This window comes from Pseudomonas sp. PGPR40 (assembly GCF_022014505.1).
In the GTDB taxonomy this organism is placed as follows: Bacteria; Pseudomonadota; Gammaproteobacteria; order Pseudomonadales; family Pseudomonadaceae; genus Aquipseudomonas.
This window is the reverse complement of record NZ_JAKLSP010000017.1, coordinates 1-110,944: the sequence shown is the minus strand read 5'-3', so window position 1 is coordinate 110,944 and position 110,944 is coordinate 1. Positions and strand designations below refer to the sequence as shown.

Genomic DNA, 110,944 nt, shown 5'->3' with positions numbered 1-110,944 from the left:
GCCAGTTCTTTCGGCAGCCAGTCGGGCAGACTGCTGGGGCCGAGCAGGGTCAGGGTTTGCATGCACAATTGGCGCAAACGTTGTTGGGTCAGGCCTTCGGTGAGCGGGTAGACCGGGGTCAGGGTTTCATCCACCGGCGGCGGCTCGTCGCCGGTGATGGCGCGGTATTCCGGGTGGTAGATTTCAAGCCCCGACGCACCGGGCCGTGCTTCGCCGTAACAGCGAATGCGCGTGCCACGTTTGAGGCCTTCTTTCTGGGCGTTGCTGAAATGATAGAAGCGCAGGCTGAGCCCGCCGGTGCCGTCCTGTAGACGGACAACCAAACTGCGGCGCCGGCCCATGACCACGTCGGCACCGCTGATGGTGCCTTCAATCACGGCATCTTGCCCGGGTCGCAAATGGCCGATCGGGACCACGCGAGTGCGGTCCTGATAGCGCAATGGCAGATGAAACAGCACGTCCTGAAGATTCTCCAGGCCGACCTTGGCCAGTTTCTCGGCCATGGCTTCGCCGACACCCTTGAGTGCCGTCACCGACACTTGCGACAACTCGGTCATGGCAGCGACTTAACCGGCAACCACCGGTGCTGGCGGCTTGGCCACCGAGCACAGGCGAATGGAGTCGGCGAGGATTTCAATTGCCTTCGGCCGCGGGAAACTCGCGCGCCAGGCGATGGCCACGGTGCGGAACGGCACGGGCGCGCTCAGTGGGCGCACTTCGATCACGCCGGGAGCGTAGTGATGACTGTCCACCGCCGACAGCGGCAGGATCGAAATTCCGAGGCCGGACGCGACCATATGGCGAATGGTTTCCAGTGAGCTGGATTCCACCGTGGTGTGCTTGGCACCATCGTTGCCCTTGGTCAGCGTCGGGCAGGCTTCCAGCACCTGATCGCGGAAGCAGTGGCCTTCGCCGAGCAGCAACAGACTCTTGTCATTGAGCAGGGCGGCGTCGATGGATTCCTTTTGGGTCCACGCATGTTGTGCCGGCATCAAGACGTAGAACGGCTCGTCGTAGAGCTGCAAGGTCAGCACATCGGCTTCGTTGAACGGCAGCGCGATAATGATTGCGTCGAGTTCGCCGTTGCGCAGTTTGTCGCGCAGCACATGGGTGAAGTTCTCTTCGATGTACAACGGCATCTGCGGGGCGACCCGGTGCAGTTGTGGAATCAGGTGCGGAAACAGGTACGGGCCGACGGTATAGATCGCGCCGACTTTCAGCGGGGCAGTCAGCTGGTTCTTGCCGGCCTGGGCCAGTTCGCGGATGCCTTGGGCCTGCTCCAGCACTTTCTGCGCCTGGGCGACAATGCCTTCGCCAACCGGGGTCAGGCGCACGGCGCTCTTGCTGCGCTCGAAAATCAGCACACCGAGTTCGTCTTCAAGCTTTTTCACGCCCACCGACAGGGTCGGCTGGCTGACGTGGCAACGCTCGGCCGCGTGGCCGAAGTGCTGCTCTTGGGCGAGAGTAACGATGTAGCGTAATTCTGTGAGAGTCATAGCAAGCGTCCATGAAGTTGCGGGCCAAGCATACCGGCTGCAATCGATAGACGCACGTTATCAGACGGAATGTGCTGAATGACACAGGGCAATGCGGGTTTGGCGTTTGCGGATATGCAAAAGGCACCTTTCGGTGCCTTTTCATAGGTTTGTAATTCACCGAAGTACCTGTGGGAGCGGGCTTGCTCGCGAAAGCGGTGTGACAGTCAACATAAATGTTGAATGTGATGGCCTCTTCGCGAGCAAGCCCGCTCCCACATTGGTTCGGCGGTGTCTTAGCGGCGGCGTTCCAGCGAGTAAACAAACGGTGCAGTAATTTCGATGGTGCCGTTGTTCAGCATGTCGGCCGGTGGCTTGGGCAGCGGTTGGGCGCGGCGGATCATTTCCAGGGTGGCCCGGTCCAGATCGGCGTTGCCGGAGCGGCCCACCAGTTCGAACGACAACACGTTACCTTCGGCATCCACCACGAAACGCAGACGGTTCAAGCCTTCCTTGCCCCGCGCCTGTGCACTGGCCGGGTACTTTTTGTACTTGGCCAGGTGCGCGAGCAGGGTACCTTGCCAGCTGGCTTTGGCAGCTTGCTGCGCCGGTGATGGGCCGGGTGCCGGCTGAGCGGATTTCTCCGTCGGTGCCTGGGTCGGTTGCGCGTCGCTCGGTTTTTCCTCGGAGGGTTTCTCCTTCGGCGGTTCCGGTTTTTTCTCCACAGGCTTGGGCGGTTGAGGCTTGGGCTTGGGTTTGACCGGTTTCGGCACGGCAATCTCGGCCTTCGGCGCTTCAGCCAGCTTCGGGATCGGCAGCTCTTCCACCGGGGCCGGTGGCTGCGGCGGCGTGATCACCTTCGGCGGTGCGGGCGGTGGCGGGGCCGGAACCGGCGCCAGTTCGACCATCATCGCTTGCGGCGGCAGCTCGATCGGCGGGCGCGACGTCCAGTTCAGCGCCAGCGCAATGGCCAGCGCATGGACGCCCAGCACCACGGCCAGGCTCCCGCTGTAACGCGTCAGCTTTTGGCGCGTGTTGATCATTTTTTGGCTGCCGTCTCGAGTCCGACCAGGCCGACCTTCAGGTAGCCGGCGGCGCGCAGGGCGTCCATCACGCTCATCAGGTCGCCGTAGTCCACGCCTTTATCGGCCTGGAAGAAGATCGTCGTGTCTTTCTTGCCTTGGGTTTTGGCGTCGAGTGTGGCGCCGAGGGTCTCGGCCTTCACTTCGTCTTCGCCGAGGAACAGGCGCTGGTCAGCTTTCACGCTGAGGAACACCGGTTTCTCTGGCCGCGGCGCCGGTTTGGCGGTGGAGGCAGGCAAGTCGACCTTGATGTCCACGGTGGCCAGCGGAGCCGCCACCATGAAGATGATCAACAGCACCAGCATCACGTCGATAAACGGCGTGACGTTGATTTCATGGTTCTCGGCCAGATCGTCGTCTGCGCCTTCTTTCAAATGCAGGCCCATGGCCGATTACCCCACTTTCACCATATGCGGTTGCGAGCTGCTACGCTCGGCCGGCAGGTGGTCGAGATCACGGCTGACCAGCAGCAGCACTTCTGCCGAGGCATCGGACACTTGCGCCTTGTAACCGGCGATGGAGCGGGCGAAGACGTTGTAGATGACCACCGCAGGAATCGCCGCCACCAGGCCCAGCGCGGTCGCCAGCAGGGCTTCAGCGATGCCGGGTGCTACAACAGCGAGGTTGGTGGTCTGGGTTTTGGCAATGCCGATAAAACTGTTCATGATGCCCCACACGGTGCCGAACAGACCGACGAACGGCGCGGTGGAGCCGATGGTGGCGAGTACGCCGGTGCCGCTGCTCATGTTGCGACCACACGCAGCGACGAGGCGCTCCAGGCGGAAGCTCACGCGCTCCTTGATGCCTTCTTTCTCGCGGCTGTTAGCCGACAGACGCATTTCTTCCAGCGCGTCGTGGACCAGCAGGTTGGCGAGGGTGCCTTCCTTGGCCGCCGTTGCGCTGGCTTCTTTAAGGGTGGCGGCTTTTTTCAGGTGAACGATTTCAGTGCGCAGACGACGCTTGGCGCCCATCAGCTCGAAGCCCTTGGCGATCCAGATGGTCCAGGTGATGATCGAAGCAATGGCCAGACCGATCATCACAATCTTCACGATGATGTCGGCGTTCTGGTACATGCCCCACGGCGACAGGTCATGGGCCATTCCCAGGGTGTTGTCGGCTTCGAGGACTTCCGGCATATCTGCAGCGTCTACGGCCTGGACCGGATCGGTCGCGGCAGGTGTCACGGCAGGCGCGGCGGGTGTTTGAGCGGCAGCAGGCTGTGTGGCCGGTGCTTGTGCATCGGCGAAGGCGGCGGTCGGCGCCAGCATCAGGCTGAGCAGCAGGGCGGCCACTGCGCTCCAGGCGCGAGGTCGTTTGGTTGGCGAAGCGGGGAATTGATTGGGTGTCATGCTGGCCGGACCTGAAAGGAAAAAAACGGTAAATGTTCTTCCAGGCCTCGTGAGGCCGAGAACAAAAGTGGCGGGCATTATTGCAAGTAATTCTTGTTAACAAAAGTAATAGAGTATCTTTTTTTCCTTCATTGCTAGCCGCGTGTCCTTTGCCGGCGCTAGTCTGTAACTTTCCAATAGGAGTTTTCTGATGTCCGCGCCTACTGTTTTGATCGCCGGCTGTGGTGATGTCGGTAGTCGTCTGGCCACGCAATTGCTGGTTTCGGGGTGGGAGGTTCACGGCTTGCGGCGCGACGTCTCACGTCTGCCCGAGGGTGTGATTGGCGTTGCCGGCGACCTGTTCAATAAAGACTGTCCGGCGACCTGGCCAATCGGTGCGGTGGATTACCTGGTGTATTGCGCGGCCGCGACCGATCACGATGAAGCCGGTTACCGCGCCGCCTATGTTCAGGGCTTGCGGCATGTGCTGGAGTGGCTGGACGACTACGGGCAGGTGCCCGAACGCCTGCTGTTCGTTTCCAGCAGTAGTGTTTATGGCCAGCAGGAGGGCGAGTGGGTCGACGAGACCTCGCCGGCCGTGGCGGCTGGCTATTCCGGGCGTGTGATGCTCGAAGCCGAGCAGGTTGCCCTTAATAGTGGCATCCCGGCCAGCATCGTGCGCCTGACCGGCATTTACGGACCGGGGCGCGAATGGCTGCTGACTCAGGTCCGTCGCGGATATCGCGTGGTGATCGATCCACCGTTGTATGCCAACCGCATTCACGTCGACGATGCGGCGGGGTTATTGGCGTTCCTGCTCGAGGCGGATCAGCGTGGTGTGACACTGGATGATGTCTATATAGGCGTCGATGATGCGCCCGCGCCGTTGGCAGAGGTGGTGGGCTGGTTGCGTGAGTATCTGGGCGTGACCGAATGGGCCGAGGATGCGAGCGTGCGTCGTGCTGGCAGCAAGCGCTGCAGCAATGCCCGGGCGAAGGCGTTGGGTTGGGAACCGAAGTATCCGGGTTTCCGCGAAGGTTATGCTGCGATCCTCGAAGGTCGCTGCTGAAATCCAGTCACCACAAACCAAATGTGGGAGCGGCGGTGCGGCGATCCGACTTGCTCGCGAAGGGGCCATAACATTCAACATCATCGTTGACTGTTACACCGCTTTCGCGAGCAAGTCGGATCGCCGCACCGCCGCTCCCACATGGGTTCTGCGTTAGCCTTGGGGTCGGGTTACTGCTTTTCCAGCAACCACTTGCGATTTCCCGGCGTAAACGAAGGCATCTCATCCGCCAGCGCGGTATTCACCGTCTGGAAAATCTCCAGTTCTTTGCCCTTGCGCGCAAAGATCCAGGTATTGCCCTGGCCATTCACCTGCAACCAGATGTTGTCGTTACCGCCGCTCATCGACGCGCAGTCGCCCGCCAGGCACAGGGCATAACGATCCGCACCGGGCAGGCCGGCAACCTGGCCATCGGCCTGGAATTGCACGGTGTTGCCTTCGCCGGGGCCGCTGAGAATTTTCCAGCTGCCGCCCATATAAGCCGAATACAGTGCCCGCTCGAAACTCGCGCCAATCGGCGCACCTTCCGGTGCCGGAGCCGCTGCACGGTCGAAGACTTGCTCCGGCTCGTTGTCGTTAGCGGCCTGGCTCAATTGCTTGCCGTCACGCTTCAACTCGCTGGCGGAACTGCCATAAAAGTCGACTTTCCAGGCGCCGGACTCTTCGCCCAGCAGCTTGCCTTCGACATTCTCAAAACCATTGGTGTAGCGGGCCTGACCGGCTCGGGTGTTGACGTCCCATTCCAGATTCGGGCCATAGGCCTGAAGCGCTTCCCGCAGTGGGCCGCCTTTGGATGCCGCATCGATCGCCGACTGATTGATCCAGGTGCCGCTGATATCACGGTCGGCAGGGTCGCTGGCACAACCGCCCAAGAGAAGGGCTACCAGCGAGAGAGCTAGCGCTTGGCGCATGGTGGAATCCTTTCAAGACAAGATCGACGCAGCCTTTAGCGGGCTGCGCCGGACACATTACTCGATGACCAGAATGGCATCCATTTCAACCTGCGAACCCTTTGGCAGGGCTGCTACGCCGATGGCAGCGCGGGCTGGGTAAGGCTGGTCGAAGTACTTGCCCATGATCTCGTTGACCTTGGCAAAGTGGCTCAGGTCAGTAAGGAAGATGTTCAGTTTGACGATGTCCTTGAACGAACCGCCGGCCGCTTCAGCCACGGCTTTGAGGTTCTCGAACACCTGGACGGTCTGGGCTTCGAAGCCTTCAACCAGTTCCATGGTTTTTGGGTCCAGAGGAATCTGACCCGACATGTAAACGGTGTTGCCAGCCTTGATCGCCTGGGAATAAGTACCGATGGCGGCCGGGGCTTTGTCGCTGTTGATAACAGTCTTGGTCATGTATGACTCCTTGTTAGGGGTTGGCTACGCGCGCATGCGGGTGATGCGGATGACCCCGGTCAGGGCGCGCAGTTTCTTGATCACGCGGGCCAGGTGCACGCGGTCGTGCACACTGACCACCAGTTGGACCACGCTGATACGACCGTCGCGTTCGTCCATGCTGATCTTTTCGATATTGCCGTCGGCCGCGTTGACACTGCTGGCCAGCAGAGCGATCAGGCCGCGCTGGTGTTCCAGTTCGACGCGCAGCTCGACGTTGAATTCGCCGGTGACATCCTTGGCCCACGAGAGCTGAATGCATTTTTCCGGGTTATGGCGGATTTCGCTGATGTTGCGGCAGTTGTCCAGGTGCACCACCATCCCTTTGCCCGCGGACAGATGCCCGACAATCGGGTCGCCCGGGATCGGCGTGCAGCACTTGGCATAACTGAGCACCAAGCCTTCGGTACCGCGAATCGCCAGCGGACCTTCAGGGCTTGGCAGTTGTTCACCTTCGCCGAGCAGGCGACGGGCGACCACGTAAGCCATGCGATTGCCCAGGCCGATGTCTTCGAGCAAGTCTTCGATGAGTTCGAGGCGATATTCGTGGAGCATCACCTGCACGCGCTCGGCCGGGATTTTTTCCAGAGAGCTGTCGAAACCGTTGAGTACCTTGTTCAGCAGGCGTTCGCCGAGGCTGATGGACTCGGAACGGCGTTGCAGTTTCAGCGCATGACGGATGTGGGTCCGCGCTTTGCCGGTGACCACGAAGTTGAGCCAGGCCGGATTTGGTCGCGCGCCCGGGGCGCTGACGATCTCGACCGTGGAGCCGCTTTGCAGCGGTTCGGACAGCGGCGCGAGACGACGATTGATCCGACAGGCGATGCAGCTGTTGCCCACGTCGGTGTGCACCGCGTAAGCGAAGTCGACCGCCGTGGAGCCTTTGGGCAGCTCCATGATCCGGCCTTTGGGCGTGAACACGTAGACCTCGTCCGGGAACAGGTCGATCTTCACGCTTTCGATGAATTCCAGCGAGTTGCCGGCCCGTTGCTGCATCTCCAACACGCCTTTGACCCACTGGCGGGCGCGGGCGTGAGTGCCTTTGGGCTGCTCGTCGCCGCTGGATTTGTACAGCCAATGGGCGGCGATGCCGTTATTGGCCATCTCTTCCATTTCACGGGTGCGGATCTGAATCTCGATCGGAACACCGTGCATGCCGAACAGCGTGGTATGCAGCGACTGATAGCCGTTGGCTTTCGGGATCGCGATGTAATCCTTGAAGCGCCCCGGCAACGGTTTGTACAAATTGTGCACGGCACCCAGCACGCGGTAGCAGGTATCGACCTTGTCGACGATGATCCGGAACGCGTAGACGTCCATGATCTCGTTGAAGGCCCGACGCTTGCCGCGCATTTTCTTGTAGATGCCGTAGAGGTGTTTCTGACGACCGCTGACTTCGCCCTGAATGCCATCGATTGCCAGGCAGTGGCTGAGGGATTCTTCGATCTTGTTGACGATTTCCTTGCGGTTGCCCCGGGCGCGTTTGACCGCCTGGTTGATCCGCGCGGAACGCATCGGGTGCATGGCCTTGAAGCCGAGGTCTTCGAACTCTATGCGGATGGCGTGCATGCCCAGCCGGTTGGCGATGGGCGCATAGATTTCCAGGGTTTCCTTGGCGATCCGCCGGCGTTTTTCGCCGGACAGCACTTCCAGCGTGCGCATGTTGTGCAGGCGGTCGGCCAGCTTGACCAGGATTACGCGAATGTCGCGCGCCATGGCCATGGCCATTTTCTGGAAGTTTTCGGCCTGGGCTTCGGCTTTGGTCTCGAAGTTCATCTGGGTCAGTTTGCTGACCCCGTCGACCAGTTCGGCCACGGTTTCGCCGAACTGCGCTTGCAGCGCTTCCTTGGCAATACCGGTGTCTTCGATCACGTCATGCAGCATCGCCGCCATCAGGCTCTGATGGTCCATGTGCATGTCGGCAAGAATATTCGCCACGGCAAGAGGATGCGTGACGTACGCCTCACCGCTACGGCGGCGTTGGCCGTCGTGGGCTTGTTCGGCGTAGAAGTACGCTCGGCGGACCAGATTGACCTGGTCCTTGCCGAGGTAGGTCGATAAGCGATCGGCGAGGGCGTCTATGCTCGGCATGATAATTCCTGCCGTTCGCTGTGACCCCGCGCCGTGCTACGTCGACCAGGCATGGACTTATACTGCCTCGTTGGACTCGTCCTCGAACGCTGCGAACAGCGGTTCGTCTTCGACGATTTCAGCGTTGGCGATGAACTCGTAGCTCATCAGGCCTTCAGCGATTTCACGTAGCGCTACAACAGTAGGCTTGTCGTTTTCCCACTGAACCAGGGGCTCTTTGCCGCCGGTGGCCAGTTGACGGGCACGCTTGGTAGAGAGCATGACCAGCTCAAAGCGGTTTTCCACGTGTTCTAGGCAGTCTTCAACGGTTACGCGGGCCATGGTATTCCTCGGAGCGAATGCAATATGCGCGCTGCCCGGTTGGGCGAGCGGACTCAACAGTTTAAAAAATCACCAGCGATTAGGGAAGCGCTGATTTTTTGACCAAGCTCTTCAGCGCGCTACAAGTGCCAATGTAAAGCCCTTGCAGCGGTTTTGGGAAGCGCTGTTTAGCCGAGCAATTCAGCCAAAAGTTTTCCGTTACGCTGCTGCTGACGCTTCTGATGCAGCTGATTGGCACGGAAAATTGCCTTCAGATCGTCCAGTGCATGGGCGAAATCGTCGTTGATGATCAGGTAGTCGTAGTCGACGTAGTGGCTCATCTCGCTGACCGCTTCGCGCATCCGGCCTTCGATGATTTCATCGCTGTCCTGGCCGCGATTAGTCAGGCGCTGACGCAAGGCTTGCTGGCTCGGCGGCAGAATGAAGATCGAACGGGCCTGAGGCATCAACTTGCGTACTTGCTCGGCGCCTTGCCAGTCGATTTCCAGAATCAGGTCGTGGCCTTCGTCCAGGGTCTGCTGCAAGTGGCTTTGCGAAGTGCCATAGAGGTTGCCGAAGACTTCCGCGCGCTCCAGGAAGTCGCCGTGTTCGATCATCTTCACGAATTGTTCGCGGGAGACGAAGTTGTAGTTCACGCCGTCCACTTCGCCCGGGCGCATGGCGCGAGTGGTGTGGGACACGGAAACCTGGATTTGCGGCTGAGCGTCGATCAACGCCTTGACCAGGCTGGTCTTGCCGGCGCCCGAAGGCGCGGAAATGATGTAGAGAGTGCCGGTGCTGTGGGTCATGTCGGGTTTGCCTTACTCAATATTCTGCACTTGTTCGCGCATCTGCTCGATCAACACTTTGAGGTTGACCGCCGCTTGGGTGCTGCGCGGGTCGAAGGCTTTGGAGCCCAGTGTGTTGGCTTCGCGGTTGAGCTCCTGCATCAGGAAGTCCAGGCGCCGACCGGCAGCGCCGCCGGATTTGAGTACCCGGCGAACTTCGATGATGTGAGTGCTCAGGCGATCCAGTTCTTCGGCGACGTCGCTCTTTTGCGCGAGCATGACCATTTCCTGTTCCAGTCGCTGCGGGTCGAGGTCGGCCTTCATGTCGGTGAAGCGGTCGAGGACTTTCTGGCGTTGGGTGGCGAGCATCTGCGGGACGAGCTCACGCAGGATCACCACATCATCTTCAATGGATGTCAGACGCTCGTTGATCAACCGTGCCAGCTCGGAGCCTTCGCGCTCGCGACCGGCCTTGAGTTCCTTCAGGCCCTGATTGAACAACGCCAATGCTTCGGCATTCAGCGCTTGCGGGTCGACGGCATCGGCCACCAACACGCCGGGCCAGGCCAGGACTTCCAGTGGGTTCAGCGCGGCCGGGTTCTTGATCAGACCGGCGACCGTCTCGGCGGCGGCAACCAATTGCGCGGCGCGCTCACGGTCCACTTGCAGCGGTTTGCCGGTGCTTTCTTCGGTAAAGCGCAGGGTGCATTCGAGCTTGCCCCGGGACAGTCCCTGGCGCAGGGCTTCACGGACCGCGCCTTCGAGGTCGCGGAAAGATTCCGGCAGACGCAGGTGGGGTTCCAGGTAGCGGCTGTTGACCGAGCGCAGTTCCCAGCTCAGGGTGCCCTGGGCGCCGGCTTTCTCGACGCGGGCGAAGGCGGTCATGCTGTGCACCATGGAGGTACCTCGCAATGCAGGTCGGCGCGTAACCCATGATTTCGCGGACCCGCTATCTGTGAATTAAAGCCGACAGGCAGCAAAGGCGCAGGATTGTAGCGCAGTGGGGCGGATGCGCCCAAACACACGCTGTGACAAAGAGCTGCAGACCGTCGGCTACGCTCTATTCAGGGCCTTCAATCGTCGGGTGATTTTTTTAGAAGTGCCCACAGGCGGCCCACGGCTCTATAATGCTCGGCAGTTTTCCGTCCTCCGTACAGGTAATCCCTATGAAACGTCCAAGTGGTCGCGCTGCCGATCAGCTCCGCTCGATCCGCATTACCCGCAACTACACCAAACACGCCGAGGGTTCTGTACTGGTCGAGTTCGGTGATACCAAAGTCATCTGCACCGTCAGTGTCGAAAACGGCGTGCCACGTTTCCTCAAAGGTCAGGGCCAGGGTTGGTTGACCGCCGAATACGGCATGCTGCCGCGCGCCACTGGCGAACGTAATCAGCGTGAAGCGAGCCGCGGCAAGCAAGGTGGCCGCACTCTGGAAATCCAGCGTTTGATCGGCCGTTCCCTGCGCGCGGCGCTGGACATGTCCAAGCTGGGCGACATCACCCTGTACGTCGACTGCGACGTGATCCAGGCTGACGGTGGCACCCGCACCGCGTCCATCACCGGTGCCATGGTTGCACTAATCGACGCCTTGAAAGTGATCAAGAAGCGCGGCGGCCTCAAAGGTGGTGACCCGCTCAAGCAAATGATCGCTGCCGTTTCGGTGGGCATGTATCAGGGCGAGCCTGTGCTTGACCTCGACTATCTGGAAGATTCGGCTGCCGAGACCGATCTCAACGTGGTAATGACCAGCACTGGCGGCTTCATCGAAGTTCAGGGCACTGCCGAAGGCGCGCCGTTCCAGCCGGAAGAGTTGAACGCGATGCTGGCGCTGGCGAAGAAAGGCATGAACGAGATTTTCGAACTGCAGAAGGCTGCACTGGCCGACTGATCGGACCTGCTCCACGCAAGGAGGACGCCATGAGTGACGAGCAACTGCCGCTACCCACACCGAGCCGTGAGGTTCGTCAGTGGGCGATGTTTTGTCACCTGTCCGCCTTGCTGGGGATCTGGCTGCCGTTTGGCACGCTGATCGGGCCGTTGATTCTCTGGCAGATGAAGCGCGAATCAGATCCGTTCATCGACGCGCAAGGCAAGGAGGCGCTGAACTTTCAGATCACCGTCGCCATTGCTTCGGCTATCTGCTTTCTGCTGATGGTGGTGATCATCGGGTTCTTCCTGTTTGGTCTGGTCGCGATCGGTGCGTTGGTGTTGACCATCATTGCTGGTGTGAAGGCTAATGAAGGGTTTCCCTATCGTTACCCATTCACTTGGCGCCTGGTGAAATAAGCGGCGATACCAATCCCCCTGTGGGAGCGGGCTTGCTCGCGAAGGCGGTGGGTCAGTCGATACTAATATCGCCTGACTCGACGCCTTCGCGAGCAAGCCCGCTCCCACATTAGATAATCATCACCCACAAAAAAGCCGACAGCGATGTCGGCTTTTTTGCGTCTGCGAAAACACGCTTAGATCGTCAGCGTCCAGTCGTAGTCCACGATCAGCGGTGCATGTTGCGAGAACCGCGGCTGACGCGGCAGGCGTGCGCTGCGCACGAAGCGTCGCAGGCCCGGGGTCAGTATCTGGTAGTCGAAACGCCAGCCCAGGTTAAGCATTTCAGCCTGTTCGTTGTCTGGCCACCAGCTGTACTGGTCGCCTTCACGGCTGACTTCACGCAGGGCATCGACATAGCCCATGTTGCCGACAATCTCGTCCATCCAGGCACGCTCAGGTGCCAGGAAGCCCGGGGATTGCTGGCTGTCGCGCCAGTTCTTGATATCCAGCTTCTGTTGCGCCACGTACAGCGAGCCACAATAAATGTACTCGCGACGTTTGCGTCGCTGTTTATCCAGATAACGGGCGAAGTCGTCCATTAGCTTGAACTTCTGGTTCAAGTCTTCATCGCCATTCTGCCCCGAAGGGAGCAGCAAGGTCGCGATGCTGACCTTGTCGAAATCGGCTTGCAGGTAACGCCCGTAGCGGTCGGCCGTCTCGAAGCCGAGACCGCTGATGACTGCCTTCGGTTGCAACCGCGAGTACAAAGCCACGCCACCTTGGGCGGGAACTTCAGCTTCGCAGGCATAAAGGAAGTAGCCATCCAGTTGGAAGGCTGGATCGTCCAGTTCAAAGGCGGAGGCGCGGGTGTCCTGCAGGCAGATGACGTCGGCGTTCTGTGCTTGCAGCCAACTGAGCAAACCACGCTCGACTGCAGCCTGAATACCATTGACGTTCACACTGATGATCCGCATAAGTGGCCCCAAAAATCGCGTGCGGGTATGATACACGGCGTCTACCTAATTAGCTAAATCCGTGGTATTTGGGGTTTTTTTCATGCAAGCGTATCAGCGCGACTTCATTCGTTTTGCCATTGATCGTGGCGTTTTGCGCTTCGGTGAGTTCACCCTGAAGTCCGGACGCACCAGTCCTTACTTCTTCAATGCCGGCCTGTTCAACTCGGGTTCTGCCCTGGCGCAGCTGGGTCGTTTCTACGCTGCAGCCATCGTCGAGAGCGGTATTTCGTTCGATGTGCTGTTCGGTCCGGCCTATAAAGGCATCCCGTTGGCGGCGACCACTGCCGTGGCGCTGGCCGAACATCATGGCCGTGATCTGCCATGGTGCTTCAACCGCAAGGAAGCCAAGGCCCACGGCGAAGGCGGCAGTCTGGTCGGCGCGCCATTGACCGGCGACGTGCTGATCATCGACGACGTCATCACCGCGGGCACCGCCATCCGTGAAGTGATGCAGATCATCGCCTCCCAGGACGGCGCCAAGGCTGCCGGCGTGTTGATCGCCCTGAACCGTCAGGAGCGTGGCAACGGCGAATTATCGGCCATCCAGGAAGTGGAGCGAGACTTCGGCATCCCGGTGATCAGCATTGTTTCGCTGAATCAGGTGCTCGAGTTTTTGGCTGACGACCCGCAGCTCAAGCAACACCTGCCTGCCGTCGAAGCGTATCGCGCCCAATTCGGCGTGTAACCGCACGGACCTGTAGGAGCGAGGCTTGCCCGCGAAAGCGATTTAACAGCCAACGTTCATGTTGGATGTGATGACCTCTTCGCGGGCAAGCCTCGCTCTTACAAGGGATCTTTTTGATCTAGACGGGTTTATTGGCTTTCTCTGGGTACGGATCGATAGCGGCATCGCCCTGACCGGTCAGAATTTTCCAGCCATGGCGGGTGTGTGGTGTTTTCCGGAGTTGCGGGCACGGCGGCATCGAGGTCTTGGCCTGATTCGAATACTCATGACCGCAATCGACACAGGCATAGGTGCCAGGTGAAACATCGCTGCCATATGGGACGTAGTCTTTTTGCATGGGTAGATCTCCTGTGGATTCAGGGACGATCCTATGCAGATTGATTCTTTTGCGATGTCAGACGTTTCGCCCAATAAGGTCAGGAATTTCCTGCACGCATAAAAAAGATCGCAGACTTCGTCAGCTCCTACAGATTTTTCGTACATCCGAAATCCAAGGAGCTGCCGAAGGCTGCGATCTTTTTAAGGTTTTGAATCAGTGACGCTTGCGATTGCTGATCAACGTACCCACACCGGTGTCGGTGAAGATTTCCAGCAGAATCGCATTGGGCACCCGACCATCGATGATCAACGAACTGCCCACGCCCCCTTGTACTGCTTCCAGTGCGCAACGGATCTTCGGCAGCATGCCGCCGTAGATAGTGCCGTCGGCGATCAGGTCGTCGACCTGCTGAGTCGTCAGACCGGTCAGAACCGTGCCCGACTTGTCCATCAGGCCGGCGATGTTGGTCAGCAGCATCAGCTTTTCAGCTTTCAGTGCTTCGGCGACTTTACCGGCCACCAGATCGGCGTTGATGTTGTACGACTCGCCGTTAGCGCCGACACCGATTGGCGCGATCACCGGAATGAAGTCGCCTTTGACCAGCAGGTTCAGCAGGTCGGTGTTGATCCCGACCACTTCACCGACGTGTCCGATGTCGATGATTTCCGGAGTAGTCATCTCGGGGGTTTGGCGGGTGACGGTGAGCTTCTTCGCACGAATCAGCTCCGCGTCCTTGCCGGTCAGGCCGATGGCGCTGCCGCCGTGACGGTTGATCAGGTTGACGATGTCCTTGTTGACCTGGCCACCGAGGACCATTTCCACCACGTCCATGGTCGCGGCGTCGGTGACGCGCATGCCGTCGACAAAGTGGCTCTCGATCGACAGGCGCTTGAGCAGATCGCCGATTTGCGGGCCGCCGCCGTGAACCACCACCGGGTTGATGCCGACGGCTTTCATCAGCACGATGTCGCGGGCGAAGCCGGTTTTCAGCTCCTCGCTTTCCATCGCGTTGCCGCCGTATTTGATCACCAGCGTCTTGCCGACATAGCGGCGAATGTAAGGCAGCGCTTCGGACAGGACCTTGGCGGTGTTGGCGGCGGCTTCGCGTTCGAGGGTCATTCAGGGCTCCGGGTGTTTCAAATCAAAACGGTAATTGGAGATCAGGTGCAACGCGTTTCAGCTGGACGTGGAATACATCCTTGATGCGCTGCAGTTCAGCCTCGTCATCGGCCTCGAAGCGCAGCACCAGCACCGGTGTGGTGTTGGAGGCGCGAACCAGGCCCCAGCCTTTGGCATAGTCGACTCGCACGCCGTCAATGGTAGTCAGGTCGGCGCCTTCACCCCATTGCGCATCGTGCAGTGCATCAATGATGCTGAATTTGCTCTCTTCGGTCACATGGATATTGATCTCTGGCGTAGAAATATCGTTCGGGAAGGTCTCGAACAGCTCTTGCGCGGTGGATTTTTCCTTGCTGAGGATCTCCAGCAGCCGTGCGGCGCTGTAAATACCGTCGTCGAAACCGAACCAGCGTTCCTTGAAGAAGATATGCCCGCTCATCTCGCCGGCCAACAGGGCGCCGGATTGTTTCATTTTCTTTTTGATCAGCGAGTGACCGGTCTTCCACATCAGCGGACGACCGCCGTACTCCTTGATCAGCGGGATCAGGCGGCGGGTGCATTTAACATCGAAGATGATTTCTGCGTCGGGGTTGCGTGCTACCACATCCTTGGCGAACAACATCAGCAGGCGGTCCGGGAAGACTACGCTGCCGGTGTTGGTTACCACGCCCACGCGGTCGCCGTCGCCATCGAAGGCCAGGCCCAGATCGGCGTTGGTTTCCTTGACCTTGGCGATCAGGTCTACCAGGTTTTCCAGCTTGCCCGGATCCGGATGGTGGTTCGGGAAGTTGCCGTCTACGTCGCAGAACAGCGGGATGACTTCGCAGTTCAGGGCTTCGATCAACTGCGGGGCGATCACGCCGGCCGCGCCGTTGCCGCAATCGACCACCACTTTCAGGCGACGGGCGAGTTTGATGTCCTGGACGATTTCGGTGTTGTAGCGGTCGAGGATCTCGACCTTGGTGATGCTGCCCTTGCCGCTGCTCAGGTTGTTGGTCTTGAGGCGTTCATGCAGAGCCTGGATCTGTTCGTTGGCCAAGGTATCGCCGGCAATGACGATCTTGAAGCCGTTGTAGTTCGACGGGTTGTGGCTGCCGGTGAGCATCACGCCGGATTTGCCGGCCAATACGTTAGCGGCGTAGTACAGCGCGGGCGTTGGCACCAGGCCCACATCGCTGACGTGGCAACCGCTGTCGGCCAGACCCTGGATCAGTTGTTCCACCAGTTCCGGGCCGGACAGGCGACCGTCACGGCCGACGGATACGTTGGGTTCGCTCTGGGCCAGGCTCTGGGAGCCGATGGCGCGACCAAGCCAATAAGCGGTTTCAGCATTCAAGAATTCCGGGACGGTGCCCCGAATGTCGTAGGCGCGGAAGATGCTGTCGGGGAACGTGGGTGCGACTTGGGCTGGGGTGCTCATCTGTAGGAATGCTCCATCTTGAAAGTGGCTGGACAGGCCTGCGGAAAACGCGTGGGCTGGCTCAAACTGAAGGGTATGACGGCGTTTTTCACAGAGAGTTCGTGGTGTGAAAAGGCCATGCCGTCGGCGTCGGCGAGTAATTCGCCGGCCAATGCCTTGATTTTGGGCGGTAAACGTTTCAGTTGAGGTCTGCGCAATTTTTTCGTCCTTGATATACCAAATACGGGTTTCAGGCCGGGCAGGGCGCCCGGCCTTTCTGTGATCAGTGGCTACCCGAATGTCCGAACCCGCCGGTACCACGCTGGGTTTCGACGAACTCTTCGACCATTTCGAAATGCGCTTGAACCACCGGTACCAGCACCAATTGGGCGAGGCGTTCGCCTACCACCATGTTGAAATCGGTCTGGCCACGGTTCCAGCACGACACCATCAGCGGGCCTTGGTAATCGGAGTCGATCAAGCCGACCAGATTGCCCAGCACGATGCCGTGCTTATGACCCAGGCCGGAGCGCGGCAGAATCAGCGCCGCCAAACCTGGATCGCCAATGTAGACGGACAGACCAGTCGGAATCAGCAGGGTTTCGCCCGGCTTGATGATGGTGTCTTTTTCCAGCATGGCGCGCAGGTCGAGGCCGGCGGAGCCTGGCGTGGCGTACTGCGGCAGCGGGAATTCGGTGCCGATGCGGGGGTCGAGGATCTTGGCTTGCAAAGCGTGCATGTAAATTAAACCTGGTTCAGACGTTCGGCGATAAAAGTGATCAGCTGGCGGGCAATCTTGCCCTTGCTGGTCTGGGCGAAAAGCGTGGCGTGCAGCTCACGGTCGATCACGCTGCAGGCGTTTTCTTCGCTGTTGAAGCCAATGCTCGGGTTGGCGACGTCGTTGGCGACGATCAGATCGAGGTTCTTGTCTTTCAACTTGCGGGCAGCGTAATCGAGCAGGTGTTCGGTTTCGGCGGCGAAACCGACACTGAACGGACGGTCAGGACGGGTGGCGATGGTGGCCAGGATGTCTGGATTGCGCACCATCTGTAGCAACAAGCCGTCGCCGTTCGTAGGGTCTTTCTTGAGTTTCTGTGGGGCGACGACTTCCGGACGGTAGTCCGCGACCGCAGCAGAGGCGATGAACAGGTCGCAAGGGATCGCCGCTTCGCAGGCAGCGAGCATGTCGCGAGCGCTGACCACATCGATGCGCGTGACGCGATCCGGGGTCGGCAGATGCACGGGGCCTGTGATCAGGGTCACGCGGGCGCCGGCTTCGACCGCGGCTTCGGCCAGGGCAAAGCCCATTTTCCCGGAGCTGTGGTTGGTGATGTAGCGCACCGGGTCGATGTTTTCCTGGGTCGGGCCGGCGGTGATCAGCACGTGTTTGCCGGTCAGCGCCTGGCGCTGGAAGCAGTCTGCCGCGCACTGCGCGAGGTCGGTGGCTTCGAGCATGCGACCCATGCCGACGTCACCACAGGCCTGGCTGCCGGAGGCTGGGCCGAAGACTTTGAGGTCGCGGCTTTCGAGGGTGTGCAGGTTCGCCTGGGTCGCCGGGTCACGCCACATGGCCTGGTTCATTGCCGGGGCAGCCGCGACCACGGCATCGGTGGCCAGCACCAAAGTGGTCAGCAGGTCGTCGGCAATACCCTGGGCCAGGCGCGCGATCAGGTCCGCCGTGGCGGGAGCGATCAGCACCAGGTCAGCCCATTTGGCCAGCTCGATGTGGCCCATCGCGGCTTCGGCCGCCGGGTCCAGCAAATCGAGATGGACCGGATGCCCGGACAACGCCTGCATGGTCAGCGGGGTAATGAATTCGCTGCCGCCACGGGTCATGACCACGCGCACTTCGGCGCCCTGGTCGATCAGGCGGCGAACCAGCTCGGCGCTCTTGTAGGCAGCAATGCCGCCGCCGACGCCCAGAACGATGCGTTTCCGATACAGCCGCTGCATAGGTCTGCCTTTCATTTCGTTGATGACTGCGTGGCGATACCCCCTCCCCAGGAGTGAAATCGCTCGCAAAAAAGATGGGCTACGATATCACAGCGACCGCTATGGAACAGCGGCGCCCACATTCCAGGGAGGTGCTATGAGTATTCGTGATTGGCCGGTGGCGGAGCGGCCGCGGGAGAGGTTGCTTGAGTTGGGCTCGGGGAGTCTTTCGGACGCCGAACTGCTGGCGATTTTTTTACGAACCGGCGTGTCGGGTAAAAGCGCAGTTGATCTGGCGCGACACCTGCTGAATCAATTTGGCAGCCTGCGCTCACTGCTAGAGGCCGATCAGGCTACGTTCAGCAGGCAATTAGGGCTTGGGCCAGCGAAATTCGCTCAGCTGCAAGCAGCACAGGAAATGGGCAGAAGGCATTTGGCCGAACGTGCGCGCCAAAAATCGGCGCTGGAAAATCCGCAGGCGGTTCGTGACTACCTGAAATCGATGCTGCGCCATGAGCCTCATGAAGTGTTCGGGTGTCTGTTTTTGGATTCCAAGCATCAAGTGCTGGCGTTTGAGGCATTGTTTCGCGGCTCTATCGACAATACGAGCGTCCATCCCCGGCAGGTGGTCAAGCGCGCCTTGGCCCATAACGCCGCAGCGCTGATCCTGTGCCACAACCATCCGTCGGGTAACACCGACCCCAGCCAGGCCGATCGAATGCTGACCAAGCGCCTGCAAGAGGCACTGGAGTTGATCGATGTGCGGGTGCTCGACCATTTCATCGTCGGTGACGGCGATCCGCTGTCCATGGCCGAATACGGGTGGATGTGAGCGAGGGATACAGAGCTAAGTGAGTCCATGTGGGAGCGGGCTTGCTCGCGAAGGCGTCGTGTCAGTCGATATCAATGTTTACTGACAGACCGCTTTCGCGAGCAAGCCCGCTCCCACAGGGTTTTGTGGTGGAGCGGATTACTTGAGGTTGACCTTCGAGTAATCCTGGCGACCAAACGGACTGACCTGATAGCCCTGCACATCCTTACGTGTCAGCGCAAAGGCCGTCGGGTGGGCCAGCGGCAGCCACAATGCCTGTTGCTGGATCTGCGCCTGGGCCTGTTCGTAGAGCTTGGTGCGTACGCCTTGCTCGCCGGTGGTTTTGCCGGCGCTGATCAGCTTGTCCAGGTCCTGGTTGCAGTAGCGGGCGAAGTTGGTGCCGGATTTGACCCCCGAGCAGGAAAACTGCGGTGTGAGGAAGTTGTCCGGGTCACCGTTGTCGCCGGCCCAGCCCATGAACAACAGGTCGTGCTCGCCGGCCTTGGCGCGGCGAATCAGTTCGCCCCATTCGATCACACGAATCTCGGCCTGAATGCCGATTTCCGCCAGGTCGGACTGAAGCAGCTGCGCGCCGAGGCTTGGATTGGGGTTCAGCAGGCTGCCGGAAGGGCGGGTCCAGATGGTGGTCTGGAAACCATTCTTGAGCCCGGCCTTGGCCATCAATGCGCGAGCTTTCTCGACATCATGGGGATAGCCCGAGAGGTTTTTGGCGTAGCTCCAGGTGTTGGGTGGGTAGGGGCCGTTGGCGGGTTCGGCGGTGTCTTCGAACACGGCTTTGACGTAGTTGGCCTTGTCGAACGCGAGATTGATCGCCTGGCGTACTTCAGGCTTATCCAGCGGCGGGTGTTGGCTGTTGATGCCAACGAAGGCGGTCATGAAGGCGTCAGTCTTTTCGACTTTCAGGGTGGGTTCTTTCAGCGCGGCCTGTACGTCCAGCGGTTTGGGCGACAGGGCAATCTGGCACTCGTTGCGGCGCAATTTCTGCAGGCGCACGTTGGCATCGGGGGTGATGGCGAAGATCAGCGGGTCTATCGACGGCTTGCCGCGGAAGTAATCCGGGTTGGCCTTGTAGCGAATCGAGGCGTCTTTCTGGAAGCGCGTGAAAATGAACGGGCCACTGCCGATCGGCTGACTGTTGAGCTTTTCCGGAGTGCCGGCCTTCATCAGTTGGTCGGCGTACTCGGCCGAATAGATCGAGGCGAAACCCATGCTCAGGGTTGGCAGGAAAGTCGAGTCCGGATGATCAAGGGTGAAGCGGATGGTAAGCGGGTCCAATGCGTCGATCTTCTTGATCAGCGCGGGTAATTGCATCGACTGGGCATGCGGGAAGCCGCTTTGAGCGATCTTGTGCCACGGGTGCGCCGGGTCGAGCATGCGGTCGAAGCTGAATTTCACATCTTCGGCGGTCAGGGCGCGCGTCGGGCTGAAGTACTCGGTGCGGTGGAATTTTACCTGTGGGTGCAATTTGAAGACGTAGGTCAGGCCGTCGGGTGTGACTTCCCAGCTGTCCGCCAGGCTGGGGATCACTTTGCCGCTGGCCGTGTCGAAGTCCACCAGACTGTTCATCAGCACGTCGGCCGAGGCGTTGGTGGTGGTCAGCGAGTTATATTGCACCACATCGAACCCTTCCGGGCTGGCCTCGGTGCAGACGCTCAGGGCGGCGGCATGGGCCAAAGGGCTCAGTAGAAGCGGGGCGAGCAGCAGCGGTAGGGCAGCAAGGCGCATGGTCGGATTCCTTTACAGATCGAAGGCCCATCTGCAAGTGCAGTCTGGAAAAGGCTTACCCTAGTGGGCTCTTTTACAAATGACTATCCCCTTTTTCATTTTGAGGGGAGTATGGGCAACTGTTTTCGGTGAGTAGCGGTTGAGGAAAACCCTGAATGGGCCCGTTGACCGATTCTCTGCGACGAGCGGTCGTTCTCGGGGACAGCCTTTGTCCAAGGCGCCCGGCGCCTGAAAACCTGGGTTTTTATCAATTCAATGCACACCGGTTGTTGTTGCTCTCTAGTCTTTCTGGTATAAAGCAGCGCTCTTTTCTAGGGGCCCGGTTCCTTCATTGTAGGTGTAGCCGGTAAGACCTCTAAAGAAACGCGGCGCCTGGCGCCAAATGACTGAGAGATTAAGCGGCCAACCCATGCCGGGTTGGGCATGTGGTTTTAGAGGGCTGAGGCATGTCGAGAGTATGTCAAGTTACCGGTAAGGGTCCGGTGACTGGGAATAACATTTCCCACGCAAACAACAAAACCCGTCGTCGTTTCCTGCCGAACCTGCAGCATCACCGCTTCTGGGTTGAAGAAGAGAAACGTTTCGTGCGTCTGCGCGTATCTGCCAAAGGCATGCGTATCATCGACAAGCGTGGCATCACTGTCGTGCTGGCCGAAATCCGCAAAGCCGGCAAGATCTAAGGGAGCTAATCATGCGTGAATTGATTCGTTTGATTTCGAGCGCCGGTACTGGTCACTTCTACACTACCGACAAGAACAAGCGCACTACTCCGGACAAAATCGAGATCAAGAAATTTGATCCGGTTGTTCGTAAGCACGTGATCTACAAAGAAGGCAAAATCAAGTAATTGATTTTTTCCTCTTACGAAAAAGGCCCGTATCGCGAGATACGGGCCTTTTTTGTTGCCTGTCTATTTTGTATTGCCTGGACCGGCCCCTTCGCGAGCAAGCCCGCTCCCACATTGGACTTGTGAACGACACAGATCAAATGTGGGAGCGGGCTTGCTCGCGAAGGGGCCGGCCGGGGCAGCAAAAATCTTCAGGCCTTCTGTTCAAACACCACATAGATCTTGCGGCACGGCTCCAGCACTTCCCAGGTGCCTTTGAAACCAGCCGGAATCACGAAACGATCGCCCACACGCAGGGTCTTGGCGTTGCCCTCGCCGTCACGCAGCACTGAAACCCCCTGAACGATTTCGCAGTATTCGTGCTCGGTGTAGTTCACTAGCCACTGGCCGACTTCGCCTTCCCAAACACCTGCACTCATCTGGCCGCACGGGCTATTGTAGTGGTTGTACACCGCTTGCTCGGGGTCGCCCTTGAGGACTTTCGCCGGGTCTGGTCGATAGCGATCGGGCTGGGTAGTGGCCTGGCTGAAATCGACGATATCCTGAATGCTCATGCTGGTATTCCCCCGTGATTGCGCTGGAAAATTGAAAGTCTATGTTTATTAAAATGAACATCGCAAGGCCGTTTGCCGGCCTTATGTCAAATATATTGAAACTTCACCGGCCGCTGGTTTAGGGTAACGGTTGCCTTGAGCCGAAAAGCAGGCTGGCCGGGCAGAATTCCTGACAGCGCCCGCATAGAACGCGGGGCACTCGTATTCAATAAGAGGAGGACACTCGAATGACCACCCTGACTCGTGCCGACTGGGAACAACGCGCTCGCGATCTGAAGATCGAAGGCCGCGCCTACATCAATGGCGAATACACCGATGCCGCCTCTGGCGATACCTTCGAGTGCATCAGCCCGGTCGATGGCCGCCTGCTGGGCAAGATTGCCAGCTGTGATGCTGCCGACGCCCAGCGTGCGGTGGACAACGCCCGCGCCACTTTCAATTCCGGCGCCTGGTCGCGCCTGGCGCCGACCAAGCGCAAAGCCACCATGATTCGTTTCGCCGGCCTGCTGAAGCAGCACGCCGAAGAACTGGCCCTGCTCGAAACCCTGGACATGGGTAAGCCGATCAGCGATTCCCTGTACATCGACGTTCCCGGCGCGGCGCAAGCCCTGAGCTGGAGCGGCGAAGCCATCGACAAGATCTACGACGAAGTCGCCGCCACTCCGCATGATCAGTTGGGTCTGGTGACTCGCGAGCCGGTCGGCGTGGTCGGTGCGATCGTGCCGTGGAACTTCCCGTTGATGATGGCCTGCTGGAAGCTCGGCCCGGCACTGTCCACGGGTAACTCGGTAATCCTCAAGCCTTCCGAAAAATCGCCGCTGACGGCCATTCGCATTGCGGCGCTGGCGGTTGAAGCGGGTATTCCGAAAGGTGTGCTGAACGTGCTGCCGGGTTACGGTCACACCGTCGGCAAGGCCCTGGCTCTGCACAATGACGTCGACACCCTGGTGTTCACCGGTTCGACCAAGATCGCCAAGCAACTGCTGATCTACTCCGGCGAATCGAACATGAAGCGCGTCTGGCTGGAAGCTGGCGGCAAGAGCCCGAACATCGTGTTCGCCGATGCGCCGGACCTGCAAGCCGCCGCCGAAGCCGCTGCCGGTGCCATCGCCTTCAACCAGGGCGAAGTCTGCACCGCCGGTTCGCGCCTGCTGGTGGAGCGTTCGATCAAGGATAAATTCCTGCCGCTGGTGATTGAGGCCCTGAAAACCTGGAAGCCGGGCAACCCGCTGGATCCGGCAACCAACGTCGGTGCACTGGTGGATACCCAGCAGATGAACACTGTGCTGTCCTACATTGAGTCCGGTCACACCGATGGCGCCAAACTCGTGGCGGGCGGCAAGCGCATTCTTCAGGAAACCGGTGGCACCTACGTCGAGCCGACAATTTTCGATGGCGTGAGCAACGCGATGAAAATTGCTCAGGAAGAAATCTTCGGTCCGGTGTTGTCGGTCATCACCTTCGACAGCGCTGAAGAAGCCATCCAGATCGCCAACGACACGCCTTACGGTCTGGCCGCTGCAGTCTGGACCGCCGACATCTCCAAGGCTCACCTGACCGCCAAGGCATTGCGTGCCGGTAGCGTGTGGGTCAATCAGTACGACGGCGGCGACATGACCGCGCCGTTCGGTGGCTTCAAACAATCCGGCAACGGTCGCGACAAGTCACTGCATGCGTTCGACAAGTACACCGAGCTGAAGGCGACCTGGATCAAGTTGTAGGCCAGTGAGGGGGCTCGGTAGTCAATCGGGCTCCTGAACGACACAGATCCCCTGTGGGAGCGGGCTTGCTCGCGAAGGCGGTGTAACAGCCAACATTGATGTTGGATGTGATGGCCTCTTCGCGAGCAAGCCCGCTCCCACATTGTTTTGCGCTGCACATAAAATATCCACAGGAGTGTGGAACATGCGTTGGGCGACTTATTTCGCCGTTTTGGCGTCTGTCTTGAGTGTCGGCCTGGCCCTGGGGGTCAGCATGCCGTTGGTGTCGCTGCGTCTGGAGGGCTGGGGTTACGGCTCGTTCGCGATCGGCGTGATGGCGGCGATGCCGGCCATTGGTGTACTGCTGGGGGCGAAAATCTCCAGCCACCTCGCGGCCCGTCTCGGCACGGCCAATCTGATGCGCCTGTGCCTGTGGGCCGGGGCGGTGTCCATCGGCTTGCTGGCGCTGTGGCCGAGCTATCCGATCTGGCTGCTGCTGCGGTTAATGATCGGGGTGATCCTGACCCTTGTCTTCATCCTCGGCGAAAGCTGGATCAACCAACTGGTGGTCGAGCAATGGCGCGGTCGGCTGGTGGCGCTGTATGGCAGCAGTTACGCATTGAGTCAGCTGGCCGGGCCGTTACTGTTGGGAGCGTTGGGCACAGAGCATGATTACGGCTTCTGGGTCGGCGTTGCTTTGCTGATGGCTGCACCGCTGCTGTTGCTGGGCCGTAGCGGAGCGCCCAGTAGCGAAGCCTGCAGCGTGACCCTGGGTGACCTGTTGAACTTCTGCCGCGGCCTGCCGGCGATTGCATGGGCGGTATCGCTGTTCGCCGCATTCGAAGCGATGATCCTGACTTTATTGCCGATCTATTGCCTGCGTCAGGGCTTCACCACGGAAATCGCCTTGGCGATGGTCAGTACGGTTGTGGTGGGTGATGCCTTGCTGCAATTGCCGATTGGCGCACTGGCCGATCGCTTGTCACGGCGTACGTTATTCACCGGCTGCGCGATGCTTTTGCTGCTGTCGAGTCTGGCGATTCCGTTGCTGATCGATACGCTGTTGATCTGGCCGCTGTGGGTGTTGTTCGGCGCCAGTGCCGGTGGTTTGTTCACCTTGTCGCTGATCCTGATTGGCGAGCGTTATCGCGACGATGCCTTGGTGCGGGCCAATGCCCATATCGCGCAGCTGTGGGGAATTGGTTGCCTGATCGGTCCTTTGGCGGCGGGTGCCGGGAGCCAGTGGATCAGCGGGCATGCCTTGCCGTTATTGATGGCGGCGGGTGCGCTGGGGTTGGTGATTCTGGTGTCGCGGCAAGGGGCGTTTGGCACGGTGCAACCTGCGTAATTTTGTAGTAACTGCCGAACGCAGGCTTCGCCAGCTGACTACAACATTCGTTCCAGGCCAACCATGCTGCTAAGCCATGAATTGAAGTGTCGCCACCACCCCCCCGGTTCTTGGGTCAATATGCGCTGCTTGCCGTCATCTTCGGTGACCCAGACGATCTGACCCTTTTCCAGTCGAGCCTGATAGCTGAGGGCGGGCGCCATTCCTTCAAGTGCCAGTTCGCGCACACGCGCGGCAAGTTTCGGGCTGTCCACCAGGACCCCGACTTCGGTGTTCCACAGCACTGAGCGCGGGTCGAAATTGAATGAGCCGATGAAGGTTTTCTGCTGATCGAAAATAATCGCCTTGCTGTGCAGGCTGGAATCGGAACTGCGATACGACCCGCTATGAAACAGACGCGGTCCGCTGCCGCTGTCACCATTGTCGCCGGGCTGGCGGCGTAATTCGAACAGCTGCACGCCATGCGCCAGCAAGGCTTTTCGATAAGGCGCATAACCACCGTGCGCTGCCGGTACGTCAGTGGCTTCCAGTGAGTTGGTCAGCACACTGATCGATATGCCGGCATCGGCGCGACTGGTCAGGTATACCAGGCCCGGTTGGCCGGGTACGAGGTAGGCCGAGACCATGATCAGTTCTTTGCTGACCCCATTAAGCTCAGGTGCCAACTGAGTGGTCAGCAGTAAGTGTGGGTCCGGCTCGCCCTCGGACAGGACTTTGCTCGGAGCGTCCCACAATGCCTGGTTCCAGGCCCAGATCAGCTCGCGACGCCAGACATCCAGGCGCGGGTGAGTGGTATAGGCCATCAACTGCTGGTAAAGCGCGTGGTTCTGTTTTCGCGTTTCCTCCAGGGACTCGTCCAGTCGGGTCCGGGTATTTTTCAGGTCCCTGGCTGTCGGCTTGGTCGAGAGAAACTGCTCGATCGGCTTGCTCAGGGCGCTGTTCCAGTACTGGTCGAAGCTGTGCCCCAGCTGCTCTGCAACCGGGCCGAAACCGAGTATGTCGATGTCGGTGAAATTCAGATTGGGCTCGGCATCGAAATACTCATCCCCCAGGTTGCGTCCGCCAACGATCGCCGCGCTGTTATCCGCCACCCACAGTTTGTTGTGCATGCGCCGGTGTTGCAGCGACAGGTTGAAGAGCCGGCCCGCGGTTCGTGTAACGACGGTGCTGCGGCCCAGATGCAGCGGGTTGAACACGCGGATCTGAATCTTCGGATGGGCGGCGAGAGTTGCGATGATTCGGTCCAGGCCATCGCTGGTGGTGTCGTCGAGCAGAATCCGTACCCGTACTCCACGGTCGGCAGCCTTGAGCAACTCACCCACCAATATCCGCGTACTGATGCCGTCATGGACAATGTAGTACTGCAGATCGAGACTGCTTTGGGCGTTGCGAATCAGCTCGGCGCGGGCGGTGAAAGCCTCGGAACTGTCGGATAGCAAGCGAAAGCCCGATTGGCCCTGATGGGGGGCAGCCTGGGCCTGGATCGAGCGGCCGAACGCCGAGTCTGCTGCCGGTAGGGCCTGACTCGGTTCGCGAGGGGCGCTGAGCGTCGCGCAGCCACCCAGGAACGAGGCGAGTAACAGAAGAGCAAGCAGGGGCTGTCTGGTTCTCACGGAGCATATTCCGTTGGCGGCCTTGTTAGTTATATGGACGCTGGATCCCGAAGAAAGGTCAGTCGGTTTCCGCCAGCAGTTTGATCGCCGCCGCGCCAACCTTGCGCACCGCTTCCTCGATCTGCGGTGTGGGTTTGGCCGCGTAGTTCATCCGCAGGCAATTACGGTATTTACCCGAGGCTGAAAAAATACTGCCGACGGCAATCTGGACGCCTTGGTCATGCAGCGCTCGATTGAGCTTCAGGGTGTCGAAGCCCTCCGGCAGTTCGACCCATAGCATGAAGCTGCCTTGCGGACGGCTGGCCCGGGTGCCGGCGGGAAAGTAGCGGGTGACCCAGTCAATCATCGCGTCGCGATTGCGCTGGTATTGCGTGCGCATCCGCCGTAAATGCGGCTCGAAGTGCCCGGACTTGAGAAATTCGGCAATCGCAATTTGCGGTTGCGGCGCGGTGCAGCCGGTGCTGATGTACTTCATGTGCAGCACCCGTTCCAGATAACGACCTGGCGCGACCCAGCCAATGCGCAGGCCCGGTGCCAGGGTCTTGGAAAAAGAACTGCAGAGCAGGACGCGGCCGTCTTCGTCAAAGGATTTGATCGTGCGTGGACGAGGGTAGGTGTAAGCCAGTTCGCCATACACATCGTCCTCGATAATCGCCACATCGAAACGCTGTGCGAGCGTCAACAACGCGCGTTTGCGCGACTCCGGCATGATGTAGCCCAGCGGGTTGTTGCAGTTGGGGGTCAACTGTATGGCTTTGATCGGCCATTGCTCCAACGCCAGTTCCAACGCATCGAGGCTGATACCAGTAAGCGGATCGGTGGGGATTTCCAGCGCTTTCATGCCCAGGCCCTTGAGGGTCTGCATAGCGCCGTGAAAGCTCGGCGAATCCACGGCCACAATGTCACCCGGCTCGCAGATAGCGCGGATGCTGGTTGACAGTGCTTCATGGCAACCGGTGGTGATTACCAGATCGTTGGCGCTCAACTGGCAGCCGGAATCGAGCATCAGGCGAGCGATCTGTTCGCGCAATTCGAGGGTGCCGTAGATGTTGTCGTAATACAGGCCGGGCATGTCCTGCCGACGGCTGATTCGTGCCAGGTTGCGCAGCAGCGGTTTCATGGTCGGCGTGGTGATGTCCGGCATGCCGCGACCCAGTTGCACGACGTCCTTTCGCGGCACGGCGCGGATCAGTTCCAGCACCTGATCCCACTGGGAAATATCCACCGGTCGTTGGGCTGGCCGGCCAACCACTGGCAGCTCCGGCAGCTCGCGACTCACGGGCACGAAGTAGCCTGATTTGGGTTTGGGCATCGCCAGACCAACGTCTTCCAGCATTCGATAGGCTTGCTGCACCGTGCTCAGGCTGACCCCGTGTTCGACACTCAGCGCCCGCACCGAGGGCAACCGGTCGCCGGGACGATAGAAGCCCTGTTCGATACGTGTGCCGAGCAATTCGGCGAGATTGACGTAGAGGGTCATGGCGCAGTCTCGATGTGGGTGATTCGGTTAACCAGCACAGATGGGGCAAAAATATGTGATTCAGAGGCTGAAACTGAAAATCTGTATGGATTTAATACACCATCATTGAATCTGTAATGCTTTTCATCGTCCGCGCATCATGAAAGCTCTGGCTACCCAAGTAAACAGGAGCGACGGAAATGAACGGCTTGAGCGATGTGCGGCTGACGTTACACAGTCAGGAACTGGCGGCAGGGCAAAAAAACGGAGCACGCGAGGCGGTCCTGCGCAACGCACCGTCCTGCCTGGGTCGCTGGGGCCTGTTCTGGCATCGCCTGCACACGCGCAAGGCGTTGCTGACGCTGACACCGGAGCAGTTGAGGGATGTAGGGCTGAGTCGGGAGCAGGCGTTGGATGAGGGGCTTAAACCGTTCTGGCGGATCTGAGTTCCAGGGCGCTCTTTGATCGTTCCCACGCTCTGCGTGGGAATGCCGCCCCGGACGCTCCGCGTCCGCTGTGACGCAGAGCGTCACTGGATGCATTCCCACGCAGGAGCGAGGGAACGATCATCTTCCTCAGACCAACTCTTTAAGGCGATGCCACAACATCCCCAACGCCAACAACGGCGAGCGCAAATGCTTGCCACCGGGGAAGGTGATATGCGGCACCTTGGCAAACAGATCGAACCCTCCACTCTGCTGGCCACTGATGGCCTCCGCCAACAACCTGCCCGCCAAGTGTGTGGCGTTCACCCCATGGCCGGAATAGGCCTGGGCGTAATACACATTCGGCTGCTCCTTGAGCCGACCGATCTGCGGCAGGCGATTGGCGCCGATGCCGATCATCCCGCCCCATTGATAGTCGATTTTCACTCCGGCCAGTTGCGGGAATACCTGCAGCATCTTCGGTCGCATGTAGGCGGCGATGTCTTTGGGGTCGCGTCCTGAATAATGGCAGGCGCCGCCGAACAGCAAACGTCGGTCCGCCGAGAGTCGGTAATAATCCAGCGCCACCCGTTGATCGCAGACCGCCATGTTTTGCGGCAGCAGCGCGTGAGCCTGTTCTTCACTCAAGGGTTCGGTGGCGATGATGTAACTGCCGGCGGGCAGCACCTTGCCGCCGAGTTGCGGATTGAGATCGTTGAGGTAGGCGTTGCAACCCAGCACCAGCGTCTTCGCGTGAACTGAGCCCTGGGCGGTGTGGACTTTGACCTCGGGGCCGTAATCGATGCGGGTCACCGCCGATTGTTCGAACAGCTTTACGCCCAATTGTTGGGCGGCGGCCGCTTCGCCGAGTGCCAGGTTCAATGGGTGCAGATGCCCGGAGCCCATGTCGATCAGACCGCCGACATAGCGGCCGGAACCCACCACGCTGTGTATTTCATTGGCTTGCAGCAGACGGGTTTCGTAACGGTAACCGAGGCTGTGTAGCTCGATGGCGTCTTCGGCGAAGCCTTCCAGGTCTTGAGTCTTGTTGGCGAGGTCGCAGTAGCCCCAGGTCAGGTCGCAAGGGATCTGAAAACGTTCGATCCGCTGTCGGACGATTTCCACCGCTTCCAGGCCCATCAGTTTCATCTGACGCACACCGTCTGCACCGATCACGTTGACGAATTGATCGAGGCCATGGCCGACGCCGCGAATCAATTGCCCGCCATTGCGTCCGCTGGCGCCCCAACCGATCTTGTGCGCTTCCAGCAGCACCACGCTGAAGCCACGTTCAGCCAGTTCGAGGGCGGTGTTCAGCCCGGAGAACCCCCCGCCCACCACGCACACGTCCGCGACAAGCTCACCTGTGAGCACCGCAAGATCGGGCTGCGGCAGGCTGCTGGCGGCGTAATAAGAGGCCGCATGTTGATGGCTCGGGGAAGGTTGCTGAACAGGGGCGTTCATATCCGTCATCCTGATGCGTGTGTTTGAAAAAGTGGACGGAGGATAAGCCGCCACTTCGGACGCGGGCAACACCGGTCGGCTGGCACTGTCTGGATGGGGGTTTTTGCGTCAGAATCCCGGTCTATTCCGCTTTCGGTCACCGCTTCGATGAGTTGCAACAGTCAGAAAATTCGCACGCTGCGCCAGCAGATTCCCTCCTTCGAGTGCGTGCCCGGCTGCCATGACTGTTGTGGGCCGGTGACTACCTCGCCCGAAGAAATGTCCCGCCTGCCGCGCAAGACCCGGGCCGAGCAGGATGCGGCGATGGATGAACTCAATTGCGTCCATCTGGGCCCCAACGGCTGCACGGTGTATGACGAACGACCGCTGATCTGTCGGCTGTTCGGTACCACCAAGACGTTGCCGTGCCCCAACGGGCGCCGGCCGGTGGAGCTGATCCATCCGCGGGTCGAGAAGCAGATTCATGAGTACATGGCCAGCACCCGGCAGGTCCTCGTTTGATCGTTCCCACGCTCTGCGTGGGAATGCAGCCCGGGACGCTCTGCGTCCCAAGAGCCGAACGCGGAGCGTCCGTTGAGGCATTCCCACGCGGAGCGTGGGAACGATCTGTGTAGGCTCAATCCGGAATCGGCAGGTTCAGGCTCTCTTTCACTTCTTCCATCACGATATAGCTCTTGGACTCACGCACATGCGGCAGCTTGAGCAGGATGTCGCCCAGCAGTTTGCGGTACGAGGCCATCTCGGAAATCCGCGCCTTCACCAGATAATCGAAATCCCCTGACACCAAATGGCATTCCAGTACGTGGGGCAATTTCAGCACCGCGCGTCGGAACTCTTCGAAAGTATCGCCGGATTTGTAGTCGAGGCTGATCTCGACGAACACCAGCAGGCTACCCTTCAGGTGCTGCGGATTCAGGCGGGCGTTGTAGCCCATGATGATCCCTTCGCGCTCCAGTCGTCGGACCCGTTCGGTGCAGGGCGTGGTGGAGAGCCCGACCTTTTCCCCCAGCTCGGTGAAGGAAATGCGCCCGTCCGCTTGCAGGATCCGCAGGATGTTGCGGTCGATCTTGTCCAGCTCACGTTTGGTCTGAGTGTTGGTCCGCATAGGGGATGCGCCTCCGTGAAAAGGGTTTTTGCCGAGAATTGTCGCCAAATATAAGCACTTATATAGTGAAAAGCACTGGCTAATCTTTTTTAAACTGCCCACATCTTCGGTCTGCACTAAACGTCAGCGGTAAGCCGCGATGAGGGATATGAAAATGCGCGTTCTGGTCTTGGGTAGCGGCGTCATCGGTACCGCCAGTGCCTATTATCTGGCACGGGCCGGCTTTGAGGTGACGGTGGTCGATCGTCAGCCAGCAGCGGCCATGGAAACCAGTTTCGCCAACGCCGGGCAGGTTTCGCCGGGTTATGCCTCGCCGTGGGCCGCGCCGGGCGTGCCACTCAAAGCCATCAAGTGGCTGTTGCAGCGTCACGCGCCGTTGGCGATCAAGGCCACCGCCGACATCGACCAATACCTGTGGATGGCGCAGATGCTGCGCAACTGCACTGCCAGCCGTTACGCGGTGAACAAGGAGCGCATGGTGCGCCTGTCCGAGTACAGCCGCGACTGCCTCGACGAACTGCGCGCCGAAACCGGCATTGCCTACGAAGGCCGCAGCCTGGGGACTACCCAGCTGTTCCGCACCCAGGCGCAGCTCGATGGCGCCGCCAAAGACATCGCCGTGCTGAAAGAGTCCGGCGTGCCGTTCGAACTGCTCGACCGCGCGGGCATTGCCCGGGTCGAACCGGCCCTGGCCAGTGTCACCGATATCCTCGCCGGTGCCTTGCGTCTGCCGAACGACCAGACCGGCGATTGCCAGATATTCACCACCCGCCTGGCCGAGATGGCCACGAAACTGGGTGTGGAATTCCGTTTCGGCCAGGACATTCAACGCCTCGACTTCGCCGGTGATCGCATCAACGGCGTGTGGATCGACGGCAAGCTGGAAACCGCCGACCGCTACGTGCTGGCCCTCGGCAGCTACTCGCCGCAATTGCTCAAGCCGTTGGGGATCAAGGCGCCGGTGTATCCGCTCAAGGGTTACTCGCTGACCGTGCCGATCATCAACCCGTCGATGGCTCCGACTTCGACTATTCTCGACGAGACCTACAAGGTCGCGATCACTCGTTTCGACAACCGTATCCGCGTCGGCGGCATGGCGGAAATCGCCGGTTTTGACCTGTCGTTGAACCCACGTCGGCGCGAAACCCTGGAGATGATCGTCAACGACCTTTATCCTCAGGGCGGCGATCTGCCCCAGGCAAGTTTCTGGACCGGCCTGCGTCCGACTACTCCCGACGGCACGCCGATTGTCGGGGCTACACCGTTCAAAAACCTGTTCTTGAACACGGGCCACGGCACGCTCGGCTGGACCATGGCCTGTGGTTCCGGTCGTTTGCTGGCTGACCTGATGGCGAAAAGAACCCCGCAGATCAGCGCCGAAGGCCTCGATATTTCCCGTTATGGCAACAAACTCAAGGAGTCTGCAAAACATGTCAATCCAGCGCCAGCTCACCAATGAGCGCATGAGCCAGATCGTTGTCCATAACAGCACCGTGTATCTGGCAGGGCAGGTCGGCGATGATATGAGCGCCGGGATTGAACAGCAGACCCGTGAAACCCTCGCCAACATCGAGCGTTTGCTGGATCTGGCCGGGACCGACAAGAGCCGTCTGTTGTCGGTGACGATTTACCTGAAAGACATCGACGCGCACTTTGAAGGCATGAATTCGGTGTGGGACCAGTGGCTGCCCAAAGGCGTTGCACCGGCCCGCGCGACGGTCGAATCGAAGCTGTGCGAACCGCAAATCCTGGTCGAGCTGTCGGTTGTTGCCGCGCTGCCATAACGCTCAGCCAGAAAGATCCCTCTCCCGGTGCTGTTGGTGGTTCACGCTGTCAGCCAGTGCCGGTTTTTTATTTCAATGACCGACTAGAAGTCTGCCGCCATGCGTCCAGCCCGTGCCCTGATCGACCTTCAAGCCCTGCGCCACAACTACCGGATCGCCCGTGAGGTCACGGGGGCCAAGGCTCTCGCGGTGATCAAGGCCGACGCCTATGGCCATGGCGCGGTGCGCTGCGCCCAGGCACTGGAAGCCGAGGCGGACGGGTTCGCCGTGGCGTGCATCGAAGAAGCGTTGGAACTGCGCGCTGCCGGCATTCGTGCGCCGGTGTTATTGCTGGAAGGTTTTTTCGAAGCCGATGAGCTGTCGCTGATCGTCGAGCATGACTTCTGGTGCGTGGTGCATTCGCTGTGGCAGCTCGAAGCCATCGAAAAAGCCGCGCTGAGCAAACCGATCACAGTCTGGCTCAAGCTCGACTCGGGCATGCACCGCGTTGGCCTGCACCCGGCGGATTACCAGGCGGCCTATCAACGGCTGCTGGCCAGCGGCAAAGTGGCGAAGATTGTGTTGATGAGTCACTTCGCCCGCGCCGATGAGCTGCACTGCCAGACCTGCACCGAGCAGGTCGCGGTGTTCGAGGCGGCGCGTCAGGGTTTGTCGGCTGAAATCAGCCTGTGTAATTCGCCGGCGGTGCTCGGTTGGCCGCAGATTCCGAGCGATTGGGTACGCCCGGGCATCATGCTCTACGGTGCGACACCGTTCGAAGAGCTCAATGCCGTGGCGTCTCGCCTGCAACCGGTGATGACCCTGGAATCGAAAGTGATTAGCGTGCGTGAACTGCCGGCCGGCGAGCCGATCGGTTACGGCGCGAAATTCGTCACCTCCAAGCCGATGCGCGTGGGCGTGGTGGCGATGGGTTATGCCGATGGCTATCCACGTCAGGCACCGACCGGTACGCCCGTGATGGTCGCCGGGCAGCCTAGCCAGTTGATTGGCCGAGTGTCGATGGACATGCTCTGCGTCGATCTGACCGACGTGCCACAAGCCGGCCTCGGTTCGCCCGTCGAGTTGTGGGGCAAAAATATCCTCGCCAGTGACGTCGCGACCGCCGCGGGCACGATTCCTTACCAGATCTTCTGCAACCTGCGTCGAGTACCGCTGCTCTATTCCGGGACCTGACGAAAAACGTTCCCGACCGAAAGTCGCTTCGCCAAACCGGATTCAGGCCCAAGTGTTGTAAATACTGAACGCTGTCGCCATGATAACGCTCAATATTCCTGCAAACCTGAATCCCTGGAGGCTCCAGCATTGGACGTCGGTGAACGACTGCAATCGATCCGTAAGCTCAAAGGTCTTTCCCAGCGTGAGCTCGCCAAACGCGCGGGTGTTACCAACAGCACCATTTCGATGATCGAGAAGAACAGCGTCAGCCCCTCGATCAGTTCGCTGAGGAAAGTGCTGGGTGGGATTCCCATGTCCATGGTCGAGTTCTTTTCCGAAGAAATCCTGCAGGAAAAACCGACTCAGATCGTCTATAAAGCCCACGAGCTGATCGATATTTCCGATGGTGCAGTGACCATGAAACTGGTCGGCCGGGCTCATCCGAGCCGGGCTATCGCGTTCCTCAATGAAATCTACCCGCCAGGCGCCGACACCGGTGACGAGATGCTCACCCATGAGGGTGAGGAAACCGGAATTCTGGTGGAAGGTCGGCTGGAACTGGTGGTCGGGCTCGAAACATTTGTGCTCGAAGCCGGCGACAGCTACTACTTTGAAAGTACCAAGCCGCACCGCTTCCGTAATCCGTTCGATGCCCCGGCGCGACTAATCAGCGCAGCCACACCAGCGAATTTCTAAGAGAAGAGGCGTCCTGCCCGGATTGCGCAGACGCCCCTGCTGTATTTCCACTCCACGATAAAACCCCTTCGACTTTGGGGTTGTTTCAGTGTGGCGGGCTTACCGCTATACTTGCGCCCGCCTGCGAACCGTGGCCGTAGGCGTGACTAGCCACCATTGAGGGTGTACGCGTGAACCTAATTATGAAAATGCTGGCCGTACCAGCAACCGTATTGGCCCTCTGGGCTGTCAACGCACAAGCTGCGACCAACGATGAAATCGCCAAGCGCCTTGAACCTGTTGGTCAAGTCTGTGTTCAGGGCAAAGAGTGCAAGGGGATGGAAGTTGCTGCTTCTGCGGGTGGTGGTGATGCCAAAACCCCTGACTCAGTGATTGCAAAACATTGCAACGCATGCCACGGCACCGGCCTGTTGGGCGCACCGAAAGTCGGCGATGCTGCAGCCTGGGGCGAGCGTGCCAAGAAAGAAGGCGGCCTTGATGGCTTGCTGGCGAAAGCAATCTCCGGCGTCAACGCGATGCCACCCAAAGGCACCTGTGCTGATTGCTCTGATGCCGATCTCAAGGGCGCCATCCAGAAGATGTCTGGCCTGAAGTAAGCCCGGTCTTCAACGAAAAGCCGCTTTCGAGCGGCTTTTTTGTGCGTGCGATTTTTCCCTGAGACTATTCTTTGCTGCAAAGACCCAACCCCAATTCATGGAACGTGCGGGAGGATCAGATGGTGCAGTTGTGCTCTATCGAGCAGGCAGTCGATGACGTTCTGGCACGGTTGCCGACGCACATTCACATGGGATTGCCGCTGGGGCTGGGCAAGCCCAATCGCTTCGTCAACGCGCTATATCAACGGATCGCGCAGCTCCCCGAGCGGCAACTGACGATCTACACCGCCCTGTGCCTCGGACGCCCGCCACTGGGAGATGGCTTGCAAAAGCGCTTCCTCGAACCCTTCATCGAGCGGGTGTTCGGCGATTATCCGGAGCTGGATTTTCTCGCCGACCTGCATCGCGACAGCCTGCCGAGCAACATTCACGTCCTTCAATTCTTCCTGCAGCCAGGCAGCCTGCTTAACAGCGCACCGGCCCAGCAGGATTACGTCAGCAGCAATTACAGCCACGCCGCACGGGACATCAATGCCGCTGGCTTGAATCTGGTGGCGCAACTGGTGGCCAGCCATGCCGAGCATCCCGATCGCCTGAGCCTGAGCTGCAACCCGGACATCACCCTCGACCTGTTGCCGATGATCGCCAAACGCCGTGCGGCGGGGGAGACGATCCTGATGGTGGGCCAGGTGCACAACGATTTGCCGTACATGCCGGGGGACGCGGAAATCGGCATCGACAGCTTCGACCTGCTGATCGACGCGAAGGACCACACCACGCTGTTCTCCACGCCGAACATGCCAGTGGGTTTTCAGGATCACTTCATCGGGCTGCACGCCAGCACGCTGGTGCGTGATGGCGGCACTTTGCAGATTGGCATTGGCGCCATGGGCGATGCCCTGACCGCTGCGTTGCTGGCACGGCAGGCTGACAGTGACGGTTACAAGGCGTTGCTGGCGGATCTGAATCTCAGCCAGTGGGCGCAGTTGATTGAGCGCGAAGGAGGCATCGAACCATTCGCCAAGGGCCTTTATGGTTGCAGCGAAATGTTCGTCAACGGCTTGCTGGTGTTGGCCGACGCCGGGATCGTACGGCGCAAGGTCTACCCGGACGTGCCGACCCAGCAGCAGGCGAACGCCGGCACTCTGAACGAGGCCACGCAGACTGATGGCATCTCGGTGCATGGCGGATTTTTCCTCGGGCCGCGCAGTTTCTATGAGCGCCTGAGAGAGATGCCTCCAGGCAAACGGCTCGAATTCAACATGACCCGCATCAGCTACATCAACGAGCTCTACGGTCAGGAAGAACTCAAACGCTTGCAACGTCTCGATGCGCGCTTCATCAACACGGTCTTCACCATGACCCTGCTCGGCGCCGGCGTGGCCGATCAACTCGAAGACGGGCGGGTGCTGAGCGGCGTCGGCGGGCAATACAACTTCGTCGTCCAGGGCCATGCGCTCGAAGGCGCGCGCTCGATCCTGTTGCTGCGCAGTTGGCGCGAGTCGGGCGGTGAAGTCAGTTCGAATATCGTCTGGCAATACGGCCACTGCACGATTCCACGGCATCTGCGGGACATCGTCGTCACCGAGTACGGCATCGCCGATTTGCGGGGCAAGACCGACGCGGCGGTGATCGAGGCGTTGTTGAATATCAGCGACTCACGTTTCCAGCCAGGGCTGATCGAGCAGGCGCAGAGCGTTGGCAAATTGCCGAAGCACTTTCGCCTCGATCCACGTTTCGCCGACAACAGCCCGCAGCGGTTGAAGGCCATTCAGGTGCGGCATTCGAACCTGTTTCCGGAATATCCGTTGGGCTGTGATTTCACTACTGAAGAACGGGATTTATTGCGGGCGCTGAACTGGTTGAAGAGCAAGTTCAAGCTCACAGAGATTCTGGAATTGGGCAAGGCGGCGCTGGACGCGCCAGCGCCTTCGGAGTTTCCGGTGCATCTGGAAAGGATGCAGCTGACGAAGCCGGAAGGGCTGAAGGAGGATTTGTTTCAGCGGTTGTTGCTCACCGGCCTGAAGGCCACCGCACAGGTTTGATCGTTCCCACGCTTTGCGTGGGAATGCAGCCCGGGACGCTCCGCGTCCCATTCGAAAGCTGGAACGCGGAGCGTCCCTTGAGGCGTTCCCGCGCAGAGCGTGGGAACGATCATCGGCGGGTGTTATTCGATGAAGGTTACGACACCGCCGGCCAGCGACTGCACCCGAGCCAACGATTCAACGCGATAACCCTGGGCATCCAGTTCCGCACGGCCGCCCTGGAACGACTTTTCGATCACAATCCCCAAACCTGCAACGGTCGCGCCGGCCTGTTTGATGATCGAAATCAGCGCTTGCGAGGCCTTACCGTTGGCCAGAAAGTCATCGATGATCAGCACGCGGTCGCTGCTGGTCAGGTGGCGGGGGGAGATGGCCACGGTGCTTTCGGTCTGCTTGGTGAACGAGTAAACGGTCGCCGACAGCAGGTTTTCAGTCAGGGTCAGGGACTGATGCTTGCGGGCGAAAATCACCGGCACGCCGAGGTTCAGGCCGGTCATGATCGCCGGGGCAATGCCCGAGGCTTCGATGGTGACGATCTTGGTGATGCCCGAATCCTTGAACAGCGTGGCGAATTCGTCGCCGATCAACTTCATCAGGGCCGGGTCGATCTGATGGTTCAAAAAGGCGTCGACTTTCAGGACCTGGTCGGAAAGCACGATGCCTTCTTCGCGAATTTTCTGGTGCAGTGCTTCCATGAAGCTTTCCTCTACTGACGCTTTGTGCGCCAAAAGTATTCGGTTAAAAAGTGCTCGATTCTAGCGCTTTAACATCGCGCGTATATCTGCCAATGCACTGTTGCCGCGAACCGCTTTGACTTCGGTCGGGGTGTCATCGTTGCCTTCCCAGGCCAGATCGTCCGGCGGCAGTTCATCGAGGAAGCGGCTCGGCGCGCAGTCGATGATTTCGCCGTATTGCTTGCGCTTGGCGGCGAAGGTGAAGGCCAGGGTCTGACGCGCTCGGGTAATTCCGACGTAGGCCAGGCGGCGTTCCTCTTCGATGGTGTCGGCTTCGATGCTGGAGCGGTGCGGGAGGATTTCCTCTTCCATGCCCATGATGAACACGTAAGGAAACTCCAGACCCTTGGAGGCGTGCAAGGTCATCATCTGCACGCCTTCGGCGCCGTCTTCCTCTTCCTGCTGACGCTCCAGCATGTCGCGCAGAACGAGTTTGCCGATGGCGTCCTCGACGGTCATCTCGCCTTCTTCGTCTTTTTCCAGGGTGTTCTTCAACGCCTCGATCAGGAACCAGACGTTACCCATGCGGTAATCGGCGGCCTTGTCGCTGGAACTGTTGGTGCGCAGCCAGTTTTCGTAATCGATGTCCATGACCATGCTGCGCAGGGCGGAGATCGGGTCTTCGCCGGCGCACTGCTCGCGGACCTTGTCCATGAAACGCTTGAACCGCGACAGGCGATCGGTGAAGCGCGTGTCCAGATGTTCGCCCAGGCCGATTTCGTCGGTGGCGGCGTACATCGAGATTTTTCGCTCGGTGGCGTAGTTGCCCAGCTTTTCCAGCGTGGTCGAACCGATCTCCCGGCGTGGGACGTTGATCACCCGCAGGAAGGCGTTGTCGTCGTCCGGGTTCACGATCAGCCGGAAGTAGGCCATCAGGTCTTTCACTTCCTGACGTCCGAAAAAGCTGTTGCCGCCGGAAAGTCGGTAAGGCACCTGGTGATGCTGCAGTTTCAGCTCGATCAGCTTGGCCTGGTAGTTGCCGCGATACAGAATCGCGAAATCGCTGTAGGGGCGGTCGGTGCGCAAGTGCAGGCTGAGGATTTCCACGGCCACGCGCTCGGCTTCGGCATCTTCGTTGCGGCAACGAATCACCCGGATTTCATCGCCGTGGCCCATCTCGCTCCACAGCTGCTTTTCGAATTCGTGCGGGTTGTTGGAGATCAGCACGTTGGCGCAGCGCAGGATGCGGCTGGTGGAGCGGTAGTTTTGCTCGAGCATCACCACTTTCAGGGACGGGTAATCGTCCTTGAGCAGCATCAGGTTTTCTGGACGGGCGCCGCGCCAGGCGTAGATTGACTGGTCGTCGTCGCCCACCACGGTGAACTGGTTACGCTTGCCGATCAGCAATTTCACCAGCAAATACTGGCTGGCGTTGGTGTCCTGGTATTCGTCCACCAACAGGTAGCGAACCTTGTTCTGCCACTTTTCGAGGATGTCGGCGTGTTCCTGGAACAGTTTTACCGGCAGCAGGATCAGGTCGTCGAAGTCCACCGCGTTGAACGCCTTGAGCGTGCGCTGGTAGTGGGTATAGACGATGGCGGCGGTCTGTTCCTTGGGGTTTCGCGCGTTTTCCAGGGCTTCGGGCGGCAGGATCAGGTCGTTTTTCCAGGCGCCGATCATGTTCTTGATCTCGTCGACGCCGTCGTCGCCCGAGTATTCCTTCTGCATGATGTCGGTCATCAGGGCTTTGACGTCGGTCTCGTCGAAGATCGAGAAGCCCGGTTTGTAGCCTAGCCGCACATGTTCCTTGCGGATGATGTTCAGGCCCAGGTTGTGGAAGGTGCAGACCGTCAGGCCGCGGCCTTCACCACCCTTGAGCAGGGTGCCGACCCGTTCCTTCATCTCCCGCGCGGCCTTGTTGGTAAAGGTCATGGCGACAATGTATTGGGCGCGGATGCCGCAGCTCTGGATCAGGTGCGCAATTTTGCGGGTGATCACGCTGGTCTTGCCGGAGCCTGCGCCGGCGAGCACCAAAAGAGGGCCGCCGACGTAGCTCACGGCTTCTTGCTGCCGGGGATTGAGTCGGGACATACGAAATCAGGGAGTCGTTAGCGAAATGGGCCGGCATTTTAACAGGCTCAGCGAATTGTGCTGCTCTCTCCGACTTGTGACGCAACACACTATCTCTATTTGCCGGTTTTGCTACTTTCGCGCAGGATGGGCATTGAATTTGCGTCTAGTGTTCCGTATTCAGGACACAAAACCCGTGTTTGATAACCGATGTCATTTGGTCATTGGTTACCCGCGCGGCATAATGCCCGCCGCCTACATCTTTGCAGAGTCTAGGAGCTAGCTTGTCTACGCCTGTCGAACCCTTGCGTTTGCTGCTACTGGCCGAAGAGCCAGCGTGGGCAGCGTTGTTGCGCGAGTGTCTGGCTCCGATGGGGAGTGCGGCTGTGCTGCTCAGCGCGCCGAGTTGGGAGTCGGTCAGCAATTTGTTCGATGACAACCGCAGCGCGGTGTTGTTGACGATTCCTGCACTTCAGCCGGCACCCGGCCGTTGCAACCTGCCGACGGTGCTGTTGCTCGAACATGAGCCGCTGGCGCCGCCCGACGGTGTGAGCGACTGGCTGGTGCGCAACCTGCTGGATCCCGGCATGTTGCGTCGCTGCCTGCGCCATGTGCGTGAGCGCGGTGTGCTGGAAAACACCTTGCAACGCCTGGCCGAGCAGGATCCGTTGACCGGTATCGCCAACCGTCAGGGTTTCCAGACCTTGCTGGCGGCGCGTCTGGCTGAAAACGAAGGCCGCGGCCTGGCCCTCGGTCACCTCGACCTCGACAACTTTCGACACGCCAACGACGCCCTCGGCCATCAGGCCGGCGATCGGTTGATCCTGCAAGTGGTCTCGCGGCTGAAAAGCCAACTGGAGGCCAGCGATCAACTGGCACGGCTGGGCAGCGATGAATTCGCCCTGCTGATTGACACCCGCCGCGCCCCTCAGCGCGCCGAATGGATGGCCGAACGCATTACCGAAGCCCTGTCCGAACCCTATTGGATCGACGGCGAAAGCCTGTTGATCGGTTCCAGCCTCGGCATTGCGCATGCACGAGTACAGGCCGGCGCCGACCCGTTGATGTGGCACGCGCACATCGCCATGCAGCAGGCCAAGAGCACTCAGGGCTGCACCTTCCACATCTTCAACGAACGGATCAATCGCAATGCCCGCAGCATCGCCGACCTCGAAAGCGAGCTGCGCCGGGCCTTGCGCCGCGATGAGCTGGAGCTGCATTACCAGCCACGGCTGAACCTTGAAGACGGCCAGATCGTCGGCCTCGAAGCCTTGGTGCGCTGGCGTCATGGCGAACGCGGCTTGTTGCCCCCCAGCGAATTCGTGCCACTGGCCGAGCAAAGCGGCTTGATTGTGCCGCTGGGTTACTGGGTGATTTCCCGGGCCCTGCGGGACATGCAGGCATTGCGCGAACGAGGCCTGCCGGCGCTGCACATGGCGATCAACCTGTCGTTCAGGCAGTTTCAGGACAGCCAATTGCTGATGACCCTCAGCCGGCTGATTGCCGAGCGCGGCGTCGAGGCGCAATGGCTGGAATTCGAACTGACCGAAACCGCGGTGATGCGTCGCAGCGATCTGGTCAAACAGACCATGGACGCCCTCGGGCGTTTGGGCGTGCGCTTCTCGCTGGACGATTTCGGTACCGGGTTCTCTTCGTTCGTGCACCTCAACAGCCTGCCGATTGCATTGTTGAAGGTCGACAAGAGCTTTGTCGGGGGTATGGAAGAGCGGGAAGAGAATCGCAAACTGGTCCACGCGATGATCAACCTGGCGCACAACCTCAACCTGGAAGTGGTTGCCGAAGGTGTAGAAACACTGGAGCAGCTGGATTTGTTGCGCGGGTTTGGTTGCGATCAGGTGCAGGGGTATCTGATCAGCAAGCCGTTGCCGTTGGCGGAGTTGGTTGAGTACCTGATCGGCAGCAGTCAGCAGCCCGCACTGGAAGTCGTGAGCTGACCATAGATCCTGTAGGAGCGAGGCTTGCCCGCGAAGGCTGCGTGTCAGTCGACATTGTTATTAACTGATACTCCGCCTTCGCGGGCAAGCCTCGCTCCTACAGGGATCTCAGTCAGGCTGAGCGACCTGGAAATTCTGCTCTGATGCTGGCTCCCGCCTGATCATCCGCTTCATCTTCCACTCAAACGCCAGCGTCAGGCTCACCGCCGCACACGCCAGCCCCAGCGCCAGGCCCCACCAGACCCCCGTCGGCCCCCAGTTCAAGTGAAAGGCCATTCCCCATGCGGCGGGTGCACCGATCAGCCAATAGCAACCCAAACCTACCAGGAACGTGGTCTTGGCGTCCTTGAGTCCGCGGATGCAGCCCATGGCAATGGTTTGCGTGCCGTCGAACAGCTCGAACCATGCCGCCACCGCCAACAGGCTCACGGCCAGGTTGATGACTTCGCGGAATGCCGGGTCGTTGTGGTCCAGGAATAAGCCGATCAACTGATGCGGCAGCAGCCAGAAGATCATCGCGAAACCGAGCATTGCCGCCGCACCAAAGGCGATTCCGACCCGTCCGGCCAGCCGCGCATCGAGCAATTGTCCGGCGCCGTAATGTTGGCCGATGCGCATGGTGATCGCATAGGAAAGCCCCGCCGGAACCATGAACGCCACCGAGACGATTTGCAGAGCGATCTGGTGCGCCGCCAGTTGCGTACTGCCCATGGTGCCCATGCACAGCGCCGCGAAGGCAAACAGCCCGACTTCCACCGCATAGGTGCCGCCAATCGGCAGGCCCAGGCGCCACAATTCCTTCAAGTACTGACGGTTGGGCCGCGACAGACCCTGGCGCAATGGATACGCGTCATAGGCCGGATGCCGACGAATGTGCAGTGCGAGCACCAGCGCCATGAGGTTGGCGACAATCGCCGTGACCAGGCCAATGCCCACCAGGCCCATTTTTGGTAGGCCGAACATGCCGGTGATCAACGCATAGTTGAGCAGGAAGTTGGCCACAGTGCCGGCAAGACTGATGACCATCACCGGCGTCGCTCGGCCGATGGCACTGGTAAAACTGCGCAGCGCCATAAAGCTCAGATAGCCGGGCAGGGCGAACGGCAGAATCAACAGAAACTGGCCGGCAGCCTGAACATTGGTTTCAGTCTGGCCGAACAGCAGTAATACCGGTTTGAGGTTCCACAGCAGTAACCCCGCCACCAGCGCCATCAACCAGGCCAGCCACAACCCGGCCTGGGTCAGCCGGGCCGCGCCAATGATGTCGCCCGCGCCCTGACGGATTGCCACCAGCGTACCGACCGCCGCGATCACGCCGATGCAGAAAATCGACACGAACGAATACGTCGCCGCACCCAGGCCGCCGCCGGCCAGCGCCTCGGGGCTCAGGCGCGCCATCATCAATGTGTCGGTGAGGACCATCAACATATGCGCCAACTGCGAGGCAATCAACGGCCCCGCCAGCCGCAGGATGGCCCAGAGTTCAATACGCGCTGGATGCTGCATGATCATCACGCTCGATTGTCAGAAAGAACAGGAAGCGTCGATTCTCGGCGCTCTGCGGGGTTTGCACAAAGGGATAAAAAGGATGGGTGGCATGATTAAAACTCATGCTTGGGAGTTTCTGATAAGTTGGTGCAACTGTGTTGTAGGAGCTTTCCTGATGTCTCGTCGTCTTCCTCCCTTGTATGCCCTTCGAGCATTTGAAGCGGCGGCGCGGCATAGCTCGTTTACCCGCGCCGCCGAAGAACTGTCGATCACGCAAAGTGCGGTCAGTCGGCACATTCGTACGCTCGAAGAGCATTTCGCCTGTCGGTTGTTTCATCGCAGCGGGCGCAACCTGCAACTGACCGAATCGGCGCGGCTGATCCTGCCCGGCATTCGCGAAGGCTTCACCGCCCTCGAGCGGGCCTGTAATACCTTGCGCGCCGAGGACGACATCCTGCGCATGAAAGCTCCGTCGACCCTGACCATGCGCTGGTTGTTGGCGCGGCTCAGCCGCTTTCGGCACCTGCGCCCGGGTAACGAGGTGCAATTGACCAGCGCCTGGATGGACATCGATACGGTGGACTTCAACCACGAACCCTTCGACTGTGCCGTCATTCTTAGCAACGGACGTTTTCCACCGGACTGGGAGGCGACTTGCCTGTTCCCCGAAGAGCTGATTCCGGTGGGCGCGCCGAATCTTCTGAAGGATCAGCCGTGGGACGTTGCGCGCCTGGCCAGTACCGAACTGTTGCATCCGACGCCAGACCGTCGTGACTGGCGCAACTGGCTGGAGCGCATGGGCATGACCGATCAAGTCTCGCTCAAGGGAGGGCAAGTGTTCGACACGCTGGAGCTGGGCATGATTGCTGCTGCCCGAGGTTACGGCGTGTCCATGGGCGACTTATTGATGGTGGCGGAGGATGTTGCACAGGGGCGTCTGAGTTTGCCGTGGCCGACGGCCGTCGCCAGCGGTGAGCATTATTATCTGGTCTGGCCGAAAACCCGCCCTGGTGGCGAGCGTTTGCGCCGCCTCAGCGATTTCCTGCAAGGCGAAGTCCGGGCCATGAAACTACCGGATGTCGAACGCCTGGGCTGAATCGATGGAGCCGCCGATGGCGGTCTTGAGCCAAATCCCGGTTAATCACTCGAGTATTCAGCTTTGCCGCCGGAAATTTGCTGATGGGGGCTTCGTGCAGGTCCCGTTTGTCCGCACATGAGGATCAATTGTCTTTCTTGATATTTACCGCCGATGTTTCGATTTTTATGCTTGCTGAAACGTTTCTTCAAGTCTATAAAATTGGCACAACTCCAAGAAAGGCTGCTGCCATGACCCCGCTCAAACTCTTCGTTGCCCTCAGCGCACTGTCCGCTGCCTCTCAAGCCATGGCTTGGGACTACGTCCTGCTCGACACCGACAAAGCCGCCCAGAACTGGCAAATCACCAGCCAGCAGTTGGGTGTGAAAACCGACAAACCCTTCTCCGTGACCCTGCGCACCTTGCATGGCGGTCGGCAGGAGGGTGTCAGCATCGTCGACATCGATAACGGCACGATGAAACTCTCGATAGTGCCCACTCGCGGCATGAACGTCCTACAGGCGTCTGTAGGCAATGTGCGCATGGGCTGGGATTCGCCGGTCAAGGAAGTGGTCAATCCTTCCTTCATCGAACTCAACGGCCGTGGTGGCCTGGGCTGGCTGGAAGGTTTCAATGAACTGGTCACCCGCTGTGGCTACGAATGGGTCGGTCATCCCGGCATCGACAACGGCGAACTGCTGACCCTGCACGGCCGCGCTGCCAATATCCCTGCGAACAAAGTCACCCTGCACATCGATGAAAAACCACCGTACGCCATCACTCTGCGCGGTGAACTGAAAGAGCAGGCGTTCAAGAAAGTCGACTTCTCTGTCGCGACCGAACTGGTCACCGAGCCCGGCAGCGTAGCGTTCGCCCTCAACGACACCCTGACCAACAACGGCGACTATCCGAAGGAATACCAGGCGCTGTATCACAGCAACTTCAGCACCCCGTTCCTGGAGCAAGGCGCCCGCTTCGCCGCGCCGGTGAAGCAGGTATCGCCGTTCAACGACAAGGCCAAGGGCGATCTACCCGACTGGCAAACCTACCGCGCACCGACCAAGGACTACGACGAAACGGTCTACAACGTGGTGCCGTATGCCGATGCCAAGGGCGATACGTTGACGGTGCTGCATAACAAGGCCGGCAGCCTGGGGGTTTCGGTCGGCTTCAATACTCAAACACTGCCCGTGTTCTCCCTGTGGAAAAACACCGATACCCAAGGGCAGGGCTATGTCACGGGGCTGGAGCCGGGCACGAGTTTTTCCTACAACCGCCGGTATCAGCGGCCACTGAACCTGGTGCCGATGATTGGGCCGAAGGAACAGAAACAGTTCCGGATCAGCTACAGCTTGCTCGCGGATAAGGTCGCTGTAGATAAGGCGTTGAAGCAGGTGAGCGAGATTCAGGGTGGGCGGGAGACTGAAGTGCGGCAGACGCCGTTGGTGGATCTCACCAAGGGGTGATGCTGACTAGAGTGTTGTTGGCCGATATTGCAACGCTTCGGCCAAATGTTCACGGGTGATGCCATCGACTTGTTCAAGGTCCGCCAGGGTGCGCGCTACTTTGAGCAGTCGATGGGCTGACCTCAGCGACAAGGTCAGCCGTTCGCACGCCGTTTCCAGCCAGGTTTCGTCGACTGTGGATAACTTGCAGTGTTTGCGCAGACCCGGCAAGTCGAGGAATGCATTGGCACAGCCCTGGCGTTTTTGTTGCCGTTCTCGTGCATTGGCAACCAACTCGGCGGCGGTGGCAGTGTCGTCGCCGGGTTTTAACGCAGGATTCAGCGCAGTGGCTTCGCGAGCGACCGTCAGGTGCAGATCGATACGGTCCAGCAGCGGTCCCGAAAGTTTGTTGCGATAGCGCTGGACCATGTCCGGTGTACAACTGCATTTACCACTGGGCTCGCCAAGATATCCACAGGGGCACGGGTTCATTGCGGCCACTAATTGAAAGCGGGCCGGAAACCTCACTCGATCCTTGGCGCGGGATATCACGATGTGGCCGGACTCCAGCGGTTCCCTCAACACCTCCAAGACCTTGCGATCAAATTCCGGGAGTTCATCGAGGAACAACACGCCATGGTGGGCGAGGGTGATTTCGCCGGGTTGCGGTTTTGAGCCGCCACCCACCAGTGCCGGGCCTGAAGCGGAGTGGTGTGGCTGTCGAAAGGGACGCTGTGGCCAATGACTCAACGGCACACAACTGGCGACCGATTGAATCGCCGCGACTTCCAGCGCTTCACTCTCGGCCAATGGCGGTAACAGCCCCGGCAGACGACTCGCCAACAACGTTTTCCCCGTCCCCGGCGGTCCGCTGAACAGCAAGTTATGAGCCCCCGCCGCCGCAATCAGCAACGCGCGCTTGGCCGCGAGTTGCCCCTGCACTTCATTCAAATCGGGATAAGGCTTGCTGGCGTAGAGCAAGCCATTGGAAGCGTAGGGTGCGATGGGCGTGTGGCCGTTGAAATGTGCGACCGCCTCCAGCAAATGATCCACCGCAATCACTTTCAATCCCGAAGCCAGGCAGGCCTCCTCGGCATTCGCCCGCGGCACCACCAGCGTGCGCCCGGCCTTGCGCGCCGCCAGCGCGGCGGGTAATACACCGCGAACCGCCCGCACCGCCCCCGACAGTGCCAACTCTCCCAAACACTCCACGTCATCCAGCGTCAATGTCGGCACTTGCACGCTGGCCGACAGAATTCCCAGCGCAATCGCCAGATCGAACCGTCCGCCGTCCTTTGGTAAATCGGCCGGAGCGAGATTCAAGGTGATACGCCGTGCAGGAAATTGCAGCCCTGAATTGATGATCGCGCTGCGCACTCGATCCTTGCTTTCCTTCACGGCGGCTTCGGGTAAGCCGACCATTGTCAGTGACGGCAACCCGTTGGCCAAATGCACTTCTACGGTGACGGCGGGAGCTTCCACGCCGACCTGGGCGCGGCTGTGGACGATGGAGAGGGACATGGTCGTTCCTTGAGCTGAAGAGCACCGCTTCCTGCGGTTTTTTGAAGGGTAGTTGGCGGAGGAGGTTCTGGTGGGGTGGTTTAGGCGACAAACTTTCACTGGATGTTGCAAGTACGAAACAGGCCAATCGCGAGGCACAAAAAAACCGCCACTCGGGCGGTTTCTTCGGGAAAGCCTAGTCAGACTCGTGCACCTGCAAGCAAGCCATCAGGTTCAAGTTCTTTGCCATATGTTGCCACCACTTTAAAAAAACAATGTTGGCTGGCGGAAACGTTTCCGGCTAAACGGAGCGCCTCGGCATGATACTCAGCGATCATTAACGGCTTCGCTTTTGATGATCGTTCCCACGCTCTGCGTGGTAATGCATCCCGTGACGCTCTGCGTCACATCCTGAAGCGGAACGCGGAGCGTCCCCGGCGGCATTCCCACGCAGAGCGTGGGAACGATCAGCTTACTCGGTGTCAGCAGGTGGATTGAGCTTCGCTTCCAGCTCAGCCACTTTCGCCTCAAGGCTCTCCAACCGTGCCCGAGTCCGTGCCAGCACGACCATCTGGCTATCAAACTCTTCCCGACTCACCAGGTCCAGTTTGCTGAAGCCGCTCTGCAGCAGGGCTTTGAACTGGCTTTCGATTTCGCTTTTTGGCAGTGGAGTGTCGCCGCTGAAGAGGCGGGAGGCGGTGCCGCTAAGGGCGTCGAGGAAGTCTTTGGGCGCGAGCATGGGAAATGTCCTGTCAACAATGGCGGGCAGTGTATCACGCAGTGTCTATAGTCAATCTCGGCGGCTGCGATGCACGCTTTTCGCGCATAGGGATGGACGGTATCGCACTGTTGTTGTGCGTAACCGTTGCGTCAATCAGGGCGAAAAGGCTGAGGTAGCGGCCAAGGGCTTGAAATCAATGGATTTTGGATAGATGGCAAGCTTTCTGCTTAGTCGCTGGTGACCCATGCACTGATGCAGTCGCTGTGACGAATGCAGTGCGCCAAGCGGAACGGGGGAAGTTTCGTGCGGAGTGGTTCGCTGGCGTCGGACGGGCAGGTAAGGCCGACGATGCGTTACAAAGCCAGGCACTGCGCTTAGACTTGAGTCGGGTTTGTTTTCCTGGGGCAAGTCCACCAATTCGGGAGAGAGTTTTCATGAAGCTAGTCACTGCCATCATCAAGCCGTTCAAGTTGGACGACGTGCGCGAGTCACTGTCCGAAATCGGCGTGCAGGGCATTACCGTTACTGAAGTCAAAGGCTTCGGTCGGCAGAAGGGGCACACCGAGCTGTATCGCGGCGCGGAGTACGTGGTCGATTTTCTGCCCAAGGTGAAGATCGATGTCGCCATTGACGACAAGGATCTGGACCGGGTTATCGAGTCGATAACCAAGGCCGCCAACACCGGCAAGATTGGTGACGGCAAGATTTTCGTGGTCAATCTGGAACAGGCGATTCGCATCCGTACCGGCGAAACCGATACCGACGCAATCTAAGCCGCCACAAACCCAACGCCCCAGGAGAAAACAATATGACTCTGCGTAAAATCGCAGGGCTAGGAGCCCTGTTGTCCCTCGTAATGCCCGGCCTGGCCATGGCGGCAGACGAAGTGGCGGCCCCAGTCCTCAACTCCGGCGATACCGCCTGGATGATGACCTCGACAGCCCTCGTGCTGTTCATGACCATTCCCGGCCTCGCGCTGTTCTACGGTGGCATGGTTCGCTCCAAAAACATTCTTTCCGTGATGATGCAGTGCTTCGCCATTACCGGTCTGATCAGCATTCTGTGGGTCATTTATGGCTACAGCATTGCGTTCGACACCACCGGCATGGAGCAGGGCGTCGTCAACTTCAACTCGTTCTTCGGCGGCATGGGCAAGGCATTCCTCGCCGGTGTCACGCCTTCGAGCCTGACCGGTCCCGCGGCGCTGTTCCCTGAGGCGGTCTTCATCACCTTCCAGATGACCTTTGCGATCATCACCCCGGCGTTGATCGTCGGTGCCTTCGCCGAGCGGATGAAGTTCTCCGCCATGCTGATCTTCATGGGCATCTGGTTCACCCTGGTTTACGCACCGATTGCGCACATGGTCTGGTCCGGCAACGGCGGCTTGATGTGGGACTGGGGCGTGCTCGACTTCGCGGGCGGCACCGTGGTGCATATCAACGCCGGTGTGGCCGGTCTGATTGCCTGCCTGGTACTGGGCAAGCGTAAAGGTTTCCCGACCACCCCGATGGCCCCGCACAACCTCGGCTACACCCTGATGGGCGCCGCGATGCTGTGGTTCGGCTGGTTCGGCTTCAACGCCGGTTCCGCTGCTGCCGCCAACGGCACTGCCGGCATGGCGATGCTGGTCACTCAGATCGCCACCGCCGCCGCTGCACTGGGCTGGATGTTTGCCGAGTGGATCACTCATGGCAAGCCAAGTGCACTGGGTATCGCTTCGGGTGTTGTGGCCGGCCTGGTTGCAATCACTCCGGCGGCAGGCACCGTGGGCCCGATGGGCGCGCTGGTGATCGGTCTTGCGGCGGGCGTGGTGTGCTTCTTCTGCGCCACCACCCTGAAACGCAAACTCGGCTATGACGACTCCCTGGATGCCTTCGGCGTGCATGGTATCGGCGGTATCCTTGGCGCGATTCTGACCGGTGTGTTCGCAGCACCGTCCTTGGGTGGCTTCGGCACCGTTACCGACATCGCTGCTCAAGTCTGGATTCAGTGCAAAGGCGTTGGCTTCACGGTGATCTACACCGCGATCGTTACCTTCATCATCCTCAAGGTGCTGGACGCCGTCATGGGTCTGCGTATCACCGAGGAAGAAGAAGCAGTCGGCATCGATCTGGCACTCCACAACGAACGCGGCTACAACTTGTAAGCACGCGCATAAAAAAATGCCCGGCTTGCCGGGCATTTTTTTGTCTGGAGTTTGTCAGTGGAGGAAGGGCTGAAAGGTTTTTTCATACACGTTCAGGCGTGTTTACGGCGGGCGTTTTTCTACGGCCAATGGCTTACACGATTGAAGGAATATTTGGGCCTTTGTTTTTTCCCGGAGCGCGCTAGAATGCGCCCCGAACGTGCGGAGAACTGTATGTGGCAACAGACTCTGATTACCCTGCGGGCACGGCCCCGGGGCTTTCATCTGGTAACGGACGAGTTACTCGCCGGCCTGCCTGAACTCAAGGCGTGTCGGGTTGGTCTGTTGCATTTGTGGCTACAGCATACCTCGGCGTCGTTGACCATCAACGAGAATGCCGATCCGGCGGTACGTCGCGACTTCGAACGATTTTTCAATCGTCTGATCCCACAAGGAACAGACGGCTATGAGCATAACGACGAAGGCCTGGACGACCTCCCGGCGCACTTCAAGGCCAGCGTACTTGGCTGTCAGCTCAGTTTGCCGATCTCGGCAGGCCGACTGGCGTTGGGAACCTGGCAAGGCGTTTATCTGGGCGAGCACCGTGATCATGGCGGTGCCCGTAAAGTCCTCGCCACCGTGCACGGTGAAGGGGCATGAAACCGCTGGTCACCAGCGGTGGTTGAATTTTTTCCGGCAGCCTTCGACAGAGGGCAAAGCTGGGCTATAACTAATCTGCTTTTCGCAAGTCATGAGGTAGAACATGAGCGACGATGATCTGGAAAACGACGACCTCGAAGTAGGCGACGAAGACGAGGCCGAAGAGGGCCTGGAAGCAGCAGCGGAAGACGTTGCTGACGACGACGGCGGCGACGATACGCCGGCCCCGACCGCCAAAGGCAAGGCCAAGGCTGCGGTATCGGTCGATGAGCTGCCGAGCGTCGAAGCCAAGAACAAGGAGCGCGACGCCCTGGCCAAGGCCATGGAAGAGTTTCTTGCGCGCGGTGGCAAGGTGCAGGAAGTGGAGGCCAATGTGGTCGCCGATCCTCCCAAGAAGCCTGATAACAAGTACGGCAGCCGACCTATCTAAGCGCCTGCTTCTTGCTTGCTGAAAAAGCCCGCCGTCGCTGCGGGCTTTTTCATGGGTGGACCAATGTCCAAAGGCCCGACGCATAACCCTGTAGGAGCTGGCTTGCCAGCGAATAGGCCTTGCACTGATCTTGAGATCGCCTTCGCTGGCAAGCCAGCTCCTACGGGGTCAGATCAAGCCATTGTTCCACCGCGCCAACAACCCCGGCAACTCGGTCAAACTGCGAATCTCTGCATCCGGCGCCTTCTCGGCTTCCCACACCTTGCCTGCCGGGTTAAACCAGATTGCCCGCAGCCCTGCCTGCTGGGCGCCGGCAATGTCGTCGCCGGGATGGTCGCCAATATGCACGGCGGTCTCGGCGGTCGCGCCGCCCCGCTGCAGCGCTTCATGAAACAGTCGCGCATCCGGCTTGGCGATACCGATGTCTTCAGCGCACAGGGCAAACTTGAAGTAATCCGCCAGCCCCAGCCGACGCACATCGGCATTGCCATTGGTCACCACGCCCAGCGCATAGTGATTGGCCAGAATTTCCAAAGTCGGTTGCACCTCTGGGAAGATCTCCAACTGATGCCGCGCATGCAGAAACACTTCGAAACCCTGGTCGGCCAGGTCAGATGCTTCGATATGCCTGTAACCGGCTTCTTCCAGCGCATGGAACAACACCCGCCGACGCAGGGCACTGATGCGGTGTTTTAGGCTCGGTTCGTTGCTAAGCACCCGCTCGCGAATCGACCACAGATGCTCCACCGGCACCGCGCCCAGGTTCGGGGCGTGCTCGGTCAACCATTCACGCAGTACGATTTCGGCGCTGGCGATCACTGGAGCGGTGTCCCACAGGGTGTCGTCGAGGTCGAAGGTGATCAATTGGAGGGTCATGAATCATCGCCTTTAATGCGTTTGGCCCGTGGATGGGCGCTGTCGTAGACCGTCGCCAGGTGCTGGAAGTCCAGGTGGGTATAGATCTGGGTGGTCTTGATGTCCGAATGGCCGAGCAGTTCCTGCACCGCACGCAAATCCTGAGAGGACTCCAGCAAATGGCTGGCGAAGGAGTGTCGCAACATGTGTGGGTGCAGGTTCTGCCCCAATTCGCGTTCGCCAGCCGCTTTGACCCGAACCTGAATTGCCCGTGGACCGAGGCGCCGGCCTTGCTGGCTGACAAACACTGCGTCGTCCGCCGGGTTGGTCAGCGACCGCAATGGCAGCCACAACTCCAGTGCTTCGCGAGCCTTTTTGCCCACTGGCAACAGGCGGGTCTTGCTGCCCTTGCCGAGCACCTGAACCATGCCGTCGGCCAGGTCCAGTTGATCAAGGTTGAGGCCGGTCAATTCAGAAAGGCGCAAGCCGGAGGAATAGAACAGCTCCAGAATCGCCTGATCCCGACGCGCCAGAAAGTCATCTTCCACCGCACCTTCAAGCAGTTGCAGCGCGCGGTCAGTGTCGAGGGTCTTCGGCAAGCGACGTTCGCCCTTGGGCGGTGCCAGGCCATTGGCCGGGTCGTGGTCGCAAAGGCCTTCGCGGTTCAGATAGTGATAGAGCCCGCGCACCGCCGAGAGCAGCCGCGCCAGACTGCGGGAAGATTGACCTATAGCATGCAGGCGAGCGATCAGGCTGCGCAGGCGCTGGATGTCCAGGGCGGCCCAACTGCTGATGTTCTGTTTGACGCACCAACCCAGCACTTTGTCGAGGTCGCGGCGGTAGGCGTACAGCGTATGCGGCGACACCTGCCGCTCACTGCGCAAGTGTTCGCAGTAAGCGTCCAGTTGCCGTTCCATGTTCAGCGTACCGAGCGCAGGGAGCTGTTGACCCGTGGTAGCACGCGGCCCATGACTTCGGCTATGTAACTCAGGAACAGCGTGCCCACCGAGCTCTTATAGTGCTGCGGATCACGACTGGCGATGGCCAGAACACCGTGGATGCCCTGATGGCTGATGGCGACGACGGCTGTGGAGCCGATCTGCTTGCGCTGTTCTTCGCCGAACAGGAAGTCCAGTTCATGTTCGCGCAGGCTGCCACAGACGCTTTTGTCTTCCGAGAGCAAGCCGCCGATGGCCGTTTGTGCTTCGGCATGTGTGACCCAGCGGCCCACCGGCATCGGGTTGTCGCCCAGCAAAATCAGGCTGACGAAGGGCACCTGGAAGTCTTGGCGCAAGCTGTCTTCAACGCTGATTACCACGTCTTCCAGGCTGGTAGCGTCCATCAGCGTGAGAATCAGGCGTCGGGTCTTGTCGAACAGTCGGTCGTTGTCGCGGGCCACGTCCATCAAGTGCGAAAGGCGGTGGCGCAACTCGATGTTGCGGTCGCGCAGGATGGTCATCTGGCGTTCGACCAGCGAAATGGTGTCGCCGCGCTGGTGCGGAATGCGCAGGGCCGGGAGCAGTTCTTCGTGCTCGATGAAGAAATCCGGATGAGCTTCCAGGTACGCGGCAATCGCCGCCGCCTCAAGGCTTTCGGAAGGGGATTCGTCGGGCTGCAGGGCGGGAACCTGGGGCTTGTCGGTCATGGATTTCGCTCACTCAAAGACGCACTTGTCCTTCGTATACGCGCACTGCCGGGCCGGTCATCATGACCGGTTGGCCAGGGCCTGCCCATTCAATGGACAGACGCCCGCCGGGCAGGTCGATCAATAGCGGCGAATCCATCCACCCCTGGCTGATCGCGGCCACTGCGGCAGCACAGGCGCCGGTTCCGCATGCCTGGGTTTCCCCGGCCCCGCGCTCCCAGACGCGCAACTGCGCACGGTTCCGGTCGATGACCTGGAGAAAACCGACATTGACCCGTGCCGGGAAGCGCGGGTGATGTTCGATTTTCGGCCCCAGTTCATGTACCGGTGCGTTGTTGATATCGCTGACCCGCAACACGGCATGGGGGTTGCCCATGGACACCGCAGCCAGTTCGACCGTGGTGCCGTCGACGTCGACCTGATAGCTCAGAGCCTGGCTCGGGGCTTCGAACGGAATCTCGGCCGGCACCAGGCGCGGAGAACCCATGTTGACGCTGATCTGGCCATCGTTGCGGATGTCCAGTTCAATGATGCCGCTTTTGGTCTCAACGCGAATCAGCCGCTTGGCGGTCAGGCGTTTGTCGAGCACGAAGCGGGCAAAGCAGCGCGCACCGTTGCCGCATTGTTCCACTTCGGAGCCGTCGGCGTTGAAGATCCGATAGCGGAAATCCACATCCGGATTGCTCGGCGCCTCGACGATCAGCAACTGGTCGAAACCGATCCCCGTGTGCCGATCGCCCCATTGCTTGGCGTGCTTGGGCAGGATATGCGCGTGCTGGCTGACCAGGTCGAGAACCATGAAGTCATTGCCCAGGCCGTGCATCTTGGTAAAACGCAGCAGCATGGTTTTACTCCGGCAGCAGGCTTTCGCCAGCAAACAACTCGGCTACCGTCTCACGGCGACGCACTTCAAATGCCTGATCACCGTCCACCAACACTTCAGCGGCACGGCCGCGGGTGTTGTAGTTGGAGCTCATGACAAACCCGTAGGCACCGGCCGAATGCACGGCCAGCAGATCGCCTTCTTCCAGGGCCAGTTGACGATCCTTGGCCAGGAAGTCGCCGGTTTCGCAGATCGGGCCAACGATGTCGTAGGCGCGAGCGGTGCTGTTGCGCGGGCGCACGGCGGTGACGTCCATCCAGGCTTGATACAGCGCCGGGCGGATCAGGTCGTTCATGGCGGCGTCGACGATGGCAAAGTCTTTGTGCTCGGTGTGCTTGAGGTACTCGACCTGAGTCAGCAGCACGCCGGCGTTGGCGACGATGAAACGGCCCGGCTCGAACACCAGCGCCAGGTCACGACCGTCAAGACGCTCGCGCACGGCTTTGATGTAGTCGGCAGCCAAGGGCGGCTCTTCATCGCGATAACGCACGCCCAAACCACCACCGAGATCGATGTGGCGCAGGTAAATGCCACAATCGCCGAGGCGGTCGACCAGGCCCAGCAGGCGGTCGAGAGCATCGATGAACGGTGGCAGGGTGGTCAGTTGCGAACCGATGTGGCAATCGACGCCAATCACTTCCAGGTTAGGCAGTTGCGCGGCACGGACGTACACATCTTCGGCGTCGGCGATGGCGATGCCGAACTTGTTTTCCTTCAGGCCGGTGGAGATGTATGGGTGAGTGCCGGCATCGACGTCCGGGTTCACGCGCAACGAGATCGGCGCACGAACGCCCAGCTCGGCGGCCACTACTTGCAGGCGTTCGAGCTCGTCGGTGGACTCGACGTTGAAGCAGTGCACGCCGACTTCCAGCGCACGACGCATGTCGTCACGGGTCTTGCCGACACCGGAGAACACGATCTTGTCAGCAGTGCCGCCAGCGGCCAGTACGCGTTCCAGCTCGCCACGGGAAACGATGTCGAAACCGGCGCCCAAACGCGCCAGGACATTCAGTACACCCAGGTTGGAGTTGGCCTTGACCGCAAAGCACACCAGATGCGGCATGCCGGCCAGCGCATCGGCGTAAGCCAGGTATTGGGCTTCGATGTGTGCGCGCGAGTAAACGTAGGTCGGTGTACCAAAGCGATCAGCGATAGCAGACAGGGCAACACCTTCCGCGAACAGTTCACCGTCACGGTAGTTAAAAGCGTCCATGATGTTCCCTTATTGGTAGACGTCGTGCTTGTGCGCCTTGGAAGCAGGCTGCTGTTGCGACGATTTGGCCTGCTCGACAGGGTCCTGGTTCTCATCGGGCAGGTACAGCGGGCCTTTTTGACCACAAGCTGACACAAGACAGGCAACCGCGGCGAGCGCAGCAAAGGAAGAGATCAGGCGCTTCATGGCGAAATCCTTGAAAATGCGTTAATTGCGCCGGAGTATACCGGCCACCCGGCAGCTTGCCTATGCGACGCACCTCCCGTCCGGCGGGGCTTGGCCGGATGTGCGTCGGTTTAATGCAATCCCTGTGGGAGCGGGCTTGCCCGCGAATGCAGTCATTCATTCAATATTGATGTCGACTGACACGGCGCTTTCGCGAGCAAGCCCGCTCCCACATTAAATTTTGGCGCTATCAGGTCCTGCGTCGATATTTCATAACGCTAGCGAGCCCTTGGTGGTTATCCTTTGCAATCACCGGGGCTCGCCCGTATCTTGCGGCGCTTGAGCGTGAGTAGACACTTTTTGAGGTTCCCGCAATGAGTTTGACCGAAGCCCGTTTCCACGATCTGGTCGATGCCACCCAGCAGACGCTGGAGGATATTTTCGACGAGAGTGGCCTGGATATAGATCTGGAGAGCTCGGCCGGTGTGCTCACCGTCAAGTTCGAAAACGGCACCGCGCTGATCTTTAGTCGCCAGGAGCCATTGCGTCAGCTGTGGCTGGCAGCCGTGTCGGGTGGCTTCCACTTTGATTACGACGCCGAGAGCGAGCGCTGGATGTGTGACAAGAGCGAAGAGCAGCTCGGTGAGATGCTTGAGCGCATCGTCAAGCAGCAAGCCGACGTCGAACTCGATTTCGAAGGTCTGTGAGATCGTGACCCAGCCTGCCCCCGTTCGTCCGCCCAAACCGCTCTATAGCAACGTTAGCCCGGCAGTGCCTTCGCCGTGCAGCGGCGTGTGTCGGCTAGATGAGCAGAAAGTTTGTCTGGGGTGTTTTCGCCATGTCGAAGATATTCGTGAATGGCGCTCGGCGGATGATGAGCGGCGGCGGGTGATTTGTGCATCGGCCCTCGACCGCAAGAGTAGAGGCTAACCCGACCCCTGCAGGAACTGCCGAAGGCTGCAATCTTTTGATTTTCAGCGATTTCGGTTCCGTAGAAAAATCAAGATCAAAAGATCGCAGCCTGCGGCAGCTCCTACGCCGCCGGGTGGCGGCTTGTATATTTATTGAGCTGTGATAGTGTCCGGATACGCCTCAACCCATCGAGGCTCGTGAAAACCCCGCCTTTTTCTGGCGGGGTTTTGCTTTTTTCGTGCAGAAGAAAGGAGTCTGCCCTGATCATGACCGCACCTTCCATCACCCTTACCCGTCTGGACGTACAACGTCTGGAGCGCCTGATCGACAGCCTGGATGACACGCTGCCGGGCGTTATCGCGCTGCAAACCGAACTGGATCGCGCCGATACCCTGGTCGGTCACGAAGATGTGCCAGCCGATGTCGTGACCATGAACTCCCGTGTGCATTGCCGTGAAGAGAGCAGCGGCAAGGACTATCACCTGACTTTGGTTTATCCCAAGGATGCCAACGCTGACGAAGGCCGGATTTCCATTCTGGCTCCGGTGGGCAGTGCCTTGCTCGGCCTGAAGGTTGGTCAGCACATTGACTGGCCGGCTCCGGGCGGCAAGACCCTCAAACTGACCCTGCTGGAAGTCGAATCGCAGCCTGCCAATGGCGGCGATTACAACGTCTGACCCCGCCTCAGACCTGCTTAAGCGCCTCGTTCAGGGCGCGTTCCAGGTCGGCCTTGTAACGCAGATACAGATGGCTTGAACCTTGACCATCACCGAGCAGGCCCGACAGGTCCAGGTCGGTGATGTAGCAGCGATAGCGTTCGGTCTCACGGCGCTGCTCGATAATCTCTTGCGCGACCACGCTGAACAGTTGGTCGCCATGCTCCAGCTCTGAAAATTCCCGCTGATTGCAGTACAACGTGACCTGCACCTGCCCCGGTGCGGCTTTGCCGACGATGGCCTGCACGTCATAGAACGGTTTGTTGACCGGGGTTTGCGGCGCCGGCCGGGCTTCGACCCGACGCGCCCGTGCGGTACCTGAAGGCAACAACTGGTAATACGACGTGTCCAGGCTCAATGGCTGGACTGTGTCCATCGGCAGCAAGGCATCGCGCCGGTACTGGATCGATTGCAGGAAGCGTTGCAGCGGTACCAACAGGCTTTGTTCATCGTGATAGGGCAAGCGCTGCTGCCACAGGGCATTGAATTCATCCAGTACATACAAATCGGCCTGGTGTTCATTGATCCGGTAGAACACTTGGACGCAATCGGGTTGCCCCATGGGCAAGATCAGCGCCAGGTCATGATCTTCCAGTGCCATCGGGTCCAGATGAAACGGGCTGTAGCTCGCCAGTTCTTCGCCGAGGTAGTCGAACAGCGCTGGCAGGGTGGCGAGGGCGACATGATTGACTTGGCCGGGCACCAGCTCCAATACGTGGTAATGCTGCTGGACCTGAATCAGGTAACGATGATTGAGTTTGCTCAGCAGCAGGTTCTGCGCGGTGTCGAGGATTTCTTCAACCCGCCGGGCAATGAATTGCGCGCGGTTGTGGCAGAAGCAACGAACCCGCAGCTTGGGCTGTTGTGGCCCGTCCGGCAGATTGTTGAGGTAATCGCGCAGGCAGTCGAGCAGGGCGTGGGGGCCGTCAAAACGGCTGACCAACACCTCGTTCCAGCTATTGAGCGTGACTTGGTCCAGGGTCAGTACCAGGTTTTCCCGCACGCCGGCATAGCTCAAGGAGTCGGTGCGTTCGGTGGTCATCAGGATGTTCAGGTCGCGATGATGCCTGAGCGGATCGACGCCGACGTTCACCAGAATCAGTATTTCGCTCGGCACACTGGCGCGCAGCAAAGGCTCTTCGGCGACGGTGGTCAGGGGCAGGGCGATGCTTTGTTGCAGGCTGCCGAGCAAGTTGAACAGTTCGAACTCGCTCAAGTCGCTGGTGCCGGGGTGCAGGGCCAGACGGGTGCTGCTGTCGATCACCCCGTTGCGGTGGCACCAGGTGAGCAGCTCCAGTAGCTGACGGCTACGCTTGATCGGTGAGAAATGCTCCCATTCGTGGACGGTCAAACTGCCGTTGTACAAACCCCATTGGGTTTGCCCCGGTTCTTTTTTGTTTGGGGCCTGCACCAGCGTCAGGGTGTCTTCGGCGAGATCGGGGGCGATGCCCGGGTTGATGAACTCGACCTTGTCGGCCTTGCGCTCGAAGGCCGCGTACAGCCGCCGGCCCAGCACATTGAGGTCGCGCTTGTTGATGAGGCTGACAGTCTGCTCGTTGCGGGCAAACTGCGTCAGGAAGCGGTAGCTGTAATTCAGCTCCCCAACCAGGGCTCGGCGTTCGGCGCTGACCTGGCGGACTTTCCACTGACTGCGGCTGTCGAGCAATGCCAACTGACGCTGATCCCACTGCCATTCATGGGCCAGGCGTTCGAGCAACGAACGTTGCCAATTGGGGGTGCGAGCGATACTGGCGGTGAGTTTTCGATTGACCTTCAGATACAGCGCGCGGCGTACCAGTTCCAGCCGTTCCGGTTCGCCCCGGGCCGTGAGGTATTCCTCGATTCGCCGGTAAACCACGACGTATGGATCCAGTTCATCGAGGTCCAGTCGATTGGCAAACACCGCCTGCTTGAAACGCAGGCTCAGGCACTGGACCTTGGGGTGTTCGCTGGCGTAGACCTCGGTCAGCAGCAGTTTGAGCACCGATTTGTACGGTGACTCGATGCCTTTGAACAACTGCCAGAGCCCGGCACCGATGAACTCCCCGGGCGGAATATACGCCAGATGCCCCAGGTCCAGGGTCTCGTCGGCACGGATAAAACGCTTGGATAACAGCGTGTGGGTATAACGGTCGTACGCTACCTCTTCATAAACCGGCACCAGCCACCAGATGGGGGTACGGCCAGCCAGCCAGATCGCGGTGCGGTAGAACTCATCTAGCAGCAGATAGTGTTGGGTGGTGCCACAGTCTTCCGAACTTAGTTGGGAATCACGCTCGCCGAGCATGAAGCGAGTGGGGTCGATCAGGAAAAAATGCGCCTCGGCGCCTTGGCTGGCGGCCCATATTTCAAGCAACTGGCATTTCTTGCGCAGCTCAGCGAGCTCGCTTTCGCTCAAGTCCGGCCCGTGACAGACCCAGACGTCCATGTCGCTCTGATCGGCCTGGGCCAACGTGCCGAGGCTGCCCATCAGGAACAGGCCGTGAATCGGTCGCGGCGGATTGCTGCCGTGGCGCGGCTTATAGGAAAACGAGCGGGTCAGGCGCTGGGCTTCGGCGAGGGCGTTGGCATCAGGTTCGAAATTCGACAGCCCGGCCGGGGTGCTGCCCGAGACGTAACCTGGTAACAGTGGATGATTGACATGGAAAAACAGCGGCAGCAGGGTCAGCACCGTTTGCTGGCGGGTCGATAACCCTTCCATGGCACGGGCCATGCGACCCTCATTGAGCTTTAGAAAACGGGCACGCAGCTGGCTGAGAACCTTACGGTCGATTCCCTCGTCCAGATCGGGGCGGATTTCATGGGTGCGGGTCATGTCAGCTCAATCCGGCTCGCGGGGCTCGGACGTGGGAGGGTTCGGGATGAGTGGCAGTTTAGCGCCTCGGCTCCGGGACTTTTAGGCTGATTTTGTATTTCTGGCGTCAGGTTTCTATCGCGCGGCGACAGCGGGCACCAAAGTGTGCCCACGGAAATCCCGTGACAGAGGTTTCCGTGGGCGATGCGGTGAGGCTCAGGCGGTTTCCTGGACGGACAGAATGGTTAGAACGGTTTGCACATTTTGTGCTGCGTCACGACCCAGGCTGGTCAGATAACCGCCATCGGGCTGGGTGATCAATTCTTTATCGAACAGTCTTTGGGCGGCGGCAATGGCTTTCGGGGCAGCGGTCTGATGAATTTTCAAACCTTCCTGGGAGCTGTCCAGGTTGAAGAGGGCGAGGATTTCCAGTTCGGCAACCAACTCAGGGGTAAGCGACATAAGGACTCCAGACTTTCTAGGAATTAGACGATAGCGCTCCTAAGGTGAACTCGCTGGTGCGGCATGTCCAGTGCTCGTAACAGGGTTTTTTCGCCTCGGGGGGGAGCATTCCCTGGAGGGGGCGTGGTTTCTGTAGGAGCGAGGCTTGCCCGCGAAGAACGATGACGCGGTTTTTCAGGAAGACCGCGGTGAGGCCTTCGCGGGCAAGCCTCGCTCCTACAGGAGGGATAGGGTTATTTCTTTTCCGGCGGCAACTCTGGCAGAGCGCGCAGCGCCGCTTCGTACCATTCGGTGTTGAACGCGCGGTCTTCTTCGAGGATCGCGTCGATTTCCACTGCCAGCACGTGGGCCATCAGGTTGAGGATTTCATCACGCTCGTAACCCACCAGAGTCAGCTTGTTGAAGGTCGCCTTGGCCGCTGGCGGGTTATCGCTTTCGATCTGGTTCTCGATCGCTTCAATCAGCGTCGTTTCGGTGAACTCTTCTTCGTCGTTGTCGATATCGTTAGGCTCGCTCATGGCAGGCTCCTCAAGGAAAGGCGGCCAGTTTACCCGCATTCAGCGCTGTGATGCTGCTGGCAAGAAGTCCCCGGGCGTTCTATAACTGGCGCTGCCAACCCCCTGCACGGCCTGGAGGCTATGTAATGCTCAAGCTTTATGGATTTTGCGTCAGCAACTACTACAACATGGTCAAGCTGGCGTTGCTGGAGAAGGGACTGCCGTTTGAAGAAGTGCCGTTTTACCCAGGCACTACCCCCGAAACGTTAGCTATCAGCCCACGTGGAAAGGTTCCGGTGCTGGGCGTCGAACAAGGTTTCATCAATGAAACCAGCGTGATTCTCGAATACCTCGAGCAGAGCCAGGAAGGCACGCCGCTGCTGCCGAGCGATCCTTTCGAGCGAGCCCAGGTCCTGGCCTTGGCCAAGGAAATCGAGCTGTACATCGAACTGCCCGGACGCGCCTGTTACCCCGCAGCATTTTTCGGCATGACGGTACCGGACGCTATCCAGGAAAAGACCAAGGCAGAGTTACTGCTGGGGTTTGCCGCGCTGGGCAGGCATGGCAAATTCGCTCCTTATGTGGCTGGTGACAGCCTGAGCGTGGCTGATCTGTATTTCCTGTACAGCGTGCCGTTGGCGCGTGCCGTGGCGCAGAAGCTGTTCGATATTGATCTGTTGGCTGAGATGCCGGCAGCCAGGGCGCTGTTGGAGCGTCTGGAGCAGAACCCGCATGTGCAGCGGATCGCAAAGGACAAGGACGCGGCGATGCCGGCGTTTCTGGAGATGATCGCGTCCAAAAAGTAGATTTTGTAGTGTTTGTAAAATCGCCTTCGCGAGCAAGCCCGCTCCCACATTAAATCAGTGGTGAACACAAATTTTGTGAACACCAGCGATCCAGTGTGGGAGCGGGCTTGCTCGCGAAGCTCTTGACGATTTAGCGGCTGGCGAGTAGTGCCTGACCGCGAGCAACAGCCTTCTTGACCTGCGTCGGCGCAGTGCCGCCGATATGGTCACGGGCATTCACCGAACCTTCCAGGGTCAGCACGGCAAATACGTCCTGCTCGATCTGATCGCTGAATTTGCGCAGCTCTTCCAGGCTCATTTCTGCCAGATCCTTGCCGGTGTCCACGCCATACTTCACCGCGTGACCAACGATCTCATGGCAATCACGGAACGGCAGACCACGGCGAACCAGATAGTCAGCCAGGTCGGTGGCGGTGGAGAAACCGCGCAATGCCGCTTCGCGCATCATGGCGTGCTTGGGTTTGATCGCCGGGATCATGTCGGCAAAGGCCCGCAGCGAGTCGCGCAGGGTGTCGGCGGCGTCGAACAGCGGTTCCTTGTCTTCCTGATTGTCCTTGTTGTAGGCCAGCGGCTGGCCTTTCATCAGGGTCAGCAGGCCCATCAATGCGCCAAATACCCGGCCAGTCTTGCCGCGAACCAGCTCTGGCACGTCCGGGTTTTTCTTTTGCGGCATGATCGAGCTGCCAGTGCAGAAACGGTCCGGCAGATCGATGAACTGGAACTGCGCGCTGGTCCACAACACCAACTCTTCGGAGAACCGCGACAAGTGCATCATCGCGATGCTCGCGGCCGAGCAGAACTCGATGGCGAAGTCGCGATCGGACACGTTGTCCAGCGAGTTACCGCCGACAGCGTCGAAGCTCAGCAGTTGAGCGGTGTATTCGCGGTCGATCGGGTAAGTGGTGCCCGCCAGCGCGGCGCTGCCCAGCGGCATACGGTTGGTGCGCTTGCGGCAGTCCACTAGACGCTCGTAGTCGCGGCTGAGCATTTCGAACCAGGCCAGCATGTGGTGCCCGAAGGTCACCGGCTGCGCGGTTTGCAGGTGAGTGAAGCCCGGCATGATGCTGCCGGCTTCGCGCTCGGCCTGCTCCAGCAAGCCTTGTTGCAGGCGGGTGATTTCGCCAAGAATCAGATCGATCTCGTCCCGCAGCCACAGGCGGATGTCGGTGGCGACCTGGTCGTTACGGCTGCGGCCGGTGTGCAGCTTTTTACCGGTCACGCCGATGCGGTCGGTCAGACGCGCCTCGATGTTCATGTGCACGTCTTCAAGGTCGATGCGCCAGTCGAACTGGCCGGCCTCGATTTCACCCTGGATGGTTTTCAGGCCGTCGATGATGCTGTCGCGCTCGGCATCGGTCAGCACGCCGACCTTGGCCAGCATGGTGGCGTGGGCGATCGAGCCCATGATGTCGTGGCGATACAGGCGCTGGTCGAAGGTGACGGAGGCGGTGAAGCGGGCGACGAAGGCGTCGACGGGTTCACTGAAGCGGCCGCCCCAGGACTGATTGGTCTTGTCAGTGCTCATGAATTCGCTCGTATCGGCTTGAAGAAAGATGGCGTGAAACGCTGACGCGGATAATAACAGGGTTGCCGATTCTGTCGTGGACACTGGTCGACAGGTTTTTTTCTCATCGTGCGACCCCTGCACGAAGCAGGCGATACGGAAATTGCGCAACGATATTTTTCAATTGAGCAATATCGTCCCGGCAACCGTCTACAGTTGGACAGAGGATCAGCGCACTTCTCGATGCTGCAGCTGACTATAGAGAGAAGAGGGTGTTCATATTGTGTATCAGCAAACCCTATGGCGATGCCTCGCCAGTGCGGGCCTGGGCCGTCAGTCACCCGGCAGATGAAAATTTAGCCGCCGGTCTCGCGGCACTTTTTGGCCCTCGCGCTAGTCTTAGCGTGGATCGCGGTGACGGACGTCACTTCACCTGTCTACGCTATCCTTGTGCGAGACTCACGCAGGAATCCAGCGCAATATGAATGTCCTGATCGTTGATGACGAACCCCTGGCCCGCGAGCGCCTGAGCCGAATGGTCGGCGAACTCGAGGGATACAATGTCCTGGAGCCCAGCGCCACGAACGGCGAAGAGGCGTTGGCACTGATCGACAGTCACAAACCGGATATCGTGCTGCTCGATATTCGCATGCCGGGCCTCGATGGCCTGCAAGTGGCTGCACGGTTGTGCGAACGCGAAACCCCGCCCGCCGTGGTGTTTTGCACCGGGCCCGATGAATTTGCCGTGGAAGCCCTACAGGCCAGCGCCGTGGGCTATCTGGTGAAGCCAGTGCGCACAGAACAGTTACATGAAGCATTAAAGAATGCCGAGCGACCCAATCGCGTCCAGCTCGCGGCCTTGACTCGCCCCGCGGCCGAAACCGGTAGCGGCCCGCGCAGTCACATCAGCGCCCGCACCCGAAAAGGCATCGAGCTGATTCCGCTGGGTCAGGTGGTCTACTTTATCGCCGACCACAAGTACGTCACCTTGCGTCATGAAGGCGGGGAAGTACTGCTCGACGAACCACTCAAGGCCCTCGAAGACGAATTCGGCGACCGTTTCGTGCGGATTCATCGCAACGCACTGGTTGCCCGCGAACGTATCGAGCGGCTGCAGCGCACGCCCCTGGGGCATTTCCAGCTGTTCCTCAAAGGTCTGAACGGCGATGCCCTGATTGTCAGCCGACGCCATGTGGCCGGCGTACGCAAAATGATGCAACAGCTTTAATCGGGCGGATTTATACCCTGTTACCGGACATTGAGGCCAGGGAGGCCATGGAGTTTCTGATACAAGTCAAAGTGGATTTGGCTGAGCTGTTATTATCTGCCGTATCTATTCAGTACGGATTGATCCATGTCCTCTTCCGAAATCCGCATCGCCACCCGCAAAAGTGCTCTCGCCCTGTGGCAGGCCGAGTACGTCAAGGCTCGTCTGGAAGAGGCCCATCCGGGCCTGCTCGTGACGCTGGTGCCCATGGTCAGTCGCGGCGACAAGCTGCTTGATTCGCCCCTGTCGAAGATCGGTGGCAAGGGCCTGTTCGTCAAGGAACTTGAAACCGCGCTGCTGGAAAACGCAGCCGACATCGCCGTGCATTCCATGAAAGACGTGCCGATGGACTTCCCCGAAGGCCTTGGCTTGTTCTGCATCTGCGAGCGCGAAGACCCGCGCGATGCCTTTGTCTCCAATACCTACGCCAGCCTGGATGAGTTGCCGCCAGGCAGCATCGTCGGTACGTCGAGCCTGCGCCGTCAGGCTCAGCTGCTGACTCGTCGCCCGGACCTGGAAATCCGCTTCCTGCGTGGCAACGTCAACACTCGCCTGGCCAAGCTCGATGCTGGCGAATACGACGCCATCATCCTCGCTGCGGCGGGTTTGATTCGGCTGGGCTTCGAAGATCGCATCACCTCGGCCATCAGCGTCGAAGACAGTTTGCCCGCCGGAGGACAAGGCGCGGTCGGTATCGAGTGCCGCAGCGCCGATACTGAAATTCATGCGTTGCTCGCACCGTTACATCACCCGGACACGGCCACTCGCGTTACCGCCGAGCGTGCCCTCAACAAACATTTGAATGGCGGTTGCCAGGTACCCATCGCTTGCTACGCCGTGCTTGAAGGCGAGCAGATCTGGTTGCGTGGTTTGGTGGGTGATCCAGGCGGCGGCCTGCTGCTCAGCGCCGAAGCCCGTGCGCCACGGGGCGATGCCGAAGCTTTGGGTGTGCAAGTGGCCGAAGACCTGCTGAGCCAGGGCGCCGACGCCATTCTGAAAGCAGTCTATGGCGAGGCAGGGCACGAGTGACTGGCTGGCGCCTGTTGCTGACGCGCCCTGCGGATGAATCGGTGGCGCTTGCCCGTGTGCTGGCCAACGCGGGGGTTTTCAGCAGCAGCTTGCCGCTTTTGGATATCGAGCCGATTCCCGCCTCTGACACAATGCGCGAAGTGATTCAGAACCTGGACAGCTATAGCGCGGTGATCGTGGTCAGCAAACCGGCCGCCAGAATCGCTGTCGATCTGCTTAACCAGTACTGTCCGCAACCACCGGTTGTGAAGTGGTTCAGCGTGGGTGCGGCGACGGCGCAGATTCTCGAGGATAACGGGCTGGATGTGAGCTTCCCGGTCGACGGCGACGACAGCGAAGCCTTGCTTGAGCTTGCATCGTTGCGCGAGGCCGTCGCCCGAACCGATCCACGGGTGCTGATCATGCGCGGGGAGGGTGGGCGCGAATTGCTGGCTGAGCGTTTGCGCGAGCTTGGTGCTAGTGTCGAGTATCTGGAGTTGTACCGGCGTGGTCTGCCGCAGTACCCGCCGGCAACGCTGCCTGGCCGGATCGAAGCGGAACGCTTGAACGGGCTGGTGGTCAGCAGTGGACAGGGTTTTGAGCACCTGCACCAATTGGCTGGCGATGCCTGGCCGAGCATGGTGCGGTTGCCATTGTTTGTTCCAAGCCCCAGGGTCGCCGAGTTGGCACGTGCCGCCGGGGCCCAAACAGTTGTGGATTGTCGCGGCGCCAGTGCCGCGGCCTTGCTGGCGGCGTTACGGGAGCATCCCGTGCCCGTTTTCTAATGCAAAGGATGGATACGTGAGCGAAACAGCCTTGCCTAAAGATGACGTCCGGTCCGTGCTCGATGCACCGGTAGAAACTGCGCCACCTGCTGTTGAGCAGCGCCGAGGCAATGGGTTGGCAATCGTCGCGCTGCTGTTGGGCGCTGCCGGTGTTGCAGTAGGCGGTTGGGGAGTCTGGCAGGTGCGTCACCTGCAAGCCAATACCCAACAACAATTGAGTCAGGTACAGGCGTTGAATGATCAGGCACAGAGCCTGAAGCTCAACGAGCAACGCCTGACGGCTCGCCTCGAGCAAATGCCGGCCGCCGAGGAACTCGATGCGCGCAGTCGTCTGCTCATTCAACTTCAGGGCGATCAGCAACGCCTGAATCAACGCCTGGAAACCGTCCTCGGCGCGAGCCGCAAGGACTGGCGTCTGGCCGAAGCCGAGCACTTGCTGCGTCTGGCCAGCCTGCGTCTGTCGGCGTTGCAGGACATCAGCAGCGCTCAGGCCCTGGTGCAAGGGGCCGATGAGATTCTCCGTGAACAGAACGACCCAGGGGCGTTTGCCGCTCGCGAGCAAGTGGCCAAAACCCTGGTAGCCCTGCGCAGTACTGAACAGCCGGATCGCACCGGGTTGTTCCTGCGACTTGGCGCCTTGCGTGATCAGGTGATCAATCTCACCGAGCTGGCGCCGGAATACAAGGACCGTGGCGAGTCCCTGCTGGGCCTGACCGCCGATGGCGACGGTGCCAGTCGCTGGGCGCAATGGTGGGATCAGATCTCGCGTTATATCCGCATCGATTTCAACGCCGACAAGAATGTCCGGCCGTTGCTGGCAGGGCAGAGCCTGAGCCAGGTGCGTCTGGCCCTGAGCCTGGCGCTGGAGCAGGCGCAATGGGCCGCGCTCAATGGACAAGCCGCGGTTTACACCCAGGCGCTGGCCGAAGCGCGGGACGTGCTCAAGGGCAATTTCAACCCGGACAATCCTCAGAGCAAAATCATGCTGGAGCAGGTGGCCGAGTTGAGCAAGCAGCCGGTTACGGTGGTCACGCCGGATCTGACCGGCACGTTGAGTTCGGTTCAGGCCTACCTCGAGCGGCGCAACGTCAATGCCGAGGAGTCGGTGAAGCCTCTGGCCAAACCTGCCGCAAGCACTCTGCAGGAGGCAACGCCATGAAGCGCCTCTATGTGATCGTGTTCGTGGTCATCGCCGCTGCCGCCGCACTGGGGCTGGCGATTGCCGAGCATTCCGGCTACGTGCTGATCGCCTATAAAACGTTCCGTTACGAATCGAGCTTGTGGGCAACCCTGGCTCTGGTGGTCGTGTTGTGGTTGATGTTCTGGGGCATCAAGGCGTTGGTCGAGCTGGTGACGACTTCCGGTGGAGTGGTCAATCCATGGTCGCGGCGCAATCGCAGTCGACGGGTACAGGTGGCGATCGAGCACGGTCAGCTGGATTTGGCTGAGGGCCGCTGGGCCAGTGCGCAACGTCATCTGTATCGCGCGGCGGAAGCCGAGCGCCAGCCGTTGCTCTATTACCTCGGTGCCGCCCGCGCCGCGAACGAACAAGGTCACTACGAGGAAAGCGACAATCTGCTGGAGCGCGCTCTGGAGCGACAGCCCCAGGCCGAGCTGGCGATTGCCTTGAATCATGCCCAATTGCAGACCGACCGCGGCGACACTGAAGGCGCGCTGGTGACCCTGCAAGCCATGCACGAGCGTCATCCTCATAATGTCCAGACCCTGCGCCAATTGCAGCGCTTGCTTCAGCAGCGGGGCGACTGGTCGGCTGTGATTCGCTTGTTGCCAGAGTTACGCAAGGACAAGGTGCTGCCACCGGCCGAGCTGGCTGAACTGGAGCGTCGCGCCTGGGGTGAGAATCTTTCGTTGGCGGCGCACCGGGAAGAGGACGGAACGGTCGGTTTGCAATCGCTCAATCGTGCCTGGCAGCAACTCACCGCTGCTCAGCGTCAGGAGTCACCACTGGTGCTGGCTTATGCCGAGCAATTGCGGCAATTGGGGGCGCAAGTCGAAGCCGAAGAAATCCTGCGCACAGCCCTCAAGCGAAAATACGACAGCCATCTGGCGCGCCTGTACGGACTGGTTCGCGGCAGCGATCCGGCCAGGCAATTGCACATCGCCGAGGGTTGGCTCAAGGATCATCCCGCCGACCCGAGCCTGTTACTGACGTTGGGCCGTTTGTGTCTGCAAAGCAGTCTGTGGGGCAAGGCCAGGGATTATCTGGAAAGCAGCCTGCGTGTGCAGCGCAACCCTGAAGCCTGCGCCGAACTGGCGCGGTTGCTGGCGCAACTGGGTGACACCGAACGCAGTAATCAGCTGTTCCAGGAGGGCTTGGGTCTATTGGATGAGCGCTTGCTGGCGGCACCATTGCCAGTGCCGGCTCACGCCTGATTGCCTGAGCCGGACCTATGCAGCTGGCGCAGCCTGCGTTCGGCTGCGCGGCAGTCGTCATACGTTTAACGCGATCCATCTGACCCATCCGTGGTTCCTGTTTTACGACTGCTGCGCAGCCGAACGCAGCCTTTGGCAGCTGCTGGAAGGGGGCGGGAATCGCTTCGAATCCGCAACTGTTTCTGCGTTGTAACCCTTCGCCGGCAAAGTCCTACAAAGGACTACATCAAGTCCTCTCGACCCTGTCGGGAATTCCCTACACTTCTGCTGAAGTGTCCGTGGTGGCCTGCCTTGAAAGGCTGCTGCGCTTTCCTCTACCGTAACCGCCTGTCTCCATTGCTACGGAAAAGCCATGTCTTTGGCCTGCTCACGCTCCTTGTTTTTCATGGTTTTCATTGCAGGTGCCCTGGCCTTGGGCGTTTCCTATTACCTGGAATATGCGGTCGGCCTCAAGCCTTGCGGGTTGTGCCTGTTGCAGCGGGCTTGCCTGGCGCTGCTCACGGGTGTCTGCCTGGCGGCTTCAGTGCAGGGGCCTGGCCGCTTCGGATCATTCCTGTATTGGCTGCTGGGTCTGTTATGCAGTCTGGCGGGTACCGTCACGGCGTGGCGGCAGGTGCTGTTGCAGAGCGATCCGGTGCATCAGCTATCGGTATGCTCGCCTGATCTGGCCGATCTGTTCGCCAGTACGCCCTGGCTGTATGTCGTGCAGCGAATGTTCAAAGGAACCGCCGATTGCGCGGAAATTTCCTGGACGTTGTTCGACCTGAGCATCCCGGAGTGGAGTCTGCTGTTCTTCGTTGCGGTGATGATTCTGGGCGGGTATCAATTGCTGCGCCTTGTCTGGATCGCGGGTCAGCGACCGCTCAGCGGCGAGTCGTCGCATCGGGTACTGGCGGGCGATTAAACACTTGTATGAACTTTATCTCCTGCGTACCTTGAAGCCATAGGCGTGCGGGCATAATCTGGCCCGCACGTGTCATTGGATTTATGTTGCTCGAATGACGCTCTGCCTGGCCGATTCTTGATCTTCAAGTGTGCGACAGGTGTAGAGCAGCATGACCCACAAGGGAAGAGAGAATCACCATGCTCGAAAGTTGTCAGAATGCTCAGGAACGTTGGGGTGGAGTGCATCTGCTGATCGATCGCTGGTTGCAGGAGCGTCACGAACTGGTTCGGGCCTATGACGCTCTTGGCGCCAAGCCCGAAGCTTTGGGCGAGAACCGAAAACCGTTGCAGGAATTCTGCGGTGTGCTGGTCGACTACGTGTCTGCCGGGCATTTCGAGATCTACGAACAGCTGACCGGCGAAGCCAAGGCGTTCGGTGATACTCGCGGTCTGGAGTTGGCCGAGACGATTTACCCGCGCATCGACGTCATCACCGAGAAGCTGCTGGCGTTCAACGACCTGTGTGATGCAGGTAAGTGTGTCGCGGAGAAATTCAAGGAGCTGGGTGGCTTGTTGCACGAACGCTTCGAACTGGAAGATTGCCTGATCGAAGTGCTGCACACCGCTCACAAGGAAGAGGATTCGGTTCAGGCCTGAGCCTTATCCAGCAACACCCTCAAAACGGTGCGCAAATGCGCGCCGTTTTTCGTTCCGGCTTTCAGCTTGTAGCACCACGCAATTCGACTTCAAATACCAGCGGTGTGAACGGCGCGATCAGGTCGCCGGCCCCCTCGGCACCATAGGCTTGGGCCGATGGAATCACCAGGCGCCATTTTGCGCCGACCGGCATGTTTTGCAACGCACTGCGCCATCCGCTGATTACGCTATCAAGACTGAACCACTGCGGCTGGCTGTTCTGGTCGAACACTGAGCCGTCAGGCAGACGTCCGACATACAGCACCTGAACCTTGCCGCTCGAACCCGCCTTGGCGCCGGAGCCTGAAGTCAGCTCTGTCAGCAATATTCCATCCGCCAGTTCGCGAACGCCGGGTTTGGCTTTTTCCTCAGCGAGAAAACGTCGCTCGTTTTCCAAAGCCAATTCGCTTTGCGGCACAGGTGATTGCATGGCAACCCGGGCTTCATGCTCGGCCAGAATCTGTTCGATCCGCTCATCTTTCAGTGCCAGCGGCTTGCCTTGATAGGCTTGCTGCAAACCTTCGAGCAGGGCCTGAAGTTGCAGGTCCGGAACCTCCTGGCGCAAGCGTTCGCCAAGGCTTGCGCCCAAGCTGTAAGCGAGATCGTGAGCGTCATTTGCGGCAGTTTTTTCGGCGGCCTGGGCCGCGGAAAAAAACACGCACAGCGATAAGAAAAGGTAGCGCGACATGGGCACTCTCCGACCTGAGATGCGCAGGATTATGCCAGTGGGAATGCGCTCGAAGGTGAACTGGTTTTACCTGAGCGCAGAACTTTTTTGCTCCGTTGCAACGGAGTGCTTTCGATACTGTCAACATGCCCTAGCGGCGGTTGCAGCAGAGGTCTAGTATGAGCCGCATTCACGCCAGCCAGGAGGTAAACCATGTCGGCCACCAAGAAGCCAGTAAATACTCCGTTGCACTTACTCCAACAACTCTCGGGCAGCTTGCTCGAGCATTTGGAAAACGCTTGTTCCCAAGCTCTGGCTGATGCTGAAAAACTGCTCGCCAAGTTGGAAAAGCAGCGCGGAAAAGCGCAGGAAAAACTGCACAAATCCCGGACCAAATTGCAGGACGCTGCGGCGGCCGGCAAAGCCAAGGCGCAAGCCAAGGCCAAAGAGGCGGTGAAAGAACTTGAGGACTTGCTTGATGCCCTCAAGGGTCGCCAGTCCGAAACGCGCAGCTACATCCTGCAACTCAAACGCGACGCTCAAGAAAGCCTGAAACTGGCCCAAGGTGTCGGTCGTGTCCAAGAGGCAGTCGGCAAGGCATTGTCCCTGCGTTCGGCCAAGCCAGCTGCGGCACCTGCGAAGAAAGCTGCCGCCAAACCGGCCGCTGCAAAAGCACCGGCCAAGCCTGCTGCCAAAGCTACGGTGAAAGCCGCCGCCAAGCCAGCCGCAAAACCGGCGGCGAAAAAACCAGTCGCTGCCAGTGCTGCGAAACCAGCGGCTAAAACGACGGCTGCCAAACCTGCCGCCAAGCCAGCTGCTGCCAAAACAGCTGCCGCTAAACCGGCTGCCAAACCCGCCGTGGCAAAAGCTGCACCGGCAAAAACAGCGGCTAAACCTGCTGCCAAGCCAGCCGCTAGAACTGCCGCCGCGAAACCGGCTGCCAAGCCAGCCGCCAAACCTGTCGCGGCTAAAACTGCCGCAGCCAAGCCTGCTGCGAAACCCGCTGCAAAAGCTGCGGCCAAACCCGCCGCTAAACCGGCTGCTAAAACTACTGCTGCGAAACCGGCCGCTGCTGCCAAGCCAGCCACTGCAAAACCGGCTGCAAAACCAGCAGCCAAGCCAGCCGCAAAACCGGCCGTGAAAAAGCCCGTCGCCGCTGCCAAACCGGCTGCTGCGCCAGCGATCAAGCCAGCCACTCCGGCCCCGGTCTCCTCGGCTTCGTCCACGCCTGCAGCAACCACCTCGACCACCACGTCTGCGCCAACGGCAGCCGCGTCGTCGAGCACTAGCACCACCCCAACCAGCGCTTCCTAAGTGCCGGTTACCGCGACGCGCAGCTGATGCAGCGCGTCGCGGTCCAGGTTGGCGGCGCCTGCTGCCACACCTTCGAGCCAGGCCGTTCGTTCGGTCTCCTCACACTGCGGCCAACTCTGTGCCAATCGTTCCAGCCGTGACAACAGATGTCGTTCGGCTTCTATCTCCAGTGATTTTACTTGTTCGCGTAAATCATTCAGCCCGGCATCGTCGCTAGCAGCGGCTTTCCATTGCAGGCGCAAGGCGCGCAACGGTTGCACGACATCCGCGTCCCAAGGCCCGGCTACATCACGAAGCAGCTGCAAGCGTCGTTTGTTGCAGGTGACTCCACGTTCTTCCAGCCACAACCCGCACAGCAGCAGGCACACATTCACGCCTGCCGACTGCAATTGCAGGCAGGCAGTTTCAACGCCGGGACGGGCGTAAGTGCCAAGGGAAAAGCTCCACAGGTCAGAGGACATAGTGCTACTCGCGCCAGTTGTGAGCGAAGCTGGTAGACTCCGCCGCCATTATGATTCGACTTCAGAACCTGACTTTACAGCGTGGCCCGCAACGTCTGCTAGAAGACGCCGAGCTGACCCTGCACGCCGGCCACAAAGCCGGCCTCATCGGTGCCAACGGCGCCGGCAAATCGAGCCTGTTCGCCTTGATTCGGGGCGAACTGCACCCGGACTCGGGTGACTGCTTCTTGCCGGCCGACTGGCGCATCGCCCACATGCGCCAGGAAATCGAGACGCTCGAACGCCTGGCGGTCGACTACGTCCTCGATGGCGACCTGCGCCTGCGCGAGGTGCAACGCGACCTCGCCGCAGCCGAAGCGGCCCATGACGGTGCCGCTCAGGCCCGCCTGCACTCGGAACTCGACAGCGCCGACGGCTACACCGCCGACGCTCGGGCTCGAAAGCTGCTGGCCGGCCTTGGGTTTACCAATGAGCAGATGGATCGGCAAGTAGGAGATTTCTCCGGTGGCTGGCGGATGCGTCTGAACCTGGCGCAGGCTTTGATGTGTCCTTCGGACCTGTTGCTGCTCGACGAACCGACCAACCACTTGGACCTCGACGCCATCATCTGGCTCGAAGAGTGGCTTAAAAGCTACCCCGGCACCCTGCTGCTGATTTCCCACGACCGGGACTTCCTCGATGCCGTGGTCGATCACGTGGCCCACGTCGATCAACGCAAGATCACCCTGTATCGCGGCGGCTATAGCGCCTTCGAGCGCGCCCGTGCCGAACGTCTGGCCCAGCAACAACAGGCCTACGAGAAGCAGCAGGCGCAACGTGCGCATATGGAAAGCTACATCGCTCGCTTCAAGGCCCAGGCCACCAAGGCCCGTCAGGCCCAGAGCCGGATCAAGGCGCTGGAGCGGATGGAAGAGTTGTCCGCCGCGCACGTCGATTCGCCGTTCGATTTCGTCTTCCGCGAATCGACGAAAATTTCCAGTCCGCTGATCGACCTGTCGGATGCTCGTCTGGGTTACGGCGACAAAGCCGTGCTGGAGAAGGTCAAGCTGCAACTGACTCCCGGCGCGCGGATCGGTTTGCTCGGCCCGAACGGCGCGGGTAAATCGACCCTGATCAAAAACCTCGCCGGTGAACTCGAACCGTTGGCCGGTCGCCTGACGCGCGGTGAAAACACCGTCGTTGGCTACTTCGCCCAGCATCAGCTGGATTCTCTCGACTCCAAGGCCAGCCCGTTGCTGCACTTGCAGCGCCTGGCGCCGACCGAGCGTGAGCAGACCCTGCGCGACTTTCTCGGCGGTTTCGATTTCCGCGGCGCGCGTATCGATGAGCCGGTGCTGAATTTCTCCGGCGGTGAGAAGGCGCGTCTGGCCTTGGCATTGATCGCTTGGGATCGACCGAACTTATTGCTGCTCGATGAACCGACCAACCACCTGGACCTGGAAATGCGTCTGGCGCTGACCATGGCCCTGCAGGAATTCAGTGGTGCGGTACTGGTGGTCTCACACGATCGCCATCTGCTCAAAAGCACCACCGACAATTTCTATCTGGTGGCAGACGGCAAGGTCGAGGAGTTCGATGGCGATCTGGAAGACTACGCCCGTTGGCTGGTCGAATACCGTCAACGCAATGCCCCGGTCAGCAACACGCCGGTCAATCCGGACAAGACCGACAAGAAGGCCCAGCGCCAGGCCGCGGCTGCATTGCGTCAGCAGTTGGCACCGCACAAGCGTGAGGCCGACAAGCTTGAAGCCGAGTTGGGCAAGCTGCACGAGAAGCTGGCGAAGATCGATACCAGCCTTGGCGACAGCGACATGTATGAACCGATGCGCAAGAACGACTTGCGTGATCTGCTGGCTGAGCAGGCCAAGCTGAAGGTGCGTGAAGCCGAACTGGAAGAAGCCTGGATGGAAGCGCTGGAACTGCTGGAAAGCATGCAGGCGGAGCTGGAGGCGCTGTCCTGATGGATGCCTTCAAGCTACCGTTGCCGGCGATGTGGGTCGAACCGCTCTGGTTGGTCGTGCAAATCCTGCTGATTCTGCTGGCCGGTTATATCGCCCAGCGCGTCGTCGCTAAATGCCTGACTCGATTGGGCGAGCGCTACCCGTTTCCACCGCAGTTTTTCATGCCGCTGCGCGGCGGTTTGCGCTGGCTGATCATGGGCAGTGCGCTGATCTTTGTGCTGGAGCGCCTTGGTGTGTCGGCCACAGTGCTCTGGACGGCGTTGTCCGGTTTCGTGGCGGTAGCCGCTGTGGCGTTCTTCGCCATGTGGAGCGTGCTGTCCAACCTGCTTTGCGCGATTCTGATCTTTACCGTCGGCCCGTTCCGCATCGGCGATGTGGTCGAGTTGGTGGATACCACCGACAAGCCCGGCGTCAAAGGCCGGGTGGTGGCGATCAATCTGCTGTACACCACGCTGATCGAAGCCGAAGAACTCGGCACCGGCAGCGCCATGGTGCAAGTGCCCAATAGCCTGTTCTTCCAGCGTTCGGTTCGACGCTGGCGTGGCACGGATGTGTTTCCTTCGAACGGGTTCGAAAAATAGAACTCCTGTCGCCTGATACGCCCCTTTCGCGAGCAAGCCCGCTCCCACACTGGATTGATGTGGAACACATATTTTGTGTTCACTGAAGATCCCATGTGGGAGCGGGCTTGCTCGCGAAGGGGCCCGACCGCCATAAACGCTGGTCGGCAGTCGCCATGTGCTGCAAAAAATCGGTAGTCATCGGCCCAAAGGCGCATTAGCTTAGACGTCTGTCACGAGTCTGAGTCGAGGTGTGCGATGGTGCTTCAAACATGGCTGGCGTTTTTTGCCGCCTGTTGGGTGATCAGTCTTTCCCCCGGTGCCGGCGCCATTGCGTCGATGTCCAGCGGTTTGCGCTACGGTTTCTGGCGCGGTTACTGGAACGCCCTGGGTCTGCAACTGGGCCTGGCGTTGCAGATTGCGATTGTCGCTGCCGGTGTGGGGGCAATCCTCGCGGCTTCGGCCACGGCTTTCTATGCGATCAAATGGTTTGGCGTGGCCTATCTGGTCTATCTCGCGGTCAAGCAATGGCGCGCGCTGCCCAATGACATGAGCGACGACGCTGCCATCCGGCAGATCGGCAAGCCGATGGCGCTGGTGTTCCGCGGTTTTCTGGTAAACGTCAGCAACCCCAAGGCCTTGGTGTTCATGCTCGCGGTGCTGCCGCAGTTCATCGACCCCCACGCGCCGTTGGTGGCCCAATACCTGATCCTCGGCGTGACCATGATCTGTGTCGACCTGATCGTCATGGCCGGCTACACCGGGCTGGCGGCCAAGGTCCTGCGATTGTTGCGCACACCCAAGCAGCAAAAACGCATGAACCGCACCTTTGCCGGGTTGTTCATTGGCGCGGCGGCGTTCATGGCGACCTTGCGTAAAGCGGCGGTGTAAAACCTTCAGGCACCAAAAAGGCGATCGGCCGCTAATCGTTCCCATGCTCTGCGTGGGAATGCCTCAACGGACGCTCCGCGTTCGGCCCTTTGGGACGCAGAGCGTCCCTGGCTGCATTCCCACGCGGAGCGTGGGAACGATCAAAATACCTACTGTAATATCAGTGCAGAATTACCGGCGCCGTATCCTGCGGCAGGTTATTGCGCAGCGGCGCTTGCCCCGGCTGCTCATAGCCACCGTCACCGAGCTGTTGGCTCAATTGCGCAGCCACATCCTCACCCAGCGCCTTGGACACATCACGTACCACCCGTGGGCGGTTCAGCGAAATCCTGATATCCCGGCCATTCACCAGTTTGGTGTCCTGACCTTCGCCCATCGCCGTGAAGGCCGAGGTGATTTCAAAGGTCTTGGTGTTGATCAGACTGAAATCCGCCACCAGCGTCAGCCCCAGCACCGCCGAATAGCTGTCGGTGTTGGCCAGCTCGGTCATGTCGCGGGTGAAATCGATGTCTGACACGGTGCCGAACAGCACATAGTCGGCACCCTTGAAACTGCCAGCCTTGATCCGCTTGATCACGTCATACACGTCACCTTTGGACGATGCCGTGTAAGGCGTGCCCTGTACCAGCTGAAACATGCCGGTGCGCAAAATCTCGCCCTTGATGTCGCCGGTGAATTTACGCAGTTCGCCTTTCTCGATGTAGCTGCTGGTTGCTTCGATTTCGTTGTAACTCGAAGAACCGCTGGCGCTGTAGTGATTCGCCTGGAAATTGCTCTGTGCCGAAACGATGTGAATGTATTGCTCCACTCGTTCTTGATACGCCAGATCCGTCACCGCGACTTTCGGGGCCGCTTGCACGCTGAACGCGCAAGCCAGGGCCATCATGCCAATCCATGCGCGCATCGCTTAACGCTCCGTGGTTTTGCGGATCTCTTTTTCGTCCATCCATTCGGCCAGACCGCTTTCAACGTCGATCAATTGCAGGCTGAATTTGTAGAAGACGTCCTTGTAGTCGCTGCTGCGCTTGACGATCGAGCTGATCGAGCCTTCGATGCGATACTGGGCAGCGATCATGTTGCCAGTCTTGGCCACGGTGCTTTTCTTGTACAGGCCGCTCTGGTTTTGCAACTTGAGCTGATCGACCTGGCTTTGCATGGCGGTATTGTCGCTGGCGAAGCGGGCGACGCCGGTCTTCATCAGCTGGGTCTTGATGCTGGTGGTGATTTCGCGGGTATCGATGTACTCGCTGGTCTTGTTCTTCACATCGTAAACCTGAACCACCGGGCGACCTTGCAGGATGCCGGACTGGGCCAGGGAGCGGGTCATGGATTCGGCGATCATTTGCAGGTCGGTAGAACCGAACTCGTTGGTCACGGTTTCCACGGCTTTGGTGTCGCCGTAGCTGATGTTTTTGCTGCCCAGGGTCGGCGAAGTGTTGGCGCAACCGCTGGCCAGGAGGGCGATGACGGCGATGAACGAAAAGCGTGCAAACATGGGAGTGCTCTCTAGAACTGAACGAATAGGGTGTCGGGCTTAAGGCGTTTTGATTTCGAGACGGAAATCCACGGCTTTGGCGGTTGGCGCAATGGCCTGAATGAAACGGGTCTGCTCGCCGTACATCATCTGGCTTTTCCAGGTTTCCTCTTCGGCAACCGGGAAGCCTTCAGGGCCGAGCCAGGCAAAACGGTAGTAGAAGGTCTTGTTGTTGTAGCTGGTGTTGCTCAGCTGCGCATTGACCGTCATGAAGCCGTTTTCCCGGGCCACGCGCATGGCGCCGACCACGATGTTCTTGAGCTTGCCCATGGCCACGACCTTGCTGCCAGCGCTGCCCGGCTCCGGCGGTGGCGGGGTGGCGCAGCCGGCCAACAAGGCCAGGGCGACGACAGCGATGAATTTGAAGCGCATGCAAAGACTCCGTTCTTAAGGTTGTTTGAGGCTGGCCACGGTGGTCGGGTTGGCACTCGGGATCACGTGCGCAGCCAGGCCGCTGGCGAATACTTGATTGCCCACGGCGCGCAGGGTGATGACTTGAAAACGCTGGTCAACGGTGACCTTGACCACCGAGCCGCCCACGGCGCTCGGCAACGTGACGCTATGCTCGCCTTTCTTCAAACGCAGACGCAGCACCTGAGTGTTATCCGGCAGCGTGCGCCACGTACGGGTATCGGCACCTTCGAGCACGGCTGAAGTGATGCCGACTGCAAGGCCCGCCAGCGGGTTGGTTTCGTTGATCTGCTTCTGTGCCACGCCACGGGTGATCGCCCGCATGGTAGTGCGCAGGATGATGCCCGGCATGTCATCACGCAGCGCGCGACGTGACATGGCAGTGGTGCTGTTGAGTTGGGTCAGGTTCAGGTGCTGACCGTCTACGCCGATCTGGGCGAAGGCGGCAGTGGAGGTATCCGCTTTGATGACCGGGAACGATAGCGGCGTGATCACCACGTTGTTGCTGATCGGCAATGGCAGCGGAATGCGGATCGAGTCGCGGGACGGCGCCAGACCGCTTTGCACGACGATCAGAATCTCGCTGTCCTCGTCCTTGACGGGTTTGTCGAGATTCACCAGTGCCTGTTCCAGCAGCGGCGTGTTCGGGCGCAGTTCGATGGCCTTGCGATAACCTGGCGCCGCCAGATCTTTTTCACCCAGGGCTTCATAGACGAAGCCGGCCAAGTAATGGCTGAACGCACTCTGGTAGCTGTTTTTCAGGCTGACCACTTCCGGCGCGTCAAGGCTGGCCACCGGATAACCCTGAAGATCCTTGTACTGGGTTTTGACGCCTTCTTTCTCGGCTTGCTCTTCGCTCTTGAGGTATTCCTTGTCGCGCAGGTCGGCAATTACCGCTTCACGCTCGTGAGTTCTCTTGATCGCGGTGCGCGCGCCGTCGAAGTCGTTCACCGCCAGCAGGTTGAGGGCCATCTGGGTGGTCAGCATGACTTTTTCGTAGTCATAGCCTTCGTAACGACGGACCTTGTCGTTGACCAGGAAGCTGCCGAATTGAGCCAGGTATTTGGCGGTGTCGAGCTTGACCGCGTCTTCCCACTTGCCCACCACCTGATCGGCGCTGGTCCAGGCATTCTGACTGCCGGACAAATCGCCCTTGGCGCGCAACAGTTCGCCCTTCTCGAAGTAATAGAGCAGGTCTTTGTCTTTGCTGGTGTTGTTCTTTTCCAGCAGGGTCAATGCGGCATCGACGTTGCCAGCAGCCAGTTGCTGATTGGTTTGCGCAAGTTCCGAGTCGTAGTTACGAAAGGCCGAGCAGCCGGAAAGCAACGTGATGGCGCTGAGCGCGATCAAGGTTGGGGCACGGAATGCCATAGGGGTAGATCTTCCCTGAAGATAAGCAGCCGCGTGCTGGTCGGGCTGTTGGGACCTATCGGCAGGGAGACTGGCGTCCTGCCAATTCCTCATAAAAAGAGGAGCTTAAATGCCGAATCGCAATAACGACGGCGCGGCATTATAGACAGGGATGATGGCCATTTAATGGCTTTTTAATTGCGCATTTTCAGAGTGGTGCCATTACTTGTTGCACGTCTGAAGCAACCGATTGTGGGTCGTCCTCACAAAAACCGAACACAACAAAGCTTGAGTGAAACTCATTGGAAGTGAACAATGTGTTACTTCGTATTTCCATTTGAGAGTTATTCATGATTGCCTCCTCTCGTTTTCTGGCGTGGCTCCTGCTGCCGATGATCGCGTTCTGCAGCTTCAATGTGCTGGCCGAAACCGCAGAAGGTGCGCCCAAGGCGCTGCATTTGCTCGATTACATTGGCGCCGATTACCCGGCGACGGTCGAGGCGGGCAAGGTCATCGATGAGTCCGAGTATCGCGAACAGCAGGAATTCCTGGAGGTGCTGCAAGGCTTGATCGCCGACTTGCCGGCCAAACCCGAGCGCACGGAGCTGGAGCAGGGCGTCAGCAGCCTTGGCGCTGCGATCGCCGCGCGCAAGGACGGCGCGGATGTCGCCCGTCAGGCGCGGCAACTGGGGGCAAAACTGGCGGTGGCCTATGAAGTCAGCCAGGCTCCGGTCATCACCCCGGACCCGATCCGCGGCGCGCCGCTGTATGCCCAGCAATGTTCGGTGTGTCATGGCGATGCGGGTGCCGGTGATGGCCCGGCAGGTGTTGGGATGACGCCACCGCCGGCCAATCTGCGCGATCCTTCGCGACTGGACCGTCTGAGCCTCTACGCGATCTACAACACGCTGGGCATGGGCGTCGAAGGCACCGACATGCCGGCCTTCGCCGATCAGCTGGATGATCGCCAACGTTGGGACCTGGCGACCTACATCGCCAGCTTTAGCGCCGATCCAGCCGCGGCAAAATCGGAGAAAACCTACAACATTGCCGACCTGGCACGTCAGACGCCAGCCGAAGTGCAGGCCGCCGAAGGTCCGCAAGCGGCCGCGACCTTCCGCGCGCAACGAGCGCAACCGCCGCAGGTCAAGCGTGGCCCGGGGCAGTTGCTGGATTACACGGCAGCCACCTTGGACAAAAGCATCGCAGCCTACCGCGCCGGCGATCACGATCAGGCCTACGACCTGTCGGTAGCGGCGTACCTGGAAGGCTTCGAGCTGGTCGAAAGCTCCCTGGACAATGTCGACGCCAACGTGCGCAAAGACACCGAGAAGTCCCTGATGGCTTACCGTCAGTCGTTGCAGGACGGCTTGCCGGTGACCCAGGCCGAGCAGCGTCTGGAGGCGGCCAAAGCCAAATTGAAAGAGTCCGCTGGCCTGCTCGGCAGTGATGGCTTGAGCTGGTCGCTGAGCTACATTTCCGGTCTGTTGATTCTGTTGCGAGAAGGCCTGGAAGCGATTCTGGTGCTCGCGGCGATCCTCGCGTTCCTGCGCAACACCGGTCAGCAATCGGCGGTGCGCAGCGTCAACATCGGTTGGGGCCTGGCGCTGCTGGCCGGGCTGGCGACCTGGGCGGTGGCGGCGTATGTGATCGACGTCAGCGGTGCCCAGCGTGAACTGCTGGAAGGCGCGACGGCGTTGTTTGCCAGTGTCATGGTGCTCTGGCTTGGCGTGTGGATGCACGACCGTCGCCACGCGGCGGCCTGGCAGGATTACATCAAGAGCAGCCTGGTGAGCGGGGGCGGGCGTTTCGGGTTTGCGATCCTGGCGTTCTTCTCGGTGTATCGCGAGCTGTTCGAAGTGATCCTGTTTTACGAAACCCTGTGGTTGCAGGCCGGTCCGGCAGGGCACAACGCTGTCATGGCCGGCGGGGCGACGGCGCTGGTATTGCTGATCGGTCTGGCGTGGGTGATTCTGCGCGGTTCGGCGAAACTGCCGCTGGCGTTGTTCTTCGGCATCAATGCCGGTTTGCTCTGCGCGTTGTCGGTGGTGTTTGCCGGCCATGGCGTGAAGGCGTTGCAGGAAGCCGGGATCTTTGGCACGCGGCCGGTGCCATTCTTTGACTTCGACTGGCTGGGGATTCACGCTGATGCGTATTCGCTGAGTGCCCAGGCCGTGGCGATCATTGCGATCATCGTGCTGTACAGCCGTAGCCGGATGGCTGAGAAGCGGCGTCTGCCGGTTTATTAAAAGCATTCGCTGTCGCGGGCAAGCCTGTCAGTTAAGCCGCGAAACCTTGTAGGAGCGAGCTTGCTCGCGAAGACGGCAGTACAGTCAACATTGATGTCGCCTGACCTGCCGCTTTCGCGAGCAAGCTCGCTCCTACAGGAGTTTCGCTTGACTGACTGGCATTGGGGCTTGCCCGCGATGCTTTTCAACAGAGGAAAACACTATGCGCGTGTGGATCGATGCCGACGCCTGCCCTCGGGCAGCCAAGGATCTGGTGGTGAAATTCGCCCTCAAACGCCAGTTCGAAGTGGTGCTGGTGGCCGGTCAGCCACAGATCAAACCGGGCCTCGCCCTGGTGAAGCTGATCGTGGTGCCCAGCGGTCCGGATGCCGCCGATGATTACCTGGTGGAAAATGCCCTGCCAGGTGAGTTGGTGATTTGCAGCGATGTGCCGCTGGCGGACCGGCTGGTGAAGAAAGGCGTGGCGGCGCTGGACCCACGGGGCAAGGAGTTCGATGCGCAGAACATGGGCGATCGGCTGGCGGTGCGTAACCTGTTCACCGATCTGCGCGAGCAGGGTCAGATGAGCGGCGGACCGGCACCGTTCGGCGAGCGCGAGAAGCAGGCGTTCGCCAATGCGCTGGACCGGATACTCACCCGGTTGTCGCGCAAGTCTTAAGCAGGACGGTAATGATCGTTCCCACGCTCTGCGTGGGAATGCCTCAATGGACGCTCTGCGTCCGCTTTGGGACGCAGAGCGTCCCGGGCTGCATTCCCACGCGGAGCATGGGAACGATCAGGTCTCAGGCATCGTTTTCGTGGGTCAGTTCCAGCACCCGGTCGACCAGTTTGTTGATGCCTGAAGCGGCCTCGCTGATCGATTGCGCCAGCATGTACGCCGGAGTGCTCACCAGCTTGCGCGCCTTGTCTTCAACGATGTCGGTCACCGCGCACTCGGCATGGGTGGCGCCCATCTTGTTCATCGCAGCGGCGGTATCGGCATCGTTGCCGATGGTGCAGGTCACACCCGGGCCGTAGATCTTTGCGGCCAGGGCCGGCGAGATGCAGATCAACCCCACCGGTTTGCCGGCTTCGGCGAACGCTTCGGTCAACGCCAGGACGTCAGGCTGAACGCTGCATCCGGCGCCTTCGACGGCAAAGTTCGACAGGTTCTTGGCTGATCCAAAACCGCCAGGAACGATCAGCGCATCGAAGTCTTCGACGCTGGCTTCACGGATATCCTTGATGTTGCCCCGGGCGATCCGCGCCGATTCCACCAGCACGTTGCGCGACTCGGGCATTTCTTCGCCAGTCAGGTGGTTGATCACATGCAATTGCGCGATATCGGGTGCGAAACACTGCACCTGGGCACCGCGCTGGTCCAGCCGCAGCAGGGTGATCACGCTTTCGTGGATCTCGGCGCCGTCGTACACGCCGCAGCCGGAAAGGATCACTGCAATTTTTTTGCTCATGGGCTTTTCTCCAGATTCATGGCGTTAAATGTCCACTAATTTGTCACTCGTTGCCATAGGGTTAATTCGGGGCTACACCTAATCTCTGCTGAACGATTCTGATCAGGTCGCGTCATGGACTTCATTCTGTATGCGGTGCCGTTTTTCTTTGTGCTGATTGCCGTCGAGTTGCTGGCCGACCGTTGGCGCGGGGTGAGCAATTACCGCGTGGCAGACGCGATCAACAGCGTCAGCACCGGCGTGTTGTCGACCACCACGGGCCTGTTGACCAAAGGGGTCGGCCTGGTGACTTATGCCTTCGCCCTGAAGCACCTGGCCTTGATTGAGCTGTCGGCCGACAGGGTCTGGGTCTGGGTGTTTGCTTTCGTCTTTTATGACTTCTGCTACTACTGGCTGCACCGCATGGGCCACGAGCGCAACATCCTCTGGGCCGCCCACTCGGTGCATCATCAGAGCGAGGATTACAACCTCTCCACGGCCTTGCGCCAGACCAGCACCGGCTTTCTGCTGAGCTGGATTTTCTACCTGCCCCTGGCCGTGCTCGGCGTGCCGCTGGTGGTATTCGTCAGCGTTGCGGCGCTGAATCTGCTGTATCAATTCTGGGTGCATACCCGGCACATTCCCAAGCTCGGCTGGTTCGAATGGTGCTTCGTCACGCCGTCCAATCATCGGGCTCACCATGCACAGAATGCTCTCTACATGGATCGCAACTACGGCGGGGTGTTCATTATTTGGGATCGTCTGTTTGGCTCGTTTCAGGAGGAGGATGACAACGAACCGGTGATTTTCGGCGTGACCACACCGCTGGCGAGCTGGAATCCGTTGTGGGCGAACGTGCAGTTCTATGTGCAGCTGTGGGATGACGCCCGGCGCGCCGAAAGCGGGTGGGACAAGCTGCGGATCTGGTTCATGCGCACCGGTTGGCGACCGGCGGATGTGGCGGCCAGATATCCGATGAGCAAACCGGACCTGAGCCAGTTCCGCAAATTCGAGGTACCGCTGGACGGGCGCCAGCAGTGGTATGTGGCGCTGCAATTTTGCGTCTATATCGCCTTGGGCAGTTACTTGATGAACCTGGAACAGAGCCTGCCGACGTCGGCCCTGGTGTTGGGCTGGAGTGCCGTAGCACTGGGGTTGTTTGTGTTGGGCGTGGCCCTGGAAAATCGTCCGCAGGCGTTGAAGCTGGAGCTGTTGCGGCTGGCGTCGAACCTGCCGCTGGTGTGGCTGGCGCCAATGGTCGGGCTATGGCCGGGCAGTGCGTTGGCTTGGGTGGGGCTGCTCAGTTACAGCCTGCTCAGCGGTATCGGTCTCTACTGTTGTAGAAACCGCTTCACTCGATGGGCGTCGTAGGTTCGCTCGACTTGGCCTGTTCGGCTTTCAACGCTTGCTCGTCGGCGTAGATCTTCTTCGCCAGACGGGCATTCTTGAAACGCCGGCGCAGCCACAGGCAAAAGCCCAGTACCAGCAAGGCGCCCAGCACCCACAACTCGTACTTCTTGACGCTGCCCAGCATGCCTTCGAGCACTGCGCCGAAGTGATAGGCGGCCGCTGCCAGCGCGGCGGCCCAGATCGCCGCGCCAATCCCGTTGAGCAGCAGATAACGTCCCGGCGGATAGCCTGACAGACCGATCGCCACCGGCATTACGGTGCGCAATCCGTAGACAAAGCGGAAGCTCAGTACCCAGATGTCCGGGTGCTTGCGGATATGTTCCAGCGCCCGATCACCCATCAATTGCCAGCGCGGTTTGCGTGCCAGCAATTTGCGCCCGTGCTTGCGCCCCAGGAAGTACCACAGCTGATCGCCGGCATAACTGCCGAAGAACGCCACGACCACCACCAGATTGATGTCCATGTACCCGCGGAACGCAAGGAAGCCCGCGAGCACGAGAATGGTTTCGCCTTCGAAAAACGTGCCGAGAAACAGGGCAAAGTAGCCGAAGTCATGCAGGAATTGTTGGAGCATTGTCTGGGTGCTGGCGAAATGAACGCGCAGCCTAACCCCTCGGACACATTCAGGAAAGTGTCAAAATGTGTCTCGACGTGAACATTTCCTACAAGGACAATGGAATGCGGCTACGTGTCACGGGGTGCACATAACTGTCATACGTTCGTCATAATGGCCGCTTATAACTGTCACGCTCGCCCGCCAGCGCGGGCTCAGGAGTCTGCCGTGAGCTTTACCCCCGCCAACCGTTTGTTTCCTGCAACCCGTCTGCGTCGCAACCGTCGTGATGATTTCTCGCGTCGACTGGTCCGTGAAAACGTGTTGACCGTCGACGACCTGATCCTGCCGGTGTTCGTGCTGGACGGTGAAAACCGTCGCGAAGCGGTGGCCTCGATGCCGGGCGTCGAACGCCTGACCATCGATTTGTTGCTGGAAGAAGCGGCCAAGTGGGTCGAGCTGGGGATTCCGGCGCTGGCATTGTTCCCGGTGACGCCACCCGAGCTCAAATCCCTGGATGCTGCCGAAGCCTGGAACCCCAACGGCATCGCCCAGCGCGCCACCCGAGCATTGCGTGACCGATTCCCGGAGTTGGGTGTGATCACCGACGTCGCGCTGGACCCGTTCACTACCCACGGTCAGGATGGCATTCTCGACGAGGAAGGCTACGTGCAGAACGACATTACCGTCGACGCACTGGTTAAACAGGCTCTGTCCCATGCCGAAGCCGGCGCTCAGGTGGTGGCCCCGTCGGACATGATGGACGGTCGCATCCAGGCGATCCGCGAAGCGCTGGAGCTGGCCGATCACGTCAATGTGCGGATCATGGCTTACTCGGCCAAATACGCCAGCGCCTATTACGGCCCGTTCCGCGATGCGGTGGGCTCGGCACTGAACCTGGGCAAGGCCAACAAGGCCTCCTATCAGATGGACCCGGCCAACAGCAACGAAGCCCTGCACGAAGTGGCCGCGGACTTGTCAGAAGGCGCGGACATGGTCATGGTCAAGCCAGGCATGCCGTATCTGGACATCCTTTACCGGGTCAAAGAAGAATTCAAAGTACCGACCTTTGTCTATCAGGTCAGCGGCGAATACGCCATGCACATGGCGGCAATCCAGAATGGCTGGTTGAGCGAAGGGGTTATCCTCGAATCCCTGACCGCTTTTAAACGTGCAGGCGCTGATGGCATCCTGACTTACTTTGCCGTCCGTGCCGCTCAATTGTTACGAGAGCAAAAATAGCCCTCCCAGGAACATTCGATGAATACCGAAGGACTCACTGAAGTTGCCGTAAAAGATGCTCAACCTGTGGTGGAGAAAATCGCCGAAACCCCGCCGGAGCTGGAGCCTGCTCCACCCGCGGTGGTGGCCGAGCCCGTTGTGGCGGCGCCAGCGATTGCCATTCCCGGCCTGGATGACAGCAGCCTGTACATCCATCGTGAGCTCTCGCAATTGCAGTTCAACATTCGCGTGCTGGAACAGGCGCTGGATGAGTCCTACCCATTGCTGGAGCGGCTGAAGTTTCTGCTGATTTTCTCCAGCAACCTTGACGAGTTCTTCGAGATTCGTGTGGCCGGCCTGAAGAAGCAAATCACCTTCGCCCGTGAACAGGCCGGCGCCGATGGCCTGCAACCGCACCAGGCCCTGGCCCGCATCAGCGAATTGGTGCACGGTCACGTTGATCGCCAATACGCAATCCTCAACGACATTCTGTTGCCGGAACTGGAAAAACATCAGGTCCGCTTCATCCGTCGCCGCTACTGGACCACTAAGCTCAAGACCTGGGTTCGTCGTTATTTCCGCGACGAAATTGCGCCGATCATTACCCCGATCGGCCTCGATCCGACGCACCCGTTTCCATTGCTGGTGAACAAGAGCCTGAACTTCATCGTCGAGCTCGAAGGCATCGACGCCTTCGGTCGCGACTCTGGTCTGGCGATTATCCCGGCACCGCGTCTGCTGCCGCGGATCATCAAGGTGCCAGAAGAAGTTGGCGGCCCCGGCGACAACTATGTGTTTCTGTCGTCAATGATTCACGCTCACGCCGATGACCTGTTCCAGGGCATGAAGGTAAAGGGGTGCTACCAATTCCGTCTGACCCGAAACGCCGACCTGGCGGTCGACACCGAAGATGTAGAAGACCTGGCCCGCGCCTTGCGCGGCGAGTTGTTCTCCCGTCGCTACGGTGATGCGGTGCGGCTGGAAGTGGCCGATACCTGCCCGAAACACTTGTCCGATTACCTGCTCAAGCAGTTCAACCTGCATGAAACCGAGCTGTATCAGGTCAATGGCCCGGTCAACCTGACCCGGCTGTTCAGCATCACCGGCCTGGACAGTCATCCTGAACTGCAATACATGCCGTTCACCCCGCAGATCCCGAAACTGCTGCAAAACAGCGAGAACATTTTCAGCGTGATCAGCAAGCAGGACATCCTGCTGCTGCACCCGTTCGAATCGTTTACTCCGGTGGTCGACTTGCTGCGCCAGGCCGCCAAGGACCCGCATGTATTGGCGGTTCGTCAGACGTTGTATCGCAGCGGCGCCAACTCGGAGATCGTCGATGCACTGGTAGACGCTGCGCGTAATGGCAAGGAAGTCACGGCGGTGATCGAATTGCGCGCGCGGTTCGACGAAGAATCCAACCTGCAACTGGCCAGCCGTCTGCAAGCGGCCGGTGCGGTGGTAATTTACGGCGTGGTCGGCTTCAAGACCCACGCCAAGATGATGCTGATTTTGCGCCGCGAGGCTGGCGAGATTGTCCGCTATGCCCACTTGGGTACTGGTAACTACCACGCGGCCAACGCCCGTCTGTACACCGACTACAGCCTGCTGACCTCCGACGATGCCTTGTGCGAAGACGTCGGTAAATTGTTCAGCCAGTTGATCGGCATGGGTAAAACCCTGCGCATGAAGAAACTGTTGCACGCGCCGTTCACGTTGAAGAAGGGCATGCTCGACATGATTGCCCGGGAGACGCAGTTCGCCCTCGACGGCAAGCCGGCGCACATCATCGCCAAGTTCAACTCGCTGACCGATCCGAAGGTCATTCGCGCGTTGTACAAGGCCAGCCAGTCCGGGGTGCGTATCGATCTGGTGGTGCGCGGCATGTGCTGCCTGCGCCCAGGCATCGCCGGCGTCTCGCATAACATCCACGTGCGCTCGATCATCGGTCGTTTCCTGGAGCACACCCGGGTCTTCTACTTCCTCAATGGCGGCGAAGAGCAGATGTTCCTGTCCAGTGCCGACTGGATGGAACGCAACCTCGACAAGCGCGTCGAGACCTGCTTCCCGGTCGAGGGCAAGAAGCTGATTTTGCGGGTCAAGAAAGAGCTGGAGCTTTATCTGACCGATAACACCCACAGCTGGAGTTTGCAGTCGGACGGTCGCTACATCCGCAACACGCCGACCGGCAACCAGAACCCGCGCAGTGCCCAGGCAACCTTGCTTGAGCGTTTGGGCAGCCCGATTCTCGCTGTTCGTTAACCTCGGCGTAGCGTAAAAAATGGCGATCCCCGCGGATCGCCATTTTTGTTTTCACCGACGCTCTCTGTAGGAGCTGGCTTGCCAGCGAAGGCGTCTCTTGCATCACCGCAAGACTCAAGGACGCCTTCGCCGGCAAGCCGGCTCCTACAGGAGGCATGTTCCAACAAACGATTACCGGGCGTTGAGCACAATGTCCACGCGGGTGAGCCATTCCGCTTCGATGGCGAAGTCGGCCTGGGTCAGCTGGTTGTCCTCCAGCCAGTGCTCTGGAAACAACACATCCAGGCTGTCACCGTTGGCGTGCAGCACGACTTGTGGCATTTCCTGGGTGCCGCGGATGTGATGGAACAGAATCGCAAAACGCAGCAGCACGCACAGGCGAATCAGCCTGATGCCGTCGTCGCCGAATTCGGCGAACTTGTCTTTGGGAATGTTGCGTCGGTGGCCCCGCACCAGCAGCGCGAGCATTTGCTGGTCTTCGCGTGAGAATCCGGCCAGGTCCGAGTGCTCGATCAGGTAAGCGCCGTGCTTGTGGTACTGATAGTGGGCGATGTCCAGACCCACTTCATGGACCTTCGCCGCCCAGCTCAGCAGTTCGCGCCAGACGCCATCATCCAGCCCCCAATCCTCGGCGACCTGATCGAAAGCATGCAGCGCCTTGCGTTCGACTCGCACGGCTTGTTCCAGGTCGACATGGTAACGCTCCATCAGCGAGCTGAGTGTGCGCTCACGGACGTCTTCGTGATGATGACGGCCCAGCAGGTCATAGAGCACGCCTTCGCGCAGGGCACCTTCACAGTGATCCATGCGTTGCAGTTCGAGGGAGTCGAAGATCGCTTCGAGAATCGCCAGCCCGGCGGGGAAGATCGCCCGACGGTCGGGCTTGATGCCTTCGAAATCGAGTTTATCGACATCGCCGAGTTTGAACAGCTTGCGCTTGAGCCAGGCCAGGCCTTCGGCATTCACTTCGCCAGTGCCATGCCCGCCGGCCTTCAGCGCCAGGCCAATGGCGCGAATGGTGCCCGAGGAGCCGATGGCTTCATCCCAGGTCAGGCGGTGCAGGGCGTGTTCGATGCTCATGATCTCCAGCCGCGCCGCCGTGTACGCCTGGGCGTAACGGGCCGGGGTGATCTTGCCATCCTTGAAATAGCGCTGGGTGAAGCTGACGCAGCCCATTTGCAGGCTTTCGCGCAGCAACGGTTCGAAGCGCTGGCCGATGATGAATTCGGTACTGCCGCCACCAATGTCGGTCACCAGGCGTTTGCCCGGCGTGTCGGCGAGGGTGTGGGAGACGCCGAGGTAAATCAGGCGCGCTTCTTCACGGCCGGAGATGACTTCTACCGGGTGACCAAGGATTTCTTCGGCGCGGCGGATGAATTCGGCGCGGTTACGGGCTTCGCGCAGGGCGTTGGTGCCCACGATCCGCACGGCGCCGGGCGGCATACCGCTGATCAGTTGGGCGAAACGCTTCAGGCAATCGAGCCCGCGCTGCATGGATTCTTCGCTGAGTTGACGTTCTTCGTCGATGCCGGCGGCCAGCTGAACCTTCTCCCCGAGACGTTCGAGAATACGGATTTCGTCATTCTGGGCCTTGGCCACGACCATGTGAAAGCTGTTGGAGCCCAGATCGATTGCGGCGATCAGGGACAGATTCTTGGCTTGGGATTGCGGCATGGTCAGAGGGTCTCGGTCGATAACCTCGACATCCTGCCACGATCAAACGCTGCCGCCAACGCGTAGTGTTCAAAGCATTGATCCGGCACACCCTGTCTGCCCTGATCGTTCCCACGCTCCGCGTGGTAATGCCTCAATGGACGCTCCGCGTCCGCTTCTGGGACGCGGAGCGTCCCGGGCTGCATTCCCACGCGGAGCGTGGGAACGATCAGTTGGCGTGTTCAACCGTCCCAATGAAATTCGCCAGCTCCGCTGTCTGCGGGTTAGCAAACAACACCTTCGGATCCCCCACTTCATGCACCTTGCCATGGTGCATGAACACCAATTTGTCCCCCACCTCGCGGGCAAAGCGCATTTCATGGGTGACCATGATCAGCGTCATGCCCTCCTTGGCCAGTTGCCGGACCACGCTCAGCACCTCGTTGACCAGTTCCGGATCGAGGGCCGAGGTGATTTCGTCGCATAGCAGCACTTTCGGTGACATGGCCAACGCCCGGGCAATCGCTACCCGCTGTTGCTGACCGCCAGACAGTCGATCCGGGAAGGCATCGAACTTTTCCCCCAGCCCGACCCGTTCCAGCATCTGCCGCGCCAGTTCGGTGGCTTTGGCTTTCGGCACTTTCTGCACCACTTGCGGCGCGAGCATGACGTTTTCGCCCACGGTCAGGTGCGGGAACAGATTGAACTGCTGGAACACCATCCCGACTTTCTGCCGCAGGCTGCGCAAGTCGGCGCGGGCGGCGTCGAGGTATTCGCCGTCGACTTCGATCACGCCGTCGTTGATCGACTCCAGACCATTGAGGGTGCGCAGCAAGGTGGATTTGCCCGAACCGCTGCGGCCGATGATCGCCACCACCTGGCCTTCGTCGACACTCAGGTCGATGCCTTTGAGCACATGGTGATCGCCGTAATATTTATGCAGGGCGGAAATTCTAAGCAGAGGCATGCAGTCTCCTTTCCAGATAGCGCGCACTGAGGGACAAGGGGTAGCAGAGCAGGAAGTAACCGAGCGCCACCAGGCCGTAGACCATGAAGGGCTCGAAGGTCGCGTTGGCGAGCATGCCGCCGGTCTTGGTCAGTTCGGTGAAGCCGATGATCGAGGTGACGGCGGTGCCTTTGACCACTTGCACCGAGAAACCCACGGTCGGCGCCACGGCGATGCGCAGGGCTTGCGGCAGGATCACGTAACGCAATTGCTCCAGCGGATTGAGCGCCAGACTCGACGAGGCTTCCCACTGGCCGTTGGGGATCGAGTCGACGCAACCGCGCCAGATCTCCGCCAGGTAGGCGCTGGTGAACAGCGTCAAGGCAATCGCCGCGGCCATCCACGGCGAAATCTCCAGACCGGCCAACGCCACGCCGAAGAACACCAGAAACAGCTGCATCAATAGCGGCGTGCCCTGGAACAGTTCGATGTAGGTGCGGGCGAAGTTACTGGGCAGGGATTTTTTTGAGATCCGCATCACCATGATCAGCAAACCGATCAGCCCGCCACCGATAAACGCCACCAGCGACAACGCCAAGGTCCATTGCAGGCCTGTGAGCAGGTTGCGCAGGATGTCCCAGAAGGTGAAATCGCTCATTGGCTGCTGCTCCTGGCTATGTAGCGCCGGCCGATCCAATTCAGCAATTGGCGGATCAGCAGCGCCATGCACAGATAGATCAGTGTGGTCAGGGCATAGGTTTCAAAGGCGCGGAAGTTGCGCGATTGAATGAAGTTGGCGGCGAAGCTCAACTCTTCGGTGGCGATCTGCGAACAGACCGCAGAGCCGAGCATCACGATGATGATCTGGCTGCTCAGGGCCGGCCAGACCTTGCCCAGCGCCGGCAGCAGAACCACATGGCGGAAGGCTTCGAAGCGCGTCATCGCCAGGGCGGCTGCGGCTTCCAGCTGCCCACGGGGGATCGCTTGAATGCCGGCGCGGATGATCTCGGTCGAATAGGCACCCAGGTTGATCACCATCGCCAGCACCGCCGCCTGCCATTCGGAAATCTGCAGGCCCAGCGACGGCAAACCGAAGAAGATGAAAAACAACTGCACCAGGAATGGCGTGTTGCGGATCAACTCGACGTAAACCCCGAAAATGCTGGCGAACGGGCGAATGTTCCACGCCCGCACCAGCGCTCCGACGATGCCCAGACCGACCCCCAGCACCGCGCCAATGGCCGTCAACTCAAGGGTGAACAGCGCACCGCGCAGCAGCAGGTCGGTGTTTTCCACCACCGGCAAGAAATCGAACTGATAAGCCATAAATCGTCTCCCGCGCGAACGATCAGAGATCGGCCGGCAGCGGCTCTTTCAGCCAGGTTCGCGAATTTTTTTCCAGCGCACCATCAGCCTTGGCCGTGGTGAGGATGTCGTTGACCTTGCCCAGCAGCGCCGGCTCGTTCTTGTTCACGCCAACGTAAACCGGCGAGTCCTTGAGCTTCACTTTCAATGCCGGCACGCGTTTCGGGTTTTTCTCGCTGATCGCCACCATCACCACGTTGCCGCTGGCAATCAGGTCGACTTGCCCCGCGAGGTAGGCGGCGATGGTCGAGTTGTTGTCTTCGAAGCGTTTGATGATCGCGCCTTCGGGGGCGACTTTGGTCAGTTCGATGTCTTCGATGGCGCCCCGGGTGACGCTGATGGTTTTGCCCTTGAGATCGTCCAGGCCCTTGATGGCGGCGTCTGGTGGGCCGAACACGGCGAGGTAGAAGGGTGCATAAGCACGGGAGAAGTCGATGACTTTCTCGCGCTCAGGGTTCTTGCCGAGGCTGGAAATCACCAGGTCGACCTTGCCGGTGGTCAGGAACGGAATGCGGTTGGTGCTGTTGACCGGGGTCAGTTCGAGTTTGACCTTGAGCTGGTCGGCCAGCAGTTTGGCGGTGTCGATGTCCAGGCCGCGAGGTTTCATGTCCGGGCCGACCGAGCCGAACGGCGGAAAGTCCTGGGGCACGGCGACTTTGAGGGTGCCGCGCTTGACCACATCCTCCAGACCGTCGGCGTGGGCGGGTGCCTGGCTCAGCATCAGGCTGGCAAACAGGGCGGCGAGGAGGGCGCTGTAACGCATGGTCATGGCAAATCTCCGGATCGGCGGGAAGTGATTTTCTGCGGATCGACAGAGCACGGGCCATGCCAAGATTGGTTTTTGGGGGGCGCAGGCCACGGTTTTGCTGGTGTCGTACGGTCTTACTGGTCTGAACAGTTGGGTGGCATTTCGCACCCTGATGGCGCACCCGTGAAAATTCCCGAACCCCCATGGGGCACGACTTGCCGGGCGTCGTGAATAGCTTTACAACTAGCCGCTCATTGGCCTGGCTCGACTGAAAAAAACCATGAACTCGATTTCCCGCGCCGTACCCGAAGTGGCGCTGCAAGCCATCCGCAAGCTGATCACCGAGCAAGGTTTCGGGGCGGGGGATGCCTTGCCTTCGCAACGGGACCTGGCGGTGCAATTGGGGGTCAGTCGGGCGTCATTGCGTGAGGCGTTGTCGTCGCTGAGTGCGCTGGGCGTGATCAGTATCCAGCCGGGCAAGGGCGTGTTCGTGCAGTCACCGGTCGATCTGCCTCGGGGCGATGCGGCGCCGGGCTGGCCGTTCGCGGCCCAGGCATCGCCGCTGGACATCTTCCAGTTGCGCTATGCGCTGGAAGGTTTTGCCGCCGGGTTGGCGGCCGTGACCCTGAGCACCGATGAGCTCGATGCGCTGGAGGACAATGTCGCCGCCATGCGCAACGAATTGCGTGCCGCCGACTTCGATGCGGCGGCGCGACTGGATTTCGAGTTTCACCGGCGCATCCTCCTGGCCAGCGGCAATCAGGCGATGCTGAGTATCCTGACGGCCAGCGCCGACATCTTCCTGGAGAGCCAGAAGCTACCGTTCATCCGGGCCGAACGGGCCATGGAAACCTGGCAGGAACACCGTAAAATCCTCCGCGCGCTGGCTCGTCGGGCCTCTGGCGCCGCGCAGAAGGCCATGCAGGAGCATGTGCGCAACGCTGCGCTGCGCACCGGAATTGCGTTCGTCGCTCCCGCCACCTCGTGACTTGAGCTATACCCAAATTCATGGGCCACCATAGCGAGACTCAATCATCTGCAGCTTCCTGAACGCGGGAAGGGCGGCTATGATGGGCCACGTTTTTTTGCTTACAACCTGGAGACTTCCATGAGCAGCGATCTTATCAAACACGTTAGCGACGCTAGCTTCGAGGCTGACGTACTCAAGGCCGAAGGCGCTGTACTGGTCGACTACTGGGCTGAATGGTGCGGCCCATGCAAAATGATCGCTCCTGTTCTGGACGAAATCGCTGAGACCTACAAAGGCAAGCTGACCGTTGCCAAGCTGAACATCGACGAAAACCAGGAAACCCCGGCCAAGCACGGCGTACGTGGTATCCCGACGCTGATGCTGTTCAAGAACGGCAACGTCGAAGCCACCAAGGTCGGCGCGCTGTCGAAGTCGCAACTGGCGGCCTTCCTCGACGCGAACATCTAAGCGTTGTTATAAAGCGTCATGAAAAGGCCCCGCATAATGCGGGGCCTTTTCGTTATTGAGGGCTAGACGCTCCGAAACTCAGGTGGTACATTCGGCCCCGCACTGGTTTCTCCATTGCCCCCTGCTAGCCGTCGCCGACGCACTCCTTTTCGAATAAGTACGCGATCCTGTCGCCTTCTCTGCGGCGCGGCCTCATTAAGCCAAAAGCTTAATTTCCCCCCTCCATAAATGATTACGTCATTCCTATATGAATCTGACTGAACTCAAGCAAAAGCCGATTACCGAACTGCTCGAATTGGCCGAACAGATGGGCATAGAAAATATGGCCCGTTCGCGCAAGCAGGACGTGATTTTCTCCCTGCTCAAAAAGCACGCTAAAAGCGGCGAGGAAATCTCCGGTGATGGCGTGCTGGAGATTCTCCAGGACGGCTTCGGCTTCCTGCGCTCCGCTGACGCTTCCTATCTCGCCGGCCCGGACGATATCTACGTCTCGCCGAGCCAGATCCGCCGCTTTAACTTGCGCACCGGTGACACCATCGTTGGCAAGATCCGCCCTCCAAAGGAAGGCGAGCGGTATTTCGCGCTGCTCAAGGTCGACACGATCAACTACGATCGTCCCGAGAACGCGAAAAACAAGATTCTCTTCGAGAACCTGACCCCGCTGTTTCCGACCGTGCGCATGAAGATGGAAGCCGGCAACGGTTCCACCGAAGACTTGACCGGTCGGGTCATCGACCTGTGCGCCCCGATCGGCAAAGGCCAGCGCGGTCTGATCGTTGCGCCGCCGAAAGCCGGTAAAACGATCATGCTGCAAAACATCGCAGCAAACATCGCTCGTAACAATCCTGAAGTTCATCTGATCGTATTGCTGATCGACGAACGTCCGGAAGAAGTGACCGAAATGCAGCGCACCGTGCGCGGCGAAGTGGTTGCCTCGACGTTCGACGAGCCGCCAACCCGCCACGTGCAGGTTGCCGAAATGGTGATCGAGAAGGCCAAGCGCCTGGTCGAACACAAAAAGGACGTGGTGATTCTGCTCGACTCCATCACCCGTCTGGCACGTGCCTACAACACCGTGATCCCGAGCTCCGGCAAGGTACTGACCGGTGGTGTCGATGCCCACGCCCTGGAGAAACCGAAACGTTTCTTCGGCGCGGCACGGAACATCGAAGAAGGTGGCTCGCTGACCATCATCGCCACCGCGCTGGTTGAAACCGGCTCGAAGATGGACGAAGTGATCTACGAAGAATTCAAAGGCACCGGCAACATGGAGCTGCCTCTGGATCGCAAGATCGCGGAAAAACGTGTGTTCCCGGCCATCAACATCAACCGTTCCGGTACCCGCCGCGAAGAGTTGCTGACAGCCGATGACGAACTGCAGCGTATGTGGATCCTGCGCAAACTGCTGCACCCGATGGACGAAGTCTCTGCCATCGAGTTCCTGGTCGACAAGCTGAAGCAGACCAAAACCAACGACGAGTTCTTCCTGTCGATGAAGCGCAAGTAAATCGCAGAAAGTCAGCAGAAGCCGGGGAAACCCGGCTTTTTGCTATCTGATTTTTGATCAACGGCAGTTCGTGGTTCTGAATAGAGGGGTTCGGCGCTAAACTGCCTGCCCCGAACGCCACGGCCAACACGAGGCTCACGCATGCAGTATCGCGACTTGCGCGACTTTATCAGCGGCCTGGAAAAGCGCGGCGAACTCAAGCGCATCCAGGTTCCAGTGTCCCCAGTGCTCGAAATGACCGAGGTCTGCGATCGCACGTTGCGCGCCAAGGGCCCGGCACTGCTTTTCGAAAACCCTACCGGTTATGACATTCCCGTGCTCGGCAATCTGTTCGGCACCCCAGAGCGCGTGGCGCTGGGCATGGGCGCAGAGGCGGTCAGCGAGTTGCGCGAAATCGGCAAGCTGTTGGCGTTCCTCAAGGAGCCCGAGCCGCCGAAGGGCCTGAAGGACGCCTGGTCCAAGCTGCCGATCTTCCGCAAGATCATTGCCATGGCGCCGAAAGTCGTCAAAGACGCGGTGTGCCAGGAAGTGGTCATCGAAGGCGACGATGTCGATCTGGCGATGTTGCCGGTACAGACCTGCTGGCCGGGCGATGTCGGTCCGCTGATCACCTGGGGCCTGACCGTCACCAAAGGTCCGAACAAGGATCGCCAGAACCTCGGTATCTACCGTCAGCAAGTGATCGGCCGCAACAAGGTGATCATGCGCTGGCTGAGTCACCGTGGCGGCGCGCTGGACTACCGTGAATGGTGCGAGAAACACCCCGGCCAGCCATTCCCGGTCTCTGTGGCCTTGGGCGCTGACCCGGCAACCATTCTGGGCGCTGTGACGCCGGTACCCGATAGCCTCTCCGAATATGCTTTTGCCGGTCTGCTGCGTGGCAATCGCACTGAGTTGGTGAAATGCCGCGGCAATGACCTGCAAATTCCGGCCACCGCCGAGATCATTCTCGAAGGCGTGATCCATCCGGGTGAAATGGCCGATGAAGGTCCGTATGGCGACCACACCGGCTACTACAATGAAGTCGACAGCTTCCCGGTGTTCACCGTCGAGCGCATCACCCATCGGATCAAACCGATCTACCACAGCACCTACACGGGTCGTCCACCGGATGAACCGGCGATTCTCGGAGTGGCGCTGAACGAAGTGTTCGTGCCGATCCTGCAAAAGCAGTTTCCGGAGATCACCGACTTCTACCTGCCGCCCGAAGGCTGTTCGTACCGCATGGCCATCGTGACCATGAAGAAGTCGTATCCTGGGCATGCCAAGCGGGTAATGCTCGGTGTCTGGTCGTTTTTGCGACAGTTCATGTACACCAAGTTCGTTATCGTCACTGACGACGATATCAACGCACGGGACTGGAACGACGTGATCTGGGCCATCACCACGCGCATGGACCCCAAGCGTGACACGGTGATGATCGACAACACGCCGATCGACTACCTCGACTTCGCCTCGCCGGTCTCTGGCCTGGGTTCGAAGATGGGGCTCGATGCCACGCATAAATGGCCGGGCGAAACCACCCGCGAGTGGGGCCGGGTCATCGTCAAGGATGAAGCCGTTACCCAACGGATCGATGCCATTTGGAATCAGTTAGGAATAGATTGATGCGTGTAACCTTGCAGCCCTCCGGAGCAGTGCTAGAGATTCTGCCCGGCGAGCGGATTCTCGATGGCGCACGGCGCCTGGGCTATGAATGCCCGCAAAGCTGTCGCAACGGCAATTGCCATGTGTGCGGCGCATTGCTGGTGGAAGGGCGGGTCGAACAAGCCGGCGATGTGCGCGACCATGGCGAGTTCTACACTTGCATAGCAGAGCCGCTGGAAGACTGCATCGTGCTGTGGGATGGCGTGCTTGCGCTGGGAGAACTGCCGGTGCGCAGCGTGTCGTGTCAGGTCATTGAATGCAGGGACGTCGGCGGCGATACCTGGCGTGTGCGTCTGCGTGCCCCGGCGGGCAAGCCGCCGCGCTATCACGCCGGTCAGTACCTGATGATCGAGCGTGAGAGCGGCGAGAAATCCGCCTTTTCCCTGGCCTCGGCACCGCATTCCGGCCGCGATCTGGAAATTCATGTACTGGCGCGCGAAAGCAGTGCGCTGAGCCTGATCGAACAGCTTCAGCGCAACCCGATGGTGCGAATCGAGATGCCATTCGGCGACACCCATCTGGCGGAACTGCCGGACGGCCCACTGGTACTGATTGCTGCCGGAACCGGCATGGGTCAGATCCATAGTTTGATCGAACATTGCCGGGCCACGGGTTTCAAGCATCCGGTGCATCTGTATTGGGGCGTGCGTCGTCCCGAAGACTTTTATGACATTGAGCATTGGGACGAATGGTTGAAGTTGCCCAATCTGTATCTGCATAAAGTCGTCAGCGATCAATGTAGTTGGGGCGGGCGCTGCGGCATGTTGCATGAGGCGGTGTGCGAAGATTTCCCCGATCTGAAAGCCCTGCACGTCTACGCCAGCGGCTCTCCGGCCATGGTCTATGGCACGCTGGATGCGCTGGTCGAAGCCGGGATGGACGCGCATCAAATGCGCGCGGATGTATTTGCTTACGCGCCGCGATCTTGATCCTCGATCTTGATCCCCGATTTTAAATTGTTATAACTCCCCATATAGCCGATCGGTATTTATAGATTTATATAAATACCGGTAGGTTATATGTCACTCAGGCAATAAGTTTTAGAGCGCCGTCATGGCACTTAAATTGCCTTAAACATATGTGCCTTATTGTTACAGCGGTGCGTTCTATTAAGTAATTCTTCACCCGCGGGGAGCTGAACGCTATTCGCCATGAGCGCCATTGAATCTGCTTTTTTGAATCTGGCTTACCCTCCGCGGCTCGATCTGGGGCCGCAGCTTACGCACGAACAATTACTCGGCTCAATGCAGGCGACCATGGCACGCCACAAGGGTGGCCCGGTCTGGTTGTTCGCTTATGGTTCACTGATCTGGCGTCCAGAATGTGCGGCTGTGGAGCGAGTGCGCGGTCGCGTGCATGGCTACCATCGCGGTTTGTACCTGTGGTCCCACGAACATCGCGGTACGCCGGAAGTCCCAGGACTGGTGTTTGGCCTGGATCGTGGCGGCTCATGCAGCGGGTTTGCCTATCGCTTGCCCGAAGAACAACTCGACGCTTCGCTTTATGCACTCTGGCAGCGTGAAATGCCATTCCCGTCCTATCGCCCACACTGGCTCAACTGCCGTCTCGAAGACGGAAGCCAGGTTCAGGCATTGGGGTTTGTATTGGAGCGGCACCTGCCCAGCTATGCCGGCAACTTGCCGGATCATGTGCTGAGCCAGGTGTTCGAAAGCGCTTGCGGCCGTTATGGCACCACGCGCGAGTATGTTGAGCAGACTGCGCACGCCCTGCGTGGCCACGCCATGCCAGACCGAAATCTGGAGGCGCGGCTCAAGCGCTGTAAATCAAAGGCCGATCAGGCGATCGCTTCGCGGCTTTGACTGGCGACTTGCTTGTGCCACAGCGTCGGCGCAAGGAAGGCCATCGCCAGCAGGCATGCACCGATCAGCAAGACGAAACCGCCGTCCCAGCCGAAGTGGTCCACTGTGTAGCCCATTGCTGCACTGGCCGCGACCGAACCACCCAGATAACCGAACAGACCCGTGAAACCTGCTGCAGTGCCGGCGGCTTTTTTCGGCGCCAGTTCCAGTGCTTGCAGGCCGATCAGCATGACCGGGCCGTAGATCAGGAAGCCGATGGAGACCAGCGCGATCATGTCGACAGTCGGGTTGCCAGCCGGGTTGAGCCAGTAAACCAGCGTTGCCACGGTCACCAGCGCCATGAACACCATGCCGGTCAGGCCGCGATTGCCACGGAAGATCTTGTCCGACATCCAGCCACACAGCAGCGTGCCCGGGATCCCCGCCCACTCGTAGAAGAAATACGCCCACGAGGTTTTATCCACTGTGAAGCCTTTGGCTTCCTTGAGATAGGTCGGTGCCCAGTCCAGCACGCCGTAACGCAGCAGGTAGACGAAGACGTTGGCCATGGCGATGTACCAGAGCATCTTGTTGCGCAGCACGTACTTGACGAAGATTTCCTTGGCGCTGAATTCCTCTTCGTGGCTGGCGTCGTAGCCTTCCGGGTAGTCGTTCTTGTACTTCTCGATCGGCGGCAAGCCCACCGATTGCGGGGTGTCGCGCATGGTCATGAAGGCAAATACCGCCACCGCCAGAGCCACCGCCGCCGGTACGTAGAACGCGGCGTGCCAGTCGTTGAACAGCCCCATGCCGAGCAGGAACAGCGGGCCAATCAGACCGCCACCGACGTTGTGCGCCACGTTCCACACGGACACCACGCCGCCGCGTTCTTTCTGTGACCACCAGTGCACCATGGTCCGGCCACTCGGCGGCCAACCCATGCCCTGGGCCCAACCGTTGATGAACAGCAGGATGAACATCATGGTCACGCTGGACGTTGCCCACGGCGCGAAACCGAAAATGAACATCACACCGGCTGACACCAGCAGGCCGAAGGGCAGGAAGTAACGCGGGTTGGAGCGGTCGGACACCAGGCCCATGAGGAACTTCGACAGACCATAGGAAATCGCGATCGCCGACATTGCCAGGCCCAGTTGACCACGGGTGTAACCCTCGTCGATCAGGTACGGCATGGCCAGGGAGAAGTTCTTGCGCAGCAGGTAGTAACCCGCATAGCCGATGAAAATCCCGGCGAAGATCTGCCAGCGAAGGCGTCGGTAGGTGCTGTCTATTTTTTCTTCAGGCAATGGAGCCTGATGTGCGGCAGGACGAAAGAAAGCAAACATTCAAGAGCTCCAGATTTCTTGTTTTGACTGCGGATGCGAATGTTACAGTTTCGTTACCGAAAATAGCACCGGTTCGTATCGGCCAAAAAGCGGAAATGTTGGAGATTGCATGTTCTTTTATGAACATGTCGCTCAGGTATAAATACAGGGCGTTGTGGGGATGGCGGAACCGGGCCGCAGGCCTGCGACCCGGTATAAGTAAAACAGCTCAGGTAAACAATCAACGAACCTGAACCACCACTTTCCCGACCGCCTTGCGCTGGCCAAGATCATTGATGGCCTGCGCCGCATTGCTCAGCGGATACACCTGCGACACCAGCGGCTTCAACTTGCCCTCGGCAAACCAGCCAAACAACTGCTGGAAGTTTGCCGCATTGTCCTGTGGCTGGCGTTGGGCGAAGGAACCCCAGAACACGCCGACCACCGCTGCACCTTTGAGCAGTGCAAGGTTCACTGGCAGCTCCGGGATTCGTCCGCTGGCGAAACCGACCACCAAAAGCCGGCCGTTCCAGGCGATGGAGCGAATGGCCTGGTCGAACAGGTCGCCGCCCACCGGGTCGTAGATCACGTCGGCGCCTTGGCCGTCGGTCAGGCGTTTGATCTCGTCCTTGAGGCTGGTTTCGCTGTAGTTGATCAACTCATCGGCGCCGGCGGCCTTGGCCACCGCGAGTTTTTCCGCGCTGCTGGCGGCGGCGATTACCCGCGCGCCCATGGCTTTGCCGATTTCCACCGCGGCGAGGCCGACGCCGCCGGACGCGCCGAGCACCAGCAAGGTTTCGCCGGGTTGCAGATTGCCCCGTTGCTTGAGGGCGTGCATCGAAGTGCCATAGGTCATGCTGAAGGCGGCGGCGGTGTTGAAGTCCATCGACGGCGGGATCGGCAGCACGTTGTAGCCCGGCACCGCGACCTGCTCGGCAAAGCTCCCCCAGCCCGTCAGGGCCATGACCCGGTCACCAATCTTGAGGTGGCTGACCTTTTCGCCCACCGCACTGACCACGCCAGCCGCTTCGCCACCCGGCGAAAACGGGAAGGGTGGCTTGAACTGGTATTTGCCCTCGATGATCAGCGTGTCCGGGAAATTCACCCCGGCGGCGTGCACGTCCAGCAGGATTTCATTCTTCTTTGCGACAGGGCTGGCGACGTCTTCCAGCACCAGCGATTCGGCAGGGCCGAAGGCTTTGCACAGCACGGCTTTCATCAGGGCTATTCCTTTGGGAGTGATGGCCGATAAGTGTAGGTGTGTGAGTCATTGGGTCAACGAGCATGCCCGACCCTGATAATCAGCCATAAGCATGTGCTTGAGCGGCGGGTCGTTATGCTTGGCCGCAAACCGGATAAGGAGCGAATTGTGAAAGCGTGGATCATGTTGATGCTGGCCCTGTCTCTGCCCATGGCAGCGATGGCCGAAGAAGCCAAAGAAGGTGAAGCCCCGAAAGTCAATTACATCACCCTGAGCCCGCCATTCGTGGGCAACTATGGGCTGGACGGTACGCCCAAGCTCAAGGTCTACAAGGCCGATGTGGCGTTGCGGGTGACTGGCGAAGAAGCGACCAAAGCGGTGAAGGCCAATGAGCCATTGATCCGTAATCAGTTGGTGGCGTTGTTTGCGCAGCAGACTACTGAAGCCATGAACAATGTCGAAGCCAAGGAAAAGCTGCGTCAGGAAGCCTTGAAGCAGACTCAGCAAGTGATGAATGACGAAACCGGCAAGCCGGTGGTTGAGGATTTGTTGTTTAACAACCTCATTATTCAATAAGTCTTTTTACTGCCCGGACGGGCCTCATCGCGGGCAAGCCCTAATGCCAGTCAGTTAAGACACGGAACACTGTAGGAGCGAGCTCGCTCGCGAAAGCGGTATCTCAGGCGACATCAATATTGACTGTGCTGCCGTCTTCGCGAGCAAGCTCGCTCCTACAAGGTTGCGCTTAACTGACGGGCATTAGGGCTTGCCCGCGATGTCATTCGAAGTAGCGCTGGAGATTTTACAGCTTGAGCGCAATCACCGCCGCCCACTGCTCAGCCGTCACCGGCATCACCGACAGCCGTGAGCCTTTCTGTACCAGTGGCATCTCGGCCAGTGCCGTTTGCTGCTTCAGATAATCCAGCTTCAGCACCTTGGAAAAGGTCTCGACGTGAGCGACATCAATCGCGCTCCAGGCGTTTTTCTCGGCAGTGGCCTTCGGGTCAAAGTAATGACTTTCCGGCTCCAGCGCCGTGGGGTCTGGATACGCGGTTTCGACAATCTTGCCGATCCCGGCAATTCCCGGCTCCGGGCAGCTGGAGTGATAGAAGAAAAATTCGTCACCCGGCGCCATGGCCCGCAAGAAGTTACGCGCCTGGTAGTTGCGAACCCCGTCCCAGCGCGCTCGGCCAAGCCTCTCCAGGTCTTTGATCGAGAGTTCGTCGGGCTCGGATTTCATCAGCCAATAGGCCATGGTTTTTGCTCCTTGCGAGGTGTGCGGGCCAGTGGTGGGTCAATTTTATGACAAACCGACAGTCGGTTGACGCGAGCGTTTGCGTGTCGGTTCACGTTGTCGCAAAATGCCGGCCTTCCAAGCTTGACGCTGCTGCACGGCCTACACCTAAACGGAAACCGCTGCTGTCATCGTGTTGATGTGCCTTGAGGGGGGCAATCGATGAAACGCAAACCGGATTTACTATGGATATTGGTTATTTTGTTCGGTTTGGGCGTCGTGACCACCGGCTATGCCCAAAGTCTGTGGGCCAACAAGACCGATGCTCCCGTCGAGATCGCGCAGCAACAGCCGTCGGCCTTCAAGCGCTGAGCCTGTCTTTTGGACGCCGCTGATTTCAGTGGCGTCTAGTCCGCGAAATACCACGCCTTGTCCGTGACCGTTCCCTGCAGCGGTACATCCCAGCTCGCCTGAGCCAATCGTTGAACCTTCTGACATTCGTGGGCCAGACCCAGCAGCGTCGGCTTGCGCCAGTCTTTGCGGCGTGCCAGGTACGCCAGGCTTCGGTCATAGAAACCACCGCCCATTCCCAGGCGTCCGCCGACATCGTCAAATCCCACCAGCGGCAATAACACCAGGTCCAGTGCCCAGACTTTGCGTTGTCGGGCAATGTTGTGCCGTGGTTCGGGGATGCGAAAACGGTTGGGTTTGAGCTTTTCGCCGGGACGAATGCGCTGGAACACCATTTTTGTTTGCGGCCAGGCACTGAGCACTGGCAGATACGTGGCCTTGCCCCGACGTTGCGCGGCACGCATCAGCAGGCGCGGATCGATTTCACCGTCCATCGGCAGGTACAGGGAGATGTGTTTGGCGCGGCGGAACAGCGGATGCTGGGCCAATTGTTTATACAGCCCGCGAGCGGCTTCGCGCTGTTGACTGGGAGTCAGTGCGCGGCGGGCCTTGCGCAGCATGCGTCGAAGTTGCGGGCGGGGCAGCAGCGCAGGTTCGGTCATGGATTCAGGCTTCGGATGTGCGAGTACTGAAAGCGTACCCGTAAAAAAGCCGATGCCGGTATGAAAACCGGCATCGGACTGGAATCAGGCTCCCCGGATGAACCGCTGTCGACTTAGCCCTTGAACCCGAAAGTTCAAGGTGGAAGATGCAGTAGGCTTTAAGGCTTTCCGTCTAGCGGACATGCACACCAGCCCAACGTGCAACCTCCAGGGTAGTGCGAATCGGCTCAGGGACGTCGTCAACTGGCAAGCACCCCAGGGAGTGATGCGAGTATACCTCAAGCGGTTACGCGAATCAGCCCTTGGTGACATCCGGATCAGTGGCGAGCACCAGATCGACGCGGTCCAGCAGGTCGCGAACCTGTTCTCGGGTCGAGCCGCTGGCCTGCACATCCGCACGATCTTCCTTGTGCAGAAGATCGTGCGTGATGTTCAGCGCGGCCATTACGGCGATGCGGTCGGCGCCGATGACTTTGCCGCTGCTGCGGATTTCGCGCATCTTGCCGTCCAGATAACGAGCGGCACTGATCAGGTTGCTGCGCTCTTCCTGGGGGCAGATGATCGAATATTCTTTGTCGAGGATCTGCACGGTAACGCTATTGCTTGAACTCATGAGTCTTGCTCCAGAGCCTTGAGGCGCGAAATCATCGATTCGACCTTACGCCGGGCGATTTCATTTTTTTCAATGAGGTGCGCGCGTTCCTCGCGCCAGGTCTTTTCCTGAGCTAATAGGAGTCCGTTCTGACTCTTTAGTTGCTCGACTCGAGTAATTAGCAGTTCGAGTCTGGCCATCAGCGCTTGCAGGTCGGTGTCTTCCATTGTGTCCACTGGGTTTGTGTCTGATGGTAGGTAACAGGCGGACAGCCTTTAATAGTCTTGGCGAGTCTGTCGATGTAGGATACAAGGCCTTCATTCTAGACATAGCGCCGTCTGGCGCCTAGCTGCCCATGCCCATTCAGAATTCTCCGTACCAAGCCTTTGCCACCCTGCTGACTTCCAGCGGTCATAACGTCTCGCCTGCTGAATTGCATGGCCTATTGCTGGGTCGCAGTTGCGCCGGTGCCGGCTTCGAAGCCGACGGCTGGCTGATCGATGCTGCCGAGCTGCTCGAAAACGAGCCGAAGGATAATGTCCGCAACGCTCTGATCGGCTTACAGGAGATGGTCAAAGGCGAACTCACTGGTGACGACGTGACCGTCGTTCTGCTGTTGCCGACAGATGATGAGCCGCTAGCTGACCGTGCTGCTGCACTGGGCCAATGGTGCCAGGGCTTCCTCAGTGGTTTTGGCCTCAACTGCCGTGACAGCAGCATGTTAAGCACCGAGGCCACTGAAGTGCTGCAGGATTTGGCGGCCATTTCTCAGGTGCAAGACGCCCTGGAGGAGTCCGAAGACGGTGAAAGCGACTACATGGAAGTCATGGAGTACCTGCGCGTCGCACCGCTGCTGCTGTTCTCCGAAACCAAAAAAGCGGATGCGCCGGCTGCGGCCAAGCCGTCACTGCATTAATTGTTTGCCAGGGAAAGCCATCTGCCCATGATTCATATCCCGAAATCGGAATACAGCCGTCGCCGCAAGGCGCTGATGGCGCAGATGGAACCCAACAGCATCGCCATCCTGCCCGCCGCCGCGGTGGCCATCCGCAATCGCGACGTCGAGCACGTCTACCGCCAGGACAGCGACTTCCAGTACCTCAGCGGTTTCCCCGAGCCACAGGCCGTCATTGTATTGATGCCCGGCCGTGAGCATGGCGAATACGTGCTGTTTTGCCGGGAACGTAATGCCGAACGGGAATTGTGGGACGGCCTGCGCGCCGGTCAGGAAGGCGCGATCCGCGACTTCGGCGCCGACGACGCATTCCCCATCACCGACATCGACGACATCCTGCCGGGCCTGATCGAAGGCCGCGACCGGGTGTATTCGGCCATGGGCAGCAACCCGGAATTCGATCGGCACCTGATGGACTGGATCAACGTGATCCGCTCTAAAGCGCACCTCGGCGCCCAGCCGCCGAACGAATTCGTTGCCCTGGATCATCTGCTCCACGACATGCGCCTGTATAAATCGGCGGCAGAAGTGAAAGTGATGCGCGAAGCCGCACGGATTTCCGCCCGGGCCCATATTCGTGCGATGCAGGCCAGCCGTGCCGGTTTGCATGAGTTCAGTCTCGAAGCCGAGCTCGATTACGAGTTCCGCAAGGGTGGGGCGAGGATGCCGGCCTACGGGTCGATCGTCGCGGCGGGGCGCAACAGCTGCATCCTGCATTACCAGCAGAATGACGCGGTGCTCAAGGACGGCGATCTGGTGCTGATCGACGCCGGTTGCGAGATCGACTGCTACGCCAGTGACATCACCCGCACCTGGCCGGTCAACGGCAAGTATTCACCAGAGCAGAAGGCGATTTACGAGTTGGTGCTGGCTTCCCAGGAAGCGGCGTTTGCCGAAATCGCCCCGAACAAACACTGGAATCAGGCGCATGAAGCCACGGTCCGGGTAATTACCGCCGGGCTGGTGAAACTGGGCCTGTTGCAGGGCGACGTTGACGAGTTGATCACCAGCGAAGCCTATAAAGCGTTTTACATGCACCGCGCCGGCCATTGGCTGGGCATGGATGTGCATGATGTCGGCGAGTACAAGGTGGGCGGTGAATGGCGTGTGCTGGAAGTCGGCATGGCGCTGACGGTCGAGCCGGGCATTTACATTGCAGCGGACAACCAAAGCGTGGCGAAAAAATGGCGCGGCATTGGCGTGCGCATTGAGGACGACGTGGTGGTCACCAAAACCGGTTGTGAAATCCTGACTGACGGCGTACCGAAAACGGTCGCCGAGATCGAAGCCTTGATGGCCGCTGCACGGACACAAGCAGCATGAGTCGAGTCAATCTGGCAATCATCGGTGGTGGCCTGGTCGGCGCCAGTCTGGCGTTGGCATTGCAGGCCGGGGCCAAGGCCCGCGGCTGGAAGATTGTGCTGATCGAACCGTTTGCCCCCGGCCACACCTACCAGCCGAGCTATGACGCCCGTTCTTCGGCGCTGTCGTTCGGCGCCCGGCAAATTTATCAACGGTTGGGCGTGTGGCAGGAAATCTCCCGCCGCGCCGAGCCGATCAAGCAGATTCATGTTTCCGACCGTGGACGTTTTTCCACAGCGCGGCTGTCGGCGATGGAAGAAGGCGTTCCGGCGCTGGGTTATGTGGTGGAAAACGCCTGGCTCGGACAATGCCTCTGGCAAGGCCTGGACAAGGATGTGATCAGTTGGCGTTGCCCGGCGGAAGTTACCCGCATGGAGCCGCTGACCGACGGCTATAGCCTGACGCTCGACGATGAAACCCTGCTGGAATGCGACCTTGCGGTGTTGGCCGATGGTGGGCGTTCGGGCCTGCGTGAACAACTGGGGATCGGCATCAAAAAACGCCCGTACAACCAGAGCGCGCTGATCGCCAACATCACCCCGAGCGAGGCCCACAATGGCATGGCCTTCGAACGCTTCACCGACGATGGCCCGATGGCGTTGCTGCCATTGCCGGAAAACCGCTGCGCTCTGGTCTGGACTCGTCTGGGCATGGATGCGCAGCGGTTGGCGGCTCTTGATGAGCGCAGTTTTCTCAATGAGTTGCAGGGTATTTTCGGTTATCGCCTGGGCACGCTGAAGCAGGTTGGTGCACGGCATCTATATCCGCTGTCGCTGATCGAGGCAGAGGAACAGGTTCGCCCGTATCTGGCGATTCTCGGCAACGCCGCCCATAGCCTGCATCCGATTGCCGGGCAAGGGTTCAACCTGTCCTTGCGCGATGCCCAAGCCTTGGCCGAAACGTTGTTGGGCAGCGAGACAGCGCTCGGCGATTTCGTCACCTTGCAGGCTTATCGAGAGCGTCAGCGAATGGATCAGAACCTGACCGTGGGCTTTTCTGATCAGGTCACCCGGTTATTTGGCAGCACTCAGCCGCTGGTTTCCCTGGGCCGCAACATTGGGTTGCTCGGCCTCGATCTGCTGCCGCCGGCCAAGCGCTGGTTCGCCCGGCAGGCCATGGGCCTGGGTACGCGTCCCGATGTATAAGCGGGCGCACCTGCAAGTCGATATTCACGACGGCGCGAACACTTGGGTGACGCGGGTCGACAAAAACTTTTACGAGCGGCTCAAGCCGCAAGCGAGACAGGCTTAAAGCATGGAAATGCGCGCAGATCTGCTGATTGTCGGGGCCGGAATGGTCGGCAGTGCCCTGGCGCTGGCGTTACAAAACAGCGGGCTTGAAGTCCTGCTGTTGGACGGTAGCCCCCTGAGCGTCAAACCCTTCGATGGGCAGGCTCCGTTCGAACCACGGGTGAGCGCCTTGTCGGCAGCCAGCCAGCGAATACTCGAACGTCTGGGCGTCTGGGATGGCATCGCCAATCGACGCAGTAGTCCGTACACCGACATGCACGTCTGGGACGGCAGCGGCACCGGGCAGATCCATTTCTCGGCGACCAGTGTGCATGCCGAAGTGCTCGGGCATATCGTCGAGAATCGCGTGGTTCAGGACGCCTTGCTCGACCGACTGCACGACTGCGATCTCGGGATGCTCGCCAATGCGCGTCTGGAGCAGATGCGCCGCTCCGGTGACGACTGGCTGCTGACCCTGGCCGATGGCCGCACCTTGCGGGCGCCTTTGGTGATCGCGGCGGATGGCGCCAACTCGGCGGTGCGGCGTCTGACCGGTGTCGCGACTCGCGAGTGGGACTACATGCACCATGCGATCGTTACCAGCGTGCGCAGCACAAAACCTCATCGAATGACCGCGTGGCAGCGATTCACCGACAACGGTCCACTGGCGTTTCTGCCGCTGGAGCGGGACGGTCAACAGGATTGGTGCTCGATCGTCTGGTCGACCACGCCGAGCGAAGCCGAACGCCTGATGGCGCTGGACGACGAAAGCTTCTGCAAGGAACTGGAGCGGGCCTTCGAAGGCTGTCTCGGCACGGTGCTCAGCGCTGACCCGCGCCTGTGCGTGCCGCTGCGTCAGCGTCATGCCAAGCGTTACGTGGCTGAAGGCCTGGCGCTGATCGGCGACGCGGCCCACACCATCCATCCGTTGGCGGGACAGGGCGTGAACCTCGGTTTCCTCGATGCCGCCGTGCTGGCCGAAGTGCTGCTGCAAGCGGCCGCGCGCGGCGAGCGGTTGGCGGACGTGAAAGTGCTCAGTCGTTATGAACGTCGGCGCATGCCCCACAATCTGGCGTTGATGGCAGCGATGGAAGGGTTCGAGCGTTTGTTCCAGGCCGATCCGTTGCCGGTGCGCTGGTTGCGTAATACCGGGTTGAAGATGGTCGATCAGATGCCCGAGGCCAAGGCGTTGTTCGTGCGTGAGGCGCTTGGGTTGATCGGGGATCTGCCGGCGTTGGCCAAGGCTTGAGATCTTTGCTGGGGGTGATAGCCTCTTCGCGGGCAAGCCTCGCTCTCATCAAACAAAAAATAACCAATTGATTTAAAAAGAAAAATCACGCTGCCTTCACCAAGTCCATCCCCAGTTTCCGAGCCTTGCGCAGCAAGGCTCGGAACTGACGTTCCTGGCTTCTACTTTC

General features: G+C 59.7%; 112 protein-coding genes, 1 other RNA gene and 2 pseudogenes (1 of these 115 cut by a window edge). 57 read left to right on the top strand and 58 right to left on the bottom strand.

What is annotated here, in order from left to right; translation table 11 throughout:
- The 5 genes from recG to exbB form a co-directional block, all read right to left on the bottom strand.
- A protein-coding gene (gene recG / locus MEB48_RS16215) for an ATP-dependent DNA helicase RecG (protein WP_237885109.1) crosses the window boundary here: on the bottom strand, positions 1-557 show its 5' end (the start). Its footprint begins 1,519 nt before the window's first position; the window shows 557 of its 2,076 coding nt (coding positions 1-557); its start codon is at positions 555-557; its stop codon lies beyond the left edge, outside the window.
- A 9-nt stretch (positions 558-566) separates the two neighbouring features.
- On the bottom strand, positions 567-1,496 hold the full coding sequence (locus tag MEB48_RS16210) for a hydrogen peroxide-inducible genes activator (RefSeq protein ID WP_008073417.1): 930 nt from the start codon (positions 1,494-1,496) through the stop codon (positions 567-569).
- Positions 1,497-1,771: 275 nt separating this feature from the next.
- Positions 1,772-2,518, bottom strand: a complete 747-nt coding sequence (locus MEB48_RS16205) for an energy transducer TonB family protein (RefSeq protein ID WP_030132454.1) — start codon at positions 2,516-2,518, stop codon at positions 1,772-1,774.
- Complete coding sequence (gene exbD / locus MEB48_RS16200; protein ID WP_007894651.1) at positions 2,515-2,943, bottom strand: TonB system transport protein ExbD; 429 nt, start codon at positions 2,941-2,943, stop codon at positions 2,515-2,517. The genes MEB48_RS16205 and exbD overlap by 4 nt, the downstream gene beginning before the upstream one ends.
- A gap of 6 nt (positions 2,944-2,949) precedes the next feature.
- Positions 2,950-3,906, bottom strand: a complete 957-nt coding sequence (gene exbB, locus MEB48_RS16195; protein ID WP_237885108.1) for a tonB-system energizer ExbB — start codon at positions 3,904-3,906, stop codon at positions 2,950-2,952.
- Between the two features lie 190 nt (positions 3,907-4,096).
- On the opposite strand from exbB, the gene MEB48_RS16190 reads away from it, so the two are divergent.
- Positions 4,097-4,954: an SDR family oxidoreductase gene (locus MEB48_RS16190; RefSeq protein ID WP_237885107.1), complete on the top strand. Its 858-nt coding sequence runs from the start codon at positions 4,097-4,099 to the stop codon at positions 4,952-4,954.
- A gap of 170 nt (positions 4,955-5,124) precedes the next feature.
- Here MEB48_RS16190 and MEB48_RS16185 read toward each other — a convergent pair whose 3' ends face one another.
- The 6 genes from MEB48_RS16185 to MEB48_RS16160 all read right to left on the bottom strand — a co-directional run bounded on the left by MEB48_RS16185 (position 5,125) and on the right by MEB48_RS16160 (position 10,418).
- Positions 5,125-5,865: a hypothetical protein gene (locus MEB48_RS16185; RefSeq protein ID WP_237885106.1), complete on the bottom strand. Its 741-nt coding sequence runs from the start codon at positions 5,863-5,865 to the stop codon at positions 5,125-5,127.
- A 57-nt stretch (positions 5,866-5,922) separates the two neighbouring features.
- A complete protein-coding gene (locus MEB48_RS16180; RefSeq protein WP_003177257.1) occupies positions 5,923-6,303 on the bottom strand; it encodes a RidA family protein in 381 nt (126 codons plus the stop codon).
- A 24-nt stretch (positions 6,304-6,327) separates the two neighbouring features.
- Positions 6,328-8,433, bottom strand: a complete 2,106-nt coding sequence (spoT, locus tag MEB48_RS16175; protein WP_237885105.1) for a bifunctional GTP diphosphokinase/guanosine-3',5'-bis pyrophosphate 3'-pyrophosphohydrolase — start codon at positions 8,431-8,433, stop codon at positions 6,328-6,330.
- Positions 8,434-8,490: 57 nt separating this feature from the next.
- Positions 8,491-8,754, bottom strand: a complete 264-nt coding sequence (gene rpoZ, locus MEB48_RS16170) for a DNA-directed RNA polymerase subunit omega (RefSeq protein ID WP_003177259.1) — start codon at positions 8,752-8,754, stop codon at positions 8,491-8,493.
- Positions 8,755-8,921: 167 nt separating this feature from the next.
- On the bottom strand, positions 8,922-9,542 hold the full coding sequence (gene gmk, locus MEB48_RS16165) for a guanylate kinase (RefSeq protein ID WP_059403875.1): 621 nt from the start codon (positions 9,540-9,542) through the stop codon (positions 8,922-8,924).
- A gap of 12 nt (positions 9,543-9,554) precedes the next feature.
- Complete coding sequence (locus MEB48_RS16160) at positions 9,555-10,418, bottom strand: YicC/YloC family endoribonuclease (protein ID WP_237885104.1); 864 nt, start codon at positions 10,416-10,418, stop codon at positions 9,555-9,557.
- 269 nt (positions 10,419-10,687) lie between these two features.
- Here MEB48_RS16160 and rph point away from each other — a divergent pair, with 269 nt between their 5' ends.
- Complete coding sequence (gene rph, locus MEB48_RS16155; protein ID WP_237885103.1) at positions 10,688-11,410, top strand: ribonuclease PH; 723 nt, start codon at positions 10,688-10,690, stop codon at positions 11,408-11,410.
- Between the two features lie 29 nt (positions 11,411-11,439).
- Positions 11,440-11,808, top strand: coding sequence for a DUF4870 domain-containing protein (locus MEB48_RS16150; RefSeq protein WP_217856866.1), 369 nt, complete (start codon positions 11,440-11,442; stop codon positions 11,806-11,808).
- Between the two features lie 176 nt (positions 11,809-11,984).
- On the opposite strand, the gene MEB48_RS16145 is transcribed toward MEB48_RS16150, so the two are convergent.
- Entirely contained in the window at positions 11,985-12,764 is a 780-nt protein-coding gene (locus MEB48_RS16145; RefSeq protein ID WP_008030595.1) for an exodeoxyribonuclease III, read from the bottom strand.
- An 82-nt stretch (positions 12,765-12,846) separates the two neighbouring features.
- Between MEB48_RS16145 and pyrE the strand changes: the two genes are divergently transcribed.
- Positions 12,847-13,491, top strand: a complete 645-nt coding sequence (gene pyrE, locus MEB48_RS16140; protein ID WP_007894680.1) for an orotate phosphoribosyltransferase — start codon at positions 12,847-12,849, stop codon at positions 13,489-13,491.
- 118 nt (positions 13,492-13,609) lie between these two features.
- Here the strand turns inward: pyrE and MEB48_RS16135 are convergent, their stop codons facing one another.
- The 5 genes and pseudogenes from MEB48_RS16135 to coaBC form a co-directional block, all read right to left on the bottom strand.
- Positions 13,610-13,828 (bottom strand): zinc ribbon-containing protein, encoded by a 219-nt coding sequence (locus MEB48_RS16135; protein ID WP_237885102.1) that lies wholly within the window; start codon positions 13,826-13,828, stop codon positions 13,610-13,612.
- A gap of 195 nt (positions 13,829-14,023) precedes the next feature.
- Complete coding sequence (gene argB / locus MEB48_RS16130; RefSeq protein WP_053163877.1) at positions 14,024-14,929, bottom strand: acetylglutamate kinase; 906 nt, start codon at positions 14,927-14,929, stop codon at positions 14,024-14,026.
- Between the two features lie 22 nt (positions 14,930-14,951).
- Positions 14,952-16,328 (bottom strand): annotated as a pseudogene (locus MEB48_RS16125) (phosphomannomutase/phosphoglucomutase); the annotation flags it as partial.
- 283 nt (positions 16,329-16,611) lie between these two features.
- Positions 16,612-17,067, bottom strand: coding sequence for a dUTP diphosphatase (gene dut / locus MEB48_RS16120; protein WP_095054492.1), 456 nt, complete (start codon positions 17,065-17,067; stop codon positions 16,612-16,614).
- Between the two features lie 5 nt (positions 17,068-17,072).
- Complete coding sequence (coaBC, locus tag MEB48_RS16115) at positions 17,073-18,281, bottom strand: bifunctional phosphopantothenoylcysteine decarboxylase/phosphopantothenate--cysteine ligase CoaBC (protein WP_237885101.1); 1,209 nt, start codon at positions 18,279-18,281, stop codon at positions 17,073-17,075.
- Between the two features lie 136 nt (positions 18,282-18,417).
- Between coaBC and radC the strand changes: the two genes are divergently transcribed.
- Positions 18,418-19,092 (top strand): RadC family protein, encoded by a 675-nt coding sequence (gene radC, locus MEB48_RS16110; RefSeq protein ID WP_237885100.1) that lies wholly within the window; start codon positions 18,418-18,420, stop codon positions 19,090-19,092.
- A gap of 138 nt (positions 19,093-19,230) precedes the next feature.
- On the opposite strand, the gene MEB48_RS16105 is transcribed toward radC, so the two are convergent.
- On the bottom strand, positions 19,231-20,817 hold the full coding sequence (locus MEB48_RS16105) for an ABC transporter substrate-binding protein (RefSeq protein WP_237885099.1): 1,587 nt from the start codon (positions 20,815-20,817) through the stop codon (positions 19,231-19,233).
- A 446-nt stretch (positions 20,818-21,263) separates the two neighbouring features.
- On the opposite strand from MEB48_RS16105, the gene rpmB reads away from it, so the two are divergent.
- Both rpmB and rpmG read left to right on the top strand, forming a co-directional pair.
- Positions 21,264-21,497, top strand: coding sequence for a 50S ribosomal protein L28 (gene rpmB / locus MEB48_RS16100; RefSeq protein ID WP_007894701.1), 234 nt, complete (start codon positions 21,264-21,266; stop codon positions 21,495-21,497).
- A gap of 11 nt (positions 21,498-21,508) precedes the next feature.
- Positions 21,509-21,664, top strand: coding sequence for a 50S ribosomal protein L33 (rpmG, locus tag MEB48_RS16095; protein WP_007894709.1), 156 nt, complete (start codon positions 21,509-21,511; stop codon positions 21,662-21,664).
- 191 nt (positions 21,665-21,855) lie between these two features.
- On the opposite strand, the gene MEB48_RS16090 is transcribed toward rpmG, so the two are convergent.
- Positions 21,856-22,218: a cupin domain-containing protein gene (locus MEB48_RS16090; RefSeq protein ID WP_095054496.1), complete on the bottom strand. Its 363-nt coding sequence runs from the start codon at positions 22,216-22,218 to the stop codon at positions 21,856-21,858.
- Between the two features lie 227 nt (positions 22,219-22,445).
- Here MEB48_RS16090 and MEB48_RS16085 point away from each other — a divergent pair, with 227 nt between their 5' ends.
- Together MEB48_RS16085 and MEB48_RS16080 are read left to right on the top strand one after the other, a co-directional pair.
- Positions 22,446-23,939, top strand: a complete 1,494-nt coding sequence (locus tag MEB48_RS16085; RefSeq protein ID WP_237885098.1) for an aldehyde dehydrogenase — start codon at positions 22,446-22,448, stop codon at positions 23,937-23,939.
- A 184-nt stretch (positions 23,940-24,123) separates the two neighbouring features.
- Positions 24,124-25,266 carry an MFS transporter gene (locus tag MEB48_RS16080; protein WP_237885097.1) on the top strand — a complete coding sequence of 381 codons (1,143 nt, stop codon included), beginning with the start codon at positions 24,124-24,126 and terminating at the stop codon, positions 25,264-25,266.
- A 38-nt stretch (positions 25,267-25,304) separates the two neighbouring features.
- On the opposite strand, the gene MEB48_RS16075 is transcribed toward MEB48_RS16080, so the two are convergent.
- Both MEB48_RS16075 and MEB48_RS16070 read right to left on the bottom strand, forming a co-directional pair.
- Positions 25,305-26,879: a phospholipase D family protein gene (locus MEB48_RS16075; protein ID WP_237885096.1), complete on the bottom strand. Its 1,575-nt coding sequence runs from the start codon at positions 26,877-26,879 to the stop codon at positions 25,305-25,307.
- A gap of 58 nt (positions 26,880-26,937) precedes the next feature.
- Positions 26,938-28,359 (bottom strand): aminotransferase-like domain-containing protein, encoded by a 1,422-nt coding sequence (locus MEB48_RS16070; protein ID WP_237885095.1) that lies wholly within the window; start codon positions 28,357-28,359, stop codon positions 26,938-26,940.
- A 179-nt stretch (positions 28,360-28,538) separates the two neighbouring features.
- Between MEB48_RS16070 and MEB48_RS16065 the strand changes: the two genes are divergently transcribed.
- On the top strand, positions 28,539-28,784 hold the full coding sequence (locus MEB48_RS16065) for a DUF1127 domain-containing protein (RefSeq protein ID WP_237885094.1): 246 nt from the start codon (positions 28,539-28,541) through the stop codon (positions 28,782-28,784).
- A gap of 129 nt (positions 28,785-28,913) precedes the next feature.
- Here the strand turns inward: MEB48_RS16065 and MEB48_RS16060 are convergent, their stop codons facing one another.
- Entirely contained in the window at positions 28,914-30,227 is a 1,314-nt protein-coding gene (locus MEB48_RS16060; protein ID WP_237885093.1) for an NAD(P)/FAD-dependent oxidoreductase, read from the bottom strand.
- A gap of 147 nt (positions 30,228-30,374) precedes the next feature.
- Between MEB48_RS16060 and MEB48_RS16055 the strand changes: the two genes are divergently transcribed.
- Positions 30,375-30,728, top strand: a complete 354-nt coding sequence (locus tag MEB48_RS16055; protein ID WP_007894729.1) for a YkgJ family cysteine cluster protein — start codon at positions 30,375-30,377, stop codon at positions 30,726-30,728.
- Between the two features lie 115 nt (positions 30,729-30,843).
- Here MEB48_RS16055 and MEB48_RS16050 read toward each other — a convergent pair whose 3' ends face one another.
- On the bottom strand, positions 30,844-31,332 hold the full coding sequence (locus MEB48_RS16050; protein WP_003206849.1) for an Lrp/AsnC ligand binding domain-containing protein: 489 nt from the start codon (positions 31,330-31,332) through the stop codon (positions 30,844-30,846).
- Positions 31,333-31,486: 154 nt separating this feature from the next.
- Between MEB48_RS16050 and dadA the strand changes: the two genes are divergently transcribed.
- From dadA to MEB48_RS16020, 6 genes are all read left to right on the top strand, one after another.
- Entirely contained in the window at positions 31,487-32,791 is a 1,305-nt protein-coding gene (dadA, locus tag MEB48_RS16045; RefSeq protein ID WP_237885092.1) for a D-amino acid dehydrogenase, read from the top strand.
- A complete protein-coding gene (locus tag MEB48_RS16040; RefSeq protein ID WP_030132425.1) occupies positions 32,763-33,116 on the top strand; it encodes a RidA family protein in 354 nt (117 codons plus the stop codon). Before dadA ends, MEB48_RS16040 begins: the two co-directional genes overlap by 29 nt.
- 99 nt (positions 33,117-33,215) lie before the next feature.
- A complete protein-coding gene (gene alr, locus MEB48_RS16035) occupies positions 33,216-34,289 on the top strand; it encodes an alanine racemase (protein WP_237885091.1) in 1,074 nt (357 codons plus the stop codon).
- Between the two features lie 129 nt (positions 34,290-34,418).
- A complete protein-coding gene (locus MEB48_RS16030; RefSeq protein ID WP_007894746.1) occupies positions 34,419-34,967 on the top strand; it encodes a cupin domain-containing protein in 549 nt (182 codons plus the stop codon).
- A 182-nt stretch (positions 34,968-35,149) separates the two neighbouring features.
- Positions 35,150-35,563 carry a c-type cytochrome gene (locus MEB48_RS16025; protein WP_237885090.1) on the top strand — a complete coding sequence of 138 codons (414 nt, stop codon included), beginning with the start codon at positions 35,150-35,152 and terminating at the stop codon, positions 35,561-35,563.
- 119 nt (positions 35,564-35,682) lie between these two features.
- Positions 35,683-37,608 (top strand): acetyl-CoA hydrolase/transferase C-terminal domain-containing protein, encoded by a 1,926-nt coding sequence (locus MEB48_RS16020; RefSeq protein WP_237885089.1) that lies wholly within the window; start codon positions 35,683-35,685, stop codon positions 37,606-37,608.
- Positions 37,609-37,730: 122 nt separating this feature from the next.
- Here MEB48_RS16020 and MEB48_RS16015 read toward each other — a convergent pair whose 3' ends face one another.
- Complete coding sequence (locus MEB48_RS16015; protein WP_205889105.1) at positions 37,731-38,303, bottom strand: xanthine phosphoribosyltransferase; 573 nt, start codon at positions 38,301-38,303, stop codon at positions 37,731-37,733.
- Between the two features lie 60 nt (positions 38,304-38,363).
- Positions 38,364-40,373 (bottom strand): DNA helicase Rep, encoded by a 2,010-nt coding sequence (gene rep / locus MEB48_RS16010; protein WP_237885088.1) that lies wholly within the window; start codon positions 40,371-40,373, stop codon positions 38,364-38,366.
- A 263-nt stretch (positions 40,374-40,636) separates the two neighbouring features.
- Between rep and MEB48_RS16005 the strand changes: the two genes are divergently transcribed.
- Positions 40,637-42,307: a putative bifunctional diguanylate cyclase/phosphodiesterase gene (locus MEB48_RS16005; protein WP_237885087.1), complete on the top strand. Its 1,671-nt coding sequence runs from the start codon at positions 40,637-40,639 to the stop codon at positions 42,305-42,307.
- Between the two features lie 108 nt (positions 42,308-42,415).
- Here MEB48_RS16005 and MEB48_RS16000 read toward each other — a convergent pair whose 3' ends face one another.
- Positions 42,416-43,813, bottom strand: a complete 1,398-nt coding sequence (locus MEB48_RS16000) for a NorM family multidrug efflux MATE transporter (RefSeq protein WP_237885086.1) — start codon at positions 43,811-43,813, stop codon at positions 42,416-42,418.
- 157 nt (positions 43,814-43,970) lie between these two features.
- Here MEB48_RS16000 and MEB48_RS15995 point away from each other — a divergent pair, with 157 nt between their 5' ends.
- Complete coding sequence (locus tag MEB48_RS15995; protein WP_237885085.1) at positions 43,971-44,891, top strand: LysR substrate-binding domain-containing protein; 921 nt, start codon at positions 43,971-43,973, stop codon at positions 44,889-44,891.
- Positions 44,892-45,121: 230 nt separating this feature from the next.
- Positions 45,122-46,336, top strand: coding sequence for an aldose 1-epimerase family protein (locus MEB48_RS15990; protein ID WP_237885084.1), 1,215 nt, complete (start codon positions 45,122-45,124; stop codon positions 46,334-46,336).
- Between the two features lie 6 nt (positions 46,337-46,342).
- Here the strand turns inward: MEB48_RS15990 and MEB48_RS15985 are convergent, their stop codons facing one another.
- Positions 46,343-47,836, bottom strand: a complete 1,494-nt coding sequence (locus MEB48_RS15985; protein WP_237885083.1) for a YifB family Mg chelatase-like AAA ATPase — start codon at positions 47,834-47,836, stop codon at positions 46,343-46,345.
- A 451-nt stretch (positions 47,837-48,287) separates the two neighbouring features.
- On the bottom strand, positions 48,288-48,554 hold the full coding sequence (locus MEB48_RS15980) for an accessory factor UbiK family protein (RefSeq protein ID WP_237885082.1): 267 nt from the start codon (positions 48,552-48,554) through the stop codon (positions 48,288-48,290).
- Between the two features lie 416 nt (positions 48,555-48,970).
- On the opposite strand from MEB48_RS15980, the gene glnK reads away from it, so the two are divergent.
- From glnK to sutA, 4 genes are all read left to right on the top strand, one after another.
- Positions 48,971-49,309, top strand: coding sequence for a P-II family nitrogen regulator (glnK, locus tag MEB48_RS15975; protein ID WP_237885081.1), 339 nt, complete (start codon positions 48,971-48,973; stop codon positions 49,307-49,309).
- Between the two features lie 35 nt (positions 49,310-49,344).
- The gene (locus MEB48_RS15970) at positions 49,345-50,682 is read left to right on the top strand and encodes an ammonium transporter (protein ID WP_237885080.1); all 1,338 of its coding nucleotides are present in this window, start codon (positions 49,345-49,347) and stop codon (positions 50,680-50,682) included.
- Between the two features lie 213 nt (positions 50,683-50,895).
- Entirely contained in the window at positions 50,896-51,321 is a 426-nt protein-coding gene (locus MEB48_RS15965; protein WP_007989493.1) for a secondary thiamine-phosphate synthase enzyme YjbQ, read from the top strand.
- A gap of 103 nt (positions 51,322-51,424) precedes the next feature.
- A complete protein-coding gene (gene sutA / locus MEB48_RS15960) occupies positions 51,425-51,751 on the top strand; it encodes a transcriptional regulator SutA (RefSeq protein ID WP_237885079.1) in 327 nt (108 codons plus the stop codon).
- Between the two features lie 168 nt (positions 51,752-51,919).
- On the opposite strand, the gene MEB48_RS15955 is transcribed toward sutA, so the two are convergent.
- From MEB48_RS15955 to lptM, 6 genes are read right to left on the bottom strand one after another with little or no spacing between them, the layout of a single operon-like run.
- The gene (locus MEB48_RS15955; RefSeq protein ID WP_237885078.1) at positions 51,920-52,627 is read right to left on the bottom strand and encodes an HAD family hydrolase; all 708 of its coding nucleotides are present in this window, start codon (positions 52,625-52,627) and stop codon (positions 51,920-51,922) included.
- Positions 52,624-53,523 carry a tyrosine recombinase XerC gene (xerC, locus tag MEB48_RS15950; RefSeq protein ID WP_237885077.1) on the bottom strand — a complete coding sequence of 300 codons (900 nt, stop codon included), beginning with the start codon at positions 53,521-53,523 and terminating at the stop codon, positions 52,624-52,626. Before xerC ends, MEB48_RS15955 begins: the two co-directional genes overlap by 4 nt.
- 2 nt (positions 53,524-53,525) lie before the next feature.
- Complete coding sequence (locus MEB48_RS15945) at positions 53,526-54,251, bottom strand: DUF484 family protein (protein ID WP_237885076.1); 726 nt, start codon at positions 54,249-54,251, stop codon at positions 53,526-53,528.
- Positions 54,252-54,264: 13 nt separating this feature from the next.
- Positions 54,265-55,095 carry a diaminopimelate epimerase gene (gene dapF, locus MEB48_RS15940; RefSeq protein ID WP_237885075.1) on the bottom strand — a complete coding sequence of 277 codons (831 nt, stop codon included), beginning with the start codon at positions 55,093-55,095 and terminating at the stop codon, positions 54,265-54,267.
- Between the two features lie 4 nt (positions 55,096-55,099).
- Positions 55,100-56,347, bottom strand: coding sequence for a diaminopimelate decarboxylase (gene lysA / locus MEB48_RS15935; protein WP_237885074.1), 1,248 nt, complete (start codon positions 56,345-56,347; stop codon positions 55,100-55,102).
- Between the two features lie 9 nt (positions 56,348-56,356).
- A complete protein-coding gene (gene lptM, locus MEB48_RS15930; protein WP_237885073.1) occupies positions 56,357-56,533 on the bottom strand; it encodes an LPS translocon maturation chaperone LptM in 177 nt (58 codons plus the stop codon).
- 353 nt (positions 56,534-56,886) lie between these two features.
- Here lptM and cyaY point away from each other — a divergent pair, with 353 nt between their 5' ends.
- The 3 genes from cyaY (at position 56,887) to rnk (ending at position 58,101) form a co-directional block, all read left to right on the top strand.
- Complete coding sequence (gene cyaY / locus MEB48_RS15925) at positions 56,887-57,219, top strand: iron donor protein CyaY (RefSeq protein WP_237885072.1); 333 nt, start codon at positions 56,887-56,889, stop codon at positions 57,217-57,219.
- A gap of 4 nt (positions 57,220-57,223) precedes the next feature.
- The gene (locus tag MEB48_RS15920; protein WP_237885071.1) at positions 57,224-57,442 is read left to right on the top strand and encodes a DUF1289 domain-containing protein; all 219 of its coding nucleotides are present in this window, start codon (positions 57,224-57,226) and stop codon (positions 57,440-57,442) included.
- A 248-nt stretch (positions 57,443-57,690) separates the two neighbouring features.
- Complete coding sequence (gene rnk, locus MEB48_RS15915; RefSeq protein ID WP_237885070.1) at positions 57,691-58,101, top strand: nucleoside diphosphate kinase regulator; 411 nt, start codon at positions 57,691-57,693, stop codon at positions 58,099-58,101.
- Positions 58,102-58,108: 7 nt separating this feature from the next.
- On the opposite strand, the gene MEB48_RS15910 is transcribed toward rnk, so the two are convergent.
- From MEB48_RS15910 to MEB48_RS15900, 3 genes are all read right to left on the bottom strand, one after another.
- Positions 58,109-60,955, bottom strand: a complete 2,847-nt coding sequence (locus MEB48_RS15910) for a class I adenylate cyclase (protein WP_237885069.1) — start codon at positions 60,953-60,955, stop codon at positions 58,109-58,111.
- Between the two features lie 195 nt (positions 60,956-61,150).
- Positions 61,151-61,396: a TIGR02647 family protein gene (locus tag MEB48_RS15905; protein ID WP_030129110.1), complete on the bottom strand. Its 246-nt coding sequence runs from the start codon at positions 61,394-61,396 to the stop codon at positions 61,151-61,153.
- Between the two features lie 233 nt (positions 61,397-61,629).
- On the bottom strand, positions 61,630-61,914 hold the full coding sequence (locus MEB48_RS15900) for a hypothetical protein (RefSeq protein WP_237885068.1): 285 nt from the start codon (positions 61,912-61,914) through the stop codon (positions 61,630-61,632).
- Between the two features lie 125 nt (positions 61,915-62,039).
- On the opposite strand from MEB48_RS15900, the gene MEB48_RS15895 reads away from it, so the two are divergent.
- A complete protein-coding gene (locus MEB48_RS15895; protein WP_237885067.1) occupies positions 62,040-62,699 on the top strand; it encodes a glutathione S-transferase family protein in 660 nt (219 codons plus the stop codon).
- A 130-nt stretch (positions 62,700-62,829) separates the two neighbouring features.
- Here the strand turns inward: MEB48_RS15895 and argH are convergent, their stop codons facing one another.
- A complete protein-coding gene (gene argH, locus MEB48_RS15890) occupies positions 62,830-64,224 on the bottom strand; it encodes an argininosuccinate lyase (RefSeq protein ID WP_237885066.1) in 1,395 nt (464 codons plus the stop codon).
- A 460-nt stretch (positions 64,225-64,684) separates the two neighbouring features.
- Here argH and MEB48_RS15880 point away from each other — a divergent pair, with 460 nt between their 5' ends.
- The 7 genes from MEB48_RS15880 to MEB48_RS15850 all read left to right on the top strand — a co-directional run bounded on the left by MEB48_RS15880 (position 64,685) and on the right by MEB48_RS15850 (position 71,199).
- Positions 64,685-65,431: a LytR/AlgR family response regulator transcription factor gene (locus MEB48_RS15880; RefSeq protein ID WP_237885065.1), complete on the top strand. Its 747-nt coding sequence runs from the start codon at positions 64,685-64,687 to the stop codon at positions 65,429-65,431.
- 126 nt (positions 65,432-65,557) lie between these two features.
- The gene (hemC, locus tag MEB48_RS15875) at positions 65,558-66,499 is read left to right on the top strand and encodes a hydroxymethylbilane synthase (protein WP_237885064.1); all 942 of its coding nucleotides are present in this window, start codon (positions 65,558-65,560) and stop codon (positions 66,497-66,499) included.
- Complete coding sequence (locus tag MEB48_RS15870) at positions 66,496-67,263, top strand: uroporphyrinogen-III synthase (protein WP_237885063.1); 768 nt, start codon at positions 66,496-66,498, stop codon at positions 67,261-67,263. The genes hemC and MEB48_RS15870 overlap by 4 nt, the downstream gene beginning before the upstream one ends.
- Before the next feature lie 16 nt (positions 67,264-67,279).
- Positions 67,280-68,422, top strand: coding sequence for a uroporphyrinogen-III C-methyltransferase (locus tag MEB48_RS15865; protein WP_237885062.1), 1,143 nt, complete (start codon positions 67,280-67,282; stop codon positions 68,420-68,422).
- Positions 68,419-69,657, top strand: coding sequence for a heme biosynthesis protein HemY (locus MEB48_RS15860; protein ID WP_237885061.1), 1,239 nt, complete (start codon positions 68,419-68,421; stop codon positions 69,655-69,657). The genes MEB48_RS15865 and MEB48_RS15860 overlap by 4 nt, the downstream gene beginning before the upstream one ends.
- A 352-nt stretch (positions 69,658-70,009) precedes the next feature.
- Positions 70,010-70,561, top strand: a complete 552-nt coding sequence (locus MEB48_RS15855; RefSeq protein ID WP_237885060.1) for a disulfide bond formation protein B — start codon at positions 70,010-70,012, stop codon at positions 70,559-70,561.
- Between the two features lie 179 nt (positions 70,562-70,740).
- Positions 70,741-71,199, top strand: coding sequence for an Rsd/AlgQ family anti-sigma factor (locus tag MEB48_RS15850; RefSeq protein WP_007899333.1), 459 nt, complete (start codon positions 70,741-70,743; stop codon positions 71,197-71,199).
- A gap of 61 nt (positions 71,200-71,260) precedes the next feature.
- Here the strand turns inward: MEB48_RS15850 and MEB48_RS15845 are convergent, their stop codons facing one another.
- Positions 71,261-71,926 carry an FKBP-type peptidyl-prolyl cis-trans isomerase gene (locus tag MEB48_RS15845; RefSeq protein WP_237885059.1) on the bottom strand — a complete coding sequence of 222 codons (666 nt, stop codon included), beginning with the start codon at positions 71,924-71,926 and terminating at the stop codon, positions 71,261-71,263.
- A gap of 192 nt (positions 71,927-72,118) precedes the next feature.
- Here MEB48_RS15845 and MEB48_RS15840 point away from each other — a divergent pair, with 192 nt between their 5' ends.
- Positions 72,119-73,219: an AlgP family protein gene (locus tag MEB48_RS15840; protein WP_237885058.1), complete on the top strand. Its 1,101-nt coding sequence runs from the start codon at positions 72,119-72,121 to the stop codon at positions 73,217-73,219.
- On the opposite strand, the gene MEB48_RS15835 is transcribed toward MEB48_RS15840, so the two are convergent.
- Positions 73,216-73,680, bottom strand: coding sequence for a TIGR02444 family protein (locus tag MEB48_RS15835; protein ID WP_237885057.1), 465 nt, complete (start codon positions 73,678-73,680; stop codon positions 73,216-73,218). The genes MEB48_RS15840 and MEB48_RS15835 overlap by 4 nt on opposite strands.
- Positions 73,681-73,730: 50 nt before the next feature.
- Here MEB48_RS15835 and MEB48_RS15830 point away from each other — a divergent pair, with 50 nt between their 5' ends.
- The 3 genes from MEB48_RS15830 to MEB48_RS15820 all read left to right on the top strand — a co-directional run bounded on the left by MEB48_RS15830 (position 73,731) and on the right by MEB48_RS15820 (position 77,092).
- A complete protein-coding gene (locus MEB48_RS15830; protein ID WP_237885056.1) occupies positions 73,731-75,641 on the top strand; it encodes an ATP-binding cassette domain-containing protein in 1,911 nt (636 codons plus the stop codon).
- Entirely contained in the window at positions 75,641-76,222 is a 582-nt protein-coding gene (locus MEB48_RS15825) for a mechanosensitive ion channel family protein (RefSeq protein WP_095052417.1), read from the top strand. Before MEB48_RS15830 ends, MEB48_RS15825 begins: the two co-directional genes overlap by 1 nt.
- Before the next feature lie 237 nt (positions 76,223-76,459).
- Entirely contained in the window at positions 76,460-77,092 is a 633-nt protein-coding gene (locus MEB48_RS15820; protein WP_007899339.1) for a LysE family transporter, read from the top strand.
- Between the two features lie 160 nt (positions 77,093-77,252).
- Here the strand turns inward: MEB48_RS15820 and MEB48_RS15815 are convergent, their stop codons facing one another.
- From MEB48_RS15815 to MEB48_RS15800, 4 genes are read right to left on the bottom strand one after another with little or no spacing between them, the layout of a single operon-like run.
- On the bottom strand, positions 77,253-77,996 hold the full coding sequence (locus tag MEB48_RS15815) for a penicillin-binding protein activator LpoB (protein WP_237885055.1): 744 nt from the start codon (positions 77,994-77,996) through the stop codon (positions 77,253-77,255).
- 3 nt (positions 77,997-77,999) lie between these two features.
- On the bottom strand, positions 78,000-78,587 hold the full coding sequence (gene lpoB / locus MEB48_RS15810) for a penicillin-binding protein activator LpoB (protein WP_007899345.1): 588 nt from the start codon (positions 78,585-78,587) through the stop codon (positions 78,000-78,002).
- 39 nt (positions 78,588-78,626) lie between these two features.
- Positions 78,627-78,998: a YcfL family protein gene (locus tag MEB48_RS15805; protein WP_237885054.1), complete on the bottom strand. Its 372-nt coding sequence runs from the start codon at positions 78,996-78,998 to the stop codon at positions 78,627-78,629.
- A 15-nt stretch (positions 78,999-79,013) separates the two neighbouring features.
- Entirely contained in the window at positions 79,014-80,408 is a 1,395-nt protein-coding gene (locus MEB48_RS15800) for a COG3014 family protein (protein ID WP_237885053.1), read from the bottom strand.
- Positions 80,409-80,737: 329 nt separating this feature from the next.
- Here MEB48_RS15800 and MEB48_RS15795 point away from each other — a divergent pair, with 329 nt between their 5' ends.
- Complete coding sequence (locus tag MEB48_RS15795) at positions 80,738-82,636, top strand: FTR1 family protein (protein WP_237885052.1); 1,899 nt, start codon at positions 80,738-80,740, stop codon at positions 82,634-82,636.
- A 202-nt stretch (positions 82,637-82,838) separates the two neighbouring features.
- Positions 82,839-83,294 (top strand): YaiI/YqxD family protein, encoded by a 456-nt coding sequence (locus MEB48_RS15790; RefSeq protein ID WP_237885051.1) that lies wholly within the window; start codon positions 82,839-82,841, stop codon positions 83,292-83,294.
- 124 nt (positions 83,295-83,418) lie between these two features.
- Here MEB48_RS15790 and elbB read toward each other — a convergent pair whose 3' ends face one another.
- The gene (elbB, locus tag MEB48_RS15785) at positions 83,419-84,087 is read right to left on the bottom strand and encodes an isoprenoid biosynthesis glyoxalase ElbB (protein ID WP_237885050.1); all 669 of its coding nucleotides are present in this window, start codon (positions 84,085-84,087) and stop codon (positions 83,419-83,421) included.
- 114 nt (positions 84,088-84,201) lie between these two features.
- On the opposite strand from elbB, the gene MEB48_RS15780 reads away from it, so the two are divergent.
- On the top strand, positions 84,202-85,437 hold the full coding sequence (locus MEB48_RS15780) for a sterol desaturase family protein (RefSeq protein ID WP_237885049.1): 1,236 nt from the start codon (positions 84,202-84,204) through the stop codon (positions 85,435-85,437).
- On the opposite strand, the gene MEB48_RS15775 is transcribed toward MEB48_RS15780, so the two are convergent.
- Positions 85,418-86,050, bottom strand: coding sequence for a DedA family protein (locus MEB48_RS15775; RefSeq protein ID WP_237885048.1), 633 nt, complete (start codon positions 86,048-86,050; stop codon positions 85,418-85,420). The genes MEB48_RS15780 and MEB48_RS15775 overlap by 20 nt on opposite strands.
- Positions 86,051-86,257: 207 nt before the next feature.
- Between MEB48_RS15775 and hemB the strand changes: the two genes are divergently transcribed.
- Together hemB and ppk1 are read left to right on the top strand one after the other, a co-directional pair.
- Positions 86,258-87,271: a porphobilinogen synthase gene (hemB, locus tag MEB48_RS15770; protein WP_007899362.1), complete on the top strand. Its 1,014-nt coding sequence runs from the start codon at positions 86,258-86,260 to the stop codon at positions 87,269-87,271.
- Between the two features lie 18 nt (positions 87,272-87,289).
- Positions 87,290-89,512, top strand: coding sequence for a polyphosphate kinase 1 (ppk1, locus tag MEB48_RS15765; RefSeq protein ID WP_237885047.1), 2,223 nt, complete (start codon positions 87,290-87,292; stop codon positions 89,510-89,512).
- Between the two features lie 171 nt (positions 89,513-89,683).
- Here the strand turns inward: ppk1 and ppx are convergent, their stop codons facing one another.
- From ppx to MEB48_RS15740, 5 genes are all read right to left on the bottom strand, one after another.
- The gene (gene ppx, locus MEB48_RS15760) at positions 89,684-91,186 is read right to left on the bottom strand and encodes an exopolyphosphatase (RefSeq protein ID WP_237885046.1); all 1,503 of its coding nucleotides are present in this window, start codon (positions 91,184-91,186) and stop codon (positions 89,684-89,686) included.
- 208 nt (positions 91,187-91,394) lie between these two features.
- A complete protein-coding gene (locus tag MEB48_RS15755; RefSeq protein WP_237885045.1) occupies positions 91,395-92,132 on the bottom strand; it encodes an amino acid ABC transporter ATP-binding protein in 738 nt (245 codons plus the stop codon).
- On the bottom strand, positions 92,119-92,769 hold the full coding sequence (locus MEB48_RS15750; protein WP_237885044.1) for an amino acid ABC transporter permease: 651 nt from the start codon (positions 92,767-92,769) through the stop codon (positions 92,119-92,121). Before MEB48_RS15750 ends, MEB48_RS15755 begins: the two co-directional genes overlap by 14 nt.
- Positions 92,766-93,437, bottom strand: a complete 672-nt coding sequence (locus tag MEB48_RS15745; RefSeq protein ID WP_237885043.1) for an amino acid ABC transporter permease — start codon at positions 93,435-93,437, stop codon at positions 92,766-92,768. Before MEB48_RS15745 ends, MEB48_RS15750 begins: the two co-directional genes overlap by 4 nt.
- A gap of 22 nt (positions 93,438-93,459) precedes the next feature.
- Positions 93,460-94,245 (bottom strand): transporter substrate-binding domain-containing protein, encoded by a 786-nt coding sequence (locus tag MEB48_RS15740; protein ID WP_237885042.1) that lies wholly within the window; start codon positions 94,243-94,245, stop codon positions 93,460-93,462.
- 259 nt (positions 94,246-94,504) lie between these two features.
- Between MEB48_RS15740 and MEB48_RS15735 the strand changes: the two genes are divergently transcribed.
- The 6 genes from MEB48_RS15735 to MEB48_RS15710 all read left to right on the top strand — a co-directional run bounded on the left by MEB48_RS15735 (position 94,505) and on the right by MEB48_RS15710 (position 100,636).
- Entirely contained in the window at positions 94,505-95,212 is a 708-nt protein-coding gene (locus MEB48_RS15735) for a FadR/GntR family transcriptional regulator (RefSeq protein WP_201061322.1), read from the top strand.
- A 120-nt stretch (positions 95,213-95,332) separates the two neighbouring features.
- Positions 95,333-95,662: a thioredoxin TrxA gene (gene trxA, locus MEB48_RS15730; RefSeq protein WP_003206727.1), complete on the top strand. Its 330-nt coding sequence runs from the start codon at positions 95,333-95,335 to the stop codon at positions 95,660-95,662.
- 247 nt (positions 95,663-95,909) lie between these two features.
- Positions 95,910-97,169: a transcription termination factor Rho gene (gene rho, locus MEB48_RS15725; protein WP_007899384.1), complete on the top strand. Its 1,260-nt coding sequence runs from the start codon at positions 95,910-95,912 to the stop codon at positions 97,167-97,169.
- 141 nt (positions 97,170-97,310) lie between these two features.
- Complete coding sequence (ubiD, locus tag MEB48_RS15720; RefSeq protein ID WP_237885041.1) at positions 97,311-98,777, top strand: 4-hydroxy-3-polyprenylbenzoate decarboxylase; 1,467 nt, start codon at positions 97,311-97,313, stop codon at positions 98,775-98,777.
- Positions 98,777-99,745: a CDP-6-deoxy-delta-3,4-glucoseen reductase gene (locus MEB48_RS15715; RefSeq protein ID WP_237885040.1), complete on the top strand. Its 969-nt coding sequence runs from the start codon at positions 98,777-98,779 to the stop codon at positions 99,743-99,745. Before ubiD ends, MEB48_RS15715 begins: the two co-directional genes overlap by 1 nt.
- A 222-nt stretch (positions 99,746-99,967) precedes the next feature.
- A complete protein-coding gene (locus tag MEB48_RS15710; RefSeq protein WP_237885039.1) occupies positions 99,968-100,636 on the top strand; it encodes a gamma-glutamylcyclotransferase in 669 nt (222 codons plus the stop codon).
- Here the strand turns inward: MEB48_RS15710 and glpT are convergent.
- Positions 100,612-101,961, bottom strand: coding sequence for a glycerol-3-phosphate transporter (gene glpT, locus MEB48_RS15705; protein ID WP_095052434.1), 1,350 nt, complete (start codon positions 101,959-101,961; stop codon positions 100,612-100,614). The genes MEB48_RS15710 and glpT overlap by 25 nt on opposite strands.
- Before the next feature lie 220 nt (positions 101,962-102,181).
- Complete coding sequence (locus MEB48_RS15700; protein WP_237885038.1) at positions 102,182-103,159, bottom strand: NADPH:quinone oxidoreductase family protein; 978 nt, start codon at positions 103,157-103,159, stop codon at positions 102,182-102,184.
- Between the two features lie 150 nt (positions 103,160-103,309).
- Between MEB48_RS15700 and MEB48_RS15695 the strand changes: the two genes are divergently transcribed.
- Positions 103,310-103,717: a flagellar basal body-associated protein FliL gene (locus tag MEB48_RS15695; protein ID WP_237885037.1), complete on the top strand. Its 408-nt coding sequence runs from the start codon at positions 103,310-103,312 to the stop codon at positions 103,715-103,717.
- A gap of 226 nt (positions 103,718-103,943) precedes the next feature.
- Here MEB48_RS15695 and MEB48_RS15690 read toward each other — a convergent pair whose 3' ends face one another.
- Entirely contained in the window at positions 103,944-104,396 is a 453-nt protein-coding gene (locus MEB48_RS15690; RefSeq protein ID WP_237885036.1) for an EVE domain-containing protein, read from the bottom strand.
- 201 nt (positions 104,397-104,597) lie between these two features.
- Between MEB48_RS15690 and MEB48_RS15685 the strand changes: the two genes are divergently transcribed.
- Positions 104,598-104,747: a hypothetical protein gene (locus MEB48_RS15685; protein WP_007899400.1), complete on the top strand. Its 150-nt coding sequence runs from the start codon at positions 104,598-104,600 to the stop codon at positions 104,745-104,747.
- Between the two features lie 35 nt (positions 104,748-104,782).
- Here the strand turns inward: MEB48_RS15685 and MEB48_RS15680 are convergent, their stop codons facing one another.
- From MEB48_RS15680 to MEB48_RS15665, 4 genes are all read right to left on the bottom strand, one after another.
- The gene (locus MEB48_RS15680) at positions 104,783-105,388 is read right to left on the bottom strand and encodes a 5-formyltetrahydrofolate cyclo-ligase (RefSeq protein WP_030129076.1); all 606 of its coding nucleotides are present in this window, start codon (positions 105,386-105,388) and stop codon (positions 104,783-104,785) included.
- Between the two features lie 86 nt (positions 105,389-105,474).
- Positions 105,475-105,653: non-coding RNA, 6S RNA (ssrS, locus tag MEB48_RS15675), on the bottom strand.
- Between the two features lie 30 nt (positions 105,654-105,683).
- Complete coding sequence (locus MEB48_RS15670; protein WP_030129075.1) at positions 105,684-106,001, bottom strand: cell division protein ZapA; 318 nt, start codon at positions 105,999-106,001, stop codon at positions 105,684-105,686.
- Positions 105,998-106,207 carry a TIGR02449 family protein gene (locus MEB48_RS15665; protein ID WP_007982902.1) on the bottom strand — a complete coding sequence of 70 codons (210 nt, stop codon included), beginning with the start codon at positions 106,205-106,207 and terminating at the stop codon, positions 105,998-106,000. The genes MEB48_RS15670 and MEB48_RS15665 overlap by 4 nt, the downstream gene beginning before the upstream one ends.
- 128 nt (positions 106,208-106,335) lie before the next feature.
- Between MEB48_RS15665 and MEB48_RS15660 the strand changes: the two genes are divergently transcribed.
- From MEB48_RS15660 to MEB48_RS15640, 5 genes and pseudogenes are all read left to right on the top strand, one after another.
- Positions 106,336-106,896 carry a YecA/YgfB family protein gene (locus tag MEB48_RS15660; protein WP_237885035.1) on the top strand — a complete coding sequence of 187 codons (561 nt, stop codon included), beginning with the start codon at positions 106,336-106,338 and terminating at the stop codon, positions 106,894-106,896.
- Between the two features lie 27 nt (positions 106,897-106,923).
- Positions 106,924-108,258: a Xaa-Pro aminopeptidase gene (gene pepP, locus MEB48_RS15655; RefSeq protein WP_237885034.1), complete on the top strand. Its 1,335-nt coding sequence runs from the start codon at positions 106,924-106,926 to the stop codon at positions 108,256-108,258.
- Positions 108,255-109,442, top strand: coding sequence for a 2-octaprenyl-6-methoxyphenyl hydroxylase (gene ubiH, locus MEB48_RS15650; RefSeq protein WP_237885033.1), 1,188 nt, complete (start codon positions 108,255-108,257; stop codon positions 109,440-109,442). The genes pepP and ubiH overlap by 4 nt, the downstream gene beginning before the upstream one ends.
- Positions 109,443-109,452: 10 nt before the next feature.
- Positions 109,453-109,548, top strand: a pseudogene (locus MEB48_RS15645) (tetrameric acyl-CoA thioesterase); the annotation flags it as partial.
- A gap of 9 nt (positions 109,549-109,557) precedes the next feature.
- Entirely contained in the window at positions 109,558-110,775 is a 1,218-nt protein-coding gene (locus MEB48_RS15640) for a 2-octaprenyl-3-methyl-6-methoxy-1,4-benzoquinol hydroxylase (protein WP_237885133.1), read from the top strand.
- Positions 110,776-110,944: the final 169 nt, after the last annotated feature.

Coding starts and splice junctions, on each gene's coding strand:
- ubiD (WP_237885041.1), top strand. CDS start 97,311: ATGCAGTATCGCGACTTGCGCGACTTTATCAGCGGCCTGGAAAAGCGC.
- MEB48_RS15845 (WP_237885059.1), bottom strand. CDS start 71,926: ATGTCGCGCTACCTTTTCTTATCGCTGTGCGTGTTTTTTTCCGCGGCC.
- rho (WP_007899384.1), top strand. CDS start 95,910: ATGAATCTGACTGAACTCAAGCAAAAGCCGATTACCGAACTGCTCGAA.
- MEB48_RS15900 (WP_237885068.1), bottom strand. CDS start 61,914: ATGAGCGAGCCTAACGATATCGACAACGACGAAGAAGAGTTCACCGAA.
- rph (WP_237885103.1), top strand. CDS start 10,688: ATGAAACGTCCAAGTGGTCGCGCTGCCGATCAGCTCCGCTCGATCCGC.
- elbB (WP_237885050.1), bottom strand. CDS start 84,087: ATGAGCAAAAAAATTGCAGTGATCCTTTCCGGCTGCGGCGTGTACGAC.
- argB (WP_053163877.1), bottom strand. CDS start 14,929: ATGACCCTCGAACGCGAAGCCGCCGCCAACACCGCCAAGGTCCTGTCC.
- exbD (WP_007894651.1), bottom strand. CDS start 2,943: ATGGGCCTGCATTTGAAAGAAGGCGCAGACGACGATCTGGCCGAGAAC.
- MEB48_RS16015 (WP_205889105.1), bottom strand. CDS start 38,303: ATGGAAGCACTGCACCAGAAAATTCGCGAAGAAGGCATCGTGCTTTCC.
- MEB48_RS15945 (WP_237885076.1), bottom strand. CDS start 54,251: ATGACCGACAAGCCCCAGGTTCCCGCCCTGCAGCCCGACGAATCCCCT.
- MEB48_RS15825 (WP_095052417.1), top strand. CDS start 75,641: ATGGATGCCTTCAAGCTACCGTTGCCGGCGATGTGGGTCGAACCGCTC.
- MEB48_RS15995 (WP_237885085.1), top strand. CDS start 43,971: ATGTCTCGTCGTCTTCCTCCCTTGTATGCCCTTCGAGCATTTGAAGCG.
- lysA (WP_237885074.1), bottom strand. CDS start 56,347: ATGGACGCTTTTAACTACCGTGACGGTGAACTGTTCGCGGAAGGTGTT.
- MEB48_RS16070 (WP_237885095.1), bottom strand. CDS start 28,359: ATGACCCTCTACGTCAATCTCGCCGAATTGCTCGGCACACGTATCGAA.
- pepP (WP_237885034.1), top strand. CDS start 106,924: ATGATTCATATCCCGAAATCGGAATACAGCCGTCGCCGCAAGGCGCTG.
- MEB48_RS16105 (WP_237885099.1), bottom strand. CDS start 20,817: ATGCGCCTTGCTGCCCTACCGCTGCTGCTCGCCCCGCTTCTACTGAGC.
- MEB48_RS15970 (WP_237885080.1), top strand. CDS start 49,345: ATGACTCTGCGTAAAATCGCAGGGCTAGGAGCCCTGTTGTCCCTCGTA.
- spoT (WP_237885105.1), bottom strand. CDS start 8,433: ATGCCGAGCATAGACGCCCTCGCCGATCGCTTATCGACCTACCTCGGC.
- MEB48_RS16135 (WP_237885102.1), bottom strand. CDS start 13,828: ATGCAAAAAGACTACGTCCCATATGGCAGCGATGTTTCACCTGGCACC.
- lpoB (WP_007899345.1), bottom strand. CDS start 78,587: ATGTTTGCACGCTTTTCGTTCATCGCCGTCATCGCCCTCCTGGCCAGC.
- MEB48_RS15670 (WP_030129075.1), bottom strand. CDS start 106,001: ATGAGTTCAAGCAATAGCGTTACCGTGCAGATCCTCGACAAAGAATAT.
- MEB48_RS15750 (WP_237885044.1), bottom strand. CDS start 92,769: ATGAGCGATTTCACCTTCTGGGACATCCTGCGCAACCTGCTCACAGGC.
- alr (WP_237885091.1), top strand. CDS start 33,216: ATGCGTCCAGCCCGTGCCCTGATCGACCTTCAAGCCCTGCGCCACAAC.
- dadA (WP_237885092.1), top strand. CDS start 31,487: ATGCGCGTTCTGGTCTTGGGTAGCGGCGTCATCGGTACCGCCAGTGCC.
- glpT (WP_095052434.1), bottom strand. CDS start 101,961: ATGTTTGCTTTCTTTCGTCCTGCCGCACATCAGGCTCCATTGCCTGAA.
- MEB48_RS16040 (WP_030132425.1), top strand. CDS start 32,763: ATGTCAATCCAGCGCCAGCTCACCAATGAGCGCATGAGCCAGATCGTT.
- MEB48_RS15855 (WP_237885060.1), top strand. CDS start 70,010: ATGTCTTTGGCCTGCTCACGCTCCTTGTTTTTCATGGTTTTCATTGCA.
- MEB48_RS15745 (WP_237885043.1), bottom strand. CDS start 93,437: ATGGCTTATCAGTTCGATTTCTTGCCGGTGGTGGAAAACACCGACCTG.
- rep (WP_237885088.1), bottom strand. CDS start 40,373: ATGTCCCGACTCAATCCCCGGCAGCAAGAAGCCGTGAGCTACGTCGGC.
- MEB48_RS16055 (WP_007894729.1), top strand. CDS start 30,375: ATGAGTTGCAACAGTCAGAAAATTCGCACGCTGCGCCAGCAGATTCCC.
- coaBC (WP_237885101.1), bottom strand. CDS start 18,281: ATGCAGCGGCTGTATCGGAAACGCATCGTTCTGGGCGTCGGCGGCGGC.
- MEB48_RS15840 (WP_237885058.1), top strand. CDS start 72,119: ATGTCGGCCACCAAGAAGCCAGTAAATACTCCGTTGCACTTACTCCAA.
- MEB48_RS15980 (WP_237885082.1), bottom strand. CDS start 48,554: ATGCTCGCGCCCAAAGACTTCCTCGACGCCCTTAGCGGCACCGCCTCC.
- MEB48_RS15860 (WP_237885061.1), top strand. CDS start 68,419: ATGAAGCGCCTCTATGTGATCGTGTTCGTGGTCATCGCCGCTGCCGCC.
- exbB (WP_237885108.1), bottom strand. CDS start 3,906: ATGACACCCAATCAATTCCCCGCTTCGCCAACCAAACGACCTCGCGCC.
- MEB48_RS15755 (WP_237885045.1), bottom strand. CDS start 92,132: ATGCCTCTGCTTAGAATTTCCGCCCTGCATAAATATTACGGCGATCAC.
- MEB48_RS16160 (WP_237885104.1), bottom strand. CDS start 10,418: ATGGTGCACAGCATGACCGCCTTCGCCCGCGTCGAGAAAGCCGGCGCC.
- MEB48_RS16050 (WP_003206849.1), bottom strand. CDS start 31,332: ATGCGGACCAACACTCAGACCAAACGTGAGCTGGACAAGATCGACCGC.
- rnk (WP_237885070.1), top strand. CDS start 57,691: ATGACCGCACCTTCCATCACCCTTACCCGTCTGGACGTACAACGTCTG.
- MEB48_RS16150 (WP_217856866.1), top strand. CDS start 11,440: ATGAGTGACGAGCAACTGCCGCTACCCACACCGAGCCGTGAGGTTCGT.
- cyaY (WP_237885072.1), top strand. CDS start 56,887: ATGAGTTTGACCGAAGCCCGTTTCCACGATCTGGTCGATGCCACCCAG.
- sutA (WP_237885079.1), top strand. CDS start 51,425: ATGAGCGACGATGATCTGGAAAACGACGACCTCGAAGTAGGCGACGAA.
- radC (WP_237885100.1), top strand. CDS start 18,418: ATGAGTATTCGTGATTGGCCGGTGGCGGAGCGGCCGCGGGAGAGGTTG.
- MEB48_RS15700 (WP_237885038.1), bottom strand. CDS start 103,159: ATGAAAGCCGTGCTGTGCAAAGCCTTCGGCCCTGCCGAATCGCTGGTG.
- trxA (WP_003206727.1), top strand. CDS start 95,333: ATGAGCAGCGATCTTATCAAACACGTTAGCGACGCTAGCTTCGAGGCT.
- MEB48_RS16185 (WP_237885106.1), bottom strand. CDS start 5,865: ATGCGCCAAGCGCTAGCTCTCTCGCTGGTAGCCCTTCTCTTGGGCGGT.
- MEB48_RS15895 (WP_237885067.1), top strand. CDS start 62,040: ATGCTCAAGCTTTATGGATTTTGCGTCAGCAACTACTACAACATGGTC.
- MEB48_RS15800 (WP_237885053.1), bottom strand. CDS start 80,408: ATGGCATTCCGTGCCCCAACCTTGATCGCGCTCAGCGCCATCACGTTG.
- dapF (WP_237885075.1), bottom strand. CDS start 55,095: ATGCTGCTGCGTTTTACCAAGATGCACGGCCTGGGCAATGACTTCATG.
- MEB48_RS15990 (WP_237885084.1), top strand. CDS start 45,122: ATGACCCCGCTCAAACTCTTCGTTGCCCTCAGCGCACTGTCCGCTGCC.
- gmk (WP_059403875.1), bottom strand. CDS start 9,542: ATGACCCACAGCACCGGCACTCTCTACATCATTTCCGCGCCTTCGGGC.
- MEB48_RS15830 (WP_237885056.1), top strand. CDS start 73,731: ATGATTCGACTTCAGAACCTGACTTTACAGCGTGGCCCGCAACGTCTG.
- MEB48_RS15665 (WP_007982902.1), bottom strand. CDS start 106,207: ATGGAAGACACCGACCTGCAAGCGCTGATGGCCAGACTCGAACTGCTA.
- pyrE (WP_007894680.1), top strand. CDS start 12,847: ATGCAAGCGTATCAGCGCGACTTCATTCGTTTTGCCATTGATCGTGGC.
- MEB48_RS15790 (WP_237885051.1), top strand. CDS start 82,839: ATGCGCGTGTGGATCGATGCCGACGCCTGCCCTCGGGCAGCCAAGGAT.
- MEB48_RS15795 (WP_237885052.1), top strand. CDS start 80,738: ATGATTGCCTCCTCTCGTTTTCTGGCGTGGCTCCTGCTGCCGATGATC.
- MEB48_RS16180 (WP_003177257.1), bottom strand. CDS start 6,303: ATGACCAAGACTGTTATCAACAGCGACAAAGCCCCGGCCGCCATCGGT.
- MEB48_RS16020 (WP_237885089.1), top strand. CDS start 35,683: ATGGTGCAGTTGTGCTCTATCGAGCAGGCAGTCGATGACGTTCTGGCA.
- MEB48_RS15780 (WP_237885049.1), top strand. CDS start 84,202: ATGGACTTCATTCTGTATGCGGTGCCGTTTTTCTTTGTGCTGATTGCC.
- ppx (WP_237885046.1), bottom strand. CDS start 91,186: ATGCCGCAATCCCAAGCCAAGAATCTGTCCCTGATCGCCGCAATCGAT.
- MEB48_RS16085 (WP_237885098.1), top strand. CDS start 22,446: ATGACCACCCTGACTCGTGCCGACTGGGAACAACGCGCTCGCGATCTG.
- ubiH (WP_237885033.1), top strand. CDS start 108,255: ATGAGTCGAGTCAATCTGGCAATCATCGGTGGTGGCCTGGTCGGCGCC.
- MEB48_RS15660 (WP_237885035.1), top strand. CDS start 106,336: ATGCCCATTCAGAATTCTCCGTACCAAGCCTTTGCCACCCTGCTGACT.
- rpmB (WP_007894701.1), top strand. CDS start 21,264: ATGTCGAGAGTATGTCAAGTTACCGGTAAGGGTCCGGTGACTGGGAAT.
- MEB48_RS15735 (WP_201061322.1), top strand. CDS start 94,505: ATGAACTCGATTTCCCGCGCCGTACCCGAAGTGGCGCTGCAAGCCATC.
- dut (WP_095054492.1), bottom strand. CDS start 17,067: ATGCACGCTTTGCAAGCCAAGATCCTCGACCCCCGCATCGGCACCGAA.
- ppk1 (WP_237885047.1), top strand. CDS start 87,290: ATGAATACCGAAGGACTCACTGAAGTTGCCGTAAAAGATGCTCAACCT.
- MEB48_RS15715 (WP_237885040.1), top strand. CDS start 98,777: ATGCGTGTAACCTTGCAGCCCTCCGGAGCAGTGCTAGAGATTCTGCCC.
- xerC (WP_237885077.1), bottom strand. CDS start 53,523: ATGGAACGGCAACTGGACGCTTACTGCGAACACTTGCGCAGTGAGCGG.
- MEB48_RS16190 (WP_237885107.1), top strand. CDS start 4,097: ATGTCCGCGCCTACTGTTTTGATCGCCGGCTGTGGTGATGTCGGTAGT.
- MEB48_RS16080 (WP_237885097.1), top strand. CDS start 24,124: ATGCGTTGGGCGACTTATTTCGCCGTTTTGGCGTCTGTCTTGAGTGTC.
- MEB48_RS16060 (WP_237885093.1), bottom strand. CDS start 30,227: ATGAACGCCCCTGTTCAGCAACCTTCCCCGAGCCATCAACATGCGGCC.
- MEB48_RS15835 (WP_237885057.1), bottom strand. CDS start 73,680: ATGTCCTCTGACCTGTGGAGCTTTTCCCTTGGCACTTACGCCCGTCCC.
- MEB48_RS15850 (WP_007899333.1), top strand. CDS start 70,741: ATGCTCGAAAGTTGTCAGAATGCTCAGGAACGTTGGGGTGGAGTGCAT.
- MEB48_RS15880 (WP_237885065.1), top strand. CDS start 64,685: ATGAATGTCCTGATCGTTGATGACGAACCCCTGGCCCGCGAGCGCCTG.
- MEB48_RS15965 (WP_007989493.1), top strand. CDS start 50,896: ATGTGGCAACAGACTCTGATTACCCTGCGGGCACGGCCCCGGGGCTTT.
- lptM (WP_237885073.1), bottom strand. CDS start 56,533: ATGAAGCGCCTGATCTCTTCCTTTGCTGCGCTCGCCGCGGTTGCCTGT.
- MEB48_RS15955 (WP_237885078.1), bottom strand. CDS start 52,627: ATGACCCTCCAATTGATCACCTTCGACCTCGACGACACCCTGTGGGAC.
- MEB48_RS15740 (WP_237885042.1), bottom strand. CDS start 94,245: ATGACCATGCGTTACAGCGCCCTCCTCGCCGCCCTGTTTGCCAGCCTG.
- argH (WP_237885066.1), bottom strand. CDS start 64,224: ATGAGCACTGACAAGACCAATCAGTCCTGGGGCGGCCGCTTCAGTGAA.
- MEB48_RS16065 (WP_237885094.1), top strand. CDS start 28,539: ATGAACGGCTTGAGCGATGTGCGGCTGACGTTACACAGTCAGGAACTG.
- MEB48_RS15685 (WP_007899400.1), top strand. CDS start 104,598: ATGAAACGCAAACCGGATTTACTATGGATATTGGTTATTTTGTTCGGT.
- MEB48_RS15640 (WP_237885133.1), top strand. CDS start 109,558: ATGCGCGCAGATCTGCTGATTGTCGGGGCCGGAATGGTCGGCAGTGCC.
- MEB48_RS16205 (WP_030132454.1), bottom strand. CDS start 2,518: ATGATCAACACGCGCCAAAAGCTGACGCGTTACAGCGGGAGCCTGGCC.
- MEB48_RS15680 (WP_030129076.1), bottom strand. CDS start 105,388: ATGACCGAACCTGCGCTGCTGCCCCGCCCGCAACTTCGACGCATGCTG.
- MEB48_RS15910 (WP_237885069.1), bottom strand. CDS start 60,955: ATGACCCGCACCCATGAAATCCGCCCCGATCTGGACGAGGGAATCGAC.
- glnK (WP_237885081.1), top strand. CDS start 48,971: ATGAAGCTAGTCACTGCCATCATCAAGCCGTTCAAGTTGGACGACGTG.
- MEB48_RS16000 (WP_237885086.1), bottom strand. CDS start 43,813: ATGCAGCATCCAGCGCGTATTGAACTCTGGGCCATCCTGCGGCTGGCG.
- MEB48_RS15820 (WP_007899339.1), top strand. CDS start 76,460: ATGGTGCTTCAAACATGGCTGGCGTTTTTTGCCGCCTGTTGGGTGATC.
- MEB48_RS16145 (WP_008030595.1), bottom strand. CDS start 12,764: ATGCGGATCATCAGTGTGAACGTCAATGGTATTCAGGCTGCAGTCGAG.
- MEB48_RS15985 (WP_237885083.1), bottom strand. CDS start 47,836: ATGTCCCTCTCCATCGTCCACAGCCGCGCCCAGGTCGGCGTGGAAGCT.
- MEB48_RS16025 (WP_237885090.1), top strand. CDS start 35,150: ATGAAAATGCTGGCCGTACCAGCAACCGTATTGGCCCTCTGGGCTGTC.
- MEB48_RS15815 (WP_237885055.1), bottom strand. CDS start 77,996: ATGCGCGCATGGATTGGCATGATGGCCCTGGCTTGCGCGTTCAGCGTG.
- MEB48_RS15690 (WP_237885036.1), bottom strand. CDS start 104,396: ATGGCCTATTGGCTGATGAAATCCGAGCCCGACGAACTCTCGATCAAA.
- MEB48_RS16210 (WP_008073417.1), bottom strand. CDS start 1,496: ATGACTCTCACAGAATTACGCTACATCGTTACTCTCGCCCAAGAGCAG.
- MEB48_RS15905 (WP_030129110.1), bottom strand. CDS start 61,396: ATGTCGCTTACCCCTGAGTTGGTTGCCGAACTGGAAATCCTCGCCCTC.
- hemC (WP_237885064.1), top strand. CDS start 65,558: ATGTCCTCTTCCGAAATCCGCATCGCCACCCGCAAAAGTGCTCTCGCC.
- MEB48_RS15805 (WP_237885054.1), bottom strand. CDS start 78,998: ATGCGCTTCAAATTCATCGCTGTCGTCGCCCTGGCCTTGTTGGCCGGC.
- rpmG (WP_007894709.1), top strand. CDS start 21,509: ATGCGTGAATTGATTCGTTTGATTTCGAGCGCCGGTACTGGTCACTTC.
- MEB48_RS15775 (WP_237885048.1), bottom strand. CDS start 86,050: ATGCTCCAACAATTCCTGCATGACTTCGGCTACTTTGCCCTGTTTCTC.
- MEB48_RS16090 (WP_095054496.1), bottom strand. CDS start 22,218: ATGAGCATTCAGGATATCGTCGATTTCAGCCAGGCCACTACCCAGCCC.
- rpoZ (WP_003177259.1), bottom strand. CDS start 8,754: ATGGCCCGCGTAACCGTTGAAGACTGCCTAGAACACGTGGAAAACCGC.
- MEB48_RS15710 (WP_237885039.1), top strand. CDS start 99,968: ATGAGCGCCATTGAATCTGCTTTTTTGAATCTGGCTTACCCTCCGCGG.